At 46.1% G+C, this 115343-nt stretch carries 106 protein-coding genes, 1 tRNA gene and 1 pseudogene (2 of these 108 running past the window's edge); 59 read left to right on the top strand and 49 right to left on the bottom strand.

The window, feature by feature from the left end; genetic code table 11:
• Positions 1 to 737: the 5' portion of a glycine--tRNA ligase subunit alpha gene (gene glyQ / locus CWI78_RS06960; RefSeq protein WP_126781576.1), read on the bottom strand. It extends 184 nt beyond the left edge of the window; 737 of the gene's 921 nt are visible here — the first part of the coding sequence; the start codon lies at positions 735 to 737; its stop codon lies beyond the left edge, outside the window.
• 93 nt (positions 738 to 830) lie between these two features.
• Here glyQ and CWI78_RS06955 point away from each other — a divergent pair, with 93 nt between their 5' ends.
• Positions 831 to 1430, top strand: a complete 600-nt coding sequence (locus CWI78_RS06955; protein ID WP_126781574.1) for a DNA-3-methyladenine glycosylase I — start codon at positions 831 to 833, stop codon at positions 1428 to 1430.
• 16 nt (positions 1431 to 1446) lie between these two features.
• A complete protein-coding gene (locus CWI78_RS06950) occupies positions 1447 to 1938 on the top strand; it encodes a GNAT family N-acetyltransferase (RefSeq protein WP_126781572.1) in 492 nt (163 codons plus the stop codon).
• An 18-nt stretch (positions 1939 to 1956) separates the two neighbouring features.
• Here the strand turns inward: CWI78_RS06950 and tusA are convergent, their stop codons facing one another.
• Complete coding sequence (gene tusA, locus CWI78_RS06945) at positions 1957 to 2196, bottom strand: sulfurtransferase TusA (protein ID WP_126781570.1); 240 nt, start codon at positions 2194 to 2196, stop codon at positions 1957 to 1959.
• A 245-nt stretch (positions 2197 to 2441) separates the two neighbouring features.
• Between tusA and CWI78_RS06940 the strand changes: the two genes are divergently transcribed.
• Positions 2442 to 3455 carry an IS110 family RNA-guided transposase gene (locus CWI78_RS06940; RefSeq protein ID WP_126781568.1) on the top strand — a complete coding sequence of 338 codons (1014 nt, stop codon included), beginning with the start codon at positions 2442 to 2444 and terminating at the stop codon, positions 3453 to 3455.
• A gap of 387 nt (positions 3456 to 3842) precedes the next feature.
• Here CWI78_RS06940 and fadA read toward each other — a convergent pair whose 3' ends face one another.
• Positions 3843 to 5006: an acetyl-CoA C-acyltransferase FadA gene (gene fadA / locus CWI78_RS06935; protein WP_126781566.1), complete on the bottom strand. Its 1164-nt coding sequence runs from the start codon at positions 5004 to 5006 to the stop codon at positions 3843 to 3845.
• Positions 5007 to 5026: 20 nt separating this feature from the next.
• A complete protein-coding gene (gene fadB / locus CWI78_RS06930) occupies positions 5027 to 7183 on the bottom strand; it encodes a fatty acid oxidation complex subunit alpha FadB (protein ID WP_126781564.1) in 2157 nt (718 codons plus the stop codon).
• A 135-nt stretch (positions 7184 to 7318) separates the two neighbouring features.
• On the opposite strand from fadB, the gene CWI78_RS06925 reads away from it, so the two are divergent.
• The 3 genes from CWI78_RS06925 to CWI78_RS06915 are packed head-to-tail and all read left to right on the top strand — an operon-like array spanning position 7319 to position 11248.
• On the top strand, positions 7319 to 9268 hold the full coding sequence (locus CWI78_RS06925; protein WP_126781562.1) for a transglycosylase SLT domain-containing protein: 1950 nt from the start codon (positions 7319 to 7321) through the stop codon (positions 9266 to 9268).
• Positions 9269 to 9279: 11 nt separating this feature from the next.
• A complete protein-coding gene (gene pepQ / locus CWI78_RS06920) occupies positions 9280 to 10638 on the top strand; it encodes a Xaa-Pro dipeptidase (protein WP_126781560.1) in 1359 nt (452 codons plus the stop codon).
• A complete protein-coding gene (locus CWI78_RS06915; RefSeq protein ID WP_126781558.1) occupies positions 10631 to 11248 on the top strand; it encodes a YigZ family protein in 618 nt (205 codons plus the stop codon). Before pepQ ends, CWI78_RS06915 begins: the two co-directional genes overlap by 8 nt.
• On the opposite strand, the gene trkA is transcribed toward CWI78_RS06915, so the two are convergent.
• The 4 genes from trkA to def are packed head-to-tail and all read right to left on the bottom strand — an operon-like array spanning position 11245 to position 15417.
• Positions 11245 to 12621 carry a Trk system potassium transporter TrkA gene (gene trkA / locus CWI78_RS06910; RefSeq protein WP_126781556.1) on the bottom strand — a complete coding sequence of 459 codons (1377 nt, stop codon included), beginning with the start codon at positions 12619 to 12621 and terminating at the stop codon, positions 11245 to 11247. The two genes, CWI78_RS06915 and trkA, sit on opposite strands and share 4 nt — an antisense overlap.
• Entirely contained in the window at positions 12618 to 13946 is a 1329-nt protein-coding gene (gene rsmB / locus CWI78_RS06905; RefSeq protein WP_126781554.1) for a 16S rRNA (cytosine(967)-C(5))-methyltransferase RsmB, read from the bottom strand. The genes trkA and rsmB overlap by 4 nt, the downstream gene beginning before the upstream one ends.
• Positions 13943 to 14893, bottom strand: a complete 951-nt coding sequence (gene fmt / locus CWI78_RS06900) for a methionyl-tRNA formyltransferase (protein WP_126781552.1) — start codon at positions 14891 to 14893, stop codon at positions 13943 to 13945. Before fmt ends, rsmB begins: the two co-directional genes overlap by 4 nt.
• Positions 14893 to 15417, bottom strand: a complete 525-nt coding sequence (def, locus tag CWI78_RS06895; RefSeq protein ID WP_126781550.1) for a peptide deformylase — start codon at positions 15415 to 15417, stop codon at positions 14893 to 14895. The genes fmt and def overlap by 1 nt, the downstream gene beginning before the upstream one ends.
• A 62-nt stretch (positions 15418 to 15479) precedes the next feature.
• Here def and dprA point away from each other — a divergent pair, with 62 nt between their 5' ends.
• From dprA to polA, 7 genes are all read left to right on the top strand, one after another.
• Positions 15480 to 16517 (top strand): DNA-processing protein DprA, encoded by a 1038-nt coding sequence (dprA, locus tag CWI78_RS06890; protein ID WP_244213088.1) that lies wholly within the window; start codon positions 15480 to 15482, stop codon positions 16515 to 16517.
• Positions 16518 to 16520: 3 nt separating this feature from the next.
• Complete coding sequence (locus CWI78_RS06885; protein WP_126781548.1) at positions 16521 to 16994, top strand: DUF494 family protein; 474 nt, start codon at positions 16521 to 16523, stop codon at positions 16992 to 16994.
• Complete coding sequence (locus CWI78_RS06880) at positions 16994 to 17506, top strand: DNA topoisomerase family protein (protein ID WP_126781546.1); 513 nt, start codon at positions 16994 to 16996, stop codon at positions 17504 to 17506. Before CWI78_RS06885 ends, CWI78_RS06880 begins: the two co-directional genes overlap by 1 nt.
• Positions 17507 to 17533: 27 nt before the next feature.
• Positions 17534 to 18094, top strand: a complete 561-nt coding sequence (gene tsaC, locus CWI78_RS06875; protein ID WP_126781544.1) for an L-threonylcarbamoyladenylate synthase type 1 TsaC — start codon at positions 17534 to 17536, stop codon at positions 18092 to 18094.
• Complete coding sequence (hemF, locus tag CWI78_RS06870; RefSeq protein WP_126781542.1) at positions 18087 to 19001, top strand: oxygen-dependent coproporphyrinogen oxidase; 915 nt, start codon at positions 18087 to 18089, stop codon at positions 18999 to 19001. Before tsaC ends, hemF begins: the two co-directional genes overlap by 8 nt.
• A complete protein-coding gene (gene aroE, locus CWI78_RS06865) occupies positions 18998 to 19837 on the top strand; it encodes a shikimate dehydrogenase (protein ID WP_126781540.1) in 840 nt (279 codons plus the stop codon). Before hemF ends, aroE begins: the two co-directional genes overlap by 4 nt.
• Before the next feature lie 399 nt (positions 19838 to 20236).
• A complete protein-coding gene (gene polA, locus CWI78_RS06860) occupies positions 20237 to 23002 on the top strand; it encodes a DNA polymerase I (protein ID WP_126781538.1) in 2766 nt (921 codons plus the stop codon).
• Positions 23003 to 23123: 121 nt separating this feature from the next.
• On the opposite strand, the gene CWI78_RS06855 is transcribed toward polA, so the two are convergent.
• Both CWI78_RS06855 and yihA read right to left on the bottom strand, forming a co-directional pair.
• Positions 23124 to 24041, bottom strand: a complete 918-nt coding sequence (locus tag CWI78_RS06855; RefSeq protein ID WP_126781536.1) for a DMT family transporter — start codon at positions 24039 to 24041, stop codon at positions 23124 to 23126.
• Complete coding sequence (gene yihA / locus CWI78_RS06850) at positions 24028 to 24648, bottom strand: ribosome biogenesis GTP-binding protein YihA/YsxC (RefSeq protein ID WP_126781707.1); 621 nt, start codon at positions 24646 to 24648, stop codon at positions 24028 to 24030. The genes CWI78_RS06855 and yihA overlap by 14 nt, the downstream gene beginning before the upstream one ends.
• Positions 24649 to 24843: 195 nt before the next feature.
• On the opposite strand from yihA, the gene CWI78_RS06845 reads away from it, so the two are divergent.
• The 4 genes from CWI78_RS06845 to cysE all read left to right on the top strand — a co-directional run bounded on the left by CWI78_RS06845 (position 24844) and on the right by cysE (position 27813).
• Positions 24844 to 25470, top strand: a complete 627-nt coding sequence (locus CWI78_RS06845; RefSeq protein WP_126781534.1) for a c-type cytochrome — start codon at positions 24844 to 24846, stop codon at positions 25468 to 25470.
• A 637-nt stretch (positions 25471 to 26107) separates the two neighbouring features.
• Entirely contained in the window at positions 26108 to 26518 is a 411-nt protein-coding gene (locus tag CWI78_RS06840) for a GTPase-activating protein (RefSeq protein WP_126781532.1), read from the top strand.
• Between the two features lie 2 nt (positions 26519 to 26520).
• Positions 26521 to 26979 carry a DUF2489 domain-containing protein gene (locus tag CWI78_RS06835; RefSeq protein WP_126781531.1) on the top strand — a complete coding sequence of 153 codons (459 nt, stop codon included), beginning with the start codon at positions 26521 to 26523 and terminating at the stop codon, positions 26977 to 26979.
• A 9-nt stretch (positions 26980 to 26988) separates the two neighbouring features.
• Positions 26989 to 27813: a serine O-acetyltransferase gene (cysE, locus tag CWI78_RS06830; protein WP_126781529.1), complete on the top strand. Its 825-nt coding sequence runs from the start codon at positions 26989 to 26991 to the stop codon at positions 27811 to 27813.
• Here the strand turns inward: cysE and CWI78_RS06825 are convergent.
• From CWI78_RS06825 to CWI78_RS06815, 3 genes are all read right to left on the bottom strand, one after another.
• The gene (locus CWI78_RS06825; protein WP_126781527.1) at positions 27810 to 29381 is read right to left on the bottom strand and encodes a methyl-accepting chemotaxis protein; all 1572 of its coding nucleotides are present in this window, start codon (positions 29379 to 29381) and stop codon (positions 27810 to 27812) included. The genes cysE and CWI78_RS06825 overlap by 4 nt on opposite strands.
• Positions 29382 to 29559: 178 nt before the next feature.
• A complete protein-coding gene (locus tag CWI78_RS06820) occupies positions 29560 to 29766 on the bottom strand; it encodes a cold-shock protein (RefSeq protein ID WP_011233297.1) in 207 nt (68 codons plus the stop codon).
• A gap of 183 nt (positions 29767 to 29949) precedes the next feature.
• Positions 29950 to 30495, bottom strand: coding sequence for a hydrolase (locus CWI78_RS06815; protein WP_126781525.1), 546 nt, complete (start codon positions 30493 to 30495; stop codon positions 29950 to 29952).
• Positions 30496 to 30681: 186 nt separating this feature from the next.
• Here CWI78_RS06815 and purE point away from each other — a divergent pair, with 186 nt between their 5' ends.
• A complete protein-coding gene (gene purE / locus CWI78_RS06810; RefSeq protein WP_126781523.1) occupies positions 30682 to 31173 on the top strand; it encodes a 5-(carboxyamino)imidazole ribonucleotide mutase in 492 nt (163 codons plus the stop codon).
• On the top strand, positions 31170 to 32258 hold the full coding sequence (locus tag CWI78_RS06805) for an ATP-grasp domain-containing protein (protein WP_126781521.1): 1089 nt from the start codon (positions 31170 to 31172) through the stop codon (positions 32256 to 32258). The genes purE and CWI78_RS06805 overlap by 4 nt, the downstream gene beginning before the upstream one ends.
• 37 nt (positions 32259 to 32295) lie before the next feature.
• Here the strand turns inward: CWI78_RS06805 and CWI78_RS06800 are convergent, their stop codons facing one another.
• Genes CWI78_RS06800 through CWI78_RS06790 form a run of 3 tightly spaced genes read right to left on the bottom strand, consistent with a single transcriptional unit; the run spans position 32296 to position 35803 of the window.
• On the bottom strand, positions 32296 to 32946 hold the full coding sequence (locus CWI78_RS06800) for an alpha/beta hydrolase (RefSeq protein WP_126781519.1): 651 nt from the start codon (positions 32944 to 32946) through the stop codon (positions 32296 to 32298).
• Complete coding sequence (locus tag CWI78_RS06795) at positions 32946 to 33767, bottom strand: prephenate dehydratase (RefSeq protein ID WP_126781517.1); 822 nt, start codon at positions 33765 to 33767, stop codon at positions 32946 to 32948. Before CWI78_RS06795 ends, CWI78_RS06800 begins: the two co-directional genes overlap by 1 nt.
• Positions 33764 to 35803, bottom strand: coding sequence for a S9 family peptidase (locus CWI78_RS06790; protein WP_126781515.1), 2040 nt, complete (start codon positions 35801 to 35803; stop codon positions 33764 to 33766). Before CWI78_RS06790 ends, CWI78_RS06795 begins: the two co-directional genes overlap by 4 nt.
• 138 nt (positions 35804 to 35941) lie before the next feature.
• Here CWI78_RS06790 and alr point away from each other — a divergent pair, with 138 nt between their 5' ends.
• From alr to CWI78_RS06770, 4 genes are all read left to right on the top strand, one after another.
• Positions 35942 to 37033 carry an alanine racemase gene (alr, locus tag CWI78_RS06785; RefSeq protein WP_126781513.1) on the top strand — a complete coding sequence of 364 codons (1092 nt, stop codon included), beginning with the start codon at positions 35942 to 35944 and terminating at the stop codon, positions 37031 to 37033.
• A gap of 141 nt (positions 37034 to 37174) precedes the next feature.
• Complete coding sequence (locus CWI78_RS06780) at positions 37175 to 38563, top strand: cytochrome ubiquinol oxidase subunit I (RefSeq protein WP_126781511.1); 1389 nt, start codon at positions 37175 to 37177, stop codon at positions 38561 to 38563.
• A 3-nt stretch (positions 38564 to 38566) separates the two neighbouring features.
• Entirely contained in the window at positions 38567 to 39568 is a 1002-nt protein-coding gene (gene cydB / locus CWI78_RS06775) for a cytochrome d ubiquinol oxidase subunit II (RefSeq protein WP_126781509.1), read from the top strand.
• Between the two features lie 149 nt (positions 39569 to 39717).
• A complete protein-coding gene (locus CWI78_RS06770; protein WP_126781507.1) occupies positions 39718 to 41076 on the top strand; it encodes an amidohydrolase family protein in 1359 nt (452 codons plus the stop codon).
• 57 nt (positions 41077 to 41133) lie between these two features.
• Here CWI78_RS06770 and CWI78_RS06765 read toward each other — a convergent pair whose 3' ends face one another.
• Positions 41134 to 42177 carry a PepSY-associated TM helix domain-containing protein gene (locus CWI78_RS06765; RefSeq protein WP_126781505.1) on the bottom strand — a complete coding sequence of 348 codons (1044 nt, stop codon included), beginning with the start codon at positions 42175 to 42177 and terminating at the stop codon, positions 41134 to 41136.
• A 3-nt stretch (positions 42178 to 42180) separates the two neighbouring features.
• Positions 42181 to 44271 (bottom strand): TonB-dependent receptor, encoded by a 2091-nt coding sequence (locus tag CWI78_RS06760; RefSeq protein WP_126781503.1) that lies wholly within the window; start codon positions 44269 to 44271, stop codon positions 42181 to 42183.
• A gap of 153 nt (positions 44272 to 44424) precedes the next feature.
• Between CWI78_RS06760 and CWI78_RS06755 the strand changes: the two genes are divergently transcribed.
• On the top strand, positions 44425 to 45987 hold the full coding sequence (locus tag CWI78_RS06755; RefSeq protein ID WP_126781501.1) for a serine hydrolase: 1563 nt from the start codon (positions 44425 to 44427) through the stop codon (positions 45985 to 45987).
• Between the two features lie 104 nt (positions 45988 to 46091).
• On the opposite strand, the gene CWI78_RS06750 is transcribed toward CWI78_RS06755, so the two are convergent.
• Positions 46092 to 46895 carry a UDP-2,3-diacylglucosamine diphosphatase gene (locus CWI78_RS06750; RefSeq protein ID WP_126781499.1) on the bottom strand — a complete coding sequence of 268 codons (804 nt, stop codon included), beginning with the start codon at positions 46893 to 46895 and terminating at the stop codon, positions 46092 to 46094.
• A 243-nt stretch (positions 46896 to 47138) separates the two neighbouring features.
• On the opposite strand from CWI78_RS06750, the gene CWI78_RS06745 reads away from it, so the two are divergent.
• Positions 47139 to 47215, top strand: a tRNA-Arg gene (locus CWI78_RS06745).
• A gap of 333 nt (positions 47216 to 47548) precedes the next feature.
• Here CWI78_RS06745 and CWI78_RS06740 read toward each other — a convergent pair.
• The 4 genes from CWI78_RS06740 to CWI78_RS06725 form a co-directional block, all read right to left on the bottom strand.
• Positions 47549 to 47836: a hypothetical protein gene (locus tag CWI78_RS06740; protein WP_126781497.1), complete on the bottom strand. Its 288-nt coding sequence runs from the start codon at positions 47834 to 47836 to the stop codon at positions 47549 to 47551.
• 30 nt (positions 47837 to 47866) lie between these two features.
• On the bottom strand, positions 47867 to 48595 hold the full coding sequence (locus CWI78_RS06735; protein ID WP_126781495.1) for a hypothetical protein: 729 nt from the start codon (positions 48593 to 48595) through the stop codon (positions 47867 to 47869).
• A 119-nt stretch (positions 48596 to 48714) separates the two neighbouring features.
• Positions 48715 to 49260, bottom strand: coding sequence for a hypothetical protein (locus CWI78_RS06730; protein WP_126781494.1), 546 nt, complete (start codon positions 49258 to 49260; stop codon positions 48715 to 48717).
• 188 nt (positions 49261 to 49448) lie between these two features.
• Entirely contained in the window at positions 49449 to 49652 is a 204-nt protein-coding gene (locus tag CWI78_RS06725; RefSeq protein WP_126781492.1) for a helix-turn-helix domain-containing protein, read from the bottom strand.
• Between the two features lie 145 nt (positions 49653 to 49797).
• On the opposite strand from CWI78_RS06725, the gene CWI78_RS06720 reads away from it, so the two are divergent.
• Genes CWI78_RS06720 through CWI78_RS06705 form a run of 4 tightly spaced genes read left to right on the top strand, consistent with a single transcriptional unit; the run spans position 49798 to position 52755 of the window.
• On the top strand, positions 49798 to 50037 hold the full coding sequence (locus CWI78_RS06720) for a hypothetical protein (RefSeq protein WP_126781705.1): 240 nt from the start codon (positions 49798 to 49800) through the stop codon (positions 50035 to 50037).
• Entirely contained in the window at positions 50030 to 51208 is a 1179-nt protein-coding gene (locus CWI78_RS06715) for a tyrosine-type recombinase/integrase (protein ID WP_126781490.1), read from the top strand. Before CWI78_RS06720 ends, CWI78_RS06715 begins: the two co-directional genes overlap by 8 nt.
• 50 nt (positions 51209 to 51258) lie before the next feature.
• Positions 51259 to 52173 carry a hypothetical protein gene (locus CWI78_RS06710; RefSeq protein ID WP_126781488.1) on the top strand — a complete coding sequence of 305 codons (915 nt, stop codon included), beginning with the start codon at positions 51259 to 51261 and terminating at the stop codon, positions 52171 to 52173.
• A 57-nt stretch (positions 52174 to 52230) separates the two neighbouring features.
• Positions 52231 to 52755, top strand: coding sequence for a DNA-binding protein (locus CWI78_RS06705; protein ID WP_126781486.1), 525 nt, complete (start codon positions 52231 to 52233; stop codon positions 52753 to 52755).
• Between the two features lie 157 nt (positions 52756 to 52912).
• Here CWI78_RS06705 and CWI78_RS06700 read toward each other — a convergent pair whose 3' ends face one another.
• The 7 genes from CWI78_RS06700 to CWI78_RS06670 all read right to left on the bottom strand — a co-directional run bounded on the left by CWI78_RS06700 (position 52913) and on the right by CWI78_RS06670 (position 58388).
• Entirely contained in the window at positions 52913 to 53203 is a 291-nt protein-coding gene (locus CWI78_RS06700) for a hypothetical protein (protein ID WP_157982701.1), read from the bottom strand.
• Between the two features lie 85 nt (positions 53204 to 53288).
• Complete coding sequence (locus CWI78_RS06695; protein ID WP_126781482.1) at positions 53289 to 53975, bottom strand: hypothetical protein; 687 nt, start codon at positions 53973 to 53975, stop codon at positions 53289 to 53291.
• Between the two features lie 79 nt (positions 53976 to 54054).
• Positions 54055 to 54516 carry a hypothetical protein gene (locus tag CWI78_RS06690; RefSeq protein ID WP_114981801.1) on the bottom strand — a complete coding sequence of 154 codons (462 nt, stop codon included), beginning with the start codon at positions 54514 to 54516 and terminating at the stop codon, positions 54055 to 54057.
• A 334-nt stretch (positions 54517 to 54850) separates the two neighbouring features.
• Positions 54851 to 55567, bottom strand: a complete 717-nt coding sequence (locus tag CWI78_RS06685) for a hypothetical protein (protein WP_126781480.1) — start codon at positions 55565 to 55567, stop codon at positions 54851 to 54853.
• A 113-nt stretch (positions 55568 to 55680) separates the two neighbouring features.
• Entirely contained in the window at positions 55681 to 57096 is a 1416-nt protein-coding gene (locus tag CWI78_RS06680; RefSeq protein WP_126781472.1) for a serine hydrolase domain-containing protein, read from the bottom strand.
• 24 nt (positions 57097 to 57120) lie between these two features.
• Positions 57121 to 57636, bottom strand: coding sequence for a hypothetical protein (locus CWI78_RS06675; RefSeq protein ID WP_126781470.1), 516 nt, complete (start codon positions 57634 to 57636; stop codon positions 57121 to 57123).
• Positions 57637 to 57956: 320 nt separating this feature from the next.
• Positions 57957 to 58388 (bottom strand): nuclear transport factor 2 family protein, encoded by a 432-nt coding sequence (locus tag CWI78_RS06670; RefSeq protein ID WP_126781468.1) that lies wholly within the window; start codon positions 58386 to 58388, stop codon positions 57957 to 57959.
• A gap of 311 nt (positions 58389 to 58699) precedes the next feature.
• On the opposite strand from CWI78_RS06670, the gene CWI78_RS06665 reads away from it, so the two are divergent.
• Both CWI78_RS06665 and CWI78_RS06660 read left to right on the top strand, forming a co-directional pair.
• Positions 58700 to 59848 carry an alpha/beta hydrolase gene (locus tag CWI78_RS06665; protein WP_126781466.1) on the top strand — a complete coding sequence of 383 codons (1149 nt, stop codon included), beginning with the start codon at positions 58700 to 58702 and terminating at the stop codon, positions 59846 to 59848.
• Positions 59849 to 60070: 222 nt separating this feature from the next.
• Entirely contained in the window at positions 60071 to 60451 is a 381-nt protein-coding gene (locus tag CWI78_RS06660; RefSeq protein ID WP_126781463.1) for a VOC family protein, read from the top strand.
• Positions 60452 to 60564: 113 nt separating this feature from the next.
• Here the strand turns inward: CWI78_RS06660 and CWI78_RS06655 are convergent, their stop codons facing one another.
• Positions 60565 to 60984, bottom strand: coding sequence for a GNAT family N-acetyltransferase (locus CWI78_RS06655; protein ID WP_126781461.1), 420 nt, complete (start codon positions 60982 to 60984; stop codon positions 60565 to 60567).
• Positions 60985 to 61274: 290 nt separating this feature from the next.
• On the opposite strand from CWI78_RS06655, the gene CWI78_RS06650 reads away from it, so the two are divergent.
• Positions 61275 to 62444, top strand: coding sequence for an alpha/beta hydrolase-fold protein (locus CWI78_RS06650; RefSeq protein WP_126781459.1), 1170 nt, complete (start codon positions 61275 to 61277; stop codon positions 62442 to 62444).
• 123 nt (positions 62445 to 62567) lie between these two features.
• Here the strand turns inward: CWI78_RS06650 and CWI78_RS06645 are convergent, their stop codons facing one another.
• The gene (locus CWI78_RS06645) at positions 62568 to 64007 is read right to left on the bottom strand and encodes a serine hydrolase domain-containing protein (protein WP_157982700.1); all 1440 of its coding nucleotides are present in this window, start codon (positions 64005 to 64007) and stop codon (positions 62568 to 62570) included.
• A gap of 169 nt (positions 64008 to 64176) precedes the next feature.
• Between CWI78_RS06645 and CWI78_RS06640 the strand changes: the two genes are divergently transcribed.
• Together CWI78_RS06640 and CWI78_RS06635 are read left to right on the top strand one after the other, a co-directional pair.
• Positions 64177 to 65751, top strand: coding sequence for a winged helix-turn-helix domain-containing protein (locus CWI78_RS06640; protein ID WP_126781455.1), 1575 nt, complete (start codon positions 64177 to 64179; stop codon positions 65749 to 65751).
• 669 nt (positions 65752 to 66420) lie between these two features.
• Positions 66421 to 67341, top strand: coding sequence for an alpha/beta fold hydrolase (locus tag CWI78_RS06635; RefSeq protein WP_157982699.1), 921 nt, complete (start codon positions 66421 to 66423; stop codon positions 67339 to 67341).
• 134 nt (positions 67342 to 67475) lie between these two features.
• Here CWI78_RS06635 and CWI78_RS06630 read toward each other — a convergent pair whose 3' ends face one another.
• Positions 67476 to 67745, bottom strand: coding sequence for a hypothetical protein (locus CWI78_RS06630; protein WP_126781451.1), 270 nt, complete (start codon positions 67743 to 67745; stop codon positions 67476 to 67478).
• 192 nt (positions 67746 to 67937) lie between these two features.
• On the opposite strand from CWI78_RS06630, the gene CWI78_RS06625 reads away from it, so the two are divergent.
• The 6 genes from CWI78_RS06625 to CWI78_RS06600 all read left to right on the top strand — a co-directional run bounded on the left by CWI78_RS06625 (position 67938) and on the right by CWI78_RS06600 (position 79336).
• Entirely contained in the window at positions 67938 to 68945 is a 1008-nt protein-coding gene (locus CWI78_RS06625; RefSeq protein WP_126781449.1) for a hypothetical protein, read from the top strand.
• Positions 68946 to 68985: 40 nt separating this feature from the next.
• Positions 68986 to 70878 carry a S8 family peptidase gene (locus tag CWI78_RS06620; protein ID WP_126781447.1) on the top strand — a complete coding sequence of 631 codons (1893 nt, stop codon included), beginning with the start codon at positions 68986 to 68988 and terminating at the stop codon, positions 70876 to 70878.
• A gap of 408 nt (positions 70879 to 71286) precedes the next feature.
• Positions 71287 to 75624, top strand: coding sequence for a hypothetical protein (locus CWI78_RS06615; RefSeq protein WP_126781445.1), 4338 nt, complete (start codon positions 71287 to 71289; stop codon positions 75622 to 75624).
• Between the two features lie 87 nt (positions 75625 to 75711).
• Positions 75712 to 76629: a tetratricopeptide repeat protein gene (locus CWI78_RS06610; protein WP_126781443.1), complete on the top strand. Its 918-nt coding sequence runs from the start codon at positions 75712 to 75714 to the stop codon at positions 76627 to 76629.
• Complete coding sequence (locus CWI78_RS06605) at positions 76626 to 77525, top strand: hypothetical protein (protein WP_126781441.1); 900 nt, start codon at positions 76626 to 76628, stop codon at positions 77523 to 77525. Before CWI78_RS06610 ends, CWI78_RS06605 begins: the two co-directional genes overlap by 4 nt.
• A 761-nt stretch (positions 77526 to 78286) precedes the next feature.
• Complete coding sequence (locus tag CWI78_RS06600; RefSeq protein ID WP_126781439.1) at positions 78287 to 79336, top strand: serine hydrolase domain-containing protein; 1050 nt, start codon at positions 78287 to 78289, stop codon at positions 79334 to 79336.
• Here the strand turns inward: CWI78_RS06600 and CWI78_RS06595 are convergent.
• Positions 79311 to 80912, bottom strand: a complete 1602-nt coding sequence (locus CWI78_RS06595; RefSeq protein WP_126781437.1) for a winged helix-turn-helix domain-containing protein — start codon at positions 80910 to 80912, stop codon at positions 79311 to 79313. The two genes, CWI78_RS06600 and CWI78_RS06595, sit on opposite strands and share 26 nt — an antisense overlap.
• A 354-nt stretch (positions 80913 to 81266) precedes the next feature.
• On the opposite strand from CWI78_RS06595, the pseudogene CWI78_RS13035 reads away from it, so the two are divergent.
• Positions 81267 to 81677 (top strand): annotated as a pseudogene (locus CWI78_RS13035) (Mov34/MPN/PAD-1 family protein); the annotation flags it as partial.
• A 20-nt stretch (positions 81678 to 81697) separates the two neighbouring features.
• Here the strand turns inward: CWI78_RS13035 and CWI78_RS06585 are convergent.
• Both CWI78_RS06585 and CWI78_RS06580 read right to left on the bottom strand, forming a co-directional pair.
• Positions 81698 to 82213, bottom strand: coding sequence for a gamma-glutamylcyclotransferase (locus tag CWI78_RS06585; RefSeq protein ID WP_126781436.1), 516 nt, complete (start codon positions 82211 to 82213; stop codon positions 81698 to 81700).
• A gap of 52 nt (positions 82214 to 82265) precedes the next feature.
• A complete protein-coding gene (locus tag CWI78_RS06580; RefSeq protein WP_126781434.1) occupies positions 82266 to 82748 on the bottom strand; it encodes a hypothetical protein in 483 nt (160 codons plus the stop codon).
• 294 nt (positions 82749 to 83042) lie between these two features.
• Between CWI78_RS06580 and CWI78_RS06575 the strand changes: the two genes are divergently transcribed.
• Positions 83043 to 83816, top strand: coding sequence for a type IV toxin-antitoxin system AbiEi family antitoxin domain-containing protein (locus CWI78_RS06575; RefSeq protein ID WP_126781433.1), 774 nt, complete (start codon positions 83043 to 83045; stop codon positions 83814 to 83816).
• Between the two features lie 6 nt (positions 83817 to 83822).
• Entirely contained in the window at positions 83823 to 84749 is a 927-nt protein-coding gene (locus CWI78_RS06570) for a nucleotidyl transferase AbiEii/AbiGii toxin family protein (protein WP_126781431.1), read from the top strand.
• 559 nt (positions 84750 to 85308) lie between these two features.
• Here CWI78_RS06570 and CWI78_RS06565 read toward each other — a convergent pair.
• From CWI78_RS06565 to CWI78_RS06555, 3 genes are all read right to left on the bottom strand, one after another.
• Positions 85309 to 85719, bottom strand: a complete 411-nt coding sequence (locus tag CWI78_RS06565; protein ID WP_126781429.1) for a helix-turn-helix domain-containing protein — start codon at positions 85717 to 85719, stop codon at positions 85309 to 85311.
• Between the two features lie 170 nt (positions 85720 to 85889).
• Positions 85890 to 86315, bottom strand: a complete 426-nt coding sequence (locus tag CWI78_RS06560) for a bifunctional diaminohydroxyphosphoribosylaminopyrimidine deaminase/5-amino-6-(5-phosphoribosylamino)uracil reductase RibD (RefSeq protein WP_126781427.1) — start codon at positions 86313 to 86315, stop codon at positions 85890 to 85892.
• Positions 86316 to 86344: 29 nt separating this feature from the next.
• Positions 86345 to 86923 (bottom strand): HD domain-containing protein, encoded by a 579-nt coding sequence (locus tag CWI78_RS06555; RefSeq protein ID WP_126781426.1) that lies wholly within the window; start codon positions 86921 to 86923, stop codon positions 86345 to 86347.
• A 159-nt stretch (positions 86924 to 87082) separates the two neighbouring features.
• On the opposite strand from CWI78_RS06555, the gene CWI78_RS06550 reads away from it, so the two are divergent.
• The 3 genes from CWI78_RS06550 (at position 87083) to CWI78_RS06540 (ending at position 90248) form a co-directional block, all read left to right on the top strand.
• Positions 87083 to 87349: a helix-turn-helix domain-containing protein gene (locus CWI78_RS06550; RefSeq protein ID WP_126781424.1), complete on the top strand. Its 267-nt coding sequence runs from the start codon at positions 87083 to 87085 to the stop codon at positions 87347 to 87349.
• On the top strand, positions 87349 to 88662 hold the full coding sequence (locus CWI78_RS06545) for a type II toxin-antitoxin system HipA family toxin (protein ID WP_126781422.1): 1314 nt from the start codon (positions 87349 to 87351) through the stop codon (positions 88660 to 88662). Before CWI78_RS06550 ends, CWI78_RS06545 begins: the two co-directional genes overlap by 1 nt.
• Before the next feature lie 587 nt (positions 88663 to 89249).
• The gene (locus tag CWI78_RS06540) at positions 89250 to 90248 is read left to right on the top strand and encodes a helix-turn-helix transcriptional regulator (protein WP_157982698.1); all 999 of its coding nucleotides are present in this window, start codon (positions 89250 to 89252) and stop codon (positions 90246 to 90248) included.
• A 43-nt stretch (positions 90249 to 90291) separates the two neighbouring features.
• Here CWI78_RS06540 and CWI78_RS06535 read toward each other — a convergent pair whose 3' ends face one another.
• The 3 genes from CWI78_RS06535 to CWI78_RS06525 form a co-directional block, all read right to left on the bottom strand.
• On the bottom strand, positions 90292 to 91767 hold the full coding sequence (locus CWI78_RS06535; protein WP_126781419.1) for a serine hydrolase: 1476 nt from the start codon (positions 91765 to 91767) through the stop codon (positions 90292 to 90294).
• A gap of 710 nt (positions 91768 to 92477) precedes the next feature.
• Positions 92478 to 92894 (bottom strand): YqaA family protein, encoded by a 417-nt coding sequence (locus CWI78_RS06530; RefSeq protein ID WP_126781417.1) that lies wholly within the window; start codon positions 92892 to 92894, stop codon positions 92478 to 92480.
• A gap of 125 nt (positions 92895 to 93019) precedes the next feature.
• Positions 93020 to 95071 carry a TonB-dependent receptor gene (locus CWI78_RS06525; protein ID WP_126781415.1) on the bottom strand — a complete coding sequence of 684 codons (2052 nt, stop codon included), beginning with the start codon at positions 95069 to 95071 and terminating at the stop codon, positions 93020 to 93022.
• 185 nt (positions 95072 to 95256) lie between these two features.
• On the opposite strand from CWI78_RS06525, the gene CWI78_RS06520 reads away from it, so the two are divergent.
• The 3 genes from CWI78_RS06520 (at position 95257) to CWI78_RS06510 (ending at position 98951) form a co-directional block, all read left to right on the top strand.
• Positions 95257 to 95607, top strand: coding sequence for a PadR family transcriptional regulator (locus tag CWI78_RS06520; protein WP_126781413.1), 351 nt, complete (start codon positions 95257 to 95259; stop codon positions 95605 to 95607).
• The gene (locus CWI78_RS06515; RefSeq protein ID WP_126781411.1) at positions 95607 to 96545 is read left to right on the top strand and encodes an HAAS signaling domain-containing protein; all 939 of its coding nucleotides are present in this window, start codon (positions 95607 to 95609) and stop codon (positions 96543 to 96545) included. Before CWI78_RS06520 ends, CWI78_RS06515 begins: the two co-directional genes overlap by 1 nt.
• A 108-nt stretch (positions 96546 to 96653) precedes the next feature.
• Entirely contained in the window at positions 96654 to 98951 is a 2298-nt protein-coding gene (locus tag CWI78_RS06510; protein ID WP_126781409.1) for a S9 family peptidase, read from the top strand.
• Between the two features lie 66 nt (positions 98952 to 99017).
• Here CWI78_RS06510 and CWI78_RS06505 read toward each other — a convergent pair whose 3' ends face one another.
• Positions 99018 to 100106, bottom strand: coding sequence for an NADH:flavin oxidoreductase/NADH oxidase (locus CWI78_RS06505; protein ID WP_126781407.1), 1089 nt, complete (start codon positions 100104 to 100106; stop codon positions 99018 to 99020).
• Between the two features lie 320 nt (positions 100107 to 100426).
• Positions 100427 to 101512, bottom strand: a complete 1086-nt coding sequence (locus CWI78_RS06500) for a DUF2891 domain-containing protein (RefSeq protein ID WP_126781405.1) — start codon at positions 101510 to 101512, stop codon at positions 100427 to 100429.
• A 199-nt stretch (positions 101513 to 101711) separates the two neighbouring features.
• Here CWI78_RS06500 and egtB point away from each other — a divergent pair, with 199 nt between their 5' ends.
• Genes egtB through CWI78_RS06480 form a run of 4 tightly spaced genes read left to right on the top strand, consistent with a single transcriptional unit; the run spans position 101712 to position 105112 of the window.
• On the top strand, positions 101712 to 102938 hold the full coding sequence (gene egtB / locus CWI78_RS06495) for an ergothioneine biosynthesis protein EgtB (protein WP_244213087.1): 1227 nt from the start codon (positions 101712 to 101714) through the stop codon (positions 102936 to 102938).
• Between the two features lie 22 nt (positions 102939 to 102960).
• Entirely contained in the window at positions 102961 to 103905 is a 945-nt protein-coding gene (gene egtD / locus CWI78_RS06490) for an L-histidine N(alpha)-methyltransferase (RefSeq protein WP_208642038.1), read from the top strand.
• A 12-nt stretch (positions 103906 to 103917) separates the two neighbouring features.
• Positions 103918 to 104724 carry a PhzF family phenazine biosynthesis protein gene (locus CWI78_RS06485; protein ID WP_126781399.1) on the top strand — a complete coding sequence of 269 codons (807 nt, stop codon included), beginning with the start codon at positions 103918 to 103920 and terminating at the stop codon, positions 104722 to 104724.
• 31 nt (positions 104725 to 104755) lie between these two features.
• The gene (locus CWI78_RS06480; RefSeq protein WP_126781397.1) at positions 104756 to 105112 is read left to right on the top strand and encodes a zinc ribbon domain-containing protein; all 357 of its coding nucleotides are present in this window, start codon (positions 104756 to 104758) and stop codon (positions 105110 to 105112) included.
• Between the two features lie 63 nt (positions 105113 to 105175).
• Here the strand turns inward: CWI78_RS06480 and CWI78_RS06475 are convergent, their stop codons facing one another.
• Both CWI78_RS06475 and CWI78_RS06470 read right to left on the bottom strand, forming a co-directional pair.
• Positions 105176 to 105550: a DUF6768 family protein gene (locus CWI78_RS06475; RefSeq protein WP_126781395.1), complete on the bottom strand. Its 375-nt coding sequence runs from the start codon at positions 105548 to 105550 to the stop codon at positions 105176 to 105178.
• Positions 105547 to 106074, bottom strand: a complete 528-nt coding sequence (locus tag CWI78_RS06470; RefSeq protein WP_126781393.1) for an RNA polymerase sigma factor — start codon at positions 106072 to 106074, stop codon at positions 105547 to 105549. Before CWI78_RS06470 ends, CWI78_RS06475 begins: the two co-directional genes overlap by 4 nt.
• A gap of 153 nt (positions 106075 to 106227) precedes the next feature.
• Here CWI78_RS06470 and CWI78_RS06465 point away from each other — a divergent pair, with 153 nt between their 5' ends.
• Entirely contained in the window at positions 106228 to 106476 is a 249-nt protein-coding gene (locus CWI78_RS06465) for a hypothetical protein (protein ID WP_126781391.1), read from the top strand.
• Positions 106477 to 106502: 26 nt separating this feature from the next.
• Here the strand turns inward: CWI78_RS06465 and CWI78_RS06460 are convergent, their stop codons facing one another.
• Positions 106503 to 107051 carry a class I SAM-dependent methyltransferase gene (locus CWI78_RS06460; RefSeq protein WP_244213086.1) on the bottom strand — a complete coding sequence of 183 codons (549 nt, stop codon included), beginning with the start codon at positions 107049 to 107051 and terminating at the stop codon, positions 106503 to 106505.
• A gap of 328 nt (positions 107052 to 107379) precedes the next feature.
• On the opposite strand from CWI78_RS06460, the gene katG reads away from it, so the two are divergent.
• The 4 genes from katG to CWI78_RS06440 all read left to right on the top strand — a co-directional run bounded on the left by katG (position 107380) and on the right by CWI78_RS06440 (position 113754).
• Positions 107380 to 109560: a catalase/peroxidase HPI gene (katG, locus tag CWI78_RS06455; RefSeq protein ID WP_126781387.1), complete on the top strand. Its 2181-nt coding sequence runs from the start codon at positions 107380 to 107382 to the stop codon at positions 109558 to 109560.
• 9 nt (positions 109561 to 109569) lie between these two features.
• Entirely contained in the window at positions 109570 to 110244 is a 675-nt protein-coding gene (locus tag CWI78_RS06450) for an SDR family oxidoreductase (protein WP_126781385.1), read from the top strand.
• A 229-nt stretch (positions 110245 to 110473) separates the two neighbouring features.
• Entirely contained in the window at positions 110474 to 111538 is a 1065-nt protein-coding gene (locus CWI78_RS06445; RefSeq protein ID WP_126781383.1) for a lysylphosphatidylglycerol synthase transmembrane domain-containing protein, read from the top strand.
• A complete protein-coding gene (locus tag CWI78_RS06440; RefSeq protein WP_126781381.1) occupies positions 111535 to 113754 on the top strand; it encodes a glycosyltransferase in 2220 nt (739 codons plus the stop codon). Before CWI78_RS06445 ends, CWI78_RS06440 begins: the two co-directional genes overlap by 4 nt.
• 2 nt (positions 113755 to 113756) lie before the next feature.
• On the opposite strand, the gene CWI78_RS06435 is transcribed toward CWI78_RS06440, so the two are convergent.
• The gene (locus CWI78_RS06435; RefSeq protein WP_126781379.1) at positions 113757 to 114212 is read right to left on the bottom strand and encodes a DUF3429 domain-containing protein; all 456 of its coding nucleotides are present in this window, start codon (positions 114210 to 114212) and stop codon (positions 113757 to 113759) included.
• Between the two features lie 115 nt (positions 114213 to 114327).
• On the bottom strand, positions 114328 to 114834 hold the full coding sequence (locus tag CWI78_RS06430) for a 4'-phosphopantetheinyl transferase family protein (protein ID WP_244213085.1): 507 nt from the start codon (positions 114832 to 114834) through the stop codon (positions 114328 to 114330).
• 126 nt (positions 114835 to 114960) lie between these two features.
• Between CWI78_RS06430 and CWI78_RS06425 the strand changes: the two genes are divergently transcribed.
• Positions 114961 to 115343: the 5' portion of a beta-ketoacyl synthase chain length factor gene (locus CWI78_RS06425; protein ID WP_126781375.1), read on the top strand. The gene runs 304 nt beyond the window's last position; only the first 383 of its 687 coding nucleotides appear in the window; the start codon lies at positions 114961 to 114963; its stop codon lies off the right edge, out of view.

Raw genomic sequence — 115343 nt, 5'->3', positions numbered from 1 at the left:
ACCTGCTCATATGCGGGTAAAGCCAGTGATTTTTCAATGAGCAGTTCACATTCTTTTTCGCAGTCGTCAAAGCGACGGAAAAGCACATCGACGTCGGCGTACTCAAAGTTGTAAGTCGATTGTTCCACTTCGTTTTGATGGAAAACATCACGATACAAGATCTTACCGCGCGGGCCGTCAGTCCAGACCAGGTCGTAGATGCTGTCCACACCCTGGATGTACATAGCCAAGCGTTCAAGACCATATGTAATTTCGCCGGCCACCGGACGACACTCAATACCGCCAACTTGTTGGAAGTAAGTAAACTGTGTGACTTCCATGCCATTAAGCCAAACTTCCCAGCCCAGACCCCAGGCGCCCAGCGTGGGTGATTCCCAGTTGTCTTCAACGAAGCGTATGTCGTGAGTCAGCGTATCGAAGCCAAGCATTTCTAAAGACCCCAGATAAAGCTCCTGAATGTCTTTAGGCGAAGGCTTCATGATGACTTGGAATTGATAATAGTGCTGCAGCCGGTTTGGGTTTTCGCCATAACGACCATCAGTAGGGCGGCGACAGGGCTGCACATAAGCAAAACTGGCCGGTTCCGGACCCAACGAGCGCAGAAACGTCATTGGATGAAAGGTGCCTGCACCAACCTCCATATCTAATGGCTGAACCACGGCACAGCCTTGCTGAGCCCAGTAATCCTGAAGAGCAAGAATAAGCCCCTGAAAGGTTTTCACATCGTATTTCGACATACGCATTCTCTGCTTTGTTATTTGTGGTTGACCAATGGTCGAAAAATATGCGTAGATTATACCCTCTGAAGCGCCTTGGTTATAGGGGAAGGCATGACAAATAATGAACCAGAACGGTGTTCCTGGTGCGAATCTGCCGATGATTACCGCATTTACCATGACAATGTTTGGGGGCGGCCGGTACGTGACCCGAAAGAACTCTTCGCTAAACTCTGTCTGGATGGCCAGCAAGCGGGCCTTAGTTGGATAACCATTTTGCGCAAACAAGCGGGCTACGAGAAAGCCTTTTTAGACTTTGACCCACAAGCTATTGTGGCAATGAGTGACGCTGACCGGGAATTGTTGTACAGCAACCGTGACATTATCCGCAGTAAAGCGAAAATCGATGCGATTTTTACCAATGCCGAAGCCTTTTTAAAGTTAGAAGAAAAAGGCATTCAGTTTGAGCAATGGCTCTGGGCGTTTGTGGGTGGTTCACCGATTATTAATGCCTATCGAGCGCAAAGTGAGATCCCGACAACGACAGAAGCTTCCCATAACATGGCAAAAGCGTTAAAAAAGGAAGGCTTTCAGTTTGTCGGGCCGACCATTTGCTATGCTTTTATGCAAGCAGTTGGTATGGTGAACGACCATGTTATTAGCTGTCATTGCTATCAGCCGGTTGCTGACCAAATGAAACAGTTTACGTTGTAAAATGAGCGAAGGACGAATGATAGAAATTACTCTTGCGGATTATAGTAACTCCAAGCATCGTAATGCCGTTATAGCCATGTTGGATGCTTACGCTAAAGACCCAATGGGTGGTGGTGAAGGCATATCAGATGAAGTTAAAGAGAGTCTGATAGATGAAATGGCAAAAAGAGACCATGTCTTTTCTTTGCTGGCCTACGATGGTGACACCCCGGTTGGCGTTGCAAACTGTGTAGAAGGCTTCTCAACCTTCGCTGCAAAACCATTAATGAATATTCACGACATAGCCGTTATTCCGGAATATCGGGGCCAGGGCGTTGCGCGTAAACTGCTGGAAGAAGTGAAAACACTGGCAGAATTCCGTGGCTGCGTGAAGCTGACATTGGAAGTGCTGGAAAACAATGACCGTGCCAAGCAGGCCTACAAAAACTTTGGCTTCGAACCCTACGAACTGGGCGAAGTGGGTCAGGCTGAGTTCTGGGAAATGTACTTAAATAAAGATAAAGCCTGATGCCTAAAGGTCAGGCTCTTAGTGGGACTTCCTAACCCAGTAGCGGTAAGGCATCTCTTCGGTTTCAGAAGCAACCAGCTCATGCTCCATAAACTCGCAAAAGCCCGGAATATCGCGGGTTGTTGCGGGATCATCCGCTATAATCAGCAATACTTCACCAACCTGCATTTTACGAATAGCCGCACGAACTAACATGACGGGCTCTGGGCATTTAAGGCCAAGGGTATCGAGTTCTTTGTCGCAGTTAATCTGGGTCATGACTTCTTTAAAAGATGTTAAGCGAAATTGCCGAGTAGTTTAACACTTTCGCGCTTAATAGGTGAGGGGGAGTGATGGATTGCACCGCTGTTTGTTGGCGGGAAATACTCAGAAACTGTCTGCAGCCATGGATGGCTGCAGTCAAGCCCCCAGGGATGATGGGATGGACACCTCGCTTTACACGGCATCGTAATGCGCCATTATTGAAGTGATGTGTTCAATAATCTCAAACGAGGTGTCCACCCATGAAAGTTACAACAATTAGTATCGACTTAGCAAAAACTGTTTTTCAAGTCTGCGGAACGAATCAAGCGGGATCTGAAGTGTTCAACCGTCAAGTCCGAAGAAACAAATTGCTCGAGACCGTTATACAGTTCCCAGGTGCAGATGTTGTGATGGAGGCATGCAGTGGCTCTAACTACTGGGGGCGTTTGTTTATTAAGCACGGTTTAACCGTAAAGCTCATCCCTCCTCAGCATGTAAAACCATTTGTACGTGGAAATAAAAACGACCGTAATGATGCTTTTGCTATTTCTGAAGCATCACGTCGACCCAACCTAATCTTTACCCAGCCACGATCGGTAGCAGCTACTGATATGGCTGTTTTACACCGGATCCGTGACCGTCGCCAAGGTTCATTAACCCGCCTAACAAACCAAATCCGTGGTTTGTTAAATGAATATGGGATTGTTATTCCTCAAGGTATTGAGCATTTACGTCGTCACATTCCATTAGTTTTGGAAGATGCAGACAATGAACTTTCTCAATTAATGCGCTCAGAGCTACACAGTTTGTATGAGGAATGGTGCATGATGGCATCGCTCATCAAGCAACATGATAAAGCTATTGAGCAGTTTGCACGCGCCGATGAACAAACTACTTTGTTAATGACAGCCCGTGGTATTGGCTCCATTACGGCCACAGCACTTATGAGTGTGATGGGAAGTCCGGCAAACTATAAAAATGGGCGGCACTTTGCCTCATCGTTAGGACTAACCCCTTCAGAGTATTCTAGTGGTGGTAAGCAGAAGCTTGGGCGTATCACAAAACGAGGAAATCGCTATGTGCGCAAGCTTCTTGTTCAGTGCGCGATGAGCCATGTTCGGCATTTGGAAAGCCGAACGGATAATCTGTCATTATGGCTGAAGAAGCTGAAAGACCGGAGAGGCGTGCAAGTTGCCGCTATCGCATTAGCAAACAAATTGGCCCGAATCTCCTGGGCGATGCTACACAAGCAGCAGGAATTTAAATTGAATTAAAACAGTATTTAAGTCTCATCCAGCAATGCGTAGTTGCATGGTGCAACACCCTTGAGATGCCGAGAGAACCCAGTGAGCTATAACTCAGAAGGGACGATATAGCGCCAAGGGTGCGGTTACCCATGAAGGCCAGAGCTCACTGAGGAATCACTTCAAGCTCATAACAGGCCGTATATACGAATGCAGTTTTACCCTGTTCACATCGCGCAAAGCTGGTTAATAACAAAGTAAAATTATGTCACTAAACAACTTGCGCAATGTGAGGTGTCCATATAGGGTTCACGGCGTGTTTCTGAGTGTTTTCTGACAATAAAAAGGGGCGAGCCTTCGCTCCCCCCTTTCTCAAAGCGGTTAAAGTGTTAAACCGCTCTAATTTTGCTGTTTCTTTCAAACACGTTCGAAGACAGTAGCAATACCTTGACCAAGGCCAATACACATGGTCGCTAAGCCAAGTTTCGCGTCTTTCTCTTCCATCAAGTTAATTAGCGTAGTTGAGATACGTGCACCAGAGCAGCCTAATGGGTGGCCTAAAGCGATAGCACCGCCGTTCAGGTTCACTTTTTCTTCCATCTGATCGAACAGTTTCAAGCCTTTAAGTACAGGCAGTGACTGCGCGGCAAAGGCTTCGTTCAGTTCAACTACATCGATGTCTTCCATCGACACGCCAGCACGCTTCAGAGCTTTCTCCGTTGCCGGAACCGGACCGTAACCCATAATGGACGGATCGCAACCTGCAACGGCCATTGAACGGATTTTAACGCGTGGCGTCAGACCCAGTTCTTTGGCTTTGTCAGCAGACATAACCAACATGGCAGCGGCGCCGTCTGACAAGGCTGACGAGGTACCTGCGGTTACCGTTCCGTTGGCTGGATCAAACACGGGACGAAGCTGTGACAAGCCTTCCGCGGTGGTTTCTGGACGTATGGTTTCGTCTTCTGTGACACGAACCAGCTCACCGTCTGCGTTGTGGCCATTCATTGGCAAGATTTCTTTAGCAAAGCGGCCTTCTACCGTCGCTTCGTGCGCTTTCTTATGAGAGCGCGCGCCGAACTCGTCCTGTTGTTCGCGGGTAATACCGAACTTACGAGAAAGGAGTTCAGCGGTCATACCCATGCTGCCCGAAGCTTTTGCTACAGATTTATTCATGCCCGGATGAAAATCGATTCCGTGAGTCATGGGTACGTGACCCATGTGTTCGACACCACCGGCCATAAAGATCTCGCCGTCGCCGTTCATAATAGCGCGCGTAGCGTCGTGCAGAGCTTGCATTGAAGAGCCACACAAACGGTTAACTGTTACACCAGCTACTTTATGCGGAATACCAGCAATAAGCGCCGAGTTACGCGCAATGTTAAAGCCTTGCTCCAGGGTTTGCTGTACGCAACCCCAGTAAATGTCTTCCAGTTCATCAACATCCACTTCCGGGTTACGCTCAAGTAAGCCCTTCATCAGCGCAGCTGAGAGGTCTTCGGCACGAGTATGGCGGAAAACACCATTTTTTGAACGCCCCATTGGCGTACGAATACAATCTACAATGACGATGTCTTTCATTTTAATAACCTCCTCAAGCCTTACTTCGCGCTGGTTGTGTCAAAGTAAGATTTACCGGCTTTAGCCATTTCGCGCATGCCGTCGGTAACCTGATAAATTTCACCCAGGTGCGCGTACTTGTCTGCCAGTTGAATAAAGTTGTCCATGCCAAGCGTTTCCAGATAACGGAAAGGACCGCCGCGGAATGGAGGGAAGCCTAAGCCATAAAGCAATGCCATGTCTGCTTCGGCCGCAGAACCAACAATGTCCTCTTCCAGGCAACGAACCACTTCGTTCACCATGGGGATCATGCAGCGGGCAATAACTTCGTCAGCGTCGAGTTTCTTGCCTTGCTCACAGCCTAATAGCTCGTAAGTGGCTGGATCGGCTTCTTTGGTTGGCTTACCTTTTTTGTCAGTGCCGTAAACATAGAAGCCTTTGCCGTTTTTCTGACCATAACACTCAGCCGCTGCCAACTTAGCAATGGCGCTAGATTCGTCACGCTTCATACGGGTAGGGAAGCCATCTTCCATAACAACGGTGCAATGATCTGCGGTGTCGATGCCGACAACGTCGCTTAAGTACGCAGGACCCATAGGCCAGCCGAACTGCTTCTCCATAACCTTGTCGATGCCGACGAAATCAACGCCTTCATCAACCATACCGGCAAAGCCTGCCAGGTAAGGGAACAACACACGGTTTACTAAGAACCCAGGGCAGTCATTTACAACGATAGGGGTTTTGCCCAGCTTCAGCGCGTAAGCAACAACGGCGTTAACAGTGTCATCGGAAGTTTTCTCGCCACGAATAATCTCAACCAACGGCATTTTATGTACCGGGTTAAAGAAGTGCATACCGCAGAATTTTTCAGGGCGCTTCAGATTCTTCGCAAGTTCGGTAATAGAAATAGTCGAGGTGTTTGAAGTCAGAATGGCGTCATCACCAATCACATCTTCAATTTCTGCCAGTACTGAACCTTTAACTTTCGGGTTCTCAACAACGGCTTCAACGACAATATCGACATCTTTAACTGCATCGTTCAACAGCGTAGGTGTAATAGATGACAAGATTTTAATCATCTTCTCGCTGTTTACTTTGCCGCGCTCAACGCCTTTTTTCAGGATCTTACCGGCTTCTTTCATGCCTAAGTCCAAAGCATCTTGCTTAATGTCTTTCATTACGGCAGGCACGCCTTTAAGAGCTGACTGGTAAGCGATACCGCCGCCCATGATGCCAGCACCTAAAACACCTGCGGTTTTGATTTCTTTGGTTGCTGCTTTCGCGTATTTTTTAGATTTACCTTTAACCGCCTGGTCTGCCAGGAAGATACCAACCTGTGCCTGGCAAGCTTCGGTTTGGGTCAGGTCAAAAAACGCGTTGTTTTCTGCTGTCAGCGCGCCTTCGCGGTGTTCACGCGCACCATTTTCAATGGCTTCAATCGCCTTGTGCGGAGCAGGGTAGTGTTTACCGGCTTTCGCTGCGACCATACCTTTAGCCGTAACCAGAGTCATCATCAACTCGGTATCGTTGGCTTTTAATGGTTCCAGTTTAGGCTGACGCTTCGCTTTCCAGTCTTGTTGACCGGCGGCAGCATCTTTTGCCAAGTTAAGAGCGGCTTTAGTCAGGTTTTCTGGTTCTACAACGGCGTCAACAGCACCGACTTTGAGTGCATCCAATGCTTTATTGTTTTTGCCGGTGGTGATCCACTCTAAAGCGTTATCCGGGCCAATAACCCGAGGTAGACGCATGGTGCCACCAAAGCCCGGGATTAGACCCAGCTTGACTTCTGGCAGGCCAATAGTCGCTGTGCTATCGGCTACGCGATAGTCACAAGCTAATAAGGCTTCGCAGCCGCCACCCAGAGCAAAGCCGGTGACAGCCCCAACGGTTGGTACAGGCAGATCTTCCAGTTGGTCGAATACGCGTGAAGCTTTAGCAACCCAACTGCGTGTTTTTTCCTGATCAGAGAACAATGTCAGGAACTCAGTGATATCGGCACCAACGATGAAGGTTGATTTACTGCTAGTCACAATGACACCGCGCAAATCATCGGTATTCTTTAATTTTGTCAGCGCTTCGCTGAATTCTTCTAATGTCGCCTGGTCGAATTTATTAACCGAGCCTTTCGCATCAAATTGTAATTCTGCGAAACCAGGTTCGATAAAATCGACCCGAATGCTTTCACCTTGATAGATCATCTTGGGTCTCCCACGACTTCCATTAATTTGTTGCTATAAAGAAACTGATTCTGCTATAGCTTTGGGTTAAGGTAGAGAGAGTTTGGCGCGAATACGCCAATTTTTCAACGGTTATTTAAACATGCGTTTGAATTAATGAAAAAGCAGTCGTTTATCATACGTTACAGTGCGCCATTGTTTTTCGCGTTATCACTGTTTAGCAGTGGTGCAGTCCAGTCTGAACCTGTTGATAGTGAACAACGGGAGCAGCAGCGTGAGCTATTTAAAAAGGCTGAGTACGCCGCCAAGCGGGGTCGCCTGAATGAGTACCGTCAGTTACTACAGAAGCTGGACGATTATCCTCTTGTTCCTTATCTGGAACTGACCCGGCTTGAGCAAGTGGGTTACTTGGCTAACGAAGACCGAGTTCTGGCTTTTCTGGAAAAGTATGACAACACACCTCTCGACTGGCAGCTAAGACAACCCTGGCTAACTTATCTTGCCGGACAAGAGGAGCACGCGCGGTTTATTCGCGACTTTCGGCATCCGGGTACTTTGACGCATCGCTGCCAGTTTATTGAGGCGCAACGAAAGAAAGGCCTGGGTGAAGGACCGTTCCGCCGCCAGGTTGATGCTATCTGGGAGCATGGTTTTTCGCTGCCGTCGGCCTGCGATCCCATTTTAAAGGAATGGGAAAAGCTTGACGGGCGCACCGATGCAAAAATTTGGAATCGATTACAGCTGGCCGCTGAGCACGGTAACCCAACGTTACTGCCTTACCTGACAGGGTTGTTACCAGAGTTACAGCAATACCTGGGTGAGTTCTATCATAAGGTGCGATATTCGCCCGCGGCCATAGAAGACAACGCTTGGTTTAAGGGACGGTACCCTGCGAAGGAAGCCGAAATAACGACATTTGCGCTGACTAAACTTATTTGGCGAGATGAAAATATTGCTCTGCGCAGCTATAAAAAGCTGAGTCCGCAACTGCCTTTTACAAAGGAGCAGGAAGAGCAGATAGCAGAAGAGTTTGCGGTTGCGCTGAGTTTGAAGTCGCATCCCGAAGCGCGTGTCTGGCATGACCGTGTTCCGGTTAATGCATTGAATGAGCGAGTTCTGCAGTGGCGCTTAGCGATATACCTTAAAGACAAAGACTATGAAGGCCTGCGTGATACCATCCAAAGCCTTCCTGTTGCCATCAGGCAGGGGAATCAATGGCGTTACTGGCTTGCGCGTACGCAGGAAATAACCGGGAACGCGCTGGTTGCTCAGCAACTTTATGACGATTTATCTGATGAGCGTCATTATTATGGTTTTCTGGCGTCAGCAAGGTTACAAAAGCCGGTGAGTCTCGAGCACGAAAAGCTCGAAGTCAGTGTCGTTCAGCTTGAGCAAGTGCGAAATCATCCGAGTGTTCAGCGTGCATACGAACTCATTCAGCTTGAACGCTGGGTGGATGCAAGAAGAGAATGGAATCATTTGTTGACACAACTCGATGGCGAAGAGCAGAAGGTTGCAGCGTACCTTGCCAGTGAGTGGGGTTGGCACGACCAAGCGATATGGACACTAGCGCAAATAGGTCATTTTGACGCTGTAGGTATTCGTTTCCCGTTAGCCTATAAAGACATACTAGGGCGGGCGTCACAGGCGGCGGGAATTGATCAAAATTGGGCTTTAGCCATTACCCGGCGTGAGAGTAACTTTCGTCACGACGCCTATTCTAGTGCTGGCGCCAGAGGTTTAATGCAAATATTACCCGGTACTGCCAAACAGTTGGATACGAAAAATAACAGCTGGCGTCGTTTAAACGATCCATCGGTTAATGTTCGGTTAGGAACTCATTATTTGAGTCGCCTGAAGCACCGTTTTGAGAATAACTGGTTATTAGCGACGGCAAGCTATAATGCTGGGTACTATCGAGTGAGAGAGTGGCTGCCGGAAGAGCCTGTTTACGCTGATGAATGGGTTGAAACCATCCCTTACCATGAAACTCGAGATTATGTAAAAGCGGTATTGAGTTACCAACAAATTTATAGGATGTTGGGTGGTAACGAGGATAATTTGTTTGAGCAAGTTGTTGATATGACCATTGTTGAAACTGAATAAGGCGATTCAATATGACTGCGACAGCAGATTTGTGGCCGTTATTTTCTGACCATATAAAGCAACTCCAGGCTCGCGCTGAGCGACTCTTTAAACGAGAAAACTTAGATTTATTAGCAATTCATTCGGGTCAGCAAAAGCGCTGGTTTTTGGATGATATGAATTATCCTTTCCGTGCTAACCCTCATTTTAAAGCGTGGTGCCCCGAAACCCAGCTTCCTAATGCCTGGGTTATTCTAAAACCTAATGCGCGACCAACCCTAGTTTTACTCAGCGCGCCGGACTTTTGGCACACGGCGGCTAGTTTAGAAGATGAACGCTGGTTAGAAGAGTTCCACGTGGAACACATCAACTCGCCCGAGGCGATTGAAAAACTGCTTCCTTATGATAAGAAGAATGCTGCCTACCTGGGCGAGCACATTGAAGTGGCAAAAGCTCTGGGTTTCGAGAACATTAATCCGGATCCGGTTCTTCACTTCTTTCATTATCACCGACTCTTTAAAACGGATTACGAAATAGCCTGTTTAACGCAAGCAAATCATATTGCTGCGGAGGGACACATTGCAGCAGCCAAGGCCTTTTTCGATGGAGAGTCTGAATTCGATTGTCTATTGAAGTATATGGCGGCTACCCGACAAGGACAGAATGAAGTGCCTTATAATCACATTGTTGGGCAGAATAGGAACGCGAGTGTACTGCATCACTGGCTGCCCGATAAACGGTCGCCTGAATCACTAAAATCTATGTTGGTCGATGCTGGCGCTGAAGTTTGTGGTTACGCTGCAGATATTAGTCGAACTTGGTCTAAACAGCACAATGAATATGAAGAACTGATAGCGGCACTTGACCAAATTACGTTGGCGCTGATTGATAAAATGAAACCGGGCGTTGAGTTTCCCTTCTTGCATCAGTTGGCTCACGAGCAAATAGCTAACGTACTTTTTGCCTTTGGTTTTGTTCGTTGCAGCCCCGAGCAAATGATTGAAGATGGCATTACTACGGTGTTCTTTCCTCATGGAGTGGGTCACCCCCTGGGGCTGCAAGTGCATGATGTTGGCGCTGCTCAGGCCGATGAGCGAGGGACACCAATACCTTCCCCGGCCGGACACCTTACCTTAAGAACGACTCGTACTGTCGAGCCGCGACAGGTTTACACCATTGAACCCGGCATTTACTTTATTGAACCATTACTGCAAAAGCTGGCTGATTCTCGCAATAAGCATGTTGTTAATTGGAAGAGGGTAGACGAGTTCAAGCCATTTGGTGGCGTGCGGATCGAAGATAACATTGTGGTCTATCGAGAGCGAAATGATAACCTAACGCGGCAAACGTCTTTGGATTCTTATGTGAAAAAGGTTACCCGTCTTGCCTGATCAGGACTACGATATTCCGGCATCGGAAGCTGAAGTAGAGATAGAAGTTAAAAACAGTCGCTTTATTGCGTGCCTGGCACATACCAGCAATGCTGAAGACGCTGCGACGTTTTTAGCGGCGGTTAGAAAGCGCTGGCCAAAAGCTTCTCATTATTGCTCGGCTTCCTTATTCTCAGCTCCTAATAATAGCCAGAATATGGCTTATAGTGATGACGGAGAGCCCTCGGGAACCGCAGGTCGGCCGATGCTTATGGCGCTTCAGAATAGCGGCGTGGGTGAGGTCACGGTCATTGTGGTGCGCTATTTCGGCGGTGTAAAACTCGGTACTGGTGGGCTTCAGCGAGCCTATACGGATACGACCGTTGCCGGGTTAGCTGAGCTTAAAACAGAGCTGCGGGTATTTAAGCAAGCGTTTCAGTTAAACTTTGCTTATACCGACCAAGGGGAGGTCGAACCGCTTTTGATTGAAGCCGGGGCTGAAGTTGAGTCAGCTGACTACGAAGAGAGTGTGCGACTTAAAGTCTTACTGCGCCCTTTAGAAGTTGAAGCGCTGCAGAAAAAATTACAGGCTGCTACCCGAGGTCGGGTGCAGCTGAAAGGTCTAGACTAGAAGAACATAGCACTGGGCTGGAAGACTTTCTCAACCTGATCAATATACTTTTTATCCAGTAAGAAAAGAATCACGTGATCGTCCGAATGAATAATGGTCTCGCTGTGCGCCATGAGCACTTCGTGCCCACGAACAACGGCGCCAATCGTAGTTCCCGGTGGAAGCTTAATGTCTTTAATGGCTTTGCCCACAACCTTAGAAGTGTCTTCGTCACCATGAGCTATTGCCTCGATGGCTTCGGCTGCACCCTTACGCAGCGAATAGACGTTAACGATATCCCCACGGCGTACGTGAGTCAGCAACGCAGAAACCGTTGCGCGTTGCGGTGATATGGCAATGTCAATTTCGCCGCCCTGAACTAAATCGACGTATGCGCTTCGTTGAATAAGCACCATAGTTTTACGCGCACCCATGCGCTTAGCCAGCATAGCCGACATAATGTTCGCTTCATCGTCGTTAGTCACTGCAATGAAAACGTCAATATCTTCTACGTGTTCTTCCTCCAGCAGCTTCTGATCGGAGGCGTCACCGCGAAAAATCAATGTATGCTCGAGGCTCTGGGAAAGCTCTTCTGCGCGAGTTTCGGAACGCTCAATAAGCTTAACACGGTGGTCGACTTCCAGTTGCTTAGCCAAACCAGCTCCAATATTACCGCCACCAACAATCATGATTCGGCGGTATTTGTCTTCAAGCTTTTGCAGTTCCTGCATAACGGTACTGACATGACGTGTATCGGCAATGAAAAACACTTCATCGTCAGCCTCGATAATGGTGGTTCCGGTGGGGCGGATAGGTTTGCCCTGGCGATAAATAGCGGCAACCCGAGTATCGATATTGGGGATGTGCTCGCGCAGGGTTGAGATCGCATGCCCAACCAGTTTCCCGCCATAATACGCTTTTACGGCGACCAGACTGGCTCTGCCGTTCGCAAACTCCATAACCTGAAGTGCACCGGGGTAATCAATCAACCGTCTGATGTAGTTAGTAACCAGCTGTTCCGGGGAAATAATGTGATCAACCGGCGCATCCTGGTTATGAAATAACTGATCTTTGTAGCGGATGTACTCTTCAGAACGGATTCTGGCTATTTTTTTGGGCGTATTGAAGATGGAGTAGGCGACCTGACAGGCAATCATATTGGTTTCATCGCTACTGGTTACGGCTATCAGCAAATCTGCGTCGTCTGCACCTGCTTTGCGCAATATGTCCGGATGAGCGCCGTTACCCACAACGACTCGTAAGTCATATTTATCCTGCAAATCGTCCAGTAAGTCGTTATTGGTATCAACGATGGTGATGTCGTTACGCTCACCAACCAAGTTTTCTGCCAATGTGCCGCCGACCTGACCAACACCGAGTATGATTATTTTCATTGGGCTTTTTTCAATCTCGCGTAAAAGAAACCATCCCCGCCATATTCACCGGGAAGCAACTGCAGTGTCTCATGCGCTGCAGTTATAGGTATCAGACTAGCACCAGATTGCTGTTTGAGAAAAGACTCAATTTGAGTTTGGTTCTCTTGCCGTAAAATAGAACAGGTTGCATACAACAGCTCACCGCCGGGCTTAAGCAGGGGCCACAGCGAACTGAGTATTTGGTTTTGCAAGTGTGCTAGTTCGTTAATGTCTTCAGCACGACGTAGCCATTTAATGTCTGGGTGGCGACGTATCACGCCTGTGGCCGAGCAGGGGGCATCCAGCAATATACGGTCGAAAGGCTCGCCGTCCCACCAGTCATTAGTGGAGGCAACGTCAGCGCAGTGAATAACGGCGCTTAAGCCAGCACGCTCGAGGTTTTCATCCACACGTTCAAGCCGCTTGGGGTCGATATCAATAGCCTGAACCGGTTGCTCAAAGCTGTGTTGCTCTAATAAATGCAGTAACTTACCGCCGGGTGCGGCGCAGCAATCGAGTACACGGTGTGAAGCATCAACATTAAGTTGATCTGCAGCAAGTTGCGCTGACCTGTCCTGCACTGACACATGGCCTCGGGCAAAACCGGGGAGCTTTTCAACTGGACAGGGCGAATCCAACTGAATAGCATTGCTTGCGCTGTCATCTGCCTTTGCTGCAATGCCGCTGTCCTGAAGTTGCTGTAAATAGTCATCGCGAGTGGCGAAGCGTTGGTTCACTCGCAGCCACATCGGCGGGTGCGTGTTGTTTTCTGTCAGAATCTTGCTTGCATGCTCCGGGTGATCTGCTTGAATGGCATCAAACAGCCAGCGAGGGTGATTCTGCATTGAGTCGTCTGGCAGTTCACGCTGTTGTGACTCATCGGCAGCTGGTGCTTCGCGTAATAATTGGCGTAATATGCCGTTAACCAGACCCTTATGATTACGCTTACCAATGACTCGAGCGGCTTCCACTGTTGCACTGACCGCTGCGTGATCTTTAATTCGCTGACAGTAAAGCTGATAAGCGCCAACCAGCAATAAGTAATGCAGTATTTTCAGCTTTCCTTTAAGTGGCTTATCTAATTTTGCGCCAACCAAGCGGTTAAGGCTTGGCAGAACACGTAAAACGCCGTAGCTGATGGCACTAGCCAGTCGTTTATCTGCGTCAGAGAGTTTGTTTGTTGCATGAGGCAGGGCGGCAGAAAGAGATTCGCCTTTTTCTAATACCTGAAACAGGGCCATCGCTGCGGCCGCGCGACTGTGTGAACCCTGCCCACTATTGGATGAACTCTCATTGTGATTCATTGTAATTCTAGCCCTTGGCTAAACACGTTACTGTAGCCGTTAATTAAGGTCGTGGCCGGCTGTACTTTTTTGCCCGGCATTTGCGCCTGAGTGATACGTAAGATGCCGTCGCCGGTAACCACATCGATGCCTTCATTTGTGCTGTTGATTATGGTGCCCGGGCCTTTATTACTAGCACCTTGAGCCAGTTCCGCCGCATGAATTTTAATTGTGTTCTGTTGATCCTTTAAATTGTCTGACTGGCACCAACTCATGGGCCAGGGGTTGAATGCACGTACGCAGCGTTCAATAAAAGCGGCTGATTGCGTCCAATCAACTTTGCCTTCCTGCTTTGTCAGTTTTCTTGCATAGGTGGCTTCGCTATCGCTTTGCGGCTTGGCCTGGCTCTGGTAACTGTCGAGATTGGCTAATACCTTAATCAAAGCTTTGGGACCCAGGTCTTCAAGCTTATGATAAAGCGAAGCTGAGGTTTCTTCGGGGCTAATTGCGCATCGTTCCTCGTGCAGCACCGGTCCCGTATCCAGACCGGCTTCCATTTGCATCACACACACACCGGACTCTGAATCACCAGCCCAAATAGCACGTTGAATAGGCGCAGCGCCTCGCCAACGTGGCAATAAAGAACCATGGACATTCAGGCAGCCTTGCGGCGGAATATCTAAGACAGCTTGCGGGAGCAATAAGCCGTAAGCTACCACCACCATGATGTCGGGGTTGAGTTCGGCGAGGGTCGCCTGGGACTCATCGGATTTTAATGACTCCGGTTGATAAACCGGCAATTGGTGTTCAATAGCCAATTTTTTAACGGCGCTGGGTTGAGGCTTCTTGCCCCGCCCGGCAGGACGGTCCGGCTGGGTATAAACACCCACTATCTGATGAGCCTCAGCTATCAAACTCTGTAAGTGTTGTGCGGCAAAATCGGGCGTGCCTGCAAAGACAATGCGCATTAATGTGCTTCCGTTGCGTATTTCTCTGCTAAGCGCTGTTCTTTCTCTAATTTCTTGCGAATTCGCTCACGTTTCAGCGGCGACAAGTAATCTACAAAGAGTTTTCCATTTAAGTGATCAATTTCGTGCTGAATACAAATGGCCAGTAATCCTTCAGCAGATCGGCTGAACCGTTCGCCATTTTTATCCAGTGCGGTAACGGTGATTTTTTCTGCGCGTTCAACTTTGGCGTAGACACCAGGAAACGACAGGCAGCCTTCATCGTTTTTAAAATGGCCTTCTGCTTCGGTAATTTCTGGATTAATAAACACCATTGGCTCGTTTTGATCTTCGCTGCAGTCGGCAACAAATAATCGCTTATGTATGTCGACCTGTGTTGCCGCAAGGCCTACACCCTGTTCTTCGTACATGGTTTCGAACATATCGTCGATAACCGAGCGGATATTGTCATCTACCTTTTCAATCTTCTGTGCGACTTTTCGCAAACGTTCGTCCGGATATTGCAGAACCGTCATTTTTGCCATTAGAACCTCCAAATCTTCATCTACCCTTAGTTTACCTTAAATTGGTAGGTCAAGGACAGTCTGTGAACACACAGGAATTATGTGTATTAATGGGGATGACACGTGCATCAAACAAGGTGCAGAAAGCCGCAAGGGAATGCGACAGTTGGCAAGTGCTGTTAGAGCGATGGGGGCAATCGTTAAAACCGGTAGAGCCACGTTGGTTAAAAGCCGCTGAGAATTGGTGCCATTCTGACTATCAGGGAGTCATTTCCTACTTCTGTAGCGATTATCCGGCGTCCTTAAAAGCGATAGCGAACCCTCCCTGGCTACTTTACTACCGAGGGCGTAAAGAGCTGCTGCAAGGTGTTGGCGTGGCTATTGTTGGCAGTCGAAAAGCGACTCACAGCGGATTGCAGGTGGCGGACTGGCTGAGTGAGAGCCTGGTGGCTGCGGGCATTGTCGTGATAAGTGGTCTGGCGATGGGTATTGATGCGCAGGCGCACAAAACCGCCGCTGATAAAGGAAAGACAATAGCGGTTTTGGGGACAGGCATTGATCAGTATTACCCGCGAAGAAACAAAGCCTTACAGGACTTTATTGCTCATCAAGGCCTGCTAATTTCTGAGTTTCCGCCCGGACAGACCGCCAGAATCGATCATTTTCCTCGCCGTAACCGTATTATTAGTGGTATCAGTCAGGCCGTGGTTGTCGTTGAGGCTGCGCGCAAAAGTGGTTCGCTTTCAACAGCAGTCCATGCTTTGAACGAAGGACGCGAGGTAGGTGCGGTGCCCGGCTCGATTTTGTTGCCCGAACACCAGGGTTGCCACTGGTTGATTCAGCAGGGCGCGAAGTTAATTAACACGCCGCAGGATATTCTTGAGTGGTTTTCTCTGGAGGATGCAGAGAGTGTCGTGTCAGAAGGTGTACAATGTCGCGATGAAAGCTTGGCAAACAATCGATTGTTCGCTAGTCTGAGTTCAGAGCCACGAACAATTGATGACATGGTACAATTGTCCGGACTCGAGGTTGCTGAAGTCATGGAGAAGATAGTGTTACTCGAATTAGAAGGGCTAGTGGCAGCCGTACCAGGCGGTTATATCAAAGTGGGGAGGCGCTAAAGTATGTTTGATATCCTCATGTACTTGTTTGAAAACTACATTCATTCCGAAATGGAAGTTGTGGTTGATCACGATGAGTTAACCAATGAACTTACCCGGGCTGGTTTCCGTCATCAGGAAATCCAGAAGGCTTTGGCGTGGCTGGAACGCTTGGCCGATTTACAGGAAATGGAAACCAAATCTTATCTGGATGTCGCTCCGCAGCAGTCTACCCGCATTTATACGGCGGCAGAAATGACTCGCTTAGACAGCCAGAGTCGTGGCTTCCTAATGTATTTAGAGAATTTAGGTGTGTTAGATTTCGCCACTCGTGAAGTGGTTATTGACCGTGTGATGGAACTGGAAACGGCCAACTTTACTCTGGATGACCTGAAGTGGGTTGTGCTCATGGTTCTGTTTAATGTTCCCGGTCAGGAAGCCGCCTACGACCAGATGGAAGGCTTATTGTTCGAGGAAGCCGAAGGGCCTTTACATTAATGTCATCAGATGAGCGCTGCCCCCGTTGTGAGCGACCACTGGTCATTAAACATGTTGGACATAACAGCTTTTTAGGTTGTACAGGGTATCCTGACTGCGATTATAAACGGGGTCTTCGTGAACAATCTGAAATTGATCCCGAAGACCTTGGAGTTGCCTGCCCGGAATGTGGCAAAGAACTTCAATTAAAAAGTGGGCGCTATGGTTTGTTCGTTGGCTGCAGTGGCTTCCCCGAATGTGAGTTTGTTACAGAACCGAATACTGAAGAACAGAGCTCGATTACTTGCCCTGAATGCAGCGTAGGCGAGCTACACCAAAAAACATCACGACGCGGCACCGTCTTCTATGCCTGCGACCAATATCCGAAATGTGAGTTCACCGTGAATCAACCGCCGGTGGATGAAACCTGCCCTAAATGCCAATATCCATTGCTGGTTAAAAAGAAGTCCGCTGCAGGAATTCGTAAAGTCTGTCCGCAAAAGCAATGCGACTATAAGTCGGACGCGCTATAATTCAACACCTTAAGTGGAGGAGGAATTATGGCAGATCAATGGGAAGCGGCGCATAACGCAATAAAAACCGGTATTATCGCCTATCCGACAGAAGCGGTGTTTGGATTAGGTTGCGATCCAAATAATGAAGTAGCGATTCAACGATTATTAAGTCTGAAACAGCGACCGGCTGAAAAAGGCTTGATTCTTATTGCTGCTGACTACAGTCAATTGCTTCCTTTTGTTGAAGATTCTGCTATTTCTCAGGACAAACGCTTTAGTGTTTTGTCGCATTGGCCAGGACCTGTCACATTAATTCTGCCGGTAAGGAAGGGCGTATCGTCCTTATTAACCGGTGGCCGCGAGACGATTGCTGTGCGCGTGAGTGCGCACGAACCAGTGAGGGAGCTCTGCCGTGAACTCGGTCATGCATTGGTGTCGACCAGTGCCAACCTAACCGGCCAGGAGCCTGCCCGCACCGCTGCAGAAGTGCGTCAGCAGTTCGGCGACAGCGTAGATTGGGTCATGGAGGAGAGCACCGGCGGAGCCGCGAAGCCAACCCGTATTATTAATCCATTCAATAATCAGGTTGTAAGAGACGATGCATAACGATTATTTAAAGCAGGTAAAAAGTTATCTGATGTCATTACAGGATGCCATTTGCCAACAACTGACGGAGGTTGATGGTGAACGGAGCTTCCAGGAAGACAGCTGGGATCGTCCGGGTGGCGGTGGCGGCCGTTCGCGGATCATTAAAAATGGTGCGGTTTTCGAGCAAGGTGGTGTTGGTTTCTCTCATGTGTATGGCGAAAAGATGCCGGCGTCGGCAACGGCACACAGACCTGAGCTGGAGGGGCGCGATTTTAATGCCTGTGGTGTTTCCCTGGTCATGCACCCGGAAAACCCAATGGTGCCGACTGCGCATATGAATGTGCGCTTTTTCATTGCGCAAAAAGAAGGCGAAGAGCCAGTTTGGTGGTTTGGCGGTGGGTTCGATTTAACGCCATTTTATCCTTTTGAGGAAGACATTATTGAGTGGCATCAACAAGCGAAAGACGCGTTGGACAGAGTTGATGAAAAGCTTTATCCAGAATACAAAGCCTGGTGTGATGACTATTTCTTTCTTAAGCACCGGAATGAAGCGCGTGGTGTCGGTGGTATTTTCTTTGATGACCTCAATGATCGTGCATTTGAAGAGTGTTTCGCAGTAATAAAAGCAGTAGGTGATGCTTTTACTAAAGCTTACCTTCCTATTGTTGAGCGGCGCAAAGGCCTGGCTTATAGTCAGCAGCAAAGAGATTTTCAACTTTATCGCCGTGGCCGTTATGTTGAGTTTAACCTTGTCTGGGACCGCGGAACCTTGTTTGGTTTACAAACCGGCGGCAGAACGGAGTCCATTTTAATGTCGATGCCACCGCTGGCGCGCTGGGAATACAACTGGCAAGCAGAGCCAGACTCTGCAGAAGAGCAATTGACATCCTATTATTTGAAACCCAGAGACTGGCTGACGAAATGAAGCCGTTAACTCAGCTGGGTGTATTCGGAAACCCCATTGAACATAGTCTGTCACCACGTATTCATTCATTGTTTGCGCAGGCTCAACAAGAGCACGTCAACTACCAACGCTATCTGGCCACCTCCGGGCGATTCTCGCGGAGTGTGGCACAGTTTTTCTGTCACGGCGGGCGGGGGGCTAATGTCACTTTGCCTTTTAAGCAAGACGCGGCAAGGTTGGTGACGCAATTAACCGAGCGAGCGCAGTTGGCTGGTGCGGTGAACACCCTCATCTCGAGTAAGTCAGGTCAGCTAGTAGGCGATAATACAGATGGTGAAGGGCTTGCTATTGATCTTGAGAATAAGGGGTTTAAAGTAAGTGGGCGCTCACTTACTATTTTTGGCGCCGGCGGCTCTGCTCGTGGCATACTGCCTTTATTGCTGGCGCAGCAGCCAAAGCATCTTTATTTGATCAATCGTACTGTCGAAAAAGCTGAGGCACTTAAATCAGAGCTGAAAGCCCTTGGCTTAGCCGAGGCAAATTTAGTTCAGGTACTGTCGTCTGCTTCTGCCATTGAAGAGCCGGTAGAGCTATTAATTAACGCTACCAGCAGCAGCTTAACGGGCCAGTGTCTGACGTTACCACCGATACTTGCAGATGATGCTTGCGGCTATGATTTGATGTACGCTGCGAAACCCACCGTATTTATGCATCAGCTAACCCAGGTTGGGTGTAAAAAAGTGAGTGATGGCCTGGGCATGCTGGTGGAACAGGCGGCCTCTTCCTATCAACTTTGGATGGGTGGTGAGCGTCCGGATACCACATCTGTTATGTCCGAATTGAGAAAGTCTAGTTAATTGATTGAAAAGGACTTTTCCGAGCTTTTTATAAGTAAAGAAAAATGCGGAACAAAAGGTTATAAAAAAACTGAATTTGTCAGTAGATCATTGCTGATTTTGTGGTAATCTGTCTGACCTGTTTACGATGCATTTCCTTCCATTTCAGGACGTAAACAGAATAGTTTCCACAGTGAAGCATAATAAGAAAAAGTAAAAGGCATTTAGGGATGCCTGTCGTTTTAAATCCCACACTATCAATAACTTAAGTAAAATTCAGACACGGGGAAATCTCAATTTCCAGCTGTGGAATAGATCGTTGTTAACAGAGTTGTTAACAGGTTATGCACAGTCTGTTCAGTGGTCTGAATTGCTGTTCTGTGGCATCCTATAGGTAACGCTTAACTTAGGTTTTAAACTATGGCCACATCTGTTCCAGAAAATCCGTTTATTCTTGTCGATGGTTCCTCTTATTTGTTTCGCGCTTTTCATGCGCCACCGCATTTAACCAATTCTAAAGGCGAACCGACCGGAGCTATTTACGGCGTCGTTAACATGTTGCGGAGCTTGCTAAAACGCTATAAACCTAGTCATATGGCGGTTGTTTTTGATGCCAAAGGCAAGACATTTCGCAGCGATATCTATGAAGAATACAAAGCCAACCGGCCGCCTATGCCGGACGACTTGCGTTCACAGATTAAAGTTCTGCACGATATTGTTCAGGCAATGGGACTGCCATTGCTATGCGTTGACGATGTTGAAGCGGATGACGTTATCGGTACCTTAGCGCGACAAGCTGGGGAAGAAGGGCGGTTTACGCTGATCAGTACAGGTGATAAAGACATGGCGCAGCTTGTTAATGAGCATGTCATGCTCATTAATACCATGACTGACACGTTATTAGACCCTGCAGGCGTTGAGAAAAAGTTTGGTGTTAAACCCAATCAAATTATTGATTACTTGGCCCTAATGGGCGATAGCTCGGACAATATTCCGGGATTGCCTAAGGTGGGAGAGAAAACGGCACAGGCTATGCTGCAGAGTATTCCGAGCATTGACGCTATTTACGAGAACGTTGACGCTGTAACTGAGCTGTCGTTCCGTGGCGCTAAGTCTATGCCGGCTAAGCTTAATGAATACAAAGATCAGTTACTGATGTCGCGTGAGCTGGCGACCATTAAGCTTGATGTCGCTATGGAACTGGAGCCGGAGAAGCTCACCATACAAACGGCGGATAGCGAAAAGCTGGCTGAGCTATACGGTCGTTGTGAATTCCGCCGCTGGCTCGGTGAGCTCATGGAAAGCGGTGCCGCAACCGATCAGGCGTTAGGCGATACCGATGGTGAAAAGCCCGTTAGCGATATTAACCGGGAGGCTTATCGTGTCTTAATGACGGAAAAGGAAGTCAGTGATTATTTAACCTCGCTGAAGAAAAGTGACTTTTTTGCTTTTGATACGGAAACAACCAGCCTGAATTATATGCAGGCGGAACTTGTTGGTGTGTCATTAGCGATGGCACCCGGCGAAGCGGTCTATATTCCGGTTGGCCATGACTATATGGACGCGCCTGAGCAAGTGGGTCGTGACTGGTTGCTGGAGCAACTGAAGCCACTGCTTGAAGCCGATAAACCGCAAAAAGTTGGCCAGAACCTAAAGTATGATGCTCATATTTTGCGTCGCTATGATATTCGGTTAGGTGGAATTCTGAATGACACCATGCTGGCATCTTATGTATTTAACAGTGTCGGTTCACGGCATGACATGGATACTTTGAGTCTGCATTACCTGAATCATAAAACCATCAGTTTTGAAGAGATTGCCGGAAAGGGTGCAAAGCAATTAACGTTTAATCAAATTGATTTGGAGCAGGCAGGGCCGTATGCGGCGGAAGATGCAGACATTACTTTTCGATTGCACGAGGTACTCTGGAGTAAGGTCAAAGATGTTGGCAGCGACCTGCACAGCGTACTCACCGATATAGAAGTACCGTTAGTTCCCGTATTGTGCGATATGGAACAGTATGGCGTCCGTATTGACGCAAATTTGCTCGGTAAACAAAGTCAGGAAATTACCGAAAAGCTCGATGCTCTGGAGAAAAAAGCGTTTGAGATTGCCGGTGAGGAGTTCAACTTAGGTTCCACTAAGCAGCTGCAACGAATCTTTTTTGAAAAGCTGGAGCTGCCAGTCGTTAAGAAAACCCCGAAAGGGGCTCCCTCGACGGCTGAGGAAGTCTTGCATGAATTGGCGCATGACTATCCTTTACCGGATGTTATTTTGCAGCACCGAAGTTTGTCGAAGCTAAAATCGACTTATACCGATAAGCTGCCGAAGATGATCAACCCGGACACCGGCCGGGTGCATACTTCTTATCAGCAGGCGGTTACCGCAACGGGCCGTTTGTCATCGACCGATCCGAACTTACAGAACATTCCTATTCGTACTGCTGAAGGGCGCAGAGTGCGACAGGCCTTTGTTCCGGAACCAGGCTATAAGATTGTCGCTATCGATTACAGCCAGATTGAACTGCGTATTATGGCGCATCTGTCACAGGATGCGTCCTTATTAAAGGCTTTTGCTGAAGGTCTGGATATTCACCGGGCAACGGCCGGTGAGGTGTTCGGTTGCAAAGCTGACGAGGTAACGGATGATCAGCGTCGACAGGCTAAAGCGGTCAACTTCGGGTTAATTTACGGTATGTCTGCTTTTGGTCTTGCGCGCCAGTTGGGAATTGCCCGTCATGAAGCTCAGCATTATATGGATAAATACTTTGAGCGCTTTCCGGGTGTATTGCGTTATATGGAAGATACGCGTAAACAGGCAAAGGAGCAGGGGTATGTTAAAACGCTGTTCGGACGCCGCTTGCCTTTGCCGGATATTAAAGCCAGTAACGGAGCACGCCGAAAAGGTGCTGAGCGAGCAGCCATTAATGCGCCAATGCAGGGAACGGCAGCTGACATTATTAAAAAAGCTATGCTGAAAGTTGCGGACTGGATAAACAGCAATCAATGTCAGGACGATGTGCGTATGTTAATGCAAGTTCACGATGAGCTGGTTTTCGAGATAAGGGAAGCTAAGCTGGATGATTATATAGCACAATTAACCGAAGTCATGGAGAAGGCCGCAAACCTTGATGTGCCACTTATTGCAGAGGCTGGTAAAGGCAATAATTGGGATGAAGCACATTAATTTTACGATTTTTGTGAACTTTATAAAAAGGGTCTAGTCACAATAATTGAGGGGATTAATCCTCCCTCAAAAAATTGTTCTCCCTGGATTACTTTTGGCCCGGCTTTTTAGTCGGGCTTTTTTATTGTTCTCTCTGCGGGATACCGGCAAGACCAGAGCGACCTTTACGGTTGGCAAACCATACGCCAACAAGAATTGCCAACATACCAACACCTTGTTGTAACCAGAACGCTTCACCGTCAAGTACGCCCAGTAGTACGGCAACCACCGGAATGAGATAAGTGACTGAACTGGTAAACACGGTATTGGTTAATTGCACAACGTGGTTAAAAATAACCAAAGCACCGGCCGTTCCAGCAATACCTAAAGCCAAAACCGAGAATAGCGACAACATAGCGCCGGGTTGTTGAACCTGAGTGATAAATTCTGTGCCAGCGAACAAATAAACCGTGGCAGGAACCGCAGCCATGAGTAGGGATATACCGGTGATGGTCAACGGTGATAAATCACTGATTTTATGTTTAATCAGGTTCAGATTCAGACCGTAACAAACCGTTGCTGCCATGACTAACAAGGCATAAAGATTGAAATCCCAACGGCCATTAGCGGAAGCGGTAACCAGAAGCAGGGTACCAAACAGGCCTATACCGACGCCGATAATCTGTGCTACCCGCGCCTTTTGATGGAAGAATAAAGAGCCTATAACCAGAGTGGCTATGGGAGTTAAGGCATTGAGAACCCCGGTGACGCCACTAGCTAACTGAGTTTGTGCTATTGCGAACATAAAGGCCGGGATTAGACTGCCGACCAAGCCAACACTGGCCAGTTTTAACCAGTGCTTGCGGGTGATTTTGTTCAGGCGGCGAGCGATAAAGGGAGCTAGCACGATACCGGCAGAACTAATGCGTAGAGCCCCAACTTCCATTGGACCAAAAGCCAGTAAACCCTTCTTAATTAATAAAAAGGAACTGCCCCAAATTAAAGCGAGTAAGCCTAATAATAACCAGGCACTAAGCGGCGGCGTGTTATTCGTCGTCATACTCTTTGCTATACCACTGGTTGAGTTTTTCTTCGACTTGCTCGACGCCGAAGCGTTTTAACGAGGAAAAAGCCTCGACCTGAACATCGCCGTTGAAGGCAATGGCTGCCTGTCGCGCTTGTAAAACCGTAGACTTGCGGGCGCCTTGTTTCAGTTTATCGGCCTTGGTTAGTAACACCAGTACCGGTAACTCGCAATCGACAGCCCAATAAATGAGTTCCTGGTCGGTTTCGCGAAAGGGGTGGCGAATGTCCATTAGGACCACGATGCCCTTCAGACTGTCTCTTTGCTGAAGATATTCACTTAAAGAGCGTTGCCACTTTTCTTTCACTGCCAGCGGTACTTTGGCAAAGCCATATCCGGGTAAATCGATAAGGCGTTGACCACTATCCAGCTCAAACACGTTGATCAATTGTGTACGGCCAGGTGTCTTACTGGTACGAGCCAGTGACTTTTGCCGAGTCAGTGTATTTAACGCACTCGATTTACCGGCATTAGAACGGCCGGCGAACGCTATTTCGATGCCCGTGTCCGGAGGCAGTTTGCTGATATCCGGGGCACTGGTCACAAATTTTGCCGATGCGTAATCTAATTGCTGGTCTGCCACTATTAAGGTCACTTTTATTGATAAAACGGAACGTCTACGCGCATTATGAAGTATTCGGGCAGTATCTCCAATGATCATTTAGCAATTGATTCGGTTTTAATCGTTTAATCCACACAAGTTTTGTGTAAAATAGCAACCTGCTTAAGGTGATTTATTGGGGCGCGTGGCGCCATCCAGAACAGAAGAGAAGCAAACATGAAAAAATTCGCAATCTTTTTGGGACTTTTCTTCGGTACCGCCGGTATCGCAGTAGCACAAAGCGGCGACGCTGAAGCCGGAAAAGAGAAATCGCAAGTTTGTGCGGCTTGCCATGGACCCAATGGTGAATCTCCGACCGATATGTATCCGCATTTGGCCGGCCAGCACGAAAAATATCTGCTTAAACAGCTGAAAGACTACAAACTGGCGTCAGAAACCGGTGGTGAAGAAGGTCGTAGTAACCCTGTCATGATGGGGCAGGTCGCTTCCTTGTCTGAGCAAGACATGGCTGATCTGGCTGCATTCTTTGCGTCACAAGACGAGCCAAAAGGCGAAACGCCGGAAGATTTAATCGCATCGGGACGTGACCTTTATCGTCGTGGTAATCCTGAGACGAATATGCCTTCATGTGCAGGCTGTCACGGACCTAGAGGTAATGGCATGGGATTAGCTGCATTTCCGGACATTTCCGGCCAACATGCTGCTTACACAAAGTCTCAGCTAGAAATGTTCCGCAAAGGCGAGCGTGCTAACGATCCGAACGGAATGATGCAGGGTGTGACTGAAAAGATGACAGATGAAGAAATTGAATTGCTGTCTAAGTTCTTGAGTGGCTTATATTAAGTTACTACCTGACGAAGAGAAAAGCGGCTGAAGCCGCTTTTTTTATGCCTATTAATAATGTTATAAGAAAAGTCATTATTGACGCATTGTTAACGAAAAGTAATAAAAAAGTGGTTTTTTAGATCAATAAAATCATTGAATTAATATTTGGTTCAAGTAGTCTTAACAACGCTCCGGGGCCGTACGGGCAGAAAAAAACAAAAATAAGATGCCAAAAGCCCTTGAGAAAATAATAAAAAGACTGTAAAAATACAGCTAACTCGACACAAAAAAATAACAAGAGGTCGGGAGATTATCGAAAAGTCAGATTTGATCTTATTTCTCGATAATCCAGGGAGTAAAGCCAATAGGCTAGTCGTTGCTCCATTTAATAATAACAATAATAAAAGACAGGTTACGGAAAACCGCAATAACAACTCGGAAGCAGTGACAACCATTCTCATAGTTGCAGTGCGCTGCCGATAATATGAGAGAAGCAGGCGATGTGAAAGCATCGCCTTTTTTCTTTTCTGAACGCTATTATTTAGAACTTTCTAACTTAGATTCCTCTTCCTACCTGTAAATAACTGACCCCCACTGACGTAATCCCGTTTATTGAGTTACAATAGAGCCCATTAGTTCTTATTTAGGAGCGACCATGACTCGCCGCAAAAAGACACGCAAGGCCGGGCCACTTGCTCAGCCTAAAACGCCAAGAGAGACGCGCCCAACAGACGCGGCATCTAAGGGTAAGAAAATCGGAAAGGGCCAGGCTCCGGGTCAACGACATTCATCAACTAAAGTTTTGCAGCAAAGTAAAACAAAAGCTGACGAGAAAGATCCCCGACATGGCAGCCGCCGTAAGGTAGCGTTGGTGATGACACCTGAGCAGGAACTGAAGCAGTTACAGGAAGACACAAAGCTTCAATTACTGGTCGAACGTTTTGAAAACGATGAGTCTCTGACTGCAGAAGAGCAGCGCTACCTTGATGAAAAGTCTGAGCGTTATGAGCAGTTGATTGCCAAACTGGGTTATGAACTCGATGAAGAATGGGATGACGAGGAGTAATAATGTCCAGCGAACTCAATTGGATTTTTGCCATAATAGGTATAGTCATTATTTTGGCTCTGGGGTGGTATGCTGCAACCTTACTGTTGCGTTTGCGAGGGCAGACTGAAGCACGTGAATCGGCTGTACAGAAGCGTGTCGACCGTATCGATGAGAGCATCATTACCATTGCAAAGGCAATGCAGCAGGAACAATGTCCTTTATCTGAGGGCTGTTTGCGCATCGTTGTTTTGCTTGATCATCGGCCGGAAGCGGTTGAATACGACTATTCACAAGACTACCCGGCTATGCATGATATGTATGAGAAAATTAAACATATGCCGACGCACGAATCGCGGAAAAAGTTTCCTAAAAAGAAAGTTCGGGAGATGGACGATGAGCGTGAAGGCTATGAAAAATCGATGCGGGACATTATTCTTGCAGACGTTGATAAGTTACTGAAGCAATTCCCAGCGGCCTGAGGAGGCGGCATGCCGTTTTTAAAAGGTGTAAAAGAAGATATTGCCAGCGTTTTTGCAAGAGATCCGGCAGCGCGTAATACAATGGAAGTGCTATTCCATTACCCAGGGCTTCATGCCACTTGGTTTCATCGTATAAGTCACAAGCTTTGGGGATGGAAGTTATACTGGTTAGCCCGTTTCGTGTCTAATCTGTCCCGTTGGTTAACTGGAATCGAGATCCACCCGGGCGCAAAAATCGGCCGTCGTTTTTTTATCGACCATGGCATGGGTGTGGTTATTGGAGAAACGGCAGAAATTGGGGACGATGTGACGTTGTATCATGGCGTGACCCTTGGCGGTACCAGTTGGAATAAAGGTAAGCGGCATCCAACCTTAAAAGACGGTGTTGTTATTGGCGCCGGAGCTAAAGTACTGGGCCCTGTTACTGTGGGAAAATCTGCGCGTATTGGCTCTAATGCTGTGGTTGTGCGGGATGTCCCTGAGCTAACAACGGTCGTGGGTATTCCTGCGCGAGTCGCTCAGTCGGGGGTAGACCAGGAAACCACCGAGCGCCGTAAGAAAATGGCAAAAGAGTACGGCTTTGATGCTTACGCTATCTCGGCAGATAACCCCGACCCGGTCGCTACGGCAATAGGACGTATGCTTGACCATGTGCAGATGTTGGATAATAAAGTCTCTGACCTCTGTCAGGCAGTGAATAAACTGGGTGGGGATGTTTGCGGTGAAATTCCGGAAGTCGATATGGATGATGTCGAGTTTCTGGAAGAGAGTGAACGCGCCGCGAAACGGCGCGCTCATAAAGATGATACTGCGGCTGATAAGAAGAGCTCTTAACTTTTTAGATTAAAGCGCTCAATCAATGAATAAAGCTGCTTGCTGGTACTTTGCAGCTCGTTGCTTGAGCTCTGTGTTTGTTCCGCTGTCTGTTGAGTATGGCGTGCGGTGTCGGCAATTTCGGTAATTTGCTCACTGATATGTTCGGCAACACCGCTTTGCTCTTCGACGGCAGAGGCCATTTGAGAGGACATATCTGAAATGTCCTGAATGGCTGTTGATATTTCGCCAAGTGCGCTATCTGCCATACGAACTTTTTCAACGCCCTCTGCTGCAGCCTGCTCACCTTGCTTCGATACTTCTACGGCATTACTCGCGCGGTCACGTAGCTGCTGAATCACTTTGTGAATGCCTTCTGTAGACTGGGTTGTCCTTGAAGCTAGTGAGCGGACCTCATCAGCAACGACTGAGAAACCTCGGCCATGCTCGCCAGCGCGAGCGGCCTCTATTGCAGCGTTCAATGCTAATAGGTTTGTTTGGTCTGCAATGGATGAGATCAAATCGGCGGCTTCGCCGATAGCGCCGGTGGAGTGATCCAGTTCTTTAACGGTTTCGGCTATTTGTTTGACGGCATCATGTAGCCTGACAATAACTTCGCTTGCCTCTCTTGCCAGCCCGACACTTTCATCAACATTAGCTTTGGCTGACTCGGCTTGTTGCGCATTTCGCTCAACCGTGTCTGCAACTTCCTGAATAGCGGACGCCATCTCATTCATAGCCGTCGCTGTCTGTTCGGTTGCGGCTGTTTGCTTGTCTACGTACTGTTTACTGAGTTGTGCTTGATCGTAGGTATCGCCGGCGACCTTTAACAAGCCTCCGACGGCATCTTTTATCCGGCTTAATGCTGTCTGATTACGCGCACCTTCACTGACTAACTGCATTGCCAACTTAGCTTCGCGTCCTTGCTTATCGAAATAAGTCATGCCAACTAATTCCGAATCGAAGGCTTCGGGACGTAATGTTAATAAACCCTGCAGCATGCGACCGATATAAGCGCTATAAGCGAAGGTTGTCACGCCCGTAGCGACTAAGGCAATAAGGGCTGATACAGGCTCACCCATTGTGGCTATCACGGCACTGCCAATAAGACCCGGAGCCACAATAGGCATTAAATCTTTGCTGCCTAACCATAAACGTTTACTTAAGGGTATCGCGTGTTTCCCCGCGTTTAGACGGTCATAAACGTCCTGAGCTCGTTTTTTACGGTTATCTGACGCTGCAACGCGGACGGATTCAAACCCAACGGGCTTACCATTTTCCACAATAGGTGTGACATAAGCACTGACCCAGTAGTGGTCGCCATTTTTACAGCGGTTTTTAACTAACCCCATCCATGGTTTGCCACGCTTAATAGTTTTCCACATTTGCTCAAACACGCCACCAGGCATATCGGGGTGACGCAAGAGATTGTGCGGAGAACCGATCAGTTCATCTCGGGTATAACCACTGACAGTAGCGAAGTCTTCGTTGCAGTGAGTGATGACCCCTTTCAGATCCGTGGAGGATATCAGTCGATAGTGGTCTGGAAAGCGGCTTTCCTTTCCTGTAACCGGACCATTATTCTTCATAAGCGCCTTTCGATAATTTTATTAACATTAATGTTTATAAGGTTATCGTATTTTGGCGAGGAAAGTTTAGAGTGAGGATAAAATAAAACGTTGGTTGCATAAAAAAACGCCGCTAAAAGCGACGTTTTTGAAATTCTTTGTGTAAACGTTCGGCACCCAAAAGGGCACTGAAGGTTCCTTACATAGGAACTACGTTTTCAGCTTGTGGGCCTTTAGGACCTTGAGCTACGGTGAAAGAAACTTGCTGGCCTTCTGCCAGAGTTTTGAAACCGTCAGACTGAATAGCGCTGAAATGTACGAAAACGTCTGCGCCGTTTTCTTGTTCGATGAAACCGAAGCCTTTAGCTTCGTTAAAGAATTTTACTTTACCAGTAGTAGTAGACATGCTGATATTCCTCGTAGTGCATGTTGAAATCAATGTATTGCTCAAAAAACTTAGGTATTACTTGGACTTACAAAACGAGGTACAGCAAAAAGGACTTCGTAAAAAATCTCAAATCAATAGCCGAAATTTTCTCAGCGGTTTCGAGTATACGCTTAATATAGCCCGAGTCAACAATAGGTTGCGTTATTTTAACCAGTTACGGCTGATGTGGCGAAAGGTGTCGCCGCCAGCTTTTTCAAGCCATTCAAATGCTGCCATTTCAGAAGTAATGATTTCTACACCAGCGCCTCGCATGCGTTCAATGGCGCTGTCTTTATCCGTTGGCCGACGAGAGCCGACGGTATCGGCCGGTAAAAACACCTGATAACCGGAAGACTGAAGCTCTATTGCCGTTTGCAGAACACACACATGGGTTTCCATGCCCATGATAACCACGTGCTTTTTATTATACTCCGAAAGAACATCACGGAAGGTGTCGTCTCGTAGTGCGCTAAAGTGCGTTTTTTCGACCACCCGGGCAGCTTCAATAATCTCTTGCAAACTGTCTACGGTATAACCTAAACCTTTAGGGTATTGCTCGGTAATAAGAATGGGCAAATCCAGCTGCATAGCAATTTCGCCCAACCAACGCATGCGCGAGGTCACGACATCACGTTGGTGAATGGCTGGCAACAGACGTTCCTGAGCATCAACAATCAGCAGCAGAGAATCTTTAGCAGAAAGCAACATTATTCAATCCTGTTCGTACAAAGTGATAACAGATACTAACCTTAGCTGATGAACACCACTATCAGCAAAAAGTCTTAATTTGGTTAATAATTATGCGTGAAATTTGCAGTTAAGGCAGCCAATGGCTACAATCCTCGCCTTTCCGAATGCACACGCACATCCAAACAGTAAATAAAAGGTGACACCATGGCTCCGGTATTGATTCTAATGGGTTCCCAGTCCGATTGGCCGGTAATGCAAAAAGCGGCAGAAATGCTCGAGTCTCTGGGCATTAAATGGCAGGCGAAAGTGGTTTCTGCCCACCGTACGCCAGACTTACTTAAATCGACCATGGAACAAGCGGAACAAGATGGTGTGCCTGTCGTTATTGCAGGTGCCGGTGGTGCTGCTCATTTACCGGGCATGCTGGCGGCTTATACGGCTATTCCGGTGTTTGGCGTGCCGGTTCCAAGCAAACAGCTAAAAGGTTTAGACAGCTTGTTGTCTATTGTGCAAATGCCTAAGGGTGTCGCTGTAGGCACGCTGGCGATTGGTGATGCGGGAGCTGCTAACGCGGGTTTACTGGCAGCGCAAGTTATCGGCAGTTTTGACAGCAACGTTCGCAAACGTGTGCACGAGTTCCGTACCGCGCAGAAAGAAAAAGTGATGGCTAACTCAGACTTGGAGCTGCCAAAATGAAAATCCTGATCCTTGGTAACGGCCAATTAGGGCAAATGTTGGGTAAAGCGGTTATCCAGCAAGGCCATGAGTGTGTTTTATACAGTGACCGAAAGGATCAGGTGATGGCTTTGGGTAGCCAGCAGCCTTTAGCAATGACGTTAACCGAGGCGAATGACTGGGCTGATGTGACAACCTGGGAGCACGAGCACTTGGGTGAAGAGCTGGTGGCTAAAGCTGCCGGTAAGTTCCTGCTGCAGCCTGAGCGCTTTAACCGTTTGGTTGATCGCCGTACGCAAAAAGCTCTGTGCGATGAGCTGGAGATCCCCACTTCCGCCTGGAAAGCTTACGAAAGTGTTGCCGAATTAACGGCCATTTTAAACACCTGCGACCACGCAGTGGTTATTAAGTCTGCAAAAGGCGGCTATGACGGTAAAGGCCAATGGCGCTGGCGTCCGGGTGATGATATTGCTGCTGTTGCTGAAGAGGCAGGGCAACGCCCGGGTATTGTCGAAGACATGATCGACTTTACCGATGAAGTGTCGGTTGTTGGCGCGCGTTCACATAAAGGCGAGCAGCGGTGCTTTCCGTTGACTCTTAATGTACATACTCAGGGTATTTTGTCTTACAGCCTAGCGGGTGCTGAGCACTTTTCTAAAGAGCTTGAGGCGTTAGCCAAAGAGCATCACCAAAAGCTGACTAACGCACTGGATTACGTTGGTGTATTGGCTATTGAGTTTTTTGTTGTCGGTGAAGGTGATAAGCAACACTTGCTGGTGAACGAAGTGGCTCCGAGAGTTCATAATTCCGGTCACTGGACCATGAGCGGTGCTAATTGTGACCAGTTTAACCTGCACATTCGTGCTATTACGGGCTTGCCGTTGCCTGATTTACTGATTGCCCCGACTTTAATGGTGAATGTGATTGGTGTTGCTGGTCTTCCAGAGGCCCTGTGGGAAGCCGCTGCTGCCGACTGCCATTGGTATGGGAAGGATGCGCGACCCGGGCGTAAAGTGGGTCATGTGAATATTATGATCGACTCTTTTGAGCGAGGCGAAAGCCTTGCCAGCAGCTGGTCTGAAAAGTTACAACTGCTGGCTGACTAAACTTTTTTAAAGCTGCAGTAACTCTGCGAATGAGCGGCTAAAACCGCTCATTCAGCCATTTCTGCATATCTTCAACCTGCTCCATACACAACGAATGTGGCATTGGATAGGTTTGGTAGGTTACCGAAAAGCCTTTCTCTTTTAATACCGCGCAAGCTTTTTGTCCCAATACTTCCGGCACTACCGGATCTTGCGTACCGTGCTGAACCAAAATAGGCAGTTGCGCGTTGGCTTCATGCACCTGAATGTCACCTGCGGTGGCAAAGTAGGTGGAATGCGCCATTAAACCCGCGAGTGGTTTAGGGTACGTCAAAGCGGTTTCATAACCGACCGCGCCACCCTGTGAAAAGCCAGCAATAATAATGCGTTTACTGTCGATACCCTGAGCAACCTGCTCGTCAATCATCGCGTGCACCTTGGCCGCTGACTCGCGCAGTTGCTGGCTGTCAATCTGACGGTCAATGCTCATGTCCGTAATGTCGTACCAGGCGGGCATCACCATACCCTGATTAATGGTGACAGGCATTTGTGGCGCATGCGGAAATAAAAAGCGAACCTGCGCGTTATTAATTTTTATGTGCTCTGTCATGGGTACAAAGTCGTTACCCGACGCACCTAAGCCGTGAAGCCAAATAATAACCGCATCGGCGTTACCCGCTGGTTCATGTTTAATAACTTCCAGAGACATTACTGCTTTCCTATTTCTGCGGCAGGGTAAGAACCCAACCAGTGAATATTGTTCATTGCGGCCAGTTCGTCCAGAGCCAAAGCAACGCCGGGTTGACTGAGGTGGCCGTCGAAATCGATAAAGAAATGATAGTCACCAAACTGACTGCCCGCCGGACGCGACACAATAGAGGTTAAGTTAATTTGCTGTTTCGCAAAAACCTGCAAGCTGTCGACCAATAAGCCCGGATGGTCGTTGTCATCAATCAGTAGCAAACTGCTTTTCCAGCGCTTATCTTTATCGAATTTTGGCTCTTCAGACGTTGCGGATAATACCACGAAGCGCGTTTCGTTGCGCGGGTTGTCGGCTATTTCGCTATTGAGTACCCGGAGGCCATCCGGACAGTTCAAATGCTTGGGAACCACAGCTGCAGAAGGCTCTTTAGCTGCTAATAAAGCCTCCAATGACGACGCATTACTTGCCGTATGGATGACCGGTACTCCTAACTTATGCAAGTACTGATTGCATTGACCGGACGCAACAAACTGCGCCCATACTTGTTTTGGGCTGGCGCTGTTACTCAGGCATTGAAAGGCAACGGGTATGCGAATTTCGGCCTGAATGCGCAACGGGCGCTGAACCAGATAGTCTACAACCGGAGAGACAAACCCCTCGGTTAAATTCTCAATGGGAACAATAGCGGCATCGCATTCATGACCAACAGCCGCCAGGCAGCTCACCAGATTGTCCCGCAACTGAATTTGATGCTGTTTTTCGGGTTGGTAGAGTCCTGCGGCAACCTCCGAAAAGGTGCCGGCAGGGCCTAACGTGGCTAACTTCATTTCTTATATTGCTCGAACCACGCTAGCGCGTGTTCAATTTTGGCTATCATATTAGAAGGGCGAGCCGTAACGCCGTGAAAAGCACCGGGCACGCGCACCATAGCAGTATCCACTTTTTGCAGCTTCAACGCCTGGTAGAATTGCTCGGTCTCGGATATTGGTGTACGACGGTCCTTCTCTCCTGTGAACAGTAGTACCGGTGTTTCAACGTCACCCACCATAGACAGCGGCGAGCGTTGCCAGTAGTGCTCTAACTCTTCCCATGGCATGCCCGGGAACTGATTGGTGATTTGACCAATAGAGCTGTCGGCGGTCAGTACCTTGCTGACCCAGTTAATCACCGGGTTGGTGGCTGCTGCTGCGTTAAAGCGGTTGGTCAGACCGACCGCATAGGCAGTTGCAATACCGCCGGCAGAGCCGCCAGCTATAAAGAGGTTGTCTGAGTCGGCAATGCCTTTATCAATGAGTAAATCAATGCCACTCATGTGATCAGCAAAGTCGTAAGGTGATGAGTAGTTGCCGTCCAGCAGCATGGCAAAGTCTTTACCGTAAGACGCACTGCCGCGGTGGTTCACGTACAGCACCACATAGCCTTCGGCTGCGTAGCGCTGGTGCTCTGCGGCAAAGTGTGGACCGTAAGACAGGTGAGGGCCTCCGTGTATTTCTAACAGCAGCGGATATTCTTTGCTTTCATCATAATTTGGCGGAGTAATATACCAGCCATGAATTTCTTCGCCGTCGTAGCGCGACTCATAGCGAATTTCATGAACTTCGCCCAGTTTACGGTGGCCGAGCAGATCTTCGTTTAGCTGAGTAAACTGAACTGCTTCACCCCCTTGTGGCTGGTAACCAACATCCGCCGGACGGTATTCAGACCCTTTGGTGTAAGCAATAGCGCCAGTTTGTGAGGCCGTAAATGAGCCCATGGTATAAGGACGACTGACATAAACGCCGGAAACATCATCGACTCGATTCGTTAGTTCATTGCTCAAGGTGACATTAGCAACCACGGTTTTCCCCTGGTCGGCGTAAGAAACGGCAAGAGAGTCATTGCCAGTCCATTGCGGAGAGCTGAAAGAACGGTCGAAATCAGTTTGCAATTCAGTCTCTGAGCGCTCACTCCAGTCCATGATCCACAATTGCGATTTATGGTAAGGCACCGGCTCGTTTGAACTGTGTAAGTAAGCCAGGCGCTCGCCGTCAGGAGAAAACTGCGGTGATGACTCACGGCCGGGTTTGTCAGTGACTTGCGTTACTTCCTTTGAGTTCAGGTTGACGCTGTAAAGGTCGCTTTCGTTGACCTGGTAAGCCCAGTCCTCGGAACGGTTTCCGGAGAATACGATATGACTGTCATCTTCTGCCCAGGCTAAGGAGCCGCCATGTCGGTAGGGACCATCGGTCAGTTGGCGTGCACTGCCGCCTTCAGCCGGAACGACAAAAAGTTGTGTATGCGCAGGTTCCAGAACGCCTCTGCCATCGCGCTGATAATAAGCTTCTTCAACGATAATTGGAGACTTGGACCATTTAGCTCCTTTGGGTTTGGCTGGTTTTTTCACGCTTTTCGCAAAAGGAGTGGACTCGGCTTTGACTGACATTGTAAACGCTAACTGAGAATCATCGTTAGACCAACTGATACTGCCCGGACTTTCGCTCACATGAGTGACTTTGGCCGTGCGCTGCTCTTTAATCCAGTGCACATGAATTTGGTTTTTATCAGAACGGTTGGACGCAAAGGCAAGGCGAGTACCGTCATTTGACCAGGCCAGGCTGCCGTAACTGTACTTATCATCAAAAATTGGTAAATGTTGACCGGTTTCGGTATCAATCAGCCATAATGAGCGACGAGTACTGTCTTTCATATCGTCGAAACTGTTGCGTATGTACGCAATGTATTTGCCGTCAGGAGAGATACTGACTTGGTTGGCGTACTCGAGCTGAAAAATATCCTCGGCTTTAAATGTATCGTTTGCTAACGCTGGAGCGGAAGTGAAAAGCAGCACTAAGCTACTTGCAATGACGGATTGTTTTAACCACATTGTTGTTCTCCTTTTAAGTATAGCTTCACGTTACTGAAGCTGACGAAACGATGCAAAGAGTTCCGTTCAAGTTGGCGGAAAATACGGTAAACTGACGATCTTTTCCGAATGTTGTCAAAAAATTAGAAAGGAAAATACATGCACTACCGTCAAACTCGAGCTGAAATTTCTCCTGCTACAATACAGCACAATGCTAAGTGGGTACGCCATACAATGGCTGGCGGGAAGTTGTTGGGTGTTGTTAAAGCTGACGGTTACGGGCATGGTGTCGGGCCCGCAGTGCAGGCGCTAGAGTCGCATGTCGATGGTATGGCTGCTGGCTTTATGGAAGAAGCACTGGCCGTTCGGGAATGCGGTTACACAGGGCCACTGGTTATTTTAGAGGGGTGCTTCTCCTCTTCTGAGCTTGCGATTTGCGCGCAAAACAATTTAAGCCCGGTGGTGCATTGCGAGCAACAATTGCATGACATAGAGAAAAGCGCGTTAAGCAAACCACTGTGGGTGTGGTTGAAGGTCGACACCGGTATGCACCGTTTGGGCTGGTCTGAAGAGCAAGCCCAACAAGCATTGAAACGCTTAAACGTCAGTAACAATGTGGCTGGCGTAACGCTGATGTCACATTTAGCCAACGCTGATGCGAAACACAGCCTGAATGCTCAGCAAAAACAACAGTTTTGCCAGTTATCGGGTGCGCTTAAAGGCTACCAGGCCCGTAGTTTTCATAATTCGGCCGGTTTACTGAACCCCGATACCCGGTGGTCGCTTCAGGAAAATGACTGGGCCCGTGCCGGTCTATTACTGTATGGCGTAAACCCGTCGGTCATCACCGAAGTACAGCCAGAACTTCAACCTTCTATGCGGCTGGTGGCTCCGGTTATTGCGTTGCATCAGCTGGAAAAGGGCGAGTCAGTAGGTTACGCCAGCGCCTGGAGTGCTGAAAGACCGACTGTGATTGCAACCGTGGCTATGGGTTATGCGGACGGGTATCCGCGGCAAGCGAAAAATGGCACCCCTGCGATGATCCGAGGCAAACGTGTCACTCTAGCCGGGCGAGTGTCTATGGATATGTTGACGATAGATGTGACGGGCATTGACGATGTGCAATTGGGTGATGACGTAGAGCTTTGGGGGCCCAATATCGATGTACGACAAGTTGCGGCTTGCGCGGATACCATTTCCTGGCATTTGCTGACTGGCGTGAGTGGACGTGTCCCACGGGTGATTGTTTAACAGACGCTCCTCTGTCGTGTTTTAGCCATACAAAAACTATGGCATTTATTAGTATTTATCCTACAAGCTTTACATGCTTTTCCCTGATCTTTCTCAATAACGGCGTATACTTAAAGCAAAGCTCAGTTAAGGGTGTTTGCTATGTTCGAAAGTTTTGACGCACTGTTTTTGGCGCGCTTTCAGTTCGCTTTTACCATCGCGTTCCACATTATTTTTCCTGCGTTTACTATCGGTGTTGCCAGTTATTTGGCCGTACTGGAAGGTCTTTATTTAAAAACGCGAAATCCGGTTTATCAGCAGTTGTTCCGTTATTGGGTCAAAATTTTTGCCGTTGCCTTTGGTATGGGCGTGGTCTCGGGTATTGTCATGAGTTACCAATTTGGCACCAACTGGTCAGTATTCTCCGACAAAGCTGGACCGGTTATTGGCCCGTTAATGGGTTACGAAGTGCTGACGGCCTTTTTCCTTGAAGCCGGCTTCCTTGGCGTCATGCTGTTTGGCATGAATAAGGTGGGCGAGAAACTGCACTTTTTCGCTACCCTGATGGTTGCGGTGGGCACGGCTATTTCTGCCTTCTGGATTTTATCGGTAAACAGCTGGATGCAGACGCCCGCCGGTTACGCCATGAATGACGTAGGGCAATTTGTGGTCACCGACTGGTTTGAGGTGGTGTTTAACCCGTCCTTCCCGTATCGGCTGGCGCACATGCTGCTGGCGGCTTATTTAACCGTTGCCTTCGTGGTCGGCGCAGTAGGTGCTTGGCATTTGCTCAAGGACAAAACCAACGCCGCGGCACGTAAAATGTTCTCCATGGCCATGTGGATGGCGCTCATTGTTGCGCCGTTGCAGGTACTTGTGGGTGATTTCCACGGATTGAATACCCAAGAACATCAGCCGGCAAAAGTTGCGGCGATGGAAGGGCACTTTCACACCGAAGCCCGGGCTCCGCTGTATTTATTCGGGTTGCCGAACGAAGAAACGGCCGAAGTTGACTATGCACTGAAAGTTCCTGGTCTTGCCAGCATTATTCTTAAGCACGACATAGACGCAGAAGTGACCGGTCTTGACCAGTTTCCACGCGAAGACTGGCCGCCGGTAACGACTGTTTTCTGGGCTTTTCGGATAATGGTCGGCATTGGGTTGCTCATGGTGCTTGCCGGTCTTTGGTCAGGCTTACAGCGCTTACGGGGCAAGCTGTACGATAATAACTTGCTGCTGCGCTTTAGTCTGTTTATGGGTCCTTTAGGTTTTGTTGCTGTTATTGCTGGCTGGATAGTTACTGAAGTAGGGCGTCAGCCCTGGGTTATTTACGGCTTATTGCGCACCGCTGATGCCGCCTCGCCCATCGACAAAGCCGGTGTGGCGGGCAGCCTGATAGCCTTTATTGTGGTTTACTTCCTGGTGTTTGGTGCCGGCACCTTCTACATTCTGCGTAAAATGGCGGGGAACCCGGAGCAGGTTACTATTCCCGATTACGCGAAGCATAAGCCGACTATGGCCGCTGAGCGCATCTACGATGAGGAGGCCTAAGCTATGGATTACGCACTGATTTGGGCAATATTAATTTCGGTCGCCGTATTTGCTTATGTTGCGCTGGACGGTTTTGATTTGGGCGTCGCATTGCTGTTTCCCTGGTTTAAACAGGAAGAAGACCGCGACGTGATGATGAATACTGTTGCCCCGGTTTGGGACGGTAATGAAACCTGGTTGGTATTGGGCGGCGGTGGCTTGCTGGCGGTGTTCCCGCTGGCTTACTCGGTGCTAATGCCGGCGCTGTACATGCCGGTTATTGCTATGCTGCTGGGGCTTATTTTCCGCGGTGTGGCGTTCGAATTCCGCTTTAAAACTAAGCGGGCGAAAGGTATCTGGGACTTGTCTTTTATTACCGGTTCACTAATAGCCGCGATGAGTCAGGGGATTATGCTGGGGGCGATGCTACAGGGTATTCAGGTGACTGACCGGGCATACTCCGGCGGTTGGTTTGACTGGCTGACCCCCTTTAGCTTCTTTTGCGGGGTTGCGGTGGTTATCGGTTATATGATGCTGGGCGCCACCTGGCTGGTAATGAAAACGAAAGGTGACTTGCAGAGTCAAAGCTATCGCGCAGGCTGGTACTGTGCCATTTTGTTGGTCGCTTGTATTGCTTTTGTCAGCCTTTATTTGCCTTATGTGGACCCCTTTATTGCCGAGCGCTGGTTTACTTATCCGGCCTCGGTTGGTTTGTGGGTGTTGCCGGTGCTTCTGGTAGTTATTACTTTAGGGTTACTCCGGTCATTGCGTAAAAAGCAGGAAGGACGGCCTTATTTATGGGGACTGGGATTATTCTTACTATCTTTCACCGGCTTTGCGGTCAGTATCTTCCCTTATTTGGTACCACGCAGCATTACCTTGTGGCAGGCCGCAGCCCCCGACAATAGCCTGAAGTTTTTATTGGTCGGTGCCGTGGTACTGCTGCCTATTATCTTCGCCTACACCGCTTATACTTACTGGGTATTTCGCGGCAAGGTTGACCCGGACAGCGGATACCATGACTGATGAAGCCTGCATTTAAAAAATTTCTGTGGTTTGTGGGCTTGTGGTGCCTGGGCGTATTGGCTGTTACTTTAGTTGGCGGCCTGATCCGCTGGGCTTTATTGTAAGCTTACGCTAGGCTAAAGGCTGAATTGATGCCGGAGGCAACCACAATGAAATTGACACACCTTCTGGCCGCATCTGTTGCGGCCCTATTTTTATCGGCGTGTAACAACGCCGAACCTCAGAATAGTGACACTCGTAGCGCTGACTACGTCATTAAGAACGTTACCCTTGTTGACTGGCTTAAGGGCGAGCCCAATGTCATTGGTCAACAAACGCTGGTGGTGAATGACGGTTACATCAGCGGTGTGTTCTCCAATGCCGAAGCTCCGGCTTTTGATGACAATACGCAAATAATTGATGCTGAAGGGCAATACGTTTTACCGGGTATGGCCGAAATGCACGGTCATGTGCCGCCGGCAACAGACTTTGGAGACTTCCCTAAACGCTACGCCGACGACATGTTGTTTTTGTACATTGCCAATGGCGTCACAACGGTGCGTGGCATGCTGGGTTATCCGCACCAATTGCAGCTGAAGTCCGACATTGAATCAGGTAAGCGCCAGGGTCCTACGCTATATTTGGCTGGACCGAGCTTCAGTGGCAATACCATAGAGTCCGTTGAGCAGGTGACAGAACGGGTTATCGCGCAACGCGACCAAGGCTGGGACTTACTTAAAGTGCATCCGGGGTTAACCCTGGAAGAATACCAGGCCATGGCAAGTACAGCTCGTCAGGCGGGGCTGGATTTTGCCGGGCATGTTCCGGCCGATGTTGGATTAAAACGCGCTATGGAATCAGGTCAGAGAACCATTGATCATCTGGATGGCTACCTGGCTTATGTTGATGCTATGGACAGAGAGATAACACAGGACGAACTCGATTTACTGGTGGCTATGACGCTGGAACACGATGTTGCGGTTGTACCCACCCAGGCTCTATGGAAAACCCTGATAGGCGCGGCGAATCCCGACAAACTGAAAGACTACCCGGAAATTCAGTTGGTGCCAGAGGCGGTTCGGGAAGGCTGGCTGAATTACTATGAAAACCCCAGCAGTTACTTTAATCAGGAACAGGCACAAGTGCAGCAGAACAATCGGCAAAAGCTATTGCACGCTCTGCACGAAGGCGGCGCTCAAATTATTTTTGGAACCGATGCACCCCAGTTGTTCAGTGTTCCTGGTTACTCGGTACATCATGAAATACGGCTGATGTCAGAAGCGGGCGTACCAATGACTGATATTTTGCGTTCGGCCACAGTAGCGGCGGGCGACTACTTTGCTGAACAGGATACCTTTGGACGCATCGCCGCCGGACACCGTGCTGATTTTATTTTGTTAAAGGATAATCCTCTGGAGAACCCTGACACTCTGCGTGAGAACCAAGGCGTTATGGTGCGCGGGCAGTGGTTGAGCCGTGAAACTATTGATAAGAAAGTAGAGGAAATTCGCGCGGCTTATGCGCAGTAATCACAGTGCGGGCAACCCACTCATGACCTGTTTTACCGGCAGAGTGTTTTTCTGGAATCAAGATTTCTTGAGTTGCCTGCGCTTTATATAAAACCATAACCCACTGACAGGTAAAACGATCAAGGCTAAACCCGATAAAAGCACGATGAACAAATAGACGGCTCCGCCAATGGCGGCGACATGAGTCGGGTAAATCATATTCGAAACTTGATTACCGAGAGGTGTTTCGCGCTCATCAATAACCTGACTGACCGCTCCTGTTTCGGAGAATTCGATGTAGTTACGGCCGTTAGGGTGCCATTCGTCTGTATGTTTGGCTCTAATTCGCGGTTCTTGCAGATAAAGCAAACGGGCCTGAGCCGTGGGAAGAGATTGTTTTGCTAGCTCTAGCCGTTGTTGCCAGTTGTCGGCCGTTAAGGAAGGCGGTACCGGCGTTTCAACTGACTGGGTAAACGGGAGCAGAAAAATGAGTGCTGACTTTACCGGCGCGGCATACATGATGGCAGTCCCGGTGATTAGCGCTATAGCGACAGGAATAAAGAGTACGGCGCCGGTGAACCGGTGCAATTGCCATAAGGTTTGGCTACCGCGCTTAGTGAACGGGTTAAAGAACCGTACAGATAGAGCGCGACGTAAACTCCCTCTGCGTGGCCACCAGCGAGTTAAGCCAGTACCGATGAGAACTAGGCTTAACAAACCCAGAATTCCCATGATGTCCTTACCCAGTTCGTTGAGTGCTAAGTGATGGTGTAACTCAACAAGCCAGCTGGTGAGATCACCCAGGTACTCTCGTTTAAGCAGCAGGTTGGCACTGGCGTCATAGTAGAAGTGTGTTTTGTCTGAGTTAACCACTTCGAGCCAGGGACGGTCGGCTGTTGGCATGAGGGCGTAGCCGTTGTCGAACTGGTCTAAAGCGGCGGCAGCATCGGTTGTTGTAACTGGCTGAGCTAAATTGAGCTGCGGATAAAAAAGTTGAAGAAAATCATTTTTGTAGAGCAGCAGCGAGCCGCTTATTGCCATCAATAAAAGCCAAAGGCTGAGCGTTAAGCCCAGCCATCGGTGCCATTGAGTTAATGTCGGCAGCTTTCGCTTAAGCGACATGGTTTACCATTGGTAATTCCAGGTAAAGCTAATGGTGCGTCCGCGACCCGTGAAGTTGCGGTTATCTCCGCCGACCGTTTGCGCGTAATAGGTGAAGTAGTACTTGTCGAATAAGTTCTCAATACCCAGTGAAAACTGACCCATATCGCGAGTCTCAACTAAGACGGTAGCATCAACGGTATTGTAACCATCGAAGTTGTTGATGGCCTCTTCACCGCTATATATGTCACGGTCAAACAGTCTATTCCATTGTACCCGGCTGCTTATCATGCCAGTCCACTGTTGTGACCAGAACAGGTTGGCGCGCTTCGGTGCAATATTACGGCCGCCTAGCTTCGTGTCGACCGAGCCATCGTCGTTGCTGTCATACTCACCGTTGGTGTCAGCGTAGTTCAGACCTAAAGCGGTGTCATTGGATAGTTCATACTCGGCGCTGAATTCAATACCATCAATCTCAGTTTTTTCACGCTGCACACTGTAAAAACCATCGGCGTCGGCTTGTAGACGAGCGCCTAAGTCAGAGCTTGAGCGGAAGTAGCTCAGTGAGGCATTCCATGCATTGCCCTGATACTCAATGCCCACTTCTTCGTTGTCAGCGATAACCGGTTGTAGATCCAGGAAGCTGCTAACGCTTAAGTTTGGCGTTGAAATGCCGCGTAATACCCGACCCACATCCGGCATACTGAAGCCTTCGGAGTAACTTGCGAAAACACGCCATTCGTCGTTCAGAGCATAAACAGCCCCGAGGTTACCCAGTAACTCGTTAAAGCTCGGCTCACCGCCTTCAACAAAGACAGACCCGTAAGATGCCAGGGTGGTGAAATCATCAGCTTTTAATTTTCCGTATTCGTAGCGTAAACCGCCACTTAAAGTCAGACCGTTTGCTTGATAGCGCAATTGCGCATACGGAGCCCAGTTTACAAACTCAGTCTCAGGTACCCATTTACGGCCTGTTTGAGCCAACTCCTGGAACGTCTCGTCGGCTAAGAAGTCCAGCCCGGCACTAACGGATACGGGTGACTGCTGAACGTTGTTCCAGTTTAATGTTAAGCGCGAACCATACTTACGCGAATCGTTACGTGACTGGTCAACGATTTCCTCACCGTAGGCCGGGTCCTGGAATGTGGCGTAGTTACCGCCGCCATAAAGTGCGGAAAAGTCCTGAAAGAACAGCTGCCAGTTTACGTCAGCCATTAGAAAGTCGCTGTTGCTGTAGGTGAGACTTGACGTAGTGACTTCGTTTTCAGGCGCATCGCCAGGATACTGACCCTTTAGTGACAGAGTCGGAATATTTTCTGCACGATTACCGTCTACAGAGTAGTAGTCGCCATTACCAGCCATATCAAAGCGGTTGAGCATAAACTCAAGACGTTGTTCGCTATCAATGTCGTAGCCGACTTTTGTGAATAAATCGTAGCTTTTTGAGTCCATTGTGTCGCCCTGTGCGACATCAACGCCAATAAGCTGACCTTTAGCATCCACGTACATGCCGGTATCGCGGTATTGGGCGCCAAAAACAACGTCCCATTTGCCACTGCCATGGCGCAGAAGGTAACCCGCCTGATAGCTCAAGCCTTCTGAAACTTCTGAATCCGGAGCGCTAAAGCCTGCGTTGACCTCGTGGCTGGTTCCGTCTTCGGCCTTTTTAGTGACGATGTTGATGATACCGCCGCTGGCGCCCATCCCCTGAATAGCGCTGGCACCGTGAATAACCTCGACACGCTCAATCATGAACGGGTCGATGGTATAAGCTGCACGAGAGCCGTTACGTAGTGGGTTTGACTGAGGCACACCGTCAATAAGGTAAAGAGGGTCGCGGCCACGCAAAGTTTCACCTGAGCTGGTTAACTTTTGGCGAGACGGAGAATAGGCCGGTATCAGGTTTCCAAGAATATCTGACAAAGATTCAGCCACACTTAATTGCTGACGCAACTCATCACCCTCAATAACTGAAACCGTCGCTGGAATAGAACTTTGCGGAATACTGGTGCGAGTGGCTTTAATTTCAATGGTTTCATCAACTTTCGCTTGTTGTGCAAGTGCGGAACCAGAAATAGCAGCGAGGATTGCAAGGGCAATAGACTTCTTAAGCATGAGAATCCTTATCATTTAAATAATTTGGCGCTAATGATAACGATTCGCATTTTTGTGTCAATAAAAACTTAAGTGAGTTTTCAATAAAGTCGATGTCGGTAAAAAAGCCATGGGTTGTGGTAGTCTGAGAAAAAAAGAAAAGGTCTTGTCATTATGAAAACACTATCCAAGTCTCTTTATGCTTGCGTCGTTGCCAGCGTTTTATTGGCGTGCTCAGATAACGCCACCGGGCAATTGTCGAAAGACGCTTCGCTGGAAGATAAAATTCGTCAGACGGCTGAACAGTCGCTGGATGCCTTTAATATCCCGGGTTTGGCTGTTGTTGCGGTTAAAGACGGTGAAGTCATTTTAGCTGAAGGCTTCGGCGTTCGGGATATTGAGTCGCAACAGCCGGTTACGCCAACGACTCTGTTTGGTATAGCCTCTCATACCAAGGCTTTTACCGCTGCGGCTATGGCCACCTTGGTTGAGCAGGGGAAAGTGGAATGGGACGATAAAGTCGTTGAGCATTTGCCGGGCTTTAAACTGGCGGACCCTTATATTACCCGGGAGTTGACCCTTCGAGATTTGCTGAGCCATCGTTCCGGTCTTGGGTTAGGCGCCGGCGACTTGATGATTTGGCCGAACACCGACAAAACCACGGACGAAGTCATAGCCGGCTTGGCGAATGTACCTATTGAGCATGGCTTTCGTGAACGCTTTGACTACAACAACTTAATGTTTGTCACAGCGGGCGAGGTGATTAGTCGAGTGACGAATATGCCTTACCACCAGTACGTCGAGCAAACGTTGTTTGAGTCTATGCAAATGGATGAAAGCACTGTCGGCTTCTCGCGCATTGATGAGAGCAACGACGACGTGGCGGTAGGGAACATTGAAACGGGTGGTGAACTGCACCGTTTTCCGCTCGACTTTCTTGAAGACTTTTCGGCGGCTGGCGCAACAGCGGCAAGCGCAGATGACATGAGCCGTTGGCTGCTGACCCTGCTGAATGAAGGCGAAACACCCACAGGCGAACGCTTGTTTGGCGAAGAGTCATTGCATGAGATGTGGCAACTGACCACGCCACTGCCGGTAGCAGCTGGCGCAGCAGAGCAGGGCACCTACTTCAGAGGTTATGGTTTAGGTTGGTTCGTGAAAGATTATTACGGCGTTAAGCATGTGTCGCACAGCGGCGGTATTCTGGGAATGTTGTCCTTTACCACCGTTATTCCGGAGAAAGAGTTCGCCATTACAGTTATGAGTAACCAGCAGGCGTTTGGTGCCTTAACCGCTATAGTGCAAGAGTCTTTGGAAGAAGTTCTGAATGTGCCTGATCAGGACTGGGTGGCGAAGGAAAGTAAAAAGTATCATGAGTTCATTCAGAAAAAGGCCGATTTTAAGGTCGAAGCCGTTGATGATCCGCAGCCTGCGTTGGCGCTATCTGCATACTCGGGAACTTATAAAGATGCCTGGTATGGTGATGTCGTTATTTCTGAGCAGGGTGAGGCTCTGCGTATAGACTTTATCCATACCGATATGCTGAAAGGTTCACTGGAGCATTACAGTGGCAATACCTTCATTGTGCGCTGGGATGAACCCTTGCTGGAAGCCGATGCCTTTATTGAATTCGATGTGAGTCAGGAAAAACAGGTAGAAGCTGCAACCATGGACGCCGTCGCTGACTTTACTGACTTTAGCTTTGACTTTCATAACCTCAAATTGGAAAAACAGTAGCCGGACAAGTAGCCGTTAACCGACAGGCAGCCAGAAAGCTCTGGCTGCTTATTGCCACAAGCGTTAGTCCTTGCTCATTTTTCATTGAGCGTATGGCTTTCGTCTCACGCGGCGTTGTTGTATGAGCGCTGACGGCGGCGACTAAAGCGAACCGGTTTTGCATCAGACAGCGTATATTTCATTAAAGACAACTCGCCTTCATGGCTTTCGAACAGCGCTGTGCAGTTCTCAACCCAGTCACCGGTATTGGCGTACAGCAGCTTATCGGATTCAACCAGTTCGGGATGGTGAATGTGCCCACAGACAATGCCATCCAAGCCGCGTTTATTGGTTTCACGAAGAGCCGCCGCACGATAGTGGCCAATGACTTCTTCCGCTTTACCAATTTGGCTTTTAACGTAGGCTGACAAAGACCAGTAGTTATGTCCGAACAGGTTACGCACGCGATGTGTCTGGCGATTGAGCCATAGCAAGAAGTCGTAAAGATGATCACCGACAAATGAAAGCCAGCGGCTATGACAGGTTTCTGCGTCAAACACGTCGCCATGCAAAACCAGCAGACGCTTGTTGTCTGCGGTGGTGTGAATGGCTTGACGCTGAATGCGAATACTGGCTACATCGGGGTGGCGGTACTTACGCATCACCTCGTCGTGATTGCCGGGAATATAAATAACCTCCACGCCGCTTCGCGCCATGGAGAGTACTTGTTGAATGACTTGGTGATGCAGTGCGGGCCAGAAGATCTGCCGCTTCATCGCCCAAAAATCGACGATATCACCAACCAGGTACAGTCGTTCAACATCAACGCGTTTGAGTAAGTGAAGTAGGAACTCGGCTTTGCAGTCTTTAGAGCCAAGATGGATATCGGAAATAAACAACGTTCGGGCATTTAAACGAGCCTGGGGCATGACGATCTCCCACTGTGGGTTTCTTCTATACTCCACTCCGTAGATGAACCGCCGTTGACAGTTCATTTAAGCTTTTGTGACAGCCGCAGCACTGGACATTGCGGCCGATATTCCCTAAAATCCACGCCTGCTCTGAATACTCCTAACGACGCACCCGTAGCTCAGCTGGATAGAGCGCTGCCCTCCGGAGGCAGAGGTCATTCGGTAAATAGGCACAGTGGTTAGAAGTCAAAATTTGGAAATGCGCCCGTAGCTCAGCTGGATAGAGCGCCGCCCTCCGGAGGCGGAGGTCACAGGTTCGACTCCTGTCGGGCGCGCCATTTCCCTAGCCTTTAGCGATTTTCTTCCTTTCGTATCTACTCTAAATTCTTCTCTTTGCTGTTTTTTCGGCGTGACCGTTAGCTGTTGTGGCTGATTTTGCGGTGGATCAGGGCTGTGTCCATTCTGTGTCCAGATTGTGGCCGTGGTTGTGGGTGACAAATTAGCGGATGTAAATTTTGACCTTTGCCTTAGTAGAGTGGCAATAAACTCTAAATTATACGAGTAGGGGGAACAGCTTGTCTCCAAATTAAGCGGCAAGCTTTTAAAAGCGGATTTTGGGCGAACTCATGCATAAGGTGTAACAGCAGAAATTTCTTGGGTACAGTCTCATGTTATGAATCATTCTCATAGATTACCGTGGCAATGAAGTGTGGATTTTCGCCACAAGAAAATATCGGGTTTCCTTGCTCTCGATTCACGACGAGTAACTCGTTTGCTTCCTTTGCCCCCTTACGAGCATAAGCCCCTAAAATTTCATCTAGTTCTAGGCCCCCACGAGAGGCTAATGCCTTCAAGGCCTCCTGAATCTTGCTTTCAGAAAATGCCCAAGCCCTAACCTTTTTTTCAAAGATCTTATCAGCACCATCAAACCCTTCGATCTTCCAATATTTCTGGTTCATAACATATAAGTCCGCGATAAACGGTGGTTTTTAATTTGTAGTTTCAAGACGTTCAACACCTAAAATTTGAAACTGAGGACTTACTTCCATTATTTTGAGAAATTCCCTAACGGTTGTTTCAGAGCGCATTTGTTCTTGAGGAACCAAGTTATAGTGAAAATCACCATCTCCACTAATAAAGCCCGAATGGTCTACAAAAGCGGTTTTTACTTCGGAATTCATATTATAGATAATTGCGTATTTAACTTTTTCATTGTAGACAAAACCATTGAATTTATATGTATTTTTACTAGCTTGTGTTAAATGATTAAATTTCATGTGATTAAAAAGTGTTGGGTGCGAAACCATTTTGCACTTTATAATTTCGTCTGAGCAGGCAACATAAACCTGAATTTTTCCAAAAAGCAATTCTGGACTGTACTTATCTCCGCCAATCGTTAAATTAGAATATGGTTCTGTTTCGATTACCACAGACTCCAATGATTTCAAGATAATTGGTGGGTTAGGTTTTTCTAGTGAAAGCGAGATATCGTCTTCACATACCGCACTAACTTCAAAAATAGCAACTGGGCTATCTTTATGGTTTGTTAATACAATACTGGTAATTCTTTCTTCGCTTATTCGGTCGCTGCCGACAGTGAGAGAACAACTTACTTTCCTACCGATTTTTCTCCAAGCCAGATAAAACGTTAGTGGGAAAATAGCTAATCCGGGAACTATCTTAAGAAATTCTTGAAAGGAAAATAGTAAGTCGCACATATTTTATTCCGTTATTATGCTAATTTCGCCAGCATGTGGGGCTTAGAGGCGAAACCTCAATGAAGTAGTCGTCGCTGTATCCAAGATTGTTACAAGGAACGCTATTTCCACCAAAGTATCTATAAACCATGCGCATTTTCAATTGAGCGAATTAACTCATTGTTTTTGGTATTTAGGTTGTTAGCATGCTCAATAAAAAATTCGAGGTTATTTATCCAGCTGCTGTGATATCCACCCCGCTGCATTCTCGTTGTGAAGTTCAACATTTCCTCGGACTGCAACATTGATGCGATGAGCTTAGAAAATAGCTCCTGGAACTCGTCCAAATCTGGGGCAATAGCAAGATAACTTCTCAGTTCGGGCGCGTGGCTAAAAAAATTTCCATCATGTTCATCTTTTCCGACCAAGGCCTCTGGCTCTTTGGCGGTTTGTTCAGTGATAAAATGCTGAACGGAAGCTCTAAGTTTATATAAAACTGGCAATAGTGATAATGACAAAGCTTGAGCGCGGCGTTTCTTTTCCTCTTTAGTTCGTTCCTGATCCTTTTTATGCTGTCTTGCAGGAACAGCTATCGCAACACCAATCGCGATAATACTTCCTATTGCCTGAACCCAAGCAGCAATTGCCGACCAATCTAAGCCGCATGCAATACATAAACGATCCATATAGTTCCTTCTAACACTTTTATGTTGTACTAGCACACCATTTACGTTCAATTCACATCAAGTACATACGAGTCCATTTGTTGAAATAAAAGTTAATAGTTATATATATTGCGTTTTTTCTAGAAAAAATGAGCAATAAAAATCTACATACTTAATGACCGAAATAAACCAATACCGCCAACTACCTACTAACTGTCGGCAACTTCCAAAAGCTCACCAACCTCACAATCAAAATACTTACAGAGCGCTTCCAGAGCGGCGAAATCAATCCGCTGAGCGGTTTCTTTATACAACAATGTCACGGTATTACGATTCAATCCAGTATCGCGTGCAACGTCCATTATCTTGAGCTTTCGCTCACCCATCATTCGAGCTAAATGACACTTAATCATCACTGCCTCTCAATAAATGCCATCTTAAATGACAAAAAAGCATTGCAAATGATATTTTGCGTGTTAATATGTCATTCAGGATGGCAATTTGAAGTTTAGAAATACGTTATGCCATTCAGTGTATCAACCAACTGAGGAGTTTGCCATGTTAAATGACATGACGCTTTTAACGACTGCCGAACTGGCAGAGAGGATTAAATATGATCCTCGCACTATTCGAGAGCAGCTGAAAGATTCGGTGCTGCATGAGGGCATTCACTACATCCGCCCTTTTGGAGGCAGAAAGATCTTGTTTCTGTGGGAAGCTATTCAGCGTGACATAGGTCAGGAATCGTCGAGTTCGCTTGCTATTCCAATGACAAAAGGAGCCGTAGCTCATGGGTAGTATTAACGCTCGTCCCGAGACCGGGAAATTGTTCATCGATTTCCGATACAAGGGCAAACGCTGTCGCGAGCAAACTTCTCTTGCGGATACCAAGGAGAACCGCAAGCGAGTACAGAAGTTGCTCGACCGGATTGAAGCGGAGATTACGTTAGGCACCTTTGATTATGCCAAGCACTTTCCGGGCAGCCCTAAGGCGCAGCAATTCAAGGAAATGCAGGTGCGCAGTCAGCATTTAGACACGCCGCTCTTCAGTGATTTCGCAGAGACCTGGTTTGCTGAAATGCGTATTCAGTGGCGGACATCTCACGCAGATACGGTTAGAAGAACCCTGAATGGCTATTTGCTTCCAGCGTTTGGAGATAAAGAGGTTGGCCGCATCACCAAAGCCGACATATTGGAGTTTCGAGCATCCCTCGCCAAAGTGAAAACTCGAAGCAACAAGCAGTTATCGCCGTCGCGGATAAACCACATCATGACGCCTTTGCGCATGATTTTGAATGAAGCAGCCAACCGCTATAACTTTAGCTCACCTTACCAAGGAATTAAATCGCTTAAAGTTCCGCGTACTGATGTTGAGCCATTTTCGATCGAAGAGGTGCGACTCATCATTGAGACCGTGCGTGCGGATTTCCGAGACTACTACACGGTGCGATTTTTCACCGGTATGCGAACAGCGGAAATCGATGGCTTGCAGTGGGATGCGGTAGATTTCGAGCGCCGCCAAATCATGGTGCGAAGCACCATCGTTAATGGCGAAATCCAAAGCACCAAAAACGATGGCTCGTTTCGGGCTATTGATATGAGCCAGCTGGTGTTCGATGCACTCAAAAGCCAGCACGACGCCACCGGTGACATGAAGTTTGTCTTTTGCACCCGCAATGGCTCGCCGCTGTCGCATAACAACGTCACTAAACGCGTCTGGTACCCACTGTTACGGCATTTGGGGTTACGTAAACGCCGACCTTATCAAACGCGCCACACGGCGGCCACACTCTGGCTGGCAGCAGGGGAGAGCCCTGAATGGATTGCCCGTCAAATGGGCCACACAACAACAGAAATGTTGTTCCGAGTTTACTCGCGTTATGTGCGGAACCTGACCCGACAAGACGGCTCCGCATTCGAGCGATTGCTCAAATCAAATTTCAATGACTTTAGGCCAGATGGTGCGTAAGAGCTTCGCTCTAGTCACGTTAACGATTTAATATTTCTTGGAGAATGACTATGAATACAACAACTCATGAAACTGTACAGCCGCTTTTGGCCGACGCTGCCATTTATCGACGTTTTATCGGACGTTATTACCTTTCGGCCTTGAAGGCGGTTTCGCCTGAGCGAGATAACGAAGTGTTTGAACTGACCCTATCTGATAGCTCTGGCGACCTTACCGTTATTGCACGACATGACCAAGTTGCAGATGAGGTGATTCTTGAGCACAGCATGGTTCATGTTGAGGTTGCAGCGTTGCCAACTCGCGTTGGAATTGTTCGGGTATGTAAGAATTTGACTTGCGCAGCTGCCAGCAAACGCCTGGGTAATAGCTTGTCGGCTCTCCCTTTGTCTCAATGTCCCCAGCCCGATGTTTTTAAGGCTTTTCTAGTGCTATATGCTCGCATCCAATCACCGTTAATGCGGCGCTTTATCGATGATGTTTTGCTCCAGCCCAAAATCGGGATCTCATTCCTGCAATGCCCGGCAAGCCTTAGGTCGCATCACGCATATGTCGGAGGCCTAATTGAGCATGCTGTTGAGGTTGCGTGGAATGTGTCAGGTGTTCATGCGCTGACTGATATTGAGCGTGATGTTGCGGTTGTCGCTGCGCTACTGCATGCCGTCGGTAAAACACGAACGCTGACTGCTGGTTCTACGAAAACCGCTCTGGGTACTCTGGTTGAGCCTGAGCTGCTGACCCTCGAGGTATGTGCTGATGCGTTACATAACCTTGAGTATCACTCACCATCGTTGGCTAACCAACTGCGTTATATCTGGACGTCTGGCATTTTTCGCGAGCACACATGCGGTCAAAACGAAGCCTTGCTCTACGACGTTCTAGCTCGCTCAGTTAAGAGTAGTAAGGTCAGTCAGCAATCGATGGCATTTCTTGCTGAGGCCGAGATTGATACACCGGCTTTCGTCTAAGTGCTCACGAAACTTTAATTTCATTAATTAAATTAATTTCGTTGAAAGGAGACTGTTATGGCTCGCCACGCGGAAGTTACTGAGCAGGAAATTATCGACGCTGGCTTAGCGTTGGAAAAACGAGGAAAGCGCCCGAATCCGGGCGCTATCCGCAAAGAGCTTGGCGACCGTGGCGGGCTCGCTCGCATTAAGAGTATTTGGCAGGCGTACTGCGATAATCGAGATGACCCACTTTATGACTGCAACCGAGAGAACTTAACGTTTGATTCGCTTCCTAATGTTTATGCCGAAAACGTCCAGACCTTAATCGGTAAAGTCACTCACGCAATGGAGCATATGGCAATTGCTGCTTACCACGATGCGCAGCAGCTTTTCGAGCGACGCCTTAAAAGCCTTGAAGCGACTCACGAACAGGCACTAGAGCATTATAAGGAAAGTGAACGCTCTGCAGATGAATGTGTACAAAAGCTGGAGAGTGAACTTGATGAACTGCAAACAGAGCTAGATAGCCTTGCACAGCAAAACGCAAAACTGTTAATCGAAAACGCGGAAATGCGGGGCGCGCTTGAAGCTCAAAGGTAAATTCAGACCCCCACATCTTTAATGCATTCAATGGCACTTCGCTTGGGAAGCTAACCAGGTATGCTCCAATCTCTTGGCGATACTCCGTATGAGCCTAGTTCATCTCGACGATCCCTCTCTTCTAACGCCTCAAGCAGCGACCTTCTGCCTTGACTTGTTAAGTGGCACTTGCACTGAGCACACTGATGAGCGATGCCACAACACTGAGAAAAACAGCAATTGCTGTATATACGGATGCTTTTTTATTAAAGTCTCCTGCCTTCTCAATACCTAAATAAACTGCCCTTATCCACTCAGTTGGGTTTGATTCAACAGGAATAGGTTGCAGCTCGCCTTTAATCATTTCCATAGGCATAACCATAACCTTACTGGATTGATACCAATAATATGCAGAGGCGCAACCTGACAAGAGTGTCGCTACTGCGAGAACTCCTAATAGTATATTCATAATTCCTATTGCCACTTAACGCCACGCTCTGCGGAAATATAGGAGCCTCAGCGAGTAAACTTTCCGTAGTAGCGCCTTGTTAGTTTCACAACCTAAATACCACTTCAAACTTCTCTCCATTGTTTAACCTTTCCAATCCTGAGTACAAACTTTTAGTATGCATTGGTTCAACCGCTATTCTTGATGCTTGGTAGTATTTCACACTTGTATTTGGAAAGTCGCTTAGAAAAAAAATAGATTTAACTTTTGCTAGTTCTTCCTCTGTTATCTCTATATTTTCAAGTAAAAAAGGTCTGCGATAGTCAACTTTAATACCTGTTCCTTCAATAAACCAGGCTGGTAATTGCGTAAGCTCTACAAGAGGGCCAGTTCTGTACCTTACCTCTGCATGAACAAATTCATGCGCTATCACGTCTGTGTTCAGCCCCTTAGGGCCTAGAAATATGCACTCTCTAAAGAACCCTGATGCTTGCATGCCCGTTGGATTAAAGCCAAAACTGGAGTACTTATCCTCAGTTGTAGCAATAATTCTTGGTGAAGATATAGGGTTACCATACACATTTGAAACTCTTTCGATTGCATCATTTATTGCTTCTATCAAGTTCGATTTCTGTGCTTCGTCAAGACTGTCATCAACATAGAGATTTGTTGAAATCTTAGAAAAATGTGTCTGCCCGATCATTTCGCATGCTATCGCATCCTTTTTAAAAAAGATAAAAGACGCAAAAAGAAGCAATATAAAAACAGATAAAAGAATTTTAAATATTCGCACAAACTTTCCTTGTGAAACTAACGCCCGCGTAAAACGCGCAAGGTACGAGCGTCGCCTTTGACGCGATTGTTACAACGAACTACCACTCGGCCCCCAATATCTCCACAGTTGACTGTGCCAACTCCATATTTTTTTTGTGGCCATCGTCCTCGGTCAGCAATTGCCCCAAGAACGACAGCGTCAATAGGTTTTTTGTAGCTTCCTTGAATCGTGTTTTCTTCGGAATAGCACGCAAAACGATTGCAAGCCACCGAGGAGAGATCGAATAATACGATGCCTTTATGTTGGCCATGCACGTTCGTATTTCGTCTTGGGCTTTGTAATACCTGTCCCGATACCCTTGATCATCATCTTCGCGCAACCTGGAGTGGAGCAGGTTCGAGTAGAAGCTTAAAAGCATGACTGCTTCGGCCTTATATTGTCGGTACCTTTGAAGCGGCTCGATGAATAACTTCAAGAACAGCTGCGATGCCGCATGAATTATGAAGCCACCCAGTATAGTCACAGTCCCAGTAATCAGAATTTTCTCGAAATCATCCATAGTGACCTAGTTGTAACATTTGTATTTTGTGCGTGCGCACTTCGGAATTCGTTCAATTTATAGTTTTTCTTCTTAAGTTACTGATCAAGCTAACATGCCTGCCTCGAAAGGTTTCGAGTTAGCAAAGGCAATTTGAGCATGCTCAGTTACACTCCACCGAGCGCACAATATCTAACCTTTAGTTTTTGTTATGTAATTGACATTAAACGACTTAAATAAACAACTCAACAACAAAGCGCGCAATATTGCCGAAGTGAAGATGCCGTCCATCATTGGTCTCACCCACACTTACTAATAACGGGGCGGCTAGTCATTAGTTGAAGTAGGCCGAAAGTCAGAAAGTCGGCTTTTCGCTCGTTGCTGACCTTTGGCTTAGAGCCTGGCGCCTTCTCTCTGCTGACAAGCTTGTCCTGGCCCAATGAAAAAGGTAAAGGATAATGAGCTTGGTACAGGCACTAACTACTGCTAGTAGCAATAGAGGCCAGCCATTTTCGAGTCCCATGGCAAAAGCAAATGCGATTGTCGACATATCCATAAGCAAAATGAATTGACTCATCTTGATATCTAGTGCACCGGTGCTGCCTAACTTAAGAACCTGGATGATTTGATGAATATAACCTTGTGCAAGGGAGATGGTAATTACAACAATCATTACTGTCATTAAATGACGTCCTTCATCTTCGTATGTGCCTGCCGTCAGTCCGAAAATGGCTCCTGATGCAAGCAAGAAAATCGCAAAAATAAAGAAAGTCAGAGGGACAGCAGTTTTCCGGTCAAACCATATTTCATACAAAATAACAGCTACTAACAGAGCAGCGGTCAGCCTCGGCCAAACAATGAAATGATTAAAAGGCTCTATTGACATGCCATATACAAAGAAAGAGTAGTAAGCCAAAAAGCTCACGAAAAACTTATTAAGAGAGAGGGCTTCAGTTGCTCTATTCAAGTTACCTTTTTTTCGTGACCAAATTGTTCGTACCTGAGAGAAAACACCAATCAAGCTGACTACAATCAATATTGAATTCAAAGTCCCAAAGAAGTTGAAAAGCATAGCATTCTAATTTCGTCGGTTTGTCGACAATGTACATTTATAAGTTGTAAATTATAAATAATTACTGATTATCCTCGTTATATTGTCGACAATACTGGTGTTGGTGCAGATTTTTATTGCTTAGTTGAATTGGAGGGCGGGCTTGAAACTTCTGGACCGATTGAGGTTTGATAATTATCCGTACTGAATTGGCTCTGATAATCTTTTTGTAAACTCAAAGCCTTTGAAAATACTTCCTTTGCTTTTTCTGTTTTCCCTATACTCCAGTACCCAAATGCGAGTCCATCATGAACGTCTGGAACAGACGGGTAACGCGTAGTTAAAAAATGTAGAAGAGGAATAGCTTCGTGACCTTTCTCGTCAGCAATGAGTTCCCTTGCTAAGTCTGTCACAACTTTACCCATAAAAGAGCGATAGCCCGCTTTTTCATAAGCAGCCTCAAATTCCGATACGAATGTTTCCTCATTCTTTTGCTTATAAAAACGGTAAGTGAAGAGTTGAGGTGAAACTTTTACGTCTGCGTATTCGCCTGTTGCCACCAGACTTCTAAGTCTTGATGAGAGGCGTTCAGCAACTAAACGGTCTGTATTTGCCAGTACAATCACCCAAGTATCGTTGACAAAATCAAGTTCTACGGCAGTGCTCACACCAGCCCCACCGCCAAACGCCAGCCATTGCTGTTGGTCTTTTTGTAGTGCCCTGAAAGTCTTTAAACTGCTGGGTGACAACAATTCTTTATCTATGAACAGATGATGGTAGAAGGCATAAAGCTCAAACACACTCATTTGACCGCCTCCATCAGGAGATTTATGCTCGCGCAGGTTCGGCGCTACCGGCAACCGTATCCCGTCATAACTCAAGTGATAAGGCTCGGCTAATGTTTTTTGTGTATGACTGATTTGTTCACGAGTAAGTACGTTACGTGAAGGCTGAAAAATATCTTCTTCGAGCAACTTCCAATAATTCTGGCCCGTTGTTTTCTCGAGAATCGCTCCAAGCACAATGTAGCCATAATTTGAATATCTTCGATTACTGCCGGGCGTAAACAGCAGGGAGTGATCCCTCAAAACTTCCAATTTTTCATTGATGGTTTTGTACTTGCTTGGGTTCTTTCGGTATTCGGCTGTAAACAGGTCACCAAAACCAGAGCGGTGTTCCAGTAAGTGTTTTATCGTGATGTTCTGCGTCTGCGGATCCGTGAAACCCAGAGAAAACTTATTGAGAGTATCGTCAAGATTAAATAATCCTTTATCATGAGCTTGAAGAACTAATACAGCAGTCAGGTTCTTTTGGATGGAGCCAATATTAAAACGTGTTTGTAGAGTGACTGGTTCTGGCACAGTATCATCTGCATACCCCACAGCCTTTGCTAACAAAGGCTTGCCATTTTTCATGACGAGTACAGAGCCAGAAAAGCCAATTTGTTGATGATACTGATCTAATAGCTTATCAAAGGCGCTATTGGCTTCAGCCTTTACGACCGGGAAAGTCAGACTCATGAGAAGTATAAAATAAGCTATAAATTTCATTACGTTCCTTGTGCAGTTAGAAAATCATATTCCGCTTAACACGTTAACTACCCAGTCTCCCCAGACCTGTGAGCGGAAAACTGTGTAAATTGAGATCGCCAAAAGGATAAACAGCGCAAGAGCAGTAAGGGTACTCCAGTGAAGGCGGCGGTCGGTTCTCCAGTCATACACCATAATCGATAAGTAAACCAAAAACATAATGATCAGCATCCCGTAACCCGGCAGGCTCAGCACATGAGTAATACGGGACAGGCTTTCAGGCATCATTTGTATAGCAGAGGCCAACATAAATCGTTTGTGGTGTGTCGGGTTACGGACATTAAGCAAACCCAAAATGTATAAAGCTGCAAATATGGTCCACTGCAAAAAGGTGCCGCCTATCAAGCCTCCTGCTAGTGTTCGAGCGCTTGCATCGGAAGGATCAAAAGCACCCATATTAACCAGGTATTCGTATAGTCCCAGCACCATCATTACGCCAGTCGACAGGATAGCTATTACCAGCACAACACTGATTTTCCCCATACGTTTATGTGCTTCCATACGACCAGTTCTGGAAAGCCTTAACTGATTAATAAGTAACAGGTACCAGGCCGCACTGCATGCTCCATGTAACCCTATCCATAAAGTGAATCGTCCAAACTGTTCATGGTTGACGACCCCATTAAGAATAAATCCAAAAAATACTACGACAGTAATGAAAACGGCTAAGCGTGAGAAAAAAGTTGAATCTTGAGACTCGGAGGTAATTTCAGGCGGCGTTGGTGGTGTTGAGGTCGTGTGCGTCAAAATATCTCGGCTCAATAATTATTGTAGTAGCTTTTTAGAGCTCTACAGGTTGGTTAAGATTACTAACTTTCGGATCAGAAATAATGCTTAATTAGGTTTATCTTATTACTTTTAAATTCGAACAAAGTAACCAATGCCTCTTTGTTCCTTTCAGGATCTGAATTACCTTCTCTATCAGTGCAGGGGTGCAAATATTCGACGGTGACCGCATTAAGTCCTTCAATAACATTCTTTATCTGGATATCGCACTCGCCATAACTTCCTAAGTAGTTAAGGAGGCCTTCTTTATATTCGTCTTTGGATAGAATGGCATCAAATCTGGGGTGTTCGAACGTTGCGTCTTTAGTAAGCAAGGCCAGTAAGTTATTAACGTCACTTTCCTTTGAGTCTTTATGTTCTACGGCTTTTTGGGCTTCGAAATATTCGTTAACCTTGGCGGTCAGCTCGCTGGCAAGTGTTGCGTTTGATAGTAAAAGTGAAGCAAGCATTGCATAAAAATATTTCATTTATCTTCCTTGAGGGAGTTTAATTTAATATGAGGTGTTTTTCTAATGCCCAATACACCTGTATATTTTTAGTATTAATAACAGACAAGACCCGTCTTTGCTAGTACATGACTTTATAAGAGATGAACAGTTCGTATGTGGAAATGCTAACTGAGTTCTGAGTCATCAGTGTCAGCCTTTCGCTCATAGCAAATCTTCAGCTTCCTGCTATTAGATGGCCATCTGCTTCTGTAGACCGATTTTCACTAGCATCCGAAAGTCGTTATGGTAATGTTAGCTCTAAGTTAACAAACATTTAAAGTGTAAGTTCGATGAAGAATGCACCCGCTATATTGTTAAGCCTATTAGTCGTTTTCCTCAGTTTCATTACTCATGCTTCATCAGTGACCAAACAGTTGGAGATTCAACATTCCGAATTTGAAGTTCCTCTGGTATTCAACGTCGTACTGCCATCAGGTTACCAACAGAAAACTTCCAGGAGTTATCCAGTGCTTTTTGACTTTCATCCTCATGCAACTACCTATCTAAGAGGGACGCATGACTGGATGAGTCATAATGGAGAATGGCCGTGGCTCAAGACGATTATTGTTACACCCGCGCAGGGTAATCCGGTGGGAAAGCTCTTTGACAGTTCAGGGGAAACAACGCCGCTACTCGATTTCTTTGAACAAAAGCTGTTCACTGAACTAGATAATACCTACCGCACTAACGGATTTCGTATCATGAGCGGGTTTCGGCATAACGGCAGTATTGTGTTGTCAGCATTATTTAGGAAGCCGGATTTAATGAATGCATATATTGCGGTCAGCCCAGAGCTTAAAAATGACTTTGTTGGCTTGCAATCAAACGCTCAAGAGATGCTATCTAAACTTGATAAGAAGCCGCGCTTTTTACTCTTTAGCTATGGCACCAATGTAAAAGAAAACCATCAGCAGACTGATTATGCGAGGCTTAGCAAACAGCTTCAGCAATATGCACCTTCAAGCCTGGATTTGCACGAAAAGCATTTCGCCGATAATTACTTTATGTCTTTACCTATATTGTCGACGGTTACAGCCATCGAAACGCTGTTTGATGATATTCATAATGGTTTAGCACCTGACTCTGCTATTTCTCAAAAAGGTGTTGAGGCAATAGTGGCGCATTACAAGTTTCTATCTGACGAGAAATATGGATTTCAAGTCTCTCCTAAACGCTCGATTCAAAATCTCGGAAATCACCTCATTGAGTCTAGCTCTGAGAAGGGTTTTGATGTATTAAAAAAACTTATAGCGCTCTACCCCGATGACTCTTACAGTTACCATTACGTTGCTAAAGCTTATGCAAGCCTGGGAGACTTTAAAAGCGCAGTTAAATTTCAAACGGATGCAGTGAAGCACTCGGAAAATCAGCTAACATGGCATAGAAAAAAGCACAGCGCAGCTTTGAAGCGATACCAGTCAAAACTTAATAGCAACTAAAAGGTGTCAACATCGTTCCAATGCTAAAAAGGCACTACCGGCAGTACTCGCTATCGGAACTAAATTGTTGTCTGTAATAGGCTCAGGGACCATAACCGACACACGTCTTGGTAAAGTTTTGTTATCAAAAATGGTGTAGGTTGTGTAGGAAATTTGAATCTCCTTTATTCTGTGTTTTACTAAGAATTCACTCTAATAAGTCGTTATACGCTAGGCGGTTGAATGGAACTTAACCAGGTTACTCTACCAGTAAAAAATATGGATGATGCCGTAAGCTTTTATCTTACTCTCGGTTTTACTCAAATCGTCGATACACAGCATTACGCTAGATTTTCTTGTCCAGAGGGCAATTCTACATTTTCATTATCACTTGAAAGCGACGACTTTGAGAATAATTCGATAATTTACTTCGAACATGAAAATCTTGACGAGCTTTACCAGCGTCTTTGTCAAAAAGGAATTCAGTTTGAGCAGCAACCTACCGAGCAACGCTATCTATGGAAGGAAGCAATATTAAGAGATCCATCTGGTAACAAAATCAAACTTTATTGGGCTGGTGAGAACCGCTTGAACCCACCGTGGAAAATTGAGAAACGCGCATAACAAATTAAGCTGGAAGTTAATGTCCGATCCTTGCTCTATGACACCCTGCGAGTAGGACTCTAACGCCGTTAGGAGCCAGTAGTAAAACTGAGATTATCCGCTAAGGGGAATAGCTAAATAAACCGGCACATGCCCAAACCTAATTCTTGACCGTTACGAGGTTTAAAACCATATTTTCGATAAAACGCTTCTTTTCCTTTTGTTGCTAGTAGTCCAACTGTTGAACCAGGTGGGCAATTGACAGCAATGTACTGATTTATAGATTGCATGATTTGAGAGCCCAAGCCAAGGTTCTGATGTTCTGGATGAATGATGACATCCTGAACATAGAAGTACATTGAGCCGTCGCCAATTAAACGGCCACAGCCAACCATTCGATTGTCAAGATATGCTGAAACCCAGAATAAAGAAGAATTTATGCTGTTTTGAATAATTGGTAATTCTGGATTTTCCCAACCAACAGACCTTCTAATTAATGCGAAATCTGATGCATTAGGTGGCTCTTCTTTTAAAACAATCTGAGATGCTGGCATTCCGTAGTCCTAAGGGTGTATTACCTCGACTTTGCAAACTACATTACCTTGTAGGATAGAGAATGCCAATGTCTGCTATTCGGCTGTGAGTTCAAAGCGGACATAAAGTCTTTTGCTTAGCTTCTGCTTTAGGGGTTGTTTAAGGTATACCCCGTAAATTAGTAAAACTCTCAATGCTACTTCCAGTGAGCTTTTGACAAAACGGATTAACCATGTAATCTCAAGTCGCTGATTTAAAACAATACACAGTAAGCTTTATGCCCTAGTGCCTCCATAAAAAAGGAATTGTGATGAGACATAAGTTTTTACCTGCCTTTGTATGTTTAATGCTATTCATCTCCATGCAAGCCAGTGCTAAAGTCCGGGGGGAGTCAGTAATAGTTAGTATTGATTCTGAGGTTTTGGATGAGTCACGTGAATTGATTATTCATCTTCCAAACAATTATTCACGTTACACCGATACTTCTTATCCCGTTTTATATCTGACGGATGGGCAGCGAAACTTCGCGCATGCTGCCGGAACATTGGATCTACTAAGTCAGGATGGAATGGCACAGGAGATGATTATTGTTGGCATAACTAACACGCACCGTGCGCGGGATTTCACACCTACCCATGATGAAAGCTATGATCAATGGGGCATTTCTGGCGGGGCAGACGACTTTCTTAATTTCATCGAGGCTGAGCTTAAACCTTTTATAAATTCAAATTACAGAACAAATAATTACGCGATCCTTTCCGGCCACTCACTTGGCGGCTTATTATCTGTATATGCACTGCAGTCAAGACCCGAAATGTTTCAGGCTTATTTCGCTTTCAGTCCGAGCCTTTGGTGGGATAGCGAAGTCATTTTTTCTGATGCTGCAAAATTCTTGAGCCAACCAGAAGACTTAAATAAGTACCTATACGTAAATATGGGGAATGAGGGCGGGCAAATGCTTAGTGCATTTGAACGATATAAAGAACTATTGAATACCAGCAATCGTGAGGGGTTCAGCTACGACACTAATCTGGATGTATCTGAGAGCCACAATACGACAGCTCTAGCAGGTATGAGCCTCGCGTTTCAAAAGCAACTCACTTCACTGCGACCTTCTGGAGCAGTAATCGAGGAAGGGGTTACAGCCATACAACAATACTATAAAGACGTTTCTAAAAAATATGGGTATAACGCCAAACCAAGCTACAAAGCTATCAATCACGCTGGGTACAATGCTTTAGAAAAGCAGGACTATGATACCGCAATCTCAATTTTCAGAAGTAACACCGAAAGTTATCCAAACAAATCTGATGGATATGACAGCCTCGCTGATGGTTATGAAGCAGCTGGTAAATTAAATAAAGCTCTGGAGATGAGAAAGAAAGCGTTAGCAATTAGCTACAAAGAAAATGTTGAAAATAACGCACTTAAAACCCGACTTGATAACTTGCAGCAGAAAATAAGCGGTGACCAGAAATGAAGTCATCATGAGTTGTATGGTTCTACTCACTTCCTTTGAAGCGGGCAACTTGGACCAAGAACTATTATAGTTCTTGGTCCATGCTAAATATAAATTTAGTATTTCTAATCATTTAATGACGGCTCATAGTAATTCATTTATCTTATCGATTGCTTCAGATGCATTTTTATTGTGCTCATCTAGCGAAAGTGATTTTTCATATGCTATTAGGGCTTTCTTAAATTCTTCGTTGGCAAGATAGGCTTCTCCGAGACTGTCAAAAGCATTTGAAGACTCAGGATGTTGTTTTGCATTGAGCTCAAAGAAAGCTATCGCTGCATTTATTTCTTCAACTTCCATCAGTTGATAACCAAAATAGTTTAAGCCACGTTCGCTGAAACCCTTGTTCGATTTCTGAAGTTGCATATATGACTTTATCGCAGCCTCGATTCCATCCTGGCGTAGCTTAGAGTAGAGCTCATCTTCGATTTGTTTTTTTGCAAAAACAACCGGGCGTTCATAAATAATGCTCAAAATGCCTTCTGTCAGAGCACGAAGTGGTGCGCCTCCAGTGTTGTTTTGGATAATAATTGTAATATCATCTTCAATTACACGAATTACGTCACCATTGAAACCAGGCATCATACCCGGATGATGTATCTGAGTGAGCTTTTTACCGAACTTTTCCTTTGGTAGTTCAGTGATCAACCAGCCATAACCATAATTGCGATGAGGCGACGCTGTAAAAGCTCTCTTTTTTAGTGCTTCACTAAATATCTGATTTGAATACAAGGCCTCGCTAAACTGATATAAGTCTCCGACCGTTGAATAAATAGAGCCCGCAGCATAGGTGACAGTCATATCAATATTCTTTGCCGGTTTCAGTCCTCCTAACGTTTTCTCATACCCTTTAGCACTTTTTGGAACAACATAGCCAGAGTAAGAATCCCCGCTGTTATGCATTTTTAGCGGATTGAAAATATAATCCTGCAAAGCTTGTTTATAACTTAACTCGGTCACTTGCTCGATTATTTTACCCAAAATGGAGTAGCCAGCATTGCTATAACTGAACTGACTACCGGGCTGGAACTTCAGGTCTCCGCTGCAAAACTTTGAAATAAAGTCATTTAGACTATAAGGGTTATTCGCTTCTATATCTTTGAAGTCGGGATGACTGAATACGTTTGGGATCCCTGATGTATGGTTTAAGAGCTGATGAATAGTTACTTTACCGCCGGTATCACTGCGATAGCCCGGTAAGTAATCACGGATTGAATGACTTAAATCTATTTTTCCTTTTTCGACTAATTTTAAAATCAGTGCCGCTGTAAGAGGCTTGGTTGTCGAGGCTATTCTAAATTTTGTATCGACAGAGTTGGGGATTTTCCATTCCATATTGGCATAGCCGTAACCTTTCTTTAGCAACACTTCACCTTGATAAGAAACTAATACTGAGCCATTAAATTCATCATTTTCGGCGTAAGACTCAACAAAAGCATCTAACTTTGAAGCCTTGATTTCAGTTGCTCCTACAAAAGCACTGATTAAGAGTAGGGCAGGAATACTTAATAATTTTATATACATAATCATCCTTAGTCGTTCAAAATGAGATAATATTTTCGTTTCTCTGAAAAACTTACCTGAGCATGAGAAAGGAAACATGACTTTAATGGTCCTTTTTGGTGACTTATGGTGACCAATCGATGAAAAATATTTAAAATCAAATAATTAGCAGCTCAGGGTGGAGTTAGTGATGGATGTCTTTAAGGTAGGGAACGACCTGATTTTAGATCCCTTAAACAAGAAGGTGATAAGAAATGGGGACGATATTTCTTTACCAGAACTGTCCTATCGATTACTGCAGGAGCTTGTTGAACACGCTCCTGAGATCGTGCCTCATGACCAACTTATAAAAGCTGTTTGGAAAGACAGAGTTGTCTCGGATGAGAACCTTAAGAAGCGAATATCTCGCTTGAGAGACTCGATAGCTGATAATCATTCTGAACCCAAGTACATTGTCGCCGAACGTGGAATGGGATATAGGTGCGTTGCAACGGTAAGAAAAATTAAGCGCTCAGAGAGCGCATACAATGATATTGGCGATTTCCAAGCCACCTACTATTCAATCAAACGATTAGTATCTCGCTTACCTATATGGTTAGTAGCTAGCTTTGGAGTACTTGCAATAGGAATGAGTTCATTCGTTCTCTTTCACCATGAAAACGAGAATCCACCTAATGAAATAAGCGAAGCTCTCGATTATCAAGCGGCTCAGAGCTATTTGAAATTTACAGAAAAAGACAACGATACAGCGATTTCATTGTATCAAGATGCGATAAATAGAGAGCCTCAGAACGCTTCAAGCCACAGTGGGTTGAGCGACGCTTATCTTCGAGGTTATTGGCACTATGGAAAGGATAAAGCCTGGTTGGAACTAGGGAAAAAGCATGCGGAAAAAGCCGTACAAATTAGTGACGACTTGGCTTGGGGTCATAAAGCTCTCGGGCTTGCCTACTATTTGTCCGGACAATATGAAAACGCAATTGCTTCATTCAACCTTGCGCGTCAAATTGAACCTAGTTGGGGTGAGATTCCAGCCTATGCGTCACTTGTAGAGATCCAGTTAGGTCACTTTATTAAAGCGCATAAGCTTGCAATCTTATCAGTTGAACTCGATCCTGGTAACCCATTTACTAACGCAATCCTTGGAGAGTTATACCGTCAATCATATCGCTTCTACGCTGCCGAAGAGCAATTCAGTAAAACGTTAAATATAGATCCTGGCTTTCTAATGTCTCGCCTACTTTTTAGTGAGTATTTACTAGAAAGCGGAAGACATGTAGAGGCAATTTCGATATTACGCGACGTGATTCATAAACAACAGAATTCGCAGCAAGCCCGTTGGTTACTGGGTCTAGCACTCTTGATCGACAATCAAATTGAAGAAGCGATTGATGAATTTTCCGCAGCATCAAGCTTAGGCGGACGATATTACCTTTCAGCAGCAGTCTATTTAGCCGCACTTAAAAAAGACCGCTCAGAATTATCCAAGTTGGGTGAGCAAATTGCAAAGCTCAAGCTAGATGGGGACCAGTGGGCTGAACTTACTTTTCTGGAGGGGATAGTGCTATTAATTAATGATAAAGGTACCGAGGCAACGAATAAGTTTGAATCTGCTATATTTGAGGGGCTCACAACGACTTATCGGTACACTCACCTGCCGGTAAGTTCAGGCATCACCACTTCGTATCGATTTAATGAGTTATTGAATCTGATTGAATCGAAAAACAAAGATAAAATGCCGAAGCGTATTCCACCGCGAACTTAGTGAGACCTCTGGACTTTTCAATACTATGTTTACTGAACTTAAGAGTAACTTCGTTTATGCAGAGTTTATTCTGACGCTACATTGTTATTTTTACGTCAAGGTCCGTTTCTGCACCAAGCCGAAGGTCAGCAACGAGCGATGAACGGACCATCGGGCTTTTTGCTTAATTCAACTAGTGACTCGCTTTCCTATCATTAATAACGAAGGATGACGTGAACCAGGCACGGCATGCTTATTTCTGAAATACTGCGCGTGTTGTTATTGTGCTGTGTATTTAAGTCGTTTACTATCAATGACATAACAAAAAGTAAAAATTAGATATTGTCCGCCAGGCAGAGTGTGACTGAGCATACTCAACTTGCCTTTACTAAGCTGGAGCCTTTCAAAGCATTAATGCTCGCTTTATCAGTAAGTTAACAACCGAAATTATCGGCTGAACGAGTTCCTAAGTGCGCCCGCGTAATATATAAATGTTACGCAAGTGCTTAAATTATCTCCGACGCGATTTTGACGAGAAGTTTTTAACGCAGATACGATGAGATTCATAATCGGTACGGCTACCGGTGCGCTATAGCAATGCCAGGTACAGACGGCCTTCGTTATTACTGCGCTTTCACTGCAGACTCTCGCATGCTGCGAGCGTTTGTCGTCTTAATTCAAGGAAAAACGATGAAAAGAATATTCATAGGTTTATTTGTTCATATTCTCATGTCTCCTCTAGCTCTTGCCGAATGGGTTGATGAGGCCAATCACGAGGCATTTTTCATTGAGGTGGAAGATACGACTAAGCTTGAGGTGCTGGACTGGGGTGGTGATAACAAGCCGGTACTGTTTTTACTGGCAGGAATGCCCATGAACGCTCATACCTATGATGAATTTGCGGCACATTTCACGGACGACTTTAGGGTCGTTGCCTTGACTAGAATTGGGCACGGAAATTCTGAGCCCCCCCAAAATGGTGACTTTTCTATCGAGAGGCTGGCTACGGACATTATTAGCTCGTTGGACAGCTTAGACATTGAAAAAGCTATTTTTGCAGGTCATTCATTTGCAGGCTTTGAGCTCACTTATCTGGGTAAGCATTTTCCAGAGCGCGTGAACGGACTCATCTATATCGACGCAGTGCAAGCGTATGAACATATCCCTGAAATAGGAGAACATTGTCCTGATGTTGCGCAGGCAAGCATTGATATATTTAAGTATAAAGAAAGCTTTTATAACACACAGCGGGTGCTTGATGATGACGGGAACTACCTGCCGTTTGCCGACCTCAACACTTTGAACAAGCTTTTTGAGCACGACAACGTGACGCCGGATTATAGAGGTATCACGGTTCCCTCCATTTCAATAAATCATCTTCCGGAGCAGACAGAAGATCTACTGTTAGGTGTGGGAGAGCCTGGGCAGGCTTGTTTTGAAGCGCTGAATAAGATGAACTACCTGGGTATTGCCAGGTTCGTGAGCCAAATGGAAAACGCAGATGTAGCCGCGATACAGCGGAGTCAGCATGTGATTCACATGGTGACTCCGAATAGGTTAGCTGCAATCATGAAAAACTGGATTGCGCGCGAAATAACAACCAGCCAATAAGTTTAAGTAAGCGTTTTGGCGTAGTCTGTCAGCGTTGAGAAGCCAGTGTTGCAGGGTATAAGCGAGCATTGCAGTTAGCGATTGAAACAGGGGCACAATGCAGACAGAAATTGAAACCCTCACTAAGAGCTTCGTTAAGATTGACTGCGCTTATGCACTTCAAGCCAGTACTCCTGTAGCCTTCGGTCTTTGCTTCTCAAGGCACGATTCAGACTGAGCAATTCCAGCGGCTCGCGCTTCAACATCAGTGCCAATTCATAGCATTTTAGCTCGCCCATGTGCAGGCCACCACGTAGCTGGCTGATGTGGGCCGAAGATACGCCCAGCAGTCGGGCCACATCAGCATCATTCTTCAACTCTTTGATTGTCTTCAGTTCGTTCAGGTACTCCGATAGTGACAACATGGTTCATCCAATTGTTAAGTAATTACTTGACAGTTGAGATAGAGTTTCCTCATAATCCTTTAAGTAATTACTTAATTTATTGGGGTGGTATCGCCGCCTTTTACTCGCAGACGGCGCAGAAGTTTAATCCCGAGAGAGTTCGAGGGTTTAGTGCGTCTATTGACTGAATCCTTGACCGGAGTGAAATTGCACATGTATGTGACTCGTAAAATTTTTGTTTTATCGGCTTTGACCCTCGCTCTTTCTGCATGCGGTGGTGGCGGAGGTGATGACACCTCTGACAACACATCAACGACACCGCCTCCACCTCCGCCTGCGTATTCCGTGAGCGTCGACTCCGCCGAATCGGTAGAAGAAAACTCTTCACTAACCGTTGGTGTGTCGACCTCCGGGGGCGAAGGTAGTGAATCAATAACGGCTTCAATTCGTCGGTCTGGGGAAGACTCGGATGATGAGACAGATGGTAACGCCAGTGGTGTTACTGTTGAACAAAGTAGCGAAGGGTTTGTATTTGGTTTCGGTGATATTGCTTATAAGCGGGACGAGTACACCATCACCATAGAAGCCACCAAAGGCGACGAGACAAAGTCAGAAACAGTTGAGGTTGTGGTTAACAACGAGTCAGGAAATCAAACTGCTGCATATGTCGATTCGGTCCAGTCGGTTCTCCCAGCACAGCGTCAGTTTATCGCTGAGTGGTTAATGGTAGAGCGTTTGGTTAAAGGCGTAAATTTGTCTGGCGGTGATATCGATATTAAGGACATAAAACCTTTGTATTTGAGTGCGACCAGCGGTGATGGTGTTGATAACAACGCACTTTTAAGCGCACACGTCAGTGACGACCGGATCAGTGGCTATGCAGACAATTCTGTGAACGAGTCAGACGCCTTTGATGGCTTTTTAGCTAACATTTCAGCAGAAACCTGTGAACCACCGCGCTGCTTCAATGAGCACCTGGTTCGTGTAAAGCCGATGTTTGACTACGTTTTTGAGCGCAGTGGTGGTGTCATTCAGGAGCCCGCGTACGGTGATGTCGGCTTTGATGCTGGTACCGGAACTTACTCGATTTTCTACACCGCCCCTGACAATGGCAGTTTCGACGAGCATGGCAACTGGACGTTCAAACCTGAATTTGAGTACTTACGCGACATCATCGTGGCAGGACATGCTGCTGCACAGACGTTTTCAAATGCCGAATAATCAGGTGCCTTTAGGTTGCAACTAGGACGAGACAAATATTATGAAAAAGCTAATTATCGCAAGCGTATTATCGGCACTTTTCGGCTCAGCACAGGCAGAAGGGAGTAGCCAGGCTTATGTATCACTGATTCACAAAGCGACGAACACAGAGGAGCTGTCTGTTAGTAAATCGAATATCGTGCGCTCGGTGAACAGATTGACAGAACGTGACACGGAAATACGTTGCGTGGCGGCAGGTGACACCGGTAACGAATGGTGTGTCCCGGTGCGCGACACTAATATCCGTGTACTAGGTGAGATGACTGTGCAAAACGGTCAATCCACGCCTTCATTTGAGCGCAACATTCGGCCAATCAGCTCAGTAAAGCTCGAGCGTCACGGTCTATCCGATCAGGAAGTGATCCACGCATTAATGGCAACCGGACTGTACGAGTCTGTTGAAGTTCATGGCAGCATGAAAAACTTCAAGATGCAGTCGCAATCCGCGACTATTCCATTTATCACCGATGGTCCAATTCATGGCGGGCCAGATTACAACCTGTTTGACGATGAATATTACAAAGCTCAGCGTTTAAGCATGTACCGTGTGGGTGACTCCATGATGAGCTCTGGGATTGCCAGCGTGATGGCTCGTGGTCAACGCAGCGACTTGCCTAAAGCAAAGATGTTTGTCATTGATGGCGGCTTCTCTGCTTCCGAAGATGTTCTATATGGAAGTGGTGTGAATATGGTTTCATGGGGCGATACAAGCCGTGAGTTTGAGCCCGACAACATTACCCCGCGTGGAGATGTTGAATCATGCACAGGTCATGGCTTATCAGCAGCTGGAGTTATGGGGGCAACCCGAGATAATGAACAGGGCGTAGCGGGTGTAGCAGGAAACGCCGATGTCATGGCGCTTCGAGCTCTAAACTGCGGTGATGGCGCTCCTTATGACACCTATGATGCAAACGACTGGCTTTCAGGTATCCCGGTTCAGTATCACGATGATGTTTATGAGGGTGAGCCCGGTGTGGTTAATATGAGCTATGGTGGCAGTGTTACTCTTGATCCATCGCTAGAGGAAGAGTTTCCGTGTGGTTATTCGGGACAGCTTTCGATCGATAATATGCAAGGGGCTGGATTCATCCCCGTAGTCGCGGCTGGGAATGACAGCAAAGAAGCCAAGCTTATATCTCCGGCGACATGTAGAGATGTAATTACTGTTGGAGCAATGGACCAAAACGGTCAATTGGCGGGCTTTAGCAACTACGGTCACGCTGTTGACGTTTTTGCTCCGGGTGTTCAGGTTTATGCCGATGGCACGCCTTACGGCATGCCTGAGGATGTCGAGATGCGCGTTGTTAACGGCACCTCATTCGCCGCGCCAATTGTTTCTGGTCTGATTGCCGAAACCAAGCGCCACTTCCCAGAGTTAAACTTCAAAATGGCGGAGCTGCTGTTAAAGCAAACAGCTTTTGACCCGATGCTGAACAACTCTCCAAAATGTGAGGATGGTAAGTGTGGCGCAGGCCGAATTGATGGTGAAGCGTTCTTCCTGGCAGTAGAAGCCTGGAGTAACGGCCGCCTAAACACCATCAGCCATGCGCTTTCAGGTGCTAGTGAAGCTGAGCAGCAGTGGTACGTTGACAACTTTGATGCGCAAGGCATGGCATGTGAGTCTTATCAGGTGAATTTCTTTAACGGCCACAGCAAGCCAGGCGATACCTACAAAGTGGTTTCTGCCGCGAAAGGTACTGACTTTGAAACCGGGTCGTTCACTGAAGTTGGTCAATACACATCAGGTAGTGTTGTGTTATCCGATATTGACCCTGAAAGCAGTGATTACGCATTCCATGTCTGCACTGAAGATGGTGGTTGTGATGATGAGTTTTATGAATTCAATATGCAGAATGCCGCATCAGATAATAGACCGGCAGTTTGCACGGGTTAGTATTCATAACCTCGTTCGGCATTAGCAAGATTGAAGTAAAGTTTTAAGTCCCCTGTTTAAAAGGGCTTGTCTTATAATGACCGGCCCTTTTTTATTGGCATAGGTATATGATGAAGATTGTATTGAACAGTGAAAACTCAGGTTCTTAAGAGCCGAGAGAAAACGTTGTAACGGGTAAAGGTTACATTCTTAACATTTCTATGTGTCAAAAAATGACACTAATCGTCACAAAACAACCTAAAAAACACGTTTAAAAGCCTTTGAATAATCATAACCAAATAGAAATTAAGCTAAAACGAACGCCGCCCCCGAATAATGGAGTCGCACTCCGGAGGTATAGATTTATTTTTGGACATATTAAAAAAATAAACTAGAGTTTTTAGGAACTATCTAAGCAAGGAACGCCCAATGGAAAATATCGAAGCTCCTAAAGAGCTTTATATTCGTAGAGGAAAGTGGGAGCAGGAGCTCAACAAATTTATAAGAGCAAGGAGTGGAGAGGGTAGCCAGTCCAGCAATGACTCAAAGAGTTCCAACGAAGGTACTACAGAGCGTTTTTTAATCCTAGGTGGAGTCGGAGGCTCAGGTAAAACCTTACTTAAAGAGAATATAGAAGCATTCTGCTCCTCTAGCGATGGCAACTCAGTACCTATATTAATTAACATTGATGTAAACAGCGACGACAGCAGATTTATATCTCGGGAGCCTTTACACTTTTTGTGGCCGAAAGTTCTTCTCGAGGCATCTGAGACTATAAAAGATCGATTGCCAAAAGAAACCTTCATTAATCGAGTGAAGACTTATTTTAAAGGTCAATCTCAGCCGTTTCGAGGCTTTAGATACCTGCACAACACATATATTTCTCAAAAAGATAGTATTGCCCTAAACCATAATATCTTCGCCGGTTCTGCTGTCGTTTTGTTTATAGTCGCATGCTTTGCGTTTGTCCTGGAACAGTTTTCTACTCTGAGTATCTTTTCTCTCATCGGGGCTGGGATTGGCGCTTTTGTGGGACACAAACCAATAAAATATTGGCTATTCAATTTACGGTTTAAAATATACAAATCCCTAAATGGCTTAAGATTCAACGAAAAAGAATTTAAAGATGGAGGAGATTTCGAAAAAGAAGAAAGATACTCGAGTGACGCGTCGTTGTTCACCAAACCTAGTATACTAACTGGCGTATTTAAGGCTGAGTTAGACTTATTACTTTGTACTCAAAAAATCCAACCAACTATCTTGTTTACTTTTGATGTGAACGATCTGAAAGGTAAACTTAGTCAGGAGCTAGTTGAGTTCTGCGAACTGCTCACCAAATCGTCCAGCCCTAGTGCTAAAGATACATCGCTGACTAGATATGACGAAGCCGTGAAAGTGTTACTGGTTTCTAAGCATCGCCAAAAAGTGTCTGCTGCGTTGTCACAATCAGAATATTTTATTGATAAGCGTAATTACCCTCGACTTCTAGATGTTAAAAGCCTTGATGAAAAAGAGGCTAAATTGCTTGTACAAGCCAAACTAAACAGCTTTATCAAAGAACAAAATTTGGTTGGTAGTGCAACGATAGCGAAGGAAGTAGCTCGATACCTTAATTATAGAGACGACGAATGGAATAAAAAGAAGCGTGCGGCTCGGGCTATGAATGAGAATGAACTAACTACGCAGCTCAAAATTATTGAGTCCTTAGCAGACGTTCTTGTAAATGGTGTTTATCATATTACCAGTAGGCTTGCTATTTCGGTAAACAATAGGTGTGACGCTTTTTGTCGGCTGTATGGAGTTCAGGCACCTACTGCATTGCCTGAACTGTTCGGAGCCACAGACGAGTCTAAATCCTGGGGGAACTTAGGAAACATTATATCTGACCGCATCAACTCCAGATTAAATGAACCGTTCGAACGGCTTTTTGAAGGATTAGATAACCCTGACATACTCAAACGCTCAATTGCCTTAATCTACTGCCTTAAGAATGTAACGAAGCGCGATTGGCAACGTATTTATGATTCAGAACTCGAATCTTTTGATAACCTTAAGTCTAGAAAGTACTTAGTTAGCTACACCACCATAAATTCAGAAACAGAAGTTCTTAGTTTACAACGTCAAGTTCATGAACTTATCGCGACTCACCCAGAACATTGCCGTATTGCAGAACAAAGTATCTTAAGTTTCTACCGATCTCTGACAGGGATACATAATATTCAAGAAAGCGAAGTAGAGTTAAGAAGTAGTCAAATTAGTATCTTAATAAAGGCCATCTATTGCTTGTCGGTACCAGCCCAAATTCAAAAACTAAATAGCCTTGATTGGCCTCTGAATGAGTTTACCCATATTTTGAAGTTGTCCTACCGTGCGTATCTTTCTTCTCAGAATGATGGCGAAGTTAAACAATCAATTTTAGATGCGGTGTTCAACTGCATTATGAATTTCTTCTCCGATAGCTCGCCTGACGCGGACGATTATTGGAGCCAGGTAAGTCATGACCCAGAGTGGCAAGAGCCACTCATAGCAATGTTTGCATTCACTAAGTTTGACTATGAAAAATGGTCGACTCATTTATTAGAACTCAACTCAGTAAGTCAGTTGGTCAGGCTTCAAGTTAACACAATAAAAATATTTCGGAAATCCCCTGAACAAGTGGAGTTGAACAGTACCAACGGAGGGTATTACGCTAAAAAACTCGAGGGTATATCTTCAAATAACGATACGTTAATTTTATTCCACAACTGGGCTCACAATCTACTTTTACAGCATCAGAAATTGCAAGATACGCAAGAGAACCAAAGTGACGAAGAAAATAAATTGCCCGCTCAATCTGAGTTACAAAGCTCACTCGAGAGTCTCTATCAAGTCAGACATAATTTAAACTTTGACGATTTGCTCAGTAAATACCAACAAATAACACATCAACTAAAAAGTGCTGTTCTCGATGAAAACCAGCATTTGTCTTGCGTATATGTTCATAGAAAAATTGCGAGCTCTCTATTATCAAGGAGCGAGCGTCAAGTTCCAGAGGATATGGATAAGCTTGACTCAGAAGTTTTGACGCCTTTTTTTGATCTAACAGCTCATATACGTGCCTGCTTGAAAGAGAGCAAATTAAAAGTACAACTTACTTGGTACGAATTTAGAACTCTTCTCTACTATCTAGATAGGCTAGCTTTAGAAGGCGTAGATATAATTACTCTTAAATACTACCAGCAATGGGAAGAAAGCCTTAGCACTACACTGGAGCAATCCAATCTGCTTGAACAGAGATACATCGAGAAACTTATCAAAACACTCAAAGAAAAGGAATTCACGAGAGTCAGAAGAAATCCTAGCACCATCTATCTAAACCAAATAGAACTGCCGATCAGTTCTTCGACGCCATGGTCGTCTATTAATTACTCAACTGCTTCTAACCTATCGATTTTAAAGGAGAGTATAGGTAGCGATAAGGAATCTGAATTGTTGGTAAGCAAATTTTCACAATTCCTAGCTAAAGCGGCGGATTTTGCTAAAAATGAAAATGTGCGAGAAGAAACAGCAATAAACCGAAAAATGAGATTAGCATTTTCTGGTTTAGCTATTAGTAACGATACTAAGCATAAAATAATGCCAGAAACTGTGACACAGCTAAGAGAGTTATATGCTAAGACATTGATTGAACACTTAAAACAACGTGCGATTAGAAGCAACGCAGAAGGTATCTTTAAAAGCAAACTCAATAATCAACGAGCTGTCGAAAGCCAAATCAAAAAGTTTTGCGAGTTCAAAACCAAAGAAAATACTAGCATTCTCCGTCAAGCTCTTGAACTCATCAGTAGATTCAATCCAACTAGAAGCGAGTTGAGAACCGGTGACTTTCTTGTCTGTAGAGTCCATAAAATAGATAAAAACAACAAAGTTGAGTTTAAAGCTATCAATTCAGACATCAAGCCAACAGTTACCAAAGGTCTTTTACCGAATACTCTTTACAATTTTGCTTTTCCCGATAATGAAAAAGAATTCAAAGATACCGATGACAAAGCAGACTATTGGACTGGCGAACTTATTCTCCTTCAAGCTCTAAATCAATCTCAAGCCCATGAAGGCGACCATAATAATAACGACAGCGTCGCTTTCACAGCGAAAGGAGCGGAGTACATAGGAAACTGCTTACATTTGTTTTTCCCAACCGCAAGGTCATGGGCGAACACCAATCCGATCCAAGCAAGGGTATCTAAAGATACCGAGCTAACAAACTTTTTCCATGATGTGGATGACAATGACGAGGGCTCTGACGAAGCAGCTACTACGATTGTGTGGAATGGCGAATTATGGATGGGAGCATCAAACAGCTGGGCGACACTAAGACTAAACCCTTCATATATGGCAATGTTTCTAGCTAATTCTGGAACACTCCATAAAGAACTCACAAAATTATTGGGCCTTAGAAGAATTACAGTGTTTGAAAAATCCAGAGTTTCTAATTTTCAGTCCGCTCAAATGGCAGAGCGAAAAGAAATCAAACATTTCACCAATAATTCTTACCAATACTTACGAGTGTTTTTCGGGGAGAACGATGAGGTTCTCTTTGTATTGCACGAGGAGCCGAAAGAAAATGAGGGTTCTCTAGCTTCCGATATTTCACAAGTTTCCGATGGGTCAGACGGTTTTGAAGGATTTAATGACCCAAGGAAAATGCGTACTTTCTGCTCTATGTTTACAAAAATATTTGATGTACCCATCGAAGTTCAGCGAACTAGGTTACCGAAATTGAACTAGCACCTAGCCAAGGTTTTAATGCTCTGACTTTATGTACTCTGTCGATCTAGTTTTGCTGACTCGTAGCTAAAAGGAGTTTTTCATAAAATGAGCATCGAACTCATAGAAATTGCGGACAGTGTGAGAGATCGAGGGGATATAAACGGCGCTATTGAGTTGTATCAACAAGCGGTAAAGCAATGGACGAAAGCAATCAACGAGAACCCCGGCGAAACCGAATCTCATATGTACTTGGCGGTATCTTATAGTGGCCTAGGTGCTTGTTATTGCGAACGCAAGGATTATGATAAAGCAGAGCCTGATGACATTGATAAAACCGAGCATTTCTTTGGGGTTGCACAAGGAATGCTCGAAAGGCTGTTCGTAGATACCCAGAATTATGAGGTGCTTTTACACCTTATAGTCACGCTACAAAACCAAGCAATTCTGGCGCTAGAACAAAGTGATATAGCTAGATGCGAACAAAATATTGAAGCGCTAGACAAGTGGGTAAAGCAGTTGAAGAGTTTCGAAGGTATCGTGAATAAACCGGTCTTAGCCGAAGCTGTCCAAAACAAAATCCGAGCAGATATTGCCCGTAAGCAAGGGCGACACGAGGTCGCCATCGACTTTATTGAGCGAGCGATAGAGCTTGCTAATCGAGCAAAAGCACACCACCTCGGACGAAGTGAAGCGAACCTCTGGTTAGAATTGCTCTGCTATTTGGCGGAAATCCATACAGAACTCAAACAATTCTCTCAGGGGCTTAACGTACTCAAGACAGCTATTCATTACCTCGAGTTCTTTACTGATTCGCCTATCCTCTTAAATATGACGAAAATATCTCAACTTGCGGTGATGACCCAATATCATTTCTTATTAAGGAAAACTGGCGCCAGCGTTTCAGAACTCGATGATATTGCCGAGCGTGCCGCTAACCTATTAGACAAAACACCTGAAATACACTATGACCAGATGAGTAAGCTTCGCATGCGGTATAACCAAGAGTTTGATGACAACTTATGATATTCGACGACTCAGAACTTATTCGTATAGCGGCTAGTGCAAGAGCTCGCGGCGATATTGAACATGCCATGGAGTTATATCAACAAGCCGTTGACTCATGGGCAGCAAAGGTAAACGAGAGCTCGAACCAGGATTATGCGAGGCTTCAGCTAGCGATCGCCCATGGTGGTCTTGGTGAGTGTTACGCAGACATTGGTGCAATTGATAGTGCCGAACATTTCTCTGACATTGCTAATAAAAATTTTGAAGCCTTATTCGATGAAACCCGTGATTTCCATATCTTAAATGAGCTTGTCTTATGTACACAGAATCGCGCCGTTATGGCACTCAACAAGGACGACATAACGAAGTGTGAACAGCTCCTTCAGTCTACAGAAGAGTGGATTAAAAAAATGAAGCTCATAGACACTGAGCAATTAGCAACTCAAGCCGAGGCTTTGCAATATAGAATTCGAGCGGATATTGCTCGGCAAATGGGGAGTCATCAAACGGTTCTACGCCATATCACACAAGCCGCAGAGCTTGCCGATCAAGTATGGAGACATAAAAGCGGAAGATATGAAATAAATCTATGGCTCAGCTTAGTGTGCTACCAAGCCCGCACCCACTCCGTTCTGCACGAGTTTGAGGCAGGGCTCAAAGCAATAGCACCCGCAGTCGACTTCATCGACAGCAATTCTGAGTTGCCGACCTTTTTGAAGGAAACCAAAGTGTCTCAACTTGAAGTGATGCTAGAGTACCATTTGTTATTGAGAAAAACCGGAGCCAGTTACAAATTACTCAACGACATTGCGGAGCGTGCTGCTCAGTTAATCGTAGCAACATCTAATATTGACAATCATTGGATGAATGCACTTCGCGAGTTTTACCAAGCGGAGCTTGGTTCTTCAATTTGACCTCTACCTCTGACCTTCCCCCAAGAATAGAGCCATGGCATTGATGAGATTTCCATTAAAATGGGTCAAGTGGAGATCTCAGGCCTTACCAGTATGATTGAAGCATACCCATGCATTGCTTGAAAATGAGCAGCCACCCGGACATCAAAAAACCGCACGTCGTTCATACCTGAAACCCATTCTTCAATGGAATTTCCACTTATATGGGGGACACAAACCTACCTATAAGCGGCTGCATATGTTTGGCTAACTATCCTTTTTTCCATACCCCTTTGTGCCAACTTTTGCAGAGTTCCGGGATAGAGCGTGAAAATAGCTGGCTAAATGGCCTCGCTTAAATTTCTTCAGATCCTCCAGAGTACTTGGCCTGCACGCTTAGTACCTACTAATACCATTTGAAAGCGGCATGGTGATGTTTGCTCCGGAGGCAGAAGTTTAAACTACTCCTTCCTGTAAATACTGAATCGCCACTGATTTGCTAGTTGTTCTGCGTGCACCCAGTTACTTAACATGAAGGCGTGTAAAGTGATAAGGGCTAACTTTAACCAATTTTTAATCATGCGGTTGCTTCCTTTTGAATTATTACGCTAGAGAAGAACAAGTCTGAGCTTTTCTTAGCTGTCTTCAAATTAAAAAGAGGTGAAATTTTCTGAACCTGACGTAAATAAATCCTCTTTAAATATCTTTATTTTTATTTAAAGGACAAACCTCTTTCATTGCGGAAAAATTGGTTCGCAATCAATAACCAATAAGGTATTCCAATGAAAGTAAAATTAATGTGTATGACATTTTGTTCGTTGTTAGCACACAATAACGCCAGTGCCAGTAGTTTGGATAATGTAAGCGTTGCTATTGAAGAACTGCAACCTCAACAGCTTAGCAGTGTTCTAGTTGCTAGAGATAACGAGCTCGTATATGAGAGTTATTATAATGGCACTCTAGCAAGTGACCTTCATGATGTTCGTTCGTTAAGTAAAAGTCTGACAGGGTTGATGTTTGGAAAAGCCATCTCTGATGGTTATTTTGAATCTGAATTTGTAAGGGTCCTGCCGATTTTCGACAACGCAACTGTACTGAATCCGAGTAAATACAAGGACGAAATGACCTTTTTCGACCTCTTAACTATGACAAACCCTCTTGAGTGTGACGACATGAATAACCTTTCAGCTGGTCACGAGGAAAGAATGTATCTAACTAGAGACTGGGTAAGTTTTTTCTTAAGTCTTCCTGCCCGAGCAAACCCACCGTGGGAGGTTCCAATGAGTGAACAACCCTATGGAAGAGATTTTTCTTACTGTACGGCAGGTATCTCAGCAACTGCAGCGGCTATTGAGGCTGTTAGCGAAGAGAGATTTTCTACCTATACTAATACCGCTTTATTTCGACCTTTAGGAATTACAGAAATTGAATGGCTTCACAACGAGGAAGGAATTACTCAGGGGGGAGGAGGATTGAGAATAAAGCCTCGAGATTTAATTAAGATTGGGGAGCTAGTGTTAAACAACGGGGCATGGTCTGGAAACCAAATTATTAACTCTGATTGGATTGAGAAAAGTCTTCAATCATACTCCGTCTCAATGCCGGAGATGAATGCAACCTATGGAATTACGTGGTGGCACTTTCCGTTTGAAGTTGATGGTCGTGTAATTGAGACTCATGCCGCGGCTGGCAATGGAGGGAACTACCTTTTTGTTATTCCTGAATTAAATACCACAGTAGTTGTCACCGCAACAGCGTATAATACTCGTTATATGCATCAACAAACGCATGCTATTCTTTCATCCGCTATATTGCCTGCTCTATTAGATTAGGATCGGGTAACGACGAAGTGTTAATTTTGATACGCTCTGAGTTTACAGAGCGTATCATTTGATTGACTAAAGTATTGAAATCGGGGTCGTCAACTAACGGAGAAAAGATCGGCATTATCTGTACATAAGTGTAATCAAGGTAGCCTTGTGAGATAGCCGAAGCAAGCGACCTTTTGGCAGCACCATAATCTCCATCAGCTATTTCTACAACACTTCGAGCTGTGTACCAATTCGGCCAAACATTATTGCTATTTGTTAAAGACGGACGAGGGACGGTATCCTCCGTGAAGTTGTTTTTAAACAACCAATAATGAAGCGTTTGAGAATAAAAATAACCTTGTTCTAGGTTCGTCGCTTTTTGAAGCGATCGATCGGCTAATTCCCATCGCTCGTCTATCATGGCCAACTCAGCTAATGTAGTGTAACTAAAAGCTGTTCCTAAATTGAAGCCGTGGAATTTTTCCAAGGCAGAGTAAGCTTCCTCGCTCTCGCCCCGAGTGTGCAGGTCCCTAGCATATTGCGTAACAACGAAAGCATCGTTTGGCGCTAATTTATAGGCTAGCTCTACCCAATCTTTCGATAAACCTGTTGCCTGAGAGAGATAAAGAATTTCTGCAATCTGTAAAACAGTATAGCCTTGCTGCGCATTGAGTACCGTCAGGTTTAGTTGCAGGCTCTCGTATAACCTTCCTTTTCTTACATAAAGGTAAGCTAGTGAAGCTGCAATTTGGCGAGCTGCTTCCGAATTGTGCTCAAGGGCCTTCTCGTAGTAGAAAATTGCTTGGTCAATTTCTCCTTTGGCATCAAAGTAATATGCTTGAAGCTTGGACACTTGCCAAACGGGTGCTCCCATTTCAGTTAATGTGTCAATGAGCTCTGCAGCAAAACCGAGGAATAGCTCTTGCCCCTCAAACTTCACAAACCTTTCTATATATGCTGTTGCAAGACCGATGTGAGCATCAATGTTGCTAGGGTTGTTCGCAAGAAACTCAGTGAATAGCTCGGTCGCTATACTATTGCTTGCTGCGTTATTTTGTCCTGCGAACTCAAATGCTTTTTGAAGCAATAGAGGGTGTTCACTCAATTGACTGTGCTGAGCCTCTTGTGGTGAGTTCAATCTGAATAACCAAATTGCTAATAAAACAAGAGCAACAAGAACACTAGACTTGATTAATAAACTTCTACTATTGGTTTTGCTTTCCGAAAAGGAGATTTCAGCTGCATCTGACTTATGATTTAGCTCCACCTGCGCTAGCCATTTATATCCCTCGTTTCTTTCTGAGGCAATTAAGTCTTCTCCCACGGGCGAAAGACATTTTCTGAGTAAAGATACCCTTTGTGCTATTGTCTCATCGCTCACATGAGTCTTTCCCCATACGCTTTCAGCTAATTGTGAGGTGCTTAAGACCCTTCTCTCTGACAGTAAGAATTCTATTAGTAATTTATACGTTAGCCCCCTGATAGCCAATGGTCGTCCTTCAAACGTAACCCGCTGCATTTGAACATCAACGACTAGACCCGCTGACGTACACTCAACTAATTCAGCGCTGTCGGTTTTTATTGATAAATCGTTCATTGCGCTCACTGTTTATGGTTAGGCGAAATTTGGATAGATAATATTGCAAAACTTAATCTAAATTAAAGATGAAGTCTTAAGTTCTTTAGGATTCTTTAGATACCTTTATCGAGGAAGAAAGACTAAATGGGTGCGTTTTTCGTTACAATCCAACGGCAAGAACCAAGCCAGCTGCATCATGTTTGAATTCTGCGCTAAACGTTCGACGTTGCCTTCTTGGCATTAAACACCTCTTCATTAGGGTAATACTACCACCTAAAATGGTGTTCGGGTTTAGTTTACCGCTACACTTTAATCCTTGTAGGTTTCGAGGTTAGGTGTAACTACTCCGTAAAATAATACAGTCCCCTCGAGACCGGAGGGGCATTTTATGGGTATTACTCAGAAGCTGGGGATTTAGTCGTCACTCATTTAATACATGCGGGGCCTAATGCGAAACGCTCTAAAAGGAGCTTCGAGCCGGATCAGGAGTATCAACTGCAAGTACTAGAAGAGTTGTTCTACGAGGAAGATAAGGCGCTTTTTTATTTAGGCGATTGGCATTCTCATCCTACTTCTTCTCCTCAATTAAGTTGGAAAGATAAACGGACATTGTCGAGAATAGCTAATACACCCGAATCGAATTGTATAAATCCCTTGATGGTTATCTTTGGTTCTTATCCTGAGCCATGGAATATTAATTGCGTTCAGTATAAAAGGGCGTCACGGCGGCTCTTATTATTCGACTCATGTGAATACGAACAATTGAATTTGATCGTGGATTAAAGTGGCATCTAGAGTACTGGCTACTTGAGTAAGTCAATCAGGTTCGGGTTACTTTCAATGATTTTCGCGATAAGGTAATTAATGTAATCCCTAGGCAAAGAATTCTCTTTTGCGCCGTTAAGAATATGATTCGCGTAGTCAATACTGGTCTTTTTGTCAGGTCCAGGTTTTTTAGCAACGTAAGTTGTAGCTGAAACCGTCATTTCATCGTTTCGAACAACATTAATCGTAGATCGCACGTAATTACTTCCTTCCCCTTCTATTGCATCGAGCGATTTTCTACCTGTAAATTTGGCTTGGTCTCGGCTAACGAGTGAATCTGGGATGTTATAAAGAGTCCCGTATACCTTCCTACCATGAGAACTCCGACTGATGCTTGCTGCAGCGCAGTTATTGCCTTTGCTCCACACAGGGAAGTGTAAATTATAAAGCTCAGTGGTGTAAGCTGTGCCGACGAGCTTTGCATCCCCATTTAAGCGATCCGGTGAATTCAGTCGAGCGACACTCATGTTTGAGCCATACTGAAACACTAACATCGGTTTTTTCCTTTTAAGCAGACTTTAATTCTAACTGTGTATTAGGTTCTTGCTAAAAATCAGTCCCAAGAAGCGACCAGTTTTTGGAAAAGTAAGTTTGAATGCCTTGCCCCGGATTATATCGCGGATATAGCTTTTCAAATGCTGCGCTTGCTGCCTCATAAGAAGTGTCGGGAATGGATCCAATGCTCTTCGCTAAGAAGAGCATTGCGAGTGAAGGTGCTCTTGACTCGCCCTGATTACAATGTATGAGTAAGGTTTGCCCTTGTTCCCAATGATTTTTAGCAAAATCCAAAAACGTAACAAAGAGGGCCGGCTTGAACAGCGGTACCGGAGGATCGATTATATTGAGAAATAGATCGTTCTCCTTTTCGAATACCAAGTAATTAGGATGGGTATTTGGTAGGTTGCCGCGGTAACCAATCTCTCTCTGATGGCATGGACTTTTGCAGGCATGTACGATAGCAGTTTTAGCGTTACCAGAAGTACATGATTGATCGTTAGCAACAATTACTCTTTCATAGATCTCCAACATAACTCTCCTTGACGTTGGTAGCGGATTGACGCACATCCATTTTGAATTAGTTTCTATTTAGGACGATACAAGAGTTAATTGATCTCAACAAGCACAAAAATCATACAGCTAAATGAGTACTATTTATGTCGGTTGCACGATGTTATTGAGCTTAAATGGTTTGATAAGTAACAAATATACGTTGTTTATCGGCGTGTTTAGTTTTATTATCAAACCAAGCCAGTTTGACTAATATTAAATCCACGTCAACAATTAACGTACATAGATAACATTGTAAACCCAAAAGAGCATCACATGCTAAATCACGAAGCAGGCAAAACGCTAAAGCAAAAACTTCCGCTTGGTATGGTCGCAACGAAACGCTGGCTACAAGAGCAGGGGTTAAGTTTGCATTACATCGACAATTCCGTTCGAAGAGGGGCCTTAGTCGTAGCCGTTCCCGGTGTTTATTACCGAGATGAAGCCCGTCCGACTTGGCAGGGCGTGGTCGCTTCACTGCAGCAAATGGCTAAGCTTCCTGTTCATGTCGGTGGGTTGAGTGCGTTAGCGGTAAACGGCGTAAGCCATTTCGTAAACAAACGTGGTAATCCTATAGTTAACTTATATTCTCCCGATAAGCTCCCGGCATGGGTTAATAAGATAGATGTGGGAGCTACTTTTGCATGGCATGGTACGAAGCGCCTGTGGCCTGAGTCATTACTGCTCGACCAAAGTGTGTTCCGTCACTATGAATGGGCAGAGGGTCTGCCGGAAATAACCTATTCTTGTGTTGAAAAAGCTTATCTGGAAGTGCTCAACGAGGTACCTAAATATATCAGTTTCGAGCATGCTGACGCGCTTCTTCAGGGGTTACATAACTTGTCACCTCGTAAGTTGGATACGCTGTTGAAAGGCTGTCTTAATGTAAAAGTGAAACGGTTATTTTTTTGGTTAGCGGAGCGTAATCAACAGCCTTGGTTTAAATACTTGAAGTCAGAGGATTACGACTTAGGGGCAGGTAAGAGAGTCGTAGCGGTAAATGGTCGCCTGGAAAACAAATGGCAAATTACGGTTCCCAAGGAGATGTAAATTATCATGGATAGAAATAGTATTTATTATCGCCAGGTTCAGTTGCTTATGCAGGTGTTACCATTTGTTGCGGCTCATGATTGTTTTGCGCTCAAAGGCGGTACAGCGATTAACCTATTTGTCAGAGATTTTCCAAGGCTGTCGGTTGATATTGACCTCGTCTTTTTACCTATGATGGACCGGGGTGATGCACTTCAAACGATCACAAGTCACTTAGAGCAAATAGCAAAGAATCTTTCCGCAGCGCTGCAAGATGTGACTGTCATACGCTCATTTGAAGTGAAAAAGGACGCGCTCCGTTTATTGGTGGAGCGTGATGTTGGCGGTAGAAAGGTTCAGATAAAGATAGAGCTGTCACCTGTTCTTCGAGGAACGGTCTACGAATCAACCGCTTTGAGTGTTACTGAAGCGGTTGAAAATGAATTCGGGTTCGCGGAAATTTCAGTGGTCAGTTTTGCCGACCTCTATGCTGGTAAAATTTGCGCCGCACTCGATCGGCAACACCCTAGGGACTTGTTTGACGTCAAACTACTCTTGGATAATGAAGGCCTCACTGATGATATTCGTAGAGCGTTAATTGTTTATATGATCAGCCACCCGCGTCCTATTTCGGAATTATTACGACCCAATTTCAAAGATATTGCTGCCCTTTATGAGGGGGAATTTAAGTCGATGGCAGACATTGATGTCCCGCTGGTGGAGCTTATGGCTGCGCGAGAGGAAATTGTAAAACGTATTCATGCTGCATTTACTGACGAGGAGAGGTCGTTTCTTTTGACGTTTAAGTCACGCAAACCGGATTGGTCATTACTCGGAATTGCGAATATTGAGCAGTTGCCTGCTGTTCGTTGGAAACTGAATAACCTCCAAAAAATGAGTGAGGAAAGGCACCGGATAGCTTATAACAAACTTAAGGAAGCTCTCAATTCATAACGCGCGTCGTGTTCTTTCTAAACCACTTTACCCCGTACCCCTTCCCTTAAGCCCTATGGGCTTAAGGTAGCACATTTACTCAGTTTTATTTCAAATTTGGCGCGGTTTATATATCTTTTTTCATGTGCTTTTTGTTCGGAGTTACCTCCGAAAACTTTCGTTGGCCTTAAATCCGATGCATTTTTGACTAAGTGTCCTTTTTGGCATAGTTCTATGTGTCATGTTTTGCAGCTTGTTGGCCTCAAAAGTTGAAATACCTGGCTAAATGGGCTCATCAAAAATCGTCTTTAAGCCGCGCCACACCTGATAAATCCACTTTCGTAGGTATGGTACCACTTAGCAACTTTTCGTCGGTCTGGTCTCCGGAGGCAAGATGGCAGTAGCAGTCAATATTAACACCAAGACCGACACCTTCTGGGACTTTGGTAGTGTTTCTACTGAACTTGCCCGGACTTTTATAAAGACTCAGCAACAGTCTCGGTCAAAATGAATTGATATTCTCTCTTAATAGTTTAGGCAGCCACTCTGGTATTCTGCATTGACTGCCTTTGCTTATCTTTTACCAAACTTTTTGGCTATCCGCTCTGTTTACTAATTTACTTATTAAGTAGGCAGCTAAGAAAAAAGCAGACGTCGCAAAAATGTCTGGATGTATAATCCAGGTTGCCAGCCCCAGCAACACGCTTAAGTACTCGACCCAAACAAGCTTATTTCTTCTATTGACGCCAAACAAACTTAATTTGAACCAGGTCGGTTGTTGCTTCCAGTATCTAGACTCTTTATCAATCACAGTAATTTCCTCCGTTAGCTTCGACACATCAACTTCGAATACAGAGGCCAGTGATTTAAGAGATTCCATACTTGCTTTATTACCGCTTTCTATACGTTGAATTGTTCTTACACTTAAGCCTGACATTATCGCTAATTGCTCTTGAGACCAACTCTTACGCTCTCGCAATTTTTTAATCATTTTAAATTCTCCTGGTATCTGTATTCAGGCTCAATGATGGAGCAACAACGTCAGTGTCGGTTACGAAATATACACGACAGGTGGGCGACACAACGAATATTTTCGGGGCACTACTTTTTTGACTTTTAGCATAAATTTGTTGGTAGAAGGTATTGATGGCATTCAAGTCCTTATGATTTTCCTAAGTAAGGCGTAAGAAACTGAGCCACTATTTCAGAACAAAGGCCGACCTCAACTTCTACGCCTCCTGCCCGGAGTATTTCAACTCCTTTACCATTGTTTCTGTTGTCTGGGTCAAGCATTGCGATAACCACATGTTTTATACCCGAAGCGAGAAGTGTGTTCGCGCAAGCCGCAGTCCGGCCGACAAAAGAACAAGGCTCGAGCGTAACGTATGCAGTAATGCCGCTTAGGTCTCCTGAATGAGCATTTAAGGCTTCTACCTCGGCATGACTTCCACCAATGACTTGAGTAAAACCTTTGGATATTACCTGGTCATCTTTAACCAGCACACACCCTACGGGAGGATTCGGTTCACAGTGGGGAAGTGCTTGTTTGGAAATTTCCAAAGCTTCTAGCATGAATTTTTCAGACATTTGAAACTTTCACCCCCAGTTTATCTGGATTACTTAAGTATGCCGTCATCAACAGCGACCTCAAGTTTATTGCGCATGACAGACCAAAGGGCTTCGCTGCCGTTCTCAATTCGTTGGTTTACAGAAAACACTTTATCTTTCGTAATTCCATGTGCCTTCCAGCTGTGTCCGTCACCATGAATATTATGAAGCAGGGGTGGCACCCTATCTACGGCCTTAGCGAATTTCGAATCTGCGGTTTCACCGGCTTCGAATTCATGCCATAGCTCCATGAGCTCATCTTCCATGCCATCGGGCAAAATGTTGAGAATTCGCTTAATACCGGCTGCTTCTTTGTCTTTTAGCTCATTCGTTTCGCTGGCATAAATAATGGTGTCACCAGCGTCTATTTCACCAAGATCGTGAATTAGAAGCATTTTGATAACGCGCTCGATATTTACCGGTTCATTGGCAAAATCCTTTAGCATTAAAGCGGAAAGGCAAACGTGCCAGCTATGCTCGGCTGAGTTTTCGTAGCGCTCTAACCCCACCGGTTTCGTTTTGCGCTGTACGCCTTTTAATTTTTCTATCTCAACTATGAAATTGAGGATTTCTTCTATTTTTTTCATTTGGTCACTCCACTAAATAGTTAAAGATGAATAGATCGTACCTTGTATACGCGAGTGCGTATACATTAAAGATTATACGTATTCGCGTATATATCTTGACTTATACGGAGTTGCGTATAATACTGGTTTCATACGAATTTGCGTATAAGAGAGGATGTAATGAAAATTACTGATCCCAAAGCATTATCGATCTATCTACGGGATGAACGAAGACGTCGTGGCCTGAGTCAAGCTAAGGTTGGTGATTTAGTCGGACTTAGGCAGGGGACGGTCTCTAAGTTTGAATCAATGCCAGAGAAAATGCAGCTCGATACATTGTTTCGCTTGCTGTCCGCTTTAGAGCTCGAGCTGGCGGTGAAATCCAAAGGCTGCATTGTGCGGAAGAAGAGCTCTGCTTCTGGTGATAAATGGACTGAGGAGTGGTAATGAATACGCTCGACGTCTATATGAACGGCTACCGCGTAGGTCACCTGAGTCGAAATGATTCCGGCGCTCACACATTTCGTTATGATGAGATGTGGATTGATAAAGAGGGTGCACGGCCAATCTCTTTGTCTATGCCCTTACGTCATGACGCTTATTCAGGGCGCGAGGTTATAAACTTTTTTGATAACCTGCTGCCTGACAATGAGGAAGTTAGAGACCGGATTGTTGCCCGTTATCAAGCCGACTCCGATCAAGCATTTGATCTACTGGCAGCTATTGGAAAAGATAGTGTTGGTGCATTGCAGTTCGTCCCGGCAGGAGAAAAACCAGGGAATATTCGTGAACTGAGTTATGAAAAACTCACCGAAGAGAAGTTAGAGCGTGTTTTAAAAGGCTACCAGTCCAAGGCGCCCTTGGGCATGCTTCGGGAGTTGGACGATTTTAGAATATCAATTGCCGGGGCTCAGGAAAAAATAGCCCTGTTAAAAATAGATGGTGCATGGTGTATTCCAAATGGAAACACGCCGACTACTCATATCATTAAACTTCCGGTTGGGAAGATTCACAGCCACGATCACACAATTGATTTAAGTGACAGCGTCGAAAATGAAATGCTCTGCTTAAAAATTGCACGAGCATTCGGTTTTGAAGCACCGGATTGTGAGGTAATTATCACACCAAATGTTAAAGCCCTCGCCATTGAGCGCTTTGATCGTACATATTCAAGTGATCACTCTTGGTTAATGCGACTCCCTCAAGAAGACTATTGCCAGGTGCTTGGCCTGCCATCTGCACGAAAATACGAATCGGATAGCGGTCCGTCGATTGCCAGTATTATGAAACATCTTCAGGGGTCTGCTGATTCCACACGTGATCGTGAGACTTTTATGGGGGCACAGGTGCTTTTCTTTTTATTAGGCGCGACTGATGGGCACGGAAAGAATTTCTCTGTGCGTATTGAGCCTTATGGGGCTTTCCGTTTAACGCCTTTGTACGACATTATTTCTGCTTATACTGCTGTGGGTGGAACAGGCCTCAATATTCGCGACTTGAAACTTGCGATGAGCTTGCGGGGGACGGGAGGTAAAAAGTGGAACATCTATCAAATTTTTAAACGACATTTTTTAAACGCGGTGAAAGAGGCTGAATTCAGTCCGACCAGAATGAGCGAAATTATCACCGGCATGTGCGACCAAGTTGATGAGGTCATTGAGCGAGTGAAGAACGATTTGCCTGATGACTTCCCCTCGAGCGTCTCGACACCAATCTTTGATGGCATGCGGGAGCGTAAACATCGACTACTTATCGAATGAACACTTCTTATTGTGTAGTGGGGTTTGGTGTATCTCGCCAATTATAAAAAACCTCTGAGATTAAACATGAATACCACCCTACGCCCGTTAAATCGCTAATTTTGAGTTTCGGGGGGAGAGCCTCGAAATTCAAAATTACTAGCTAATGGTCCATTTTGACTGAGTAACTTGTGGCAAATCTGTGACAAAGCTTGTTGCTTGGATTCTTCAAGGTATAATTTTTTGACCTTACCCATCAATTCCTTAGCAGCACTTTTGATGGCCTCTCCCCAGCCCAAGGTAGTTGACGCTATAAAATTAATGAGACAACTAGACCAAACCGATTACTTAGCGTAAAAAGAGGTCATGAAAAAAATGACTAAATAGTGATCAGGTCATACTGAATTCGCTGTTTGGAATCCTGAGATACGCATTAAGTCGTAATTTACAATGATAGGGAAGCCGGGCTCATAAAGGGACTAGATTTTTCGTTGATCAACGCCTTAGGCATTACGGTTTTCACGACATTGATGCTCCTAAGCGTATTTCTGTTAACCGTACCCAGTAAAATCCGAGTCGCTAATGGGTGCTTTGCTGCTTTCCTCTTATTGGTTTGCTTCGATATATCAGGTCTATTTATATACGGTTGGTTACTTGAGCATCCGTGGATTGATGCATTTCGGCGAGGTAGCGTCTATTTACAAATGCCATGCCTGCTTCTTTACTTAAGGCACGTCTGCTTTAACGGTTCGCAGTTTAATTTAAAAAGCACGGTACACCTCGGCTTATTTGTAGGTTTTTTAGGCGCACTATTCTATGACTTCGCGTGGCTTCCATTTGAACAGAAGCAAGCGTTTCTTCAGAGTCCTTGGCAGCCCGAATTTATGTTGTTTTTTATCTTGGGAGAGCTTCAGTTCTTCCTTTATATCTACCTGATGTACTTCGATTTAAAGCGCTATAAAAAAGCCGATGCAGCCAACGCGCCAAAATATAATGAAAGCGTTTATCGCTGGTTAAGGCAGTTAACGACCGTACTCTTGGCAGCTCATTTTGTTGCTGTTTCAAAACACATCTTGGTGATTGATGCATCACTGGAAGTGGTGAATTTGATGTACTCCTTCGTTAGTTTCTCTGCACTCGGTGTTGTTCTGTGGTTTGTTTTAAAAGCGCTACACAACCCCGACATAAGCAGAGGTCCGGTCACTTATTTAGAGACAAAACGGCGAAGTGAGCAACGCATGGGTTACGTTGCATCGGCAGAAATGCGGACTCTGATGCAGAAGCTAGAGCTGGTTATGGAAAAAAAGAAACCATTTCTTTCGCCTGATATTACGCTAGAACAGTTAGCTGAAATGGTCGAAGTTGATAAAAGCGTATTATCCACGTTGTTAAATGACGGATTCGGAGAAACTTTCTATAACTACATTAATAAATACAGAATAGGCCAGGCCAAGTTACTTCTTCTTGCGCCTGGCAATCAATCGGTATTAGATATTTTATTTGAAATTGGTTTTAATTCTAAATCCTCTTTCAACACCGCTTTTAAAAAGCATGCTGGTGTCACCCCTTCAGCTTTTCGAAAAGCGCACGGCATCCCGCTACCATAGTTTTAGTTTCAATCGCCTTATCTTCGAAGAAACGCGATTAAAATCACAAGGGAGCACCCGAAAATACGATCGGTTGGGACTGCGAGTGCAGTTCAAGCACTAGCTTTCCATCGCCTATGGCGCGGAACGAAACCTTGAATTCAGGGTTGTATACATCATCAAAAGTACTTGTCCCTTCCATATAAAAGGAATCGGCGCCAAGATGCTCAAGATGAAATGTGACTTCTGGGAAGCGCAAATACAGCCGGCCATCGATTAGCTCAACCCGAACTTTGCCATAACCTGCTGCGTCATAAGCGCCCGTATACTTTTCTAATGGGTATGAAAGTGGCTGTTCAGAACGATAGGCTTTCGTCTCTAAGTTCGGTCGATAGACGGGCGTTACCGAGATAGGATAGTTTTCAATTTCAGGTAGGCCGAAATGATGGCGAGTGATTACATCTAGCACGATGTGTGGGAGCAAAGAGTTGTCCTGATTTGTAAGGATGACAACACCAAAGTCATCGAAAGGAAACATAGCCAATACCGAACTAAAGCCAAAGGTATTCCCGCCGTGCTCGACTCTGAATTTACCGTAGCTGCTTCTCAATCGCCATCCGAATCCTTCTCCCTGTAAAAACGCATCTGCTTCGTATCGATCTTGTTTGGTATTCTGCAGCCGTGTGGCATTTCTAACGAAATCTGATGGAATGACTTGCTTGCCTCCAAACTCGCCGCCAGACATCCAAACTCTGATCCAGTTTGCTAGATCTACGACGGTACTTTTGACTGCGCCTGCAGGACGAATAGAGTTAAACGCTTCAAATTTAAGATCAACTATTTCGTCGTCATATATTCCATAAGGAAGGGCGTAATTTTGTGCCGTTTTCATCTCCTCTAACGACGAGAAAGTTCTTGTCATATTAAGTGGCGTAAAAATACGCTTATTTAAAGCCGTCTCCCATGATTCATCGGCTACTTGCTCGTAGATAACCGCTGCAAGAGTGTATGCCATGTTGCTGTATGCAAAGCTATCCAGCACTTTACCCTGCGGCTCAAGGTGTTTGATGCGATGAACAACTTCCAACATGTCATCGTCGGGGAATAAAATTTCAGACGTACCTTGATTGCCGAGCCCGCTTCTGTGGCTCAGTAGGTCAGAAACCGATACGAGTTCATTCATTTGATGATTCGCGAAGGAAAACCCGGAAACATATTCCCCCGGTCTTGAGTCCAAACTGATTTGAGATTCGCTATCAAGCATACCTATCAGCGTACTGGTAAAAGACTTTGTGATAGAACCAATTGGGAAGATTGTTTCTGGTTCAACGGGCTTTTGATTTTCTAAATCGCGCATGCCGAAACCGTCCGCATAGACGATTTCGTTGTTTTTGACGACACCTATTGCTAAACCTGCGCCCTTGAATTCACGAAGCAACTCAGAGATACGAGGCTCCAGTTCTTGGAAACTCTTTGGAGCTGCAAACCCTGCGTGTGACATTGCCAGCAGGAGTAATGTGGATAGAAAAACTGATTTCATCTCGCGACTTCCCTATATTTCATAAAATTGAACCGTAATTTACGAATTAGAGTCAGCGAAATCGACCGAATTAAAGTCGGACTTATAGTGTATTTTGGTAAGCATGCACTTTGGACGGCAGGCTAACGCAGCTTATCGACGGTGCAATAAATCAATTCACCAGTAACGCTTCAAGATTGTTAAGTTGAAGCTGAAAGAGATCTGGATTGTTTTCTCTGAATTTGACCAAGTTGAACAGCTTCCACTTAACGGATGGAAAGTGCTGGTAGTCGTATACAGACCAGTCAGTCTGTAGCCTTAACATAAGGACAATCTTGGCATGTCCTGCAGAAACAAGTTGATAGCCGTACCGTCATGCATTGCAAAGCATTCCTCTTTAGCGACCTCCGGCAATAGTAAGTTCTTTTGATAAAAAATGCTAACGCTAACGTATTAAAGCGCTCTGAAGGCTAAAACACGGTGTTTAGGTTCAATCCAGTTTCGCGGAAGAACCCTTCGGAGGAAAAGGCTCCCCTTTAAAACTTCATACCTTCAGTCTTAGGGTTTTTACTTATTTCTTTACCATTTTGACAAAATGAAATTAAATCTTCATTTAAAAGAAGGCCAGGAGACCTCCATTAATTTATCCTGAAATGAGCGACCTGTGTGTCATCGATACGAGAGTATCGGGTGCGCCATTTCTATAAGTTTACGCGAGCTATTACAGCATATTAAAACAACTGCGTAACACCCAGCAAGATAGCGTAGCGGCCAGATTTACTAATAAAGACCAGAATCAGAAACTGCCAGAAGGTTAACCGCAGCATGCCAGCGATAAACGTGAGAGGGTCGCCGATGAACGGTGCCCAGGCCATCAGCAGCGACCATTTACCGAAGCGTTCGAACCAGCGATGGCCACGGGCCAGAGATTTAGGTTTGAACGGGAACCAGCGGCGATCCTGATACTGCACCAAAAAGCGGCCCAGAACATAGTTGACCACTGACCCCAGCGTATTACCGATTGAGGCCAGCCACCAGATTATCCAAACATTGTAATCCATGCGTTGGGCTGCCACGACCACAAACTCAGACTGAGCGGGCAGTATCGTGGCGGCCAGAAACGCCGTCAGAAAGACACTTAAGTACATTGGACTATAGTTACACGGAGCCGTTTATAGTACCAGTGAACAAAGTCTGTAAAAAATTTTCATGAATGAACTTCGTTTAGTCTGCTCAGCATGCGGTTAAGTGACTATCTTTAAAGTTTAGTGCGTTAAAAATCGTAAGTCACAGACAAGCGAACATCGCGGCCCGCCTCGTAAGGTCCCACCACGGTTGGAAACACCTCGCTGTAGTCGCCGACACTCGAATGATTGATGTACAGCTCGTCCAGCAGGTTAGTCACTGCCAGGTTCACTGAAACGTTGTGAGTAACATCCCATGCGCCATAGAGATCAACAACGGTATAACTTGGCTTTTCTAAGGTATAAAGCGAGTCGGTCCAACCATTCTCCAGCGACTGATGCAGAGTGTTAATATGAATGTCATCAACTTGTGTCACATTAAAGCCGAAGCTCAAGTCGTTTGTAACAAAGTAGTCCGCACCCAATACAAAGGTGTTTCCACGGCTGTTCCCTAAACCGTTGAATTCATAGGCGTTCAAGTCGATTGAATCATAGTTCTCAGTGTACAAGTCATTACGTGGTGAAAGTTCAGAATCTGCGCTGGAGAAGCCCAAGTACATATCCAGTGAATTCCAACGATACGCCAGATTAAATTCCACCCCGGTGGACTCAACATCACCAATATTGTTATAGATAGAGTTCCCCGCGAAACCACTGAAAATGACGTCATGTATGGTTGATTGATAAACACTGAACTTTGCGTTTAGATTATTCGCGCTGTACTCAATAGACGTTTCTATGTTCTCAACTGTTTCCGGTACGACGTCACCGGCGACAACAGGAATATCACTTCCGTCGTAGAGGAATTCATCCAGAGTAAAGCCATCTCCTATTTCTTTACCTCTGGCGGCCTCGGCATAACTGAGTCCAAACTTCCATGCTGGCGATAACTGGTAAGATAAACCGGCGTTAAAACTGAGTTCGCTGTCATCGAGCCCTGATGCTGTATCCGTTACTGGCTCTCCAGAATACTCGTCGAGCAGAATTTGTTGTTGGAAGTCATAATCGTCATAGCGCACGCCGTAGCTCAATAAAATATCGGGTGTAATCTGACTGTGTGCTTGTGCGTACGCGCCTAAGACACTGCTTTCTTCGGCGTTTTCTTTCGGTCCGGCTGCCGGACCACTTTCTACCTCATCACTGCGATAATCGATACCGTAAGTAAAACTGTGGTTGAGGGTTTCGCTGGTATTGCGAATATCAAAACCCTGAGTATCAATTTCAGCTAACCAATCAAAACGGCCACCACGAAAGGACGAACTTGTCTGGTAAGCAGTCGCTTTTAGATACACCGCATCACTATGGTCAAAGCGATAGTTAGCAACATAAGTGTCGCGTTTAGCCGCGCTCGGATAAAGAGGCGATCCTTCTGGTACAACCCAGTTTGGGCGAGCGGAGAATTCACCTTCTTCATCACGCTGCTCAAAGCTTAACGACACGTAATGATTGGTGGCAATGTCACCACTTGCCTTTAAAAAGGTCAGGTCCTGATCTGCTGCTGTGCCGTATATTTTGTTACCGTCGCCGTCTTCCATGGTGTTGCGGTCAACGGTACTGAAATAACCTAAAAGGCCAAATGAGTCATTAAGCTTACCGTATAACGTGCCACTGTAACGTGTGCCATCATTAGAGAAGTTGTTCGCTTTTAAACGGCCGCCAAACTGCTCGTTACTGCGTAATAAGTCCTGGGCGTCTTTCGTCTTAAAACGTATTGAACCGCCAATAGCGCCAGGGCCACTGGTTGCTTCGCCGGCACCGGCCTGTACGTCTATTTGTTTCAGCAAATCTGGGTCCAGGGTGACGCGACCAATATGGTGAAACAGCGTTGACGTTTGCTGCGCACCATCGACGGTCACATTAAGGTAAGCGTCTTCAAGGCCGCGAATATAAATTTTTTGGGCCACCCCGACAGAGCCACCAACGCTTACCGAAGGTGACTCCCGGAAAATGTCAGCAAGGTCATTCGCCTGAAATTGCTCAATATCGTCTGCAGTTACGCTAAAGTTGGTGGCGGCACCAACGACAGAAATGCGCTCTATTTGTTTCTCTTCTTTATCGCCATTTTCAACATCCGCTGTCTGCGCAAACAAGGCTGGGCTAAATAGCGAAAACACCGCTCCAGTAAAGATAAGCTTATTCAAAACAGGTTCCTCTTTATTCTAATTAAATACAAATGAGAATGATTATAGTATGCGTTTATAATAAAACAAGGGTTTCCGGTTGGCGATAATTATCAATATTGTTTGCTTTTTTACTGTACGGCGCCTAGTATCTCTTTACTGTGTTTCGCACAGTGTGTGTAATACAGTATAAATAAGGACTGACTATGGCAACTGCATCACCCGATAAACTCAAGCTGGAACTGCGCCGCGGCGTATTGGTTCTAGCAGTGCTTGCTTCTTTGCGCGAGCCTCACTATGGCTATTCACTGCGCAAGCAACTGCAAGGTGCCGGCGTAGATATTGATGAAGGTACGCTGTATCCGCTAATAAGAAGATTGGCTGAGCAAGGGCTTCTCGATAGTGAATGGAAGCAGGGCGAAGGGCGTGAACGGCGTTACTACCGTTTATCAACGCTTGGAACAGAACGACTAGAGCAACTCACCCAGGAGTGGACCTCGCTCAACAGCGCGATTGGCCCTCTACTGTTGCGTGACCCCAATGAGGAACAATACTAATGGACATGGTAGAACGTTATATTGCCGCTGTGCAGCGCGAGCTGCCGGAGAAAAAGCGCGACGACATTGGTCGCGAGTTACAAGCGAATATTCTTGATCAGATCGAAGCATTAGAAGCGCAGCTAGGTAGCGTATCTGACGCTGAGGTGGCTGAACTATTAAAAACAATGGGGCATCCGCGCACGGTAGCATTTCAGTTCTGCCCGCCGACACCGTTGGTCACTGCGCAGCTGATGCCTTTGTATTTACACACTTTGTATATGGTGCTCGGCGTGTTGTTTGTGATTTCGACCATTGAAGTCACGGGTCGATGGCTTGGCGGCACCGAAATGGGCCTGCTTCTGTTCATGAAGGGCATAGCAAGCGACTTTCTTGCAAGTGCTTACTTTGCGTTCACCGCAATTACCATCGGTTTTGCAGTTATGAGTCGCTCTCGGAAGAAGGAAACTACAGAGGTTGCAGGCACCTGTAAATGGAGCCCTGAGAAACTCCCGCCTGCAGGAAAAAGCTGGCAGTATATTAGCTTACAGGACATTTTCACTGAGCTTGCCACGCTGCTATTTTTGGTGATGCTGATTTGGTACCCATTGTGGCGGGCAGATAGCGGTGCACAGAGTCTTTTTACTGACGATGCACTGACCGTTTTATCCTGGTTCACGCCGGTAATCGTTATTGGTATTGTACATAGCCTTTGGCAACTCCGTACGAGACTCTGGAGCCGCCCGATGCTCATGCTCAATATAAGCGTTAATAGCGCATTCTTAATGGCGTCAATTGTGTTACTGACAGGTCCTGTTTTGAAAAACAGTGAGGCAGCCTGGCTAGACGGCCTGGGTGCTGCAATCGTTGATCGCAGTATTCAGGCTCTTCTGGTGGGCGTTGCGCTCATTGTGACCTATGAAATTGTCCGTGATATACGCCGATTGCTTCGCAATTAATGGGGTAAGAAAGACAAATGGGTCGTTTTAAGCGACCGAGGTTACTAGACACTGTTCCATAGCGCCGATAACCTGTTTGATAATCTTGTTCCTCTATAGGATTTTCTGATGAAACGTATTGGCTACTTCGGCGTACTGGTATTTCTGACCAGTCAAATGGCTTTTGCCGACCAGGTTGAGCCTGAGCAAGTTGAGCGATCCTTGTCGTTGCGGGCTAATTGGATGACGTTAACCCGAGACCTGATGATGCACCCAACCTGGGCTGCCGAAGGGGATGCGTTTCATTACAAACTCAGTGTTAAAAACGGTTTTCAGTTTTTTCGTGACACGGTGGAAAGAGGGGAACCTAAACTCGCTTTTAATCATCAGGACATTGCCGGAGCATTGAGTCAGACCAGTGGCGAAGACATTGATGCTTTGCAGCTACCGTTTGATCGGTTTCGCTATGCCGACAATGGACAGAGTATTCACTTTTACTACGCTGGGCAGTCGTGGAAGTGTCAGTTAAATGATGCAACTTGCTCTGCTATGACGCGACAGACGCGGCCAAAAGCCTTTGGTGTTGTGAGAGACCTGCGCGTTGACGCCCATAACGTCCCGCATGATTCACCGAATGGGCGTTATCGGGCCTATGTCGAAAAAAACAATTTAGTAGTGGAAACATCCGCCGGAGAACCTGTATTTAAAACCAGTGACGGGAAATCCGAACACTTTTACGATCCGGAGTCTATTCAGTGGGCGCCGGACGGTTCATCTCTTGTGGTGATGAAGGTGACGCCGGGTGATGCGCGGCTTATCACTCGTGTAATGACTGCACCGGAAGACCAACTGCAGCCCAGGAATATCGTCCAGTTATATCCAAAACCGGGTGACGCGGTAGATAAGGACCAGCCGGTGCTGGTCCAGATGGCTGAAAAGGAAGCTCATGTTATTGATAACGAGCTGTTCGGTCAGCCTTACCAGATTGACCGGGTAGAGTGGCAAGAAGACAGCAGCAGCTTCACGTTTCGTTACACTGAGCGTGGGCACCAACTGGTTCGTTTGATTGATGTGAACGCCGAAACCGCCGAGCCACAAGCGTTAGTCACCGAACGCAGCGATACCTTCGTGAATCAGTGGGGCACCTTTTTTCAGCCGCTACATGAAGGCAATAAAGGGGCTATTTGGCTGTCGGAACGCGATGGTTGGGCACATTTGTATCATTATAATGGCGCTGGTGAAGTGGTGAACCAAATTACCCGTGGTGAATGGCGTGTGCGTTCGGTTGTTCATGTTGATGAAGAACGTCAGCAAATCTGGTTTTCTGCCAGTGGCATGTATCCTGAGCAAGATCCGTACTTCGAGCACTATTATCGCGTTAATTTTGATGGTAGCGGCCTGACGGCGTTAACCGAGGGTAACGCCAACCATCAGGTGTCGTTTTCCGCGGATATGCAGTATTACATTTCACTGCGCTCACGGACTGACCTTCCTGACATTGCCGAATTGCGCCGCACTAAAGATGGTTCGTTGGTGCGTGAGTTGGCTCGTGCTGATATTAGTCGCTTGACTGCAGCGGGCTTTAAACCACCAGAAACATTTGTTGCCAAAGGACGAGATGGTGAAACCGATATTTGGGGTCTGATTGTTAAGCCGCAAAACTTTGATCCGGAAAAGCGCTATCCAGTAATTGAAAATATTTATGCCGGGCCGCACAGTAGCTTTGTGCCAAAAACCTTCTGGCCATTTGGGCTGCATTCTGGTGGTGATAAAGTGATTGGTATGCAGGCTTTGGCAGACCTTGGTTTTATTGTCGTGCAAATTGATGGCATGGGTACTGGTAATCGCTCCAAGGCATTTCATGATGTCGCCTGGCAAGATCTAGCGGACTCCGGTTTCCCCGATCGTATCTTGTGGCATAAAGCGGCGGCTGATAAATATTCCTGGTACGACATAGAAGATGGCGTTGGTATTTATGGGGCGTCCGCCGGAGGACAAAGCACCGTCGCGGGTTTAATGTTCCATCCCGAGTTTTATACGGTTGGTGTTGGCTTTGCCGGTTGTTATGACAATCGCATGGATAAGATAAGCTGGAATGAGCAGTGGATGGGTTACCCGGTGGGTGAACACTATGCCGACTCATCGGTGGTGGAGCACGCGGAATTACTTGAAGGCCAGTTGTTGATTATTAACGGTGAGCAGGACAGCAATGTGGATCCGGCATCGACTATGCAACTGGTCGATGCACTGATCAACGCCGACAAGGACTTTGATCTGTTAGTTGTTCCGGGTGGAGGGCATTCGGTTGGCCGTTCAAGTGGTCCGATCCGGTATATTCAGAGACGCCAGTTCGACTTCTTCCTGCGTCATCTTGGACAGCGGGAAACGCCAGACTGGAATCGCATTACGAGCGAAAAATCGGATTAACGAATCAGCAACGACGGCCACCATATACGGTGGTCACCGTTGCCGAAAGTGCGGAAAACTTATTGCTTAGTAGCGCTCAAGCCAGTGCGCGTAAGGTGCTGGTAATACCCACGAAGGCTTCTCGACACGCAGTGCTTTGGCTGCGTCGTAAGGCCAGTGAGGATTCGATAAATGAGCACGACCCACCATGACCAAATCCAGTTGCCCTTGTGCAACCGTGTGTTCTGCCAGCTGAGGTAAATCAATGCCCCAGGCGGAAGCCACTGGAATATCCGCTTCTTTACGAATGCGCTCCGCAATAGGTGCCATAAAGCCCGGACCCCAGGGAATCTCGGCGTTTGGTGTTGAGAAACTGATACTGACATTTAAAAAGTCCAGTCCCTCAGCTTTTAGCAACTGAGTCAGTTTAACGGACTCCTGCATTTGCTGATCGTCATTGCCATCAAATTCAATCACACCAAAGCGCGCGGTCAGCGGGAAGTTATCTGGCCATACTTGTTTTACCGCACGAACTGTTTCTACCAGAAAACGGGCGCGGTTCTCGAATGAACCACCGTATTCGTCAGTACGCTGGTTCGCATGAGGAGAGAAAAAGCTCTGCCCTAAGTAGCCATGAGCAAAGTGCAGTTCAAGCCATTCAAATCCTAAGTCACGAGCTCGTTCCGCAGCGGAAACAAAGTCGTTTTGCACGCGTTTTATGTCATCCAGCGACATCTCTTTAGGTTCGCGAGGCAGGTTTGCACCAAAAGCGACAGGAGAAGGCGATATTGGTTGCCAGCCTTTAGCATCATTTCCAGCTATATGGTCGTCACCGTCCCACGGACGGTTTGCGCTGGCTTTGCGACCGGCGTGACCAATTTGAATACCGGCAACGGCGCCTGCTTTTTTAATATTCTCGACAACCGGCGCAAAAGCTTTTGCCTGTTTGTCGTTCCAGAGGCCGGTGCAGTTGGGAGTAATGCGGCCTTCAGGAGAAACCGCGGTGGCTTCAACAATCACTAAGCCGGCACCGCCACGCGCCAGGCTGGTGTAATGGCTTAAATGCCAGTCGTTAACGACACCTTCTTCAGCCATATATTGGCACATTGGGGGAACAGCAATGCGGTTACGCAAACGTACGTCTTTTAACTCAAATGGTTGAAATAATGCGGACAACTTAAGTACTCCTGTTAATTACTGCGCTTGCTGTGAAAGCAATTTTGAGGCACCTATACTAGCTTGTCTGCTGTCATAGGATAATTAGAAATAATCTATCTCAACCATCGAAAAAATGAATGAAACGAAACTTTACCCTGCTAGCTGAATCAGCCTTTGGTAAATACTTACTTAAAAGAGCTCGATAAATTATTTGATGGCAGAAAAGTTGATTAAGAAACCAATGATCATTCTACAATCTCTAAACGAGCTCTCTTCCAGTAAGCTTTTAATAAACCCTGGGCCTTCAGAGCCAGTCATCCAACTGGAGGCATCAGGTTCTAATGTTGAGTCTGATTTAACGCCTGAATAGCAAAGCTGCCCAGCCAATGGCCACCTTCGTAACTATCGCCTATTAGATTAGGGTAGGAATGCGCCATATGTTTATTTGCTAGCTCGCGTAAGTGTTCATACTGTGGGTATTGATTAGCTAGTGCGTACAGGTTCCAGGCGCGGCTGAAGTTTAAACCGTCCAGGTGCACCAGCTTGCCATCCGTTCTGTCACCAACTTCACCTACGGCCAGGCTGAACTCGGAGTCGGAAAGTCGTGGCATGAAATCATCTAACCAAGTTAAAAATTGCTGTTTTGGCAGTACGCGTTGCATTAAGCCAATTTCTTCCAGGCAGGGCGAAAGAAAATCGTAGCCGCTGGGCTCCCAGCCAATGGGGCAACTTTTATCTTCTAGAAAATAATCCTTAGCGCGCTTGGTGATTAACTGCTGCAATTCAGTGTGTTCGCGGTTAATAGCGTAGTCGTAGGCGAAACTTAATCCAAAGGCCGTGTTGGTATGTTCGCCCACTCGCACCGGGTAGACCAGCCGCGGCAAAAAGTGGATATAGCGATCAACGATTAAATCGGCTAATGGCTGTAAATTATTGGCCAGCTCTTTGGCCATTGGATCCTGCCATGAATGAAGTTCGTCAGACAGCTTTAACAACCAGGCCCAACCGTAAGTGCGTTCAAACGAATCATTAATATCTTTACTGAAAAAATCGACTTCACGGGCGACTTTCTCGGCAGTTAAATTGCGTTTAAGAATGGCTTTGACGTCGTCAGCCCGTTCTAAATCAGGAAACTGGCGCAGCAAAGTGACCATTGACCAATAACCATGAGCGGCGCTGTGCCAGTCAAAACAACCGTAAAAAACCGGATGCAGAACCGATGGCTCCTTTAAATCTTCCGCGCTACCCAAAGTGACTCCCGTTTTATACGGATACGGTGTTTCGACACAATGTAGTGGCAACTCCACCAGCTTATTGGCCTCGGACAAGGTCAGGCTGTTCGACGTGTGGTCTGTGTCGGCAGCTTGAGTGAATAGACTAACCGACATGAGTATGGCGCTGCTGATGATGCCACGAATGTTCATAATATTGCCTTATATGCTAGGGGTAACGCTTGTGTTAGCTCTCGTTAGAGGTTGTTTTGGTTCGCCGGAGAAACTAGTTTGCGACATTGCCCTACGAAAACTATGGTTAATAGGTATCTCAAAGACCTGAGACTTTAAACCGACTCTGCCAACTTAGTCGAGGAAAAGCAAACCATGTCAGACGATAAAAGAAATGTTAATGGCGCAATATGAGCGTGTACGCGCGCAGACCATGCGGCTGACTGAAGCCCTGAGTGCGGAAGATACGATGCTGCAGTCAATGCCTGACGCCAGTCCGGCTAAATGGCATTTGGCGCATACGACCTGGTTTTTTGAAACGTTTTTACTGCAACCGTATTTAACGGGCTATCAGCCTTATAACGAAGCCTATCAATATTTATTTAACTCTTACTATGAAACGGTTGGTGAGCGTCATCCGCGGCCACAACGAGGGTTACTTTCACGGCCATCGTTAGAAGAGGTGATGGATTACCGAAAGCACGTCGACAGCGCAATGATTCGTTTGCTGGCGTCATCGGGGGCTGATATTGAAGCGGCTGTGACTATTGGGTTGCATCACGAGATGCAGCACCAGGAGCTGTTACAAACCGACATTAAACATGCGTTGTCACTGAATCCGTACGCGCTGGAGCCGGATACCAATTCAGTAGAATCTTCCCCGGGCTCCGTTAGCACAGAAAGTCCTGAGTTTGTTCATTTTAAAGGTGGCTTATCTTTTATCGGTACCGATGCGGAGTCATCCTTTGCCTACGATTGTGAACAACCCCGACACCAGGTTTTTGTTCCCGAATTTAGCCTGTGTGAACGCTTAGTGACGAATGCGGAATGGTTAGAATTCATGGCAGACGATGGCTACAAGCGGCCAACCCTATGGCTTGCCGATGGATGGGCAACGGTGCAACAAGAAGGCTGGCAGGCGCCTTTATACTGGCATCGTGAAGGTGAACAGTGGCTAACCATAACCGACCGAAAACGTGTGCCATTAGATTTAAATGCGCCCGTTTGTCATATCAGCTATTACGAAGCCGACGCTTTTGCGCGCTGGCGGGGGTGCCGTTTACCAACCGAGTTTGAATGGGAGCATGCCGCCCAGTCGGTTGAAAGTGGCGGTAACTTTCTGGAGCAAAAACATTCGTTGCCGCAACCGGTACCCGACGAAACTCAAGGTCTCAAACAGATGTTTGGCGATGCCTGGGAATGGACGCAAAGCCCGTTTATTCCCTATCCGGGATTTAAAACCCCGGAAGGGGCGCTGGCAGAGTACAACGGAAAGTTCATGGCTAACCAGTGGGTTCTGCGCGGTGGCTCATGTGCCACCGCAGAGCAACAAATACGCTCAACCTACCGGAATTTCTTTTATGCGCATCAGCGCTGGCAATTCACCAGTCTGCGTCTGGCCAAATAAAACCAAAAAATCGGGATACTTTATGAACCATGGGTTTCTGCAGGATGTTCTGGCGGGGTTACGGTTGCCACAAAAAGCGCTACCACCCAAATATTTTTATGATGCACAGGGGTCAGAGTATTTCGATAAAATTTGCGAACTGGATGAGTATTACCCTTACCGTACAGAGTTGGCGTTGCTTCCTGAGGTTGCACAGGAGTTAAAGCAGTACGTTGCGCAACAGCCAATTGAGAGTATTCAACTGGTTGAATTTGGTGCGGGGTCACTGCGCAAAGTAAAACCATTGCTGCAAGAGCTGTCTTTGATAAAGGAGTTTGTCGCGCTCGACATCTCGGGCGAACATCTTAAAAAAGCCTCGGCCGACCTTGCTGAGTCCTTTCCCGATTTACAGATTAAAGTGGCTCAGGGAGATTTTACCAAACCAATAGAGTTAGAGCTTTCTGAGGCAACCTCAATGGGCTTTTTCCCAGGCTCTACCATTGGCAACTTTGAGCCTGAAGAGGCCAGTGATTTTCTGCGAAATGCCCGTGCTACGCTAGGTGAGGGCAGTTACATGTTGTTGGGAGTGGACACCAAGAAAGACCAGCAAATGCTCGAGCGTGCGTACAACGACAGCAAAGACATTACCGCACGCTTTAACAAGAATATTCTGACCCGAATGAATCGTGAACTCGATGCCAACTTTCATCTCGATCAGTTTGAACATCTTGCCATTTACAATCAGGACCTGGGTCGTATAGAAATGCATTTGCGAAGCTGTATTCAGCAAGAGGTTCAAATTGCGGGTGAGAGTTTTCAGTTTAAGGAAGGTGAAACCATTCACACCGAAAACTCCTATAAATATCATCCCGAAGAATTTGATCAATTAGCAAGTTCAGCAGGTTGGCAGCGCGAAAAGATCTGGCTGGCGCCTGACGGCATCTTTGCGATTATGTTACTACACAATGCTGACAACGTTCGGGACTAATCAGAGTCTGCTATGCCAAAACTTTGTACTGTCGATGTCTTTTATGGTCCGCAGGCGTTGGGCAATCAGCATCATATAGCTTATCGCCCGGCACCCGCCTGGTCCGAAACGCCTTCGCAATATCAAACTGTTCCAAATTTAATCCTGATGAGTGGTCGCTCGGGAGCATTTCAGGCTCAATTTTTAAATTATGGCAGACCGGTACGTCGCTGCGGGTCGGGTAACCTGGCAGTTGCTGCTTATATAAACGAGAAACTAAAGACGAAACCCATCAACGAGTGTTTGTTGACGCCAGCAGGTGAAATACAGCTAGGGTTTGACCATGAATCGGCTTACTACTTTGATAGACCATTAACGCAGAGACCGTTGCGTAGCTTAAGATTTTGGCGACGGCTGATAAGCCGCCCTGTTATCAATGGGTGCTACTGTGGTGGCCGAAATGATTATGTGTTGCTTGAACTTGCCCAGCCGTTGACGCAGTTGCGCCTAAATAGTGGCGCGTTATGCCAGTTTAGCCAACGAGCTTTAATTGTTATTTATCGATTGCGGTCAGGGACGGTACAATTGCGCTATTTTGCGCCGCAATACGGAGAGGCTGAAGATGCTGCCACAGGATCCGCCAGTGTGCAGGCTGCCGCCTATCTCAGAACACAATATCCAAAGCGCTACGCACATCAGTCGATTGAAATTAAGCAATGCTCACCCGCCGGTGGGTGTCTTTATCTGAAAAATTATCAGCAATATGTTTTGATTAGGGGGCAAACAGCGATGCGAGACAATAAGGCTATTTGCTCTTCTTTTGACTACACTGAAGAGTGAACACTCCGAAAGAAAACAGAGAGGTGTTTCAATGGCATTTGAGAAATGTCCAAAGTGTGAAGATCAGGTGCTGGATAATAAATACAGTTGCCCGGCCTGCGGCTATGTGAAGACCGAAGATTCAGAACAAAAGGATCAGCCGGGTGAAAACGATCAACCTGGGGAAGATAAGATTACGACGGAAAACACATCAAAAAGCCTGCAGATACAAGGGGTGTTGGCGCTCGTTATTCTGATTATTGGCGTATTCTGGTTTTTTCTAACTTCTGATGAGTCCCAGCAGAGCAACGAGATTAATATGATTCCTCTGATCATGTTTATCGGCGGTCTTATCTGGTACATACTGACACGCTTTCGGATCTGGCGTGAGCATTCTCGGAAGAAATAAAAGCAGCCAATCAGGGCGTTAAAAGATAGAGTCTGATGGGGTGGCGATGAGCCACCCCACTTATTACTCGTCATTTGCGGACTTTAAACGCAACTCCAGTAAGCGGATTTCCCGTGCGGTATGATTACGGTTGGTTTGCATATAAATCCAGAGCTTTGTGGCAACTTGAGCGTTAAAACTTAAGATAAGAAGAACGCCCCAGAACAATTCGTTGTCCGGTGTTGCTGTAAAAAACTGATATCCGCAAAACAACAGCAATGCCGTAAATATCGCGCCCAGCCCATAGGCAACCTTAACAACCCAGCCTATGTCGTATTTAAACCCTTGTTTTAAGTAGCCGGTAAGGCCTTCGCCGGTGCCCATTAGCTTGTCCAGTTCCTGTGCTTGCGCGGACAAATCCTCTTTTATTTGCTCGTTAACTTCTTTGTTTGTGCTCATGGCTTATCACCCTCGTTTAAGTATCTATGACGCAATTCTTCTCGTGCGCTATGCAATCTTGACTTGACTGTGCCTGGCGCTATAGAGAGTACTAAGGCTGTTTCGTTAACCGACAATTCACTCAGGTAGAACAGTTCAATAACTTCACGTTCGTTGGGTTTCAGGCCCGCCAAAAGAGGAGCGACATCCAAAACCTCTGGCCGTAAATCCTCTGTGAATAAACTCGATTCATTAAGCTCTTCGAAGTTCGCATTACGCTGCTGACGTGCCCAGTCGATAATTTCCCACCGCAACGCTTTATAAAGCCAGCTCCGAAAAACCCGAACATCCTGCATAAATTGCAATCGTCTACCGACCTTGAGCCAGACGTTTTGTACAAGGTCTTCCGCCGTTGTTGTTTGGTGAACCCGTATCAATGCGTAGCGCTTCATCGGTGTAAAAAAATGACGATAAAGCAATTCCAAAGCATCGCGTTTACCTTCTTGTGCTGCTAGAACGAGTACCTCTACTTGCTCTATCTTCATGAGTTGATGCCTTATTAGTCATTGTTTTATTGTCTGTAACTCAGTAGAAAGACGAAACGAAGTATAGATTGGTTCAGAAAAAATGGGTGGTGAGTTGATATCTCCCCCAACTCACTGTAGTTTTCAATCCACTTTGACTAATTAAAAGCCATTATGTCGTCTTTATTAAACTGGATGAAAACCCTGGGCACGATACCTTTAGCCCTTTGTGTTCTTTTCGTTGTATTTTTGCCTTCGATTTTATTTGCGGTATTTATTGTTTGGATTTTCGATTTGTTGTTTCTCGATCTTACCTGGATGTCCTGGCCGACGTTTTGGTGGGTATTGGGAACCTGGGCTGTAACTATGATCATTGCTTTAGCTAATAACGCCGATAAAATTATGTTTGGTACGCCAAAGTAGCTGGATGTATCTGGTTGTCCCTTTGGTTACTTCTTAAATAAAATGACTCGGTCGCTGACTATTTCAATGCGCAACTGAAATTGTCGAGCTATCCACTGCATGGTTTTTGGCGTGTAAAAGCTGATATGGGTAGGGTCACCTTTGTAGCTCCACAGATTAAAGACGTCAGCCGTTTCTTTTGTGAACATGCAGGTCATTACGCCCAGCCAGCCGCCGGGTTTGATCAGGCCAATTAACTGCGCCCAGCTCTTATCGGGCTTCCTAAAGTGTTCTGCTACTTCGGTGCAGGTGACAAAGTCATACTGACGACTCAACTGGCCGGTATCCGGCGCGTAATAGATGTCATAAACTGACATCTTCATCCCTTGTTCTTCAAGCATCAGGTTCAATGTTGGACCGGGGCCGGAACCAAAATCAAGACCTTCCATACCAGGAGATAGTTTATCCATCAAGGGGATTGCCAGGTGGTTTAAAAACTTACGGTAGCCAATGTCGTCTGGGCCATTTTCATGATAGTCGTAAATGAGCTTCTCTTCGGCTTGAGACAGGAGGGTGTCAGGGTCGGCGAAAATCATGTCACAGACAGTGCATCGGAAGTACTGGCGTTTTTTATCTTCACAGAAGGATTCTGAGACCGAGGAGCATAGGGTACATAGCATGAGGGTATGCTACCCCAGAGATTCCGGCTAAGCTAGTTTTGAGGATAAATTGCTTACTATAAAATGAGTAATTTAATTTATGCATAAGCGTCAGCAAAGCAAACTGACCGATCTTTCCCGCCATTTTTCCTGTATCTATAAAACCTATCAAAGCAAACGGTATCTTGCCTTTGAGTAAGTCAGCGGTCGTTGCTATAACATATAACAAGTATTCAAATTGGACACATAAGATAAGGAAAGCTAAATGACTCAATCAAATGGTGGCGGTAAATGCCCTATCATGCATGGCAGCATGACCTCTGAGAAAAAGACGAACACCCATTGGTGGCCAAACTCGCTGAAGCTCGAAATTCTGCGTCAACACGACACCAAAGCGAATCCTCTGGATGAGGACTTTAACTACGCGGAAGAATTCAAAAAAATTGACTTAGAAGAGTTAAAGCAAGACCTGAAAAACTTTATGACTGATAGCCAGGAGTGGTGGCCGGCAGACTGGGGCCATTATGGTGGCTTAATGATTCGTATGGCCTGGCACTCAGCGGGTTCTTATCGTTTAGCCGATGGTCGCGGTGGCGGCGGTACGGGTAACCAACGCTTTGCACCGCTGAACAGCTGGCCGGATAACGTAAGCTTAGACAAAGCGCGTCGTTTATTGTGGCCGATTAAGAAAAAGTACGGCAGCAAACTGTCTTGGGCGGATTTGTTCATTCTGGCCGGTAACATGGCTTATGAGTCCATGGGTCTTAAAACCTTTGGTTTTGCCGGTGGCCGTGAGGATATCTGGCACCCGGAAGAAGACACTTACTGGGGTAGCGAGAAAGAATGGCTGGCGGAAACCAAAAACCGTTACAGCTCGGATGAAGAGCGTGATTCACTGGAGAACCCACTGGCTGCAGTGCAAATGGGCTTAATTTACGTGAACCCGGAAGGCGTTGACGGTAACCCTGACCCGCTTCGTACTGCAAAAGACGTGCGTGAAACCTTTAAACGCATGGCAATGAATGACGAAGAAACCTGTGCGTTAACCGCGGGTGGTCATACTGTGGGTAAATGTCACGGTAATGGCAAAGAAGAAAACTTAGGTCCTGAGCCTGAAGCGGCAGATGTTGAAGAGCAGGGCATGGGCTGGCGCAACAGCGGCGGCAAAGGCGTTGGTCGCGATACCGTCACTAGCGGTATTGAAGGTGCCTGGACGACGAATCCAACCCAGTGGGACAACGGTTACTTCTACCTGCTGTTTAACTACGAGTGGGAGCTGAAGAAAAGCCCTGCCGGTGCGTGGCAGTGGGAACCTATCGACATTAAAGAGGAAGATAAGCCGGTTGACGTGGAAGACCCGTCCATTCGTCATAACCCCATTATGACTGACGCCGACATGGCGATGAAAATGGATCCGGACTATCGCAAAATTGCCGAGAAGTTCTACAAAGATCCTGAGTACTTTGCTGACGTATTCGCCCGCGCCTGGTTTAAACTGACGCACCGCGATTTAGGTCCAAAAGATCGCTACTTAGGTGCCGATGTGCCGCAAGAAGACCTGATTTGGCAGGATCCAATTCCAAAAGTGGATTACACCCTGAGTGAAACGGAAATTGCTGACTTAAAAGAAAAGTTATTAAATACAGAGTTAACGTCTTACGAGCTGATTTCTACCGCATGGGACAGCGCGCGTAACTTCCGTTGCTCGGATTTCCGTGGCGGCGCAAATGGTGCTCGTATTCGTTTAGCACCGCAAAAAGACTGGCACGGTAACGAGCCGGAAAAACTGCACAAAGTCCTTCGTGTACTGGAAGAGCTGCAGTCGACGCTGGATAAGAAAGTCAGCCTGGCCGACTTAATTGTCTTAGGGGGTACAGCGGCAGTTGAAAAAGCAGCGAAAGATGCTGGCTATAATGTGATTGCCCCGTTTGCACCAGGTCGTGGTGACGCAACCGACGAACAAACTGACGTTGAAAGTTTTGAGCCATTAGAGCCATTGCATGACGGTTACCGCAACTATCTGAAAAAAGATTACGCGGTACCGGCAGAGGAATTGATGCTGGATCGCACCCATTTGATGGGCTTAACGGCACCAGAAATGACAGTTCTTGTCGGTGGCATGCGTGCTCTGGGTGCGAACTACGGGGAGTCTAAGCACGGCGTATTTACTGACCGTGCTGGCGCGTTAACTAACGACTTTTTCGTTAACCTGACCGATATGAATAATGTCTGGAAGAAAGCGGATGACCACTACGAAGTTCGTGACCGCAAAACTGACAAACTGAAGTGGACAGCAAGCCGCATCGATTTAGTCTTTGGCTCGAACTCTATCCTGCGCTCGTATTCAGAGCTGTACGCTCAGGACGACAACCAGGAGAAGTTTGTAAAAGATTTTGTGAAGGCCTGGACGAAAGTGATGAACGCAGACCGTTTTGATTTAGCCTAGGGAGGAAGCATGTCAAAAGTACTATTAATCACCGGTGCCTCTAGTGGCATCGGTGAGGCCACGGCGCGTAAAGCGGCGAAAGACGGATTAAAGCTGATATTAACGGCGCGAAGGAAGGAAAAGCTGGACGCGTTAGTAGAAGAATTTGGTAAGGATACTGCCATTGGTGTTGCTGCAGACGCTGGCAATTACGATGAATTGGAGCAGGCAGTAAAACAGGGTGTTGATAAGTTTGGCCAGTTAGATGCGGTGTTTGCTAATGCTGGTACTGGTGTTTCGACAGCAGGCACAGAAGAGGGTGACCCAAGTGAATGGAAGCAGATGGTGGATATCAACATCAATGGGCTTTTGTACACCGCGAAATTGACCTTACCGCACTTACGAAAAACCACGGGCCACTTTTTAATGACCGGCTCCGCCGCTGGACGTATTACTCTAAAAGGCTCGGTTTATGGTGCCACTAAGTGGTTTGTTCATGGTTTTGCACAGAACTTGGCAGAAGAAATGAAAGAATGGAACGGTCGCTGCACAACAATAGCACCGGGCATGGTCAATACGCCGTTCTTTGATGAACCTAAACCGGACAAGCTGGATCCAGAGGATGTCGCTGATGCAGTGCTGTACTCAATTAACGCGAATCCACGTAACTGCGTGCGTGAAGTGTTCTTAATGCCGGCGTATTAAGCTTAAGAAAAGCGAAGCTGTCATTGAAATAAAACAGGGAAGTCTAAAAACTGTCATATTCCGTACTTAGACTACAGCACAACTTAACAAATGATTGGTTTTTACTCCCTGGTTAAGTTTTCGGCCCCCAACTTGGGGGCTTTTTTATGAGTGAAAGCCTTTTGACATCCCTTCTGTACGACTCCATAATCCTTAAGCATTAGGCTTTGTAAGGAGTAAATAGCAGAAAATGACCGCTTCAGTGGACGAAGAAAAGCAATACAAAGCCTCATGGAAACGTTTAGCACTTTTTAGTGTGTTGTTTGTTTTGCTTACGGTTGCGGGCTTTTTTGCCCTTTATGACCACTTTTCCGGTCGCAGTTTAACCTTTGATTTTCGCCTGTTCGATCCAGAAGTTCTCAGCCTTACCGTTTTACTTTTGCTTATCTATTTTGCCGCCGATGGCTTACGTTTATATTACACTTTGCGAGCTCTGGGTTATCGGATCCCCAAACGCGCCATGGCGAAACTGGTTTTCATCAACATCTTCTTTTCGAATATCACGCCTATGGCGACTGGCGGAGGATTTGCACAGGTCTGGTTCCTGCATGAGCACGGAGTACCCATTGGTAAAGCGACAGCGGCAACTACAATCCGTACGGTGCTGGCCATTTTCTTTATTTTCTCGCTCACGCCGATATTTTTATTAACGCTGGCGCCTTTGCAGGATCAAGCGATTATTTCCGATATTGGTGTGGCATTAGCGTTTTTCATTGTGCTTTATTTGCTCTTTTTTACGGTCGTCTTATTGCGAGCGCATTGGCTGATTGGGCCGCTCAGTTACCTTTGCAAGGGAATACACAAGCTACGGCTCATTAGTCCGGAGCGTCATCTTAGGTGGCAGTATCGGGCCCGGCGCGAGATGCTGCGCTTTTCCCGTAGCTTTTCTGAATACTGCCGAGGCTCTAAAGTTGCCATTAGTTTATCGGTCGTGTTTACCTTTATTTTTTTGCTTAGCCTATTTAGCTTTCCGGCTTTGTTGATGTGGGGTTTAGACTATGATGTCGATTATCTCGTTAGCCTGGGCTTGCTGGTGGTAACGACGTTTATCATGTATTTTGCGCCAACGCCGGGAGCTTCGGGTATTTCTGAAGGCGTTTTCGGTAGCTTTTTTAGCGACATTCTGGCCAGTAACCACTTATTATTAGTGACTTTTAGCTGGCGCTTTCTAACCATTTACCTTGGCATGCTGTTGGGGTTATTTATTTTGCAACGCTACTTAGTTCAGTCAGCCAAAGTACAGGACACACAATGAACAAAACCAAACTGCTCAAAGTCCTGTTTTACTTAAACATTGCCATTGTTGTCGGCCTTATTGGCTATAAAGTTTATTTGAACTTAATCACCTCTGAGTTCGAGGCGGAGCATACCGACCAGCTTTCTTCTATTAGTGCGCGACTGGAAGGGCAAGAAAGTTACAGCTTCGCGGTTGTGGGTAATATTAATAATTCGGTTGGTATTTTTGAGCGTCGTATTATTCCGATGCTTAATGATGCAAGCGTCGACTTTCTAGTGTCGGCGGGAAATGCCGTCAGTAGTGGTGGTGAGGATAAATATCGAGCAATACGCGGCACGTTGTCGCGTTTGCAAATGCCGTATTTATTGACCTTTGGGAACAACGAGTACGAAGAGTTCGGTAGCTTCCGTTTCTATGATCATTATGGCCCGCACTTTTTCAGCTTTACCGCCGGTAACAGCCGCTTTATCTTTCTGGACAGCACTGGGAAAACGCCGTGGCAATGGCAGCTTCGTTGGTTAACCGACATTCTTAAAGCCGATAACTCCGAGCATCGCTTTGTGTTCATTGGCCATCCACCACTGGAACCGGAAGAAGAATTTTTTCTGGCCGAGGATGAGGACTTTCTACAACCTGTTGAGTTTAGAAGCACTTTGCTGCAAACGTTGAGCAACTTTGGCGTCGACCGGGTTTTCTCCTCGAATATTTCAATTTATTCGGAACAACAACATAACGGTATACCTTATATTACAACAGGTGGTGCCGGCGGCTTGGTACTGAACCAGGATGAAAGTTTTTACCATTATGTAAAAGTTACGGTGAGTGCCGATGGCTCCGTTGAACATTCAGTGGAAGAGCTGGAAATTGGGCAACACCCCATTTTGAAGCAATTGGAAAGCCTGTGGTTCTTTATTCACTCCCTATTTTATGTGGGGTACCTGAACTTTATCCTGTTGGTGAGCTTGTTTTTGGTCATTACGACCAAGCTCTATAATGCTGTGTTTGTTGGAAAGGAATACTACCCCGACTACGACATCAATCCGGAGCCCTGGGCTAAAAGCCGCATGCGAGTAGCTATGTTCACTAATAACTACCTGCCGTTTATTGGTGGAGTCCCTATTTCTATCGAGCGCTTGCGAAAGGGTTTGGTAAAGCTCAAAGATAAAGTCTTGATTGTTGCGCCGCGCTACCAACAAACCACAGAAAAAGAGGAGCATGTGGTGCGCATGCCGTCTTTATTCTCTTTTGGGGAAAAAAGTGAATTTCGTTTTGCCAACATTTTTTCCGGCTCTGTTCGTAAAAAGGTAAAAGCGTTTAAGCCGGATATTATTCATGTGCATCACCCTTTCTGGATAGGTTCGCTTGGGGTCTTTATGGCTCGGCGACTTAAGGTTCCCGTGGTTTACACATATCACACTCGGTTAGAGCATTATGCTCACTTTGTGTTTTTGCCAGGCTCACTCTTCCGCAACATTATTGCGCACTTTTTGGTTCGTCGCTTTGCGAACAAATGCGATGGTGTGATTGTACCCACACAGTCAACCGAAGAGTATTTACGCATGATAGGCGTAAAGCGCCCGACCTTTGTGCAGCCAACGGGTATCGAATTCGAACGTTTTCAGCAAGTTGATCCGGACCAAGCGGCAGCACTGCGGAAACAACAGGGTATTGGCAATGAAACCGTATTCGTCAGTGTCTCCCGATTGTCTAATGAGAAAAACATCGATTTTATGATAGAGGCGATGGCGCAGCTGAAGGAGCAGACCGATAAGCCGTTCCGGCTGCTGATTGTTGGTGATGGACATCAGCGGCACCGCTTGCAGGCGCGTATTGATGAGATGAATCTACAACAGCAGATTACCTTGGTGGGGGCGGTTCCACCAGAGCAGATGGCTGCCTGGTACCGGTTAGGTGACGCCTTTTTGTTTGCGTCTCAGTCGGAGACACAGGGAATGGTCATTCTGGAAGCTATGGCCGCCGGTTTACCCGTGGTTGCGGTGCGTTCCAGCGGTATCGATGATGTAGTAGAGGATGGCTATAACGGCTATAAAACACCGGCGAAGCAGTCGCTTTGGTGTGAAAAGGTTAAACAAATGCTGGACGACAAAGCGTTACGCCAGAGCCTTTCTAAAAATGCCCTGACGTTTGCACGCGATTATTCCGTTGAAAAGTTTAGTGACGATGTCCGACACATTTATGCGGAAACTCTGGCCCGTTATCATCAGAACAGGTAGGGCTACAAAATGTGGTTACCAAATACGAGTAGCTGACAGACGATCACGGCAGCGGTCAATAAAACGCGGATACGATAATACCCCATATAAGAGGTCATGGCGGAACTGCGGGCCAGTTTCTGCTCGAAAAACAGAACTAATACAAAGCCGAACATTTGCAGGCCTAATGACCAGGCGGGCGCGTTAATTAATAGTGTGAACCAGGCCATGAGCGCAAAGACATTACTTAGCAGAAGTAAGCCGGTTGTTTTTTCGCTCTCGGCGCGGTGTAACGCGCGCCCCCACAAGATGCCTCCCAAAAAACTGAGAATAATGGCACCATAAGTAATCAAGAACTCTAAAGGTAAAACGCCCCAAAAAGTTCCTGTGTGCATGAGTGCTAACAGTGATGAGGCTAAAAAGGGCACCAACCCAAGAAAACCCAGTGTGTATATAAGCCCGTTCTTGCCTTTGTTCATAAGCAAATCAATCCACCAGAAGTTAGTTATACTTGTTGTTACGGTAATTGCTCTCTTTACGTTTAGTCTAATTCTAAATGACTTGCGTAATGAATGATAAAAAACACGGTCTTTTTTATGCCCGATTATCGTTGTCCATTTGATGCAGTGATATATCGCTGACTTTATCAGCGGCAACCGCCTGGTAAGCGCACAGCAAAAAGGAGTTTATCCGGAAGTGTTTTGCTGCGAGTTGCTGTTTTTCAAGCGGTTGCTCCAGAACCTTAAGTAAAGGCTCGCCGGAGGCTTTCGCCACCGCCTCTGCTAACGTCCATTGCCGGAAAAACGCTTGTTGGGTCAAACCGCTGCCGGTTAGAAAACCGTCTTTATAATAATCGCGAGTACGGTGGTAGCTTTTACTGGTACGCAAGTTTTCAACGTCTATGCCGATATGACTTGTTGTTGAATAGGCGGCGGCTATAAATCCAGACTTATGAGAAAGCGAGCAATAAACGGGCTGATCGTTTACGCTCAAAAGCGGGGCGCCGGAATCGCTTTTGCTCACGGTAATTTGTCTGGGCTCAGCGACTCCCCAGTATTTTTTGACAAGCTGTATCAGTAAGTCATGAGTCGCTTTCGACACCTGTTTTGGTGATGCCGTTTTATTGTAGAGCCTATATCCGATAACCATATGCGATGTTATATTTTTGAAATGTCGAGTGAGTTTCTGTAATATTCCGCTTCTTTTTTGAGTATCTGTCCAAACCCTATGCGAGCCTTTGTAGCTGATAGTACCTTAGTCCAGACCGAATGTCGTGAACGGCTGAAGCAAATTCCGGCTTCGACCCGACGGCGGCTGAGCTCGTATGCAAAAGTGCTGATAACTGCCATGCTGGAATTGAGCGAAAGGCACCCTCAGTTGAAAGATACACCGGTGATACTGGCCACTCGGCACGGCGACTTACATCGAACCGAAAAGTTACTTCGTGAATTAGTACGCGGTGAAGTTCTGTCACCAACTCAGTTTGCGCTTTCAGTTAATAATGCCGTGTTAGGTCAATACAGTATGGCCGCTGACAACAGACAGTCGATGACAACCTTGTCTGCCGGTGAACAAACCTATCCTTTAGGCTGGTTGGAAGCCATAAGTCA

Origin of the sequence: Idiomarina ramblicola (assembly GCF_003987255.1) — a bacterium.
In the GTDB taxonomy this organism is placed as follows: Bacteria; Pseudomonadota; Gammaproteobacteria; order Enterobacterales; family Alteromonadaceae; genus Idiomarina; species Idiomarina ramblicola.
This window is presented reverse-complemented; position numbering and strand designations above follow the sequence as displayed.

Coding starts and splice junctions, on each gene's coding strand:
- CWI78_RS06520 (WP_126781413.1), top strand. CDS start 95,257: ATGGCAACTGCATCACCCGATAAACTCAAGCTGGAACTGCGCCGCGGC.
- CWI78_RS06470 (WP_126781393.1), bottom strand. CDS start 106,074: ATGAAGATAGAGCAAGTAGAGGTACTCGTTCTAGCAGCACAAGAAGGT.
- CWI78_RS06450 (WP_126781385.1), top strand. CDS start 109,570: ATGTCAAAAGTACTATTAATCACCGGTGCCTCTAGTGGCATCGGTGAG.
- CWI78_RS06630 (WP_126781451.1), bottom strand. CDS start 67,745: ATGTTGTCACTATCGGAGTACCTGAACGAACTGAAGACAATCAAAGAG.
- CWI78_RS06665 (WP_126781466.1), top strand. CDS start 58,700: ATGAAGAATGCACCCGCTATATTGTTAAGCCTATTAGTCGTTTTCCTC.
- CWI78_RS06485 (WP_126781399.1), top strand. CDS start 103,918: ATGCCAAAACTTTGTACTGTCGATGTCTTTTATGGTCCGCAGGCGTTG.
- CWI78_RS06725 (WP_126781492.1), bottom strand. CDS start 49,652: ATGATTAAGTGTCATTTAGCTCGAATGATGGGTGAGCGAAAGCTCAAG.
- CWI78_RS06770 (WP_126781507.1), top strand. CDS start 39,718: ATGAAATTGACACACCTTCTGGCCGCATCTGTTGCGGCCCTATTTTTA.
- CWI78_RS06460 (WP_244213086.1), bottom strand. CDS start 107,051: ATGATTTTCGCCGACCCTGACACCCTCCTGTCTCAAGCCGAAGAGAAG.
- CWI78_RS06675 (WP_126781470.1), bottom strand. CDS start 57,636: ATGGAAGCACATAAACGTATGGGGAAAATCAGTGTTGTGCTGGTAATA.
- hemF (WP_126781542.1), top strand. CDS start 18,087: ATGCATAACGATTATTTAAAGCAGGTAAAAAGTTATCTGATGTCATTA.
- CWI78_RS06805 (WP_126781521.1), top strand. CDS start 31,170: ATGAAAATCCTGATCCTTGGTAACGGCCAATTAGGGCAAATGTTGGGT.
- CWI78_RS06585 (WP_126781436.1), bottom strand. CDS start 82,213: ATGTTAGTGTTTCAGTATGGCTCAAACATGAGTGTCGCTCGACTGAAT.
- fmt (WP_126781552.1), bottom strand. CDS start 14,893: ATGCGCATTGTCTTTGCAGGCACGCCCGATTTTGCCGCACAACACTTA.
- CWI78_RS06565 (WP_126781429.1), bottom strand. CDS start 85,719: ATGATTAAAAAATTGCGAGAGCGTAAGAGTTGGTCTCAAGAGCAATTA.
- CWI78_RS06815 (WP_126781525.1), bottom strand. CDS start 30,495: ATGTTGCTTTCTGCTAAAGATTCTCTGCTGCTGATTGTTGATGCTCAG.
- CWI78_RS06480 (WP_126781397.1), top strand. CDS start 104,756: ATGGCATTTGAGAAATGTCCAAAGTGTGAAGATCAGGTGCTGGATAAT.
- CWI78_RS06840 (WP_126781532.1), top strand. CDS start 26,108: ATGACTCGCCGCAAAAAGACACGCAAGGCCGGGCCACTTGCTCAGCCT.
- CWI78_RS06475 (WP_126781395.1), bottom strand. CDS start 105,550: ATGAGCACAAACAAAGAAGTTAACGAGCAAATAAAAGAGGATTTGTCC.
- CWI78_RS06795 (WP_126781517.1), bottom strand. CDS start 33,767: ATGAAGTTAGCCACGTTAGGCCCTGCCGGCACCTTTTCGGAGGTTGCC.
- alr (WP_126781513.1), top strand. CDS start 35,942: ATGCACTACCGTCAAACTCGAGCTGAAATTTCTCCTGCTACAATACAG.
- CWI78_RS06535 (WP_126781419.1), bottom strand. CDS start 91,767: ATGAAATCAGTTTTTCTATCCACATTACTCCTGCTGGCAATGTCACAC.
- CWI78_RS06615 (WP_126781445.1), top strand. CDS start 71,287: ATGGAAAATATCGAAGCTCCTAAAGAGCTTTATATTCGTAGAGGAAAG.
- aroE (WP_126781540.1), top strand. CDS start 18,998: ATGAAGCCGTTAACTCAGCTGGGTGTATTCGGAAACCCCATTGAACAT.
- CWI78_RS06730 (WP_126781494.1), bottom strand. CDS start 49,260: ATGGATCGTTTATGTATTGCATGCGGCTTAGATTGGTCGGCAATTGCT.
- rsmB (WP_126781554.1), bottom strand. CDS start 13,946: ATGAATCACAATGAGAGTTCATCCAATAGTGGGCAGGGTTCACACAGT.
- CWI78_RS06735 (WP_126781495.1), bottom strand. CDS start 48,595: ATGTGCGACTTACTATTTTCCTTTCAAGAATTTCTTAAGATAGTTCCC.
- egtD (WP_208642038.1), top strand. CDS start 102,961: ATGAACCATGGGTTTCTGCAGGATGTTCTGGCGGGGTTACGGTTGCCA.
- CWI78_RS06555 (WP_126781426.1), bottom strand. CDS start 86,923: ATGAAAAAAATAGAAGAAATCCTCAATTTCATAGTTGAGATAGAAAAA.
- CWI78_RS06595 (WP_126781437.1), bottom strand. CDS start 80,912: ATGAACGATTTATCAATAAAAACCGACAGCGCTGAATTAGTTGAGTGT.
- CWI78_RS06620 (WP_126781447.1), top strand. CDS start 68,986: ATGAAAAAGCTAATTATCGCAAGCGTATTATCGGCACTTTTCGGCTCA.
- CWI78_RS06685 (WP_126781480.1), bottom strand. CDS start 55,567: ATGCTTTTCAACTTCTTTGGGACTTTGAATTCAATATTGATTGTAGTC.
- CWI78_RS06550 (WP_126781424.1), top strand. CDS start 87,083: ATGAAAATTACTGATCCCAAAGCATTATCGATCTATCTACGGGATGAA.
- CWI78_RS06530 (WP_126781417.1), bottom strand. CDS start 92,894: ATGTACTTAAGTGTCTTTCTGACGGCGTTTCTGGCCGCCACGATACTG.
- CWI78_RS06655 (WP_126781461.1), bottom strand. CDS start 60,984: ATGCCAGCATCTCAGATTGTTTTAAAAGAAGAGCCACCTAATGCATCA.
- CWI78_RS06885 (WP_126781548.1), top strand. CDS start 16,521: ATGTTTGATATCCTCATGTACTTGTTTGAAAACTACATTCATTCCGAA.
- CWI78_RS06440 (WP_126781381.1), top strand. CDS start 111,535: ATGAACAAAACCAAACTGCTCAAAGTCCTGTTTTACTTAAACATTGCC.
- cysE (WP_126781529.1), top strand. CDS start 26,989: ATGCCGTTTTTAAAAGGTGTAAAAGAAGATATTGCCAGCGTTTTTGCA.
- CWI78_RS06575 (WP_126781433.1), top strand. CDS start 83,043: ATGCTAAATCACGAAGCAGGCAAAACGCTAAAGCAAAAACTTCCGCTT.
- CWI78_RS06690 (WP_114981801.1), bottom strand. CDS start 54,516: ATGGATGATTTCGAGAAAATTCTGATTACTGGGACTGTGACTATACTG.
- CWI78_RS06750 (WP_126781499.1), bottom strand. CDS start 46,895: ATGCCCCAGGCTCGTTTAAATGCCCGAACGTTGTTTATTTCCGATATC.
- CWI78_RS06880 (WP_126781546.1), top strand. CDS start 16,994: ATGTCATCAGATGAGCGCTGCCCCCGTTGTGAGCGACCACTGGTCATT.
- CWI78_RS06500 (WP_126781405.1), bottom strand. CDS start 101,512: ATGAACATTCGTGGCATCATCAGCAGCGCCATACTCATGTCGGTTAGT.
- def (WP_126781550.1), bottom strand. CDS start 15,417: ATGGCAAAAATGACGGTTCTGCAATATCCGGACGAACGTTTGCGAAAA.
- pepQ (WP_126781560.1), top strand. CDS start 9,280: ATGACTGCGACAGCAGATTTGTGGCCGTTATTTTCTGACCATATAAAG.
- CWI78_RS06515 (WP_126781411.1), top strand. CDS start 95,607: ATGGACATGGTAGAACGTTATATTGCCGCTGTGCAGCGCGAGCTGCCG.
- CWI78_RS06740 (WP_126781497.1), bottom strand. CDS start 47,836: ATGAACCAGAAATATTGGAAGATCGAAGGGTTTGATGGTGCTGATAAG.
- CWI78_RS06705 (WP_126781486.1), top strand. CDS start 52,231: ATGGCTCGCCACGCGGAAGTTACTGAGCAGGAAATTATCGACGCTGGC.
- CWI78_RS06790 (WP_126781515.1), bottom strand. CDS start 35,803: ATGTGGTTAAAACAATCCGTCATTGCAAGTAGCTTAGTGCTGCTTTTC.
- polA (WP_126781538.1), top strand. CDS start 20,237: ATGGCCACATCTGTTCCAGAAAATCCGTTTATTCTTGTCGATGGTTCC.
- CWI78_RS06625 (WP_126781449.1), top strand. CDS start 67,938: ATGTATGTGACTCGTAAAATTTTTGTTTTATCGGCTTTGACCCTCGCT.
- egtB (WP_244213087.1), top strand. CDS start 101,712: ATGGCGCAATATGAGCGTGTACGCGCGCAGACCATGCGGCTGACTGAA.
- CWI78_RS06610 (WP_126781443.1), top strand. CDS start 75,712: ATGAGCATCGAACTCATAGAAATTGCGGACAGTGTGAGAGATCGAGGG.
- CWI78_RS06825 (WP_126781527.1), bottom strand. CDS start 29,381: ATGAAGAATAATGGTCCGGTTACAGGAAAGGAAAGCCGCTTTCCAGAC.
- CWI78_RS06720 (WP_126781705.1), top strand. CDS start 49,798: ATGTTAAATGACATGACGCTTTTAACGACTGCCGAACTGGCAGAGAGG.
- CWI78_RS06710 (WP_126781488.1), top strand. CDS start 51,259: ATGAATACAACAACTCATGAAACTGTACAGCCGCTTTTGGCCGACGCT.
- CWI78_RS06635 (WP_157982699.1), top strand. CDS start 66,421: ATGAAAAGAATATTCATAGGTTTATTTGTTCATATTCTCATGTCTCCT.
- CWI78_RS06780 (WP_126781511.1), top strand. CDS start 37,175: ATGTTCGAAAGTTTTGACGCACTGTTTTTGGCGCGCTTTCAGTTCGCT.
- CWI78_RS06820 (WP_011233297.1), bottom strand. CDS start 29,766: ATGTCTACTACTACTGGTAAAGTAAAATTCTTTAACGAAGCTAAAGGC.
- CWI78_RS06465 (WP_126781391.1), top strand. CDS start 106,228: ATGTCGTCTTTATTAAACTGGATGAAAACCCTGGGCACGATACCTTTA.
- CWI78_RS06445 (WP_126781383.1), top strand. CDS start 110,474: ATGACCGCTTCAGTGGACGAAGAAAAGCAATACAAAGCCTCATGGAAA.
- CWI78_RS06760 (WP_126781503.1), bottom strand. CDS start 44,271: ATGCTTAAGAAGTCTATTGCCCTTGCAATCCTCGCTGCTATTTCTGGT.
- cydB (WP_126781509.1), top strand. CDS start 38,567: ATGGATTACGCACTGATTTGGGCAATATTAATTTCGGTCGCCGTATTT.
- CWI78_RS06510 (WP_126781409.1), top strand. CDS start 96,654: ATGAAACGTATTGGCTACTTCGGCGTACTGGTATTTCTGACCAGTCAA.
- tusA (WP_126781570.1), bottom strand. CDS start 2,196: ATGACCCAGATTAACTGCGACAAAGAACTCGATACCCTTGGCCTTAAA.
- CWI78_RS06925 (WP_126781562.1), top strand. CDS start 7,319: ATGAAAAAGCAGTCGTTTATCATACGTTACAGTGCGCCATTGTTTTTC.
- CWI78_RS06955 (WP_126781574.1), top strand. CDS start 831: ATGACAAATAATGAACCAGAACGGTGTTCCTGGTGCGAATCTGCCGAT.
- purE (WP_126781523.1), top strand. CDS start 30,682: ATGGCTCCGGTATTGATTCTAATGGGTTCCCAGTCCGATTGGCCGGTA.
- CWI78_RS06680 (WP_126781472.1), bottom strand. CDS start 57,096: ATGAAATTTATAGCTTATTTTATACTTCTCATGAGTCTGACTTTCCCG.
- CWI78_RS06560 (WP_126781427.1), bottom strand. CDS start 86,315: ATGTCTGAAAAATTCATGCTAGAAGCTTTGGAAATTTCCAAACAAGCA.
- CWI78_RS06855 (WP_126781536.1), bottom strand. CDS start 24,041: ATGACGACGAATAACACGCCGCCGCTTAGTGCCTGGTTATTATTAGGC.
- trkA (WP_126781556.1), bottom strand. CDS start 12,621: ATGAAAATAATCATACTCGGTGTTGGTCAGGTCGGCGGCACATTGGCA.
- CWI78_RS06845 (WP_126781534.1), top strand. CDS start 24,844: ATGAAAAAATTCGCAATCTTTTTGGGACTTTTCTTCGGTACCGCCGGT.
- CWI78_RS06580 (WP_126781434.1), bottom strand. CDS start 82,748: ATGTTGGAGATCTATGAAAGAGTAATTGTTGCTAACGATCAATCATGT.
- tsaC (WP_126781544.1), top strand. CDS start 17,534: ATGGCAGATCAATGGGAAGCGGCGCATAACGCAATAAAAACCGGTATT.
- CWI78_RS06605 (WP_126781441.1), top strand. CDS start 76,626: ATGATATTCGACGACTCAGAACTTATTCGTATAGCGGCTAGTGCAAGA.
- fadB (WP_126781564.1), bottom strand. CDS start 7,183: ATGATCTATCAAGGTGAAAGCATTCGGGTCGATTTTATCGAACCTGGT.
- CWI78_RS06650 (WP_126781459.1), top strand. CDS start 61,275: ATGAGACATAAGTTTTTACCTGCCTTTGTATGTTTAATGCTATTCATC.
- CWI78_RS06640 (WP_126781455.1), top strand. CDS start 64,177: ATGGATGTCTTTAAGGTAGGGAACGACCTGATTTTAGATCCCTTAAAC.
- CWI78_RS06800 (WP_126781519.1), bottom strand. CDS start 32,946: ATGTCTCTGGAAGTTATTAAACATGAACCAGCGGGTAACGCCGATGCG.
- CWI78_RS06645 (WP_157982700.1), bottom strand. CDS start 64,007: ATGTATATAAAATTATTAAGTATTCCTGCCCTACTCTTAATCAGTGCT.
- CWI78_RS06940 (WP_126781568.1), top strand. CDS start 2,442: ATGAAAGTTACAACAATTAGTATCGACTTAGCAAAAACTGTTTTTCAA.
- fadA (WP_126781566.1), bottom strand. CDS start 5,006: ATGAAAGACATCGTCATTGTAGATTGTATTCGTACGCCAATGGGGCGT.
- CWI78_RS06715 (WP_126781490.1), top strand. CDS start 50,030: ATGGGTAGTATTAACGCTCGTCCCGAGACCGGGAAATTGTTCATCGAT.
- CWI78_RS06660 (WP_126781463.1), top strand. CDS start 60,071: ATGGAACTTAACCAGGTTACTCTACCAGTAAAAAATATGGATGATGCC.
- katG (WP_126781387.1), top strand. CDS start 107,380: ATGACTCAATCAAATGGTGGCGGTAAATGCCCTATCATGCATGGCAGC.
- CWI78_RS06755 (WP_126781501.1), top strand. CDS start 44,425: ATGAAAACACTATCCAAGTCTCTTTATGCTTGCGTCGTTGCCAGCGTT.
- CWI78_RS06545 (WP_126781422.1), top strand. CDS start 87,349: ATGAATACGCTCGACGTCTATATGAACGGCTACCGCGTAGGTCACCTG.
- CWI78_RS06435 (WP_126781379.1), bottom strand. CDS start 114,212: ATGAACAAAGGCAAGAACGGGCTTATATACACACTGGGTTTTCTTGGG.
- CWI78_RS06950 (WP_126781572.1), top strand. CDS start 1,447: ATGATAGAAATTACTCTTGCGGATTATAGTAACTCCAAGCATCGTAAT.
- CWI78_RS06700 (WP_157982701.1), bottom strand. CDS start 53,203: ATGAATATACTATTAGGAGTTCTCGCAGTAGCGACACTCTTGTCAGGT.
- CWI78_RS06835 (WP_126781531.1), top strand. CDS start 26,521: ATGTCCAGCGAACTCAATTGGATTTTTGCCATAATAGGTATAGTCATT.
- CWI78_RS06765 (WP_126781505.1), bottom strand. CDS start 42,177: ATGTCGCTTAAGCGAAAGCTGCCGACATTAACTCAATGGCACCGATGG.
- CWI78_RS06570 (WP_126781431.1), top strand. CDS start 83,823: ATGGATAGAAATAGTATTTATTATCGCCAGGTTCAGTTGCTTATGCAG.
- CWI78_RS06600 (WP_126781439.1), top strand. CDS start 78,287: ATGAAAGTAAAATTAATGTGTATGACATTTTGTTCGTTGTTAGCACAC.
- CWI78_RS06670 (WP_126781468.1), bottom strand. CDS start 58,388: ATGAAATATTTTTATGCAATGCTTGCTTCACTTTTACTATCAAACGCA.